Consider the following 115343-nt stretch of genomic DNA (forward strand, 5'->3'; position numbering starts at 1 on the left):
TGTAGAAACCAAATTCAGCACGGATCCCATCCCCTGAGAAGAGCTGTAGATTACCATAGTGCCGTTAGGTGCCAGACTTGGCGTTTCATCCAGGAACGTTGACGACAGGACTTGTACGCCACCCGCTACCAGATCTTGTTTGGCAATGTGCTGCTGACCATTGGCTGAGCTTACCATTACCATAAACTTACCGTCGCTGCTCACATCCGCATCCTGGTTTTGCGAACCTTCCCAGGTAATACGCTGCGGAGCACCGCCGTTGACGTTAACTTTATATACCTGCGGACGACCGGCCTGGTCAGAGGTAAAGGCCAGGTTTTGGCTGTCCGGGAACCAGGTAGGTTCCGTGTTGTTGCTGCGACCATCCGTCACCTGACGGATCTGACCGGAACCAATGTCCATGACATACAGGTTCAGACTACCGGTTTTAGACAGGGCAAACGCCAGTTTGCTGCCATCCGGAGAAAACGCAGGTGCACCGTTGTGACGTGGGAACGACGCTACCTGACGAACCGCGCCATTAGACAACGTCTGAATAACCAGCGCAGAACGACCGCTTTCGAAAGTGACGTATGCCAGTTTTGAACCGTCCGGAGACCATGCCGGAGACATCAGCGGCTGCGGAGAACGGTGTACCACGAACTGGTTGTAGCCATCGTAGTCGGATACACGTAATTCGTACGGGAACTGGCCGCCGTTCGTCTGAACAACATAAGCGATACGGGTACGGAATGCACCTTTAATACCGGTCAGTTTTTCAAACACTTCGTCACTTGCAGTATGGCCCGCGTAACGCAACCACTGCTTGTTCACTTTATAGGTGTTCTGTGCCAGTACGGTACCCGGTGCGCCGCCGGTATCTACCAGTTGATAAGCAACGCTGTAGGAACCATCCGGATTTGGCGTAACCTGACCTACTACCACGGCATCAATACCCAGCGCAGACCATGCGGCAGGTTGAACTTCCTGTGCGGTACCCGGCTGCTGCGGCAGGCGAGAACGGTCTAACGGATTAAATTTACCGCTGTTACGCAGGTCAGCGCCTACGATACCACCGATATCTTCAGGTGCAGCACCCGGCCCTGCCCACTGGAAGGGGACAACACCAATCGGGCGTGCCGAGTCCACCCCCTGGGTGATCTCGATACGTACTTCTGCGTGCAGCACCGCTGCCCACAGCATCAGAAAACCAAATGCTACTCGTAATGCCTGCTTCATCATATCTCCCTTATCTGGACGGAAAGCCCACGATAATTTAGCAGAATGTTAACAAACTCAAATACACAAAACTACCAGAACACTGTCTCAACCTTAGACCGTTTCCCCTGAATTCTCAGGGACGTTATTACAGTTTAAAGTCCAGCTTGGCATCTTTTACTTTTTCATAAACAGCCTGGCTAGGCGGTTTAGGAATTCTGGCTGTTTTCGCAGCCGTCAGCGCAGCCTGACACAATGCCGGATCTCCGCCCTCTTCGGTCACATCCAGTAACAGACCATCGGGTGCTAACTTGATATGTAATACGCAAGATTTACCCGCATACAAATCGGCACCATACAGACGGCTCTGGATCGCATTACGAATTTGAGATGCGTAAGCACTGATATCAGCGCCAGATGCACCGCCATTTGCACCACTTGTACCACTATCTTTCGCCGGTTGACCGTTTCCTTTCGCTCCACCACCTGATTTCGGTGCATTCTTACCGGAGCTTAAGTCGCCCAACAAGTCGTCAACGCCAGAGGCTGCAGCTGCTTTTTCGGCCGCAGCCTTTTTCGCAGCCGCCGCTTTATCTGCCGCAGCTTTCTTATCGGCAGCGGCTTTCTCGGCTGCAGCTTTTTTATCTGCTGCTGCTTTTTCCGCTGCGGCTTTCTTATCAGCCGCAGCCTTTTCAGCAGCGGCAGCTTTCGCGGCAGCGGCTTTTTCTGCTTTCTCCGCAGCAGCTTTCTCGGCTGCTGCTTGCTTAGCGGCTTCAGCCTGAGCTTTCTTCGCAGCGTCTGCGGCAGCCTTAGCAGCTTGTGCTTCGGCAATTTTCTTCGCATCAGCGGCGGCTTTAGCGGCTTCAGCCTCTGCTTTTTTCTGTGCGTCCGCAGCGGCTTTCTTCGCGGCATCTGCCGCTTGTTTCGCCTGAGCATCAGCTTTGGCCTTCGCGTCTGCAGCAGCCTTCGCCGCAGCTTCTTCAGCCTGTTTCTGTTGCTCTTGCGCTTTCGCGGCGGCGGCTTCGGCCTGTTTCTGCTGTTCCGCCTGTTCGCGCACTTTTTCTTGCGCGGCTAAACGTTCTTTTTCAAGTTGCTTCAGTCGCTCTTGCTCGGCCGCCTGCTTCTCGCGAAGTTCCTCAGCTTGCTGCTGCGCCTGTTTTTCACGCTGCTCTTCTGCACGTTTAGCACTTGCCTGCTGTTGCTGTTGCCTGTCGTACTGTTGCACAACGGCGCCAGGATCGACCATAACGGCGTCGATGGACGAACCGCCACCGCCGCCGGCTGAAGCATCAATGTGCTCATCGAACGAACTCCAGATCAGCGCTGCAAATAAAATGACATGCAGCACCGCTGAAATAATTATCGCCCTTTTGAGCTTGTCGTTTTGTTCGGTTGCCTTTGACACTCTCGGTTCCCAAAAAACTGTTCGCCTGTTACGCGCTATCTTTCAAGCCAGCAAAACGCAGTCATCAGATTGGCTGCGTCATCAAGCCAACCGATTTTACGCCTGCACTGTGTAACAAGTTCAGCGCTTTAATTATTTCATCATAAGGCACGTCTTTCGCACCACCGATTAAAAAGACCGTTTTCGGATTGGTCTGCAGGCGACTTTTCGCTTCCGCGATAACCTGCTCCGGCGGCAGTTGATCCATACGATCTTTCTCAACGACCACGCTGTATTGCCCTATCCCGGAAACTTCAATAATGACCGGCGGTTCGTCGTTACTACTGACAGCTTGCGATTCGGTCGCATCCGGCAGGTCGACTTCCACACTCTGCGTAATAATCGGCGCGGTTGCCATAAAGATCAGCAACAGCACCAGTAGTACGTCGAGCAGCGGCACAATATTGATTTCGGACTTGAGTTCGCGACGACCTCGTCCACGCGTTCTGGCCATGGCTTACCCCTTGTTGCTCTCGCTAACGGTAAACGCCTGGCGGTGCAGAATCGCGGTGAACTCTTCCATAAAGTTGTCGTAATTCAGTTCCAGCTTGTTCACGCGCTGATTCAGTCGGTTGTAAGCCATAACCGCCGGGATTGCCGCAAACAGACCGATAGCCGTTGCAATCAACGCCTCCGCGATACCCGGTGCGACCATTTGCAGCGTTGCCTGTTTTACCGCGCCTAACGCGATAAATGCGTGCATGATCCCCCAAACGGTACCGAACAGACCGATATACGGGCTGATGGAGCCGACGGTGCCGAGGAATGGAATATGCGTTTCCAGCGTTTCCAGTTCACGGTTCATCGAGATACGCATCGCACGGGATGCCCCCTCAACGACCGCTTCCGGCGCATGACTATTCGCCCGATGCAGACGCGCAAACTCTTTGAATCCGCTGTAGAAAATTTGTTCCGAGCCCACCAGATTATCACGACGCCCCTGGCTTTCCTGATACAGGCGCGACAATTCAATGCCGGACCAGAACTTGTCTTCAAATGCTTCGGCTTCACGTGAAGCCGCATTAAGAATACGGGTCCGCTGGATAATAATGGCCCAGGATGCGATTGAGAAACCAATCAAAATCAACATGATAAGTTTAACCAGAAGGCTTGCCTTCAGGAACAAATCAAGGATATTCATGTCAGTCACTGCTTAAACTCCGCGACAATAGACTTGGGAAGCGCACGAGGCTTCATTTTGAGTGGATCAACGCAAACAATCAGAACTTCGGCTTCATTCAGCACGGTGTTCTCTGCGTTGACAATGCGTTGCGTGAAAACCAATGAGGTGCCACGCATTGACGTAATTTCGGTTTGGACTTCGAGCATATCGTCGAGTCGGGCAGGCGCAAAATACTCCAGCGTCATCTTGCGCACCACAAAGGCTACACGTTCGGCCAACAGGACCTGCTGACTGAAGTGATGATGACGCAGCATTTCTGTGCGTGCTCTTTCGTAAAAAGCGACGTAGCTGGCGTGGTAAACCACTCCACCGGCATCGGTGTCTTCATAGTAGACACGAACCGGCCATCGAAACATATACTTGTTCATTCTTACTGCCTCTTTGTTGGCTTCGCCCACTCACACCGGTCGCTTAACTTTGTAAGCGCCTGGTGACTCGCGTTCTTGCCGCCGCGATGCTTCAAGAATGTCGTTGTATATCGCGCTGTATTCACTTTACATCCCGGTAATGCAATTAAGTTGCGTCCTGATGGTCCAGTGTCGCCACCGCACACAACTCCAGGGCACAACCTTAGGTTAATGCTTTCAAACTTCGCTACTATACGCGCGGGAATGGTGGTTTGGAATGGGGGAAAGTAAACGGAGAGTAAAAATTTATGGGCTTATGCAAGCCCATAAATATTTAAGGATGTTTCTTATTCAAAAGAAGAAGAAAATCAGACCAACAACCAGGACGATATCTGCGATTAGCGGGCAGAAAATGCCCTGCCAGTGTACGGCGCGAGGACGAAAACCAACGCCGTGAATGATGCCTGCGCAGACCGCCCACATCAGCAGGAGACCATGCCAGATTTCCAGCTCACTGGTTTTGGCCGCGAAACGTGACGGATCCCAGAATATGCAGCCAGCCAACACGATTGCCAGCACAAAGGAAAGCGCCCGCAAGGGGCGCTTGTCCATCGCGTTATACTGCATCGCGATAATGTTGGTCATCAGCTATCTTCTTGTCCGGCTTTGCCTGATTCAACGTGCTCAAGCGCCAGCGCTGTGATTATCCCAAATGCACAGGCAAGAAGCGTTCCCAAAATCCATGCGAAATACCACATTTTAAGCTCCTTACTTAGTACAGAGAGTGGGTGTTGCTTTCAATATCTTCTTTGGTGATGCGACCGAACATCTTCCAGTAACACCAGCCGGTGTACAGCAGAATGATCGGAACGAACACACAAGCTACATACGTCATCAGATTCAGCGTCAGCTGGCTGGACGTTGCATCCCACATGGTCAGACTTGCGTTCATCATGGTGCTGGATGGCATCACAAACGGGAACATTGCGATACCAGCCGTCAGGATGATGCAGGCTAACGTCAGTGAAGAGAAGACGAACGCCCATGCCCCTTTCTCCATACGAGAAGTCAGGATGGTCAACAGCGGCAGAACCACGCCCAGTGCAGGAACCAGCCACAGGATAGGTGCATTGTTAAAGTTCACCATCCATGCGCCAGCCACGCGAGCCACTTCTTTGGTCAGCGGGTTAGAGGCGGCATGATGATCCAGTGCTGAGGTCACAACATAACCGTCAATACCGTAAATCACCCACACACCAGCCAGCGCGAAGCAGACCATAGTGACCAGTGCCGCAACCTGCGACGTTGTACGCGCACGCAGATGCAGTTCACCTACCGTACGCATCTGCAGATAGGTCGCGCCCTGGGTGATGATCATCCCAACACTCACGACACCCGCCAGCAGACCAAACGGATTCAGCAACTGGAAGAAGTTACCGGTGTAGTACAAACGCATGTAGTCGTCTACGTGGAACGGAACCCCTTGCAGCAGGTTGCCGAACGCCACGCCAATAACCAGCGGTGGAACGAAGCTACCAATGAAGATGCCCCAGTCCCACATGTTGCGCCAGCGCATGTCTTCAATCTTGGAGCGGTAATCAAAACCGACCGGACGGAAGAACAAAGACGCCAGTACCAGGATCATCGCCACATAGAAACCGGAGAACGCAGCGGCATACACCATCGGCCAGGCAGCGAACAGTGCGCCACCCGCGGTGATGAGCCAAACCTGGTTACCGTCCCAGTGCGGGGCGATGGAGTTAATCATAATTCGACGCTCGGTATCATTACGACCGAGGAAACGGGTGAGCATGCCCACCCCCATGTCGAAGCCATCAGTGACCGCGAAACCAATCAGCAGAATGCCAACCAGCAGCCACCAGATAAAACGCAATACTTCATAATCGATCATTTGACGACTCCTGTCTTAGCGTGCCGGCTGAGAAGTCACAGTGGACTGCTCGTAGTGATAACGACCGGTTTTCAGGCTACTCGGCCCAAGGCGTGCGAACTTGAACATCAGATACAGTTCAGCCACCAGGAACAGGGTATACAGGCCGCAAATCAACAGCATCGAGAAGATGAGGTCGCCAGCGGTCAGCGAAGAGTTCGCTACGGCTGTTGGTAACACTTCACCAATCGCCCACGGTTGGCGGCCGTACTCTGCAACAAACCAACCGGATTCAATGGCAATCCACGGCAGAGGAATCGCATACAGCGCGGTGCGCAGCAGCCATTTTTTCTCACCGATACGGTTACGAATCACGGTCCAGAAGGACACTGCGATGATTGCCAGCATCAGAATGCCGCACGCCACCATAATACGGAAAGCGAAGTAGAGCGGCGCAACGCGAGGAATAGAATCTTTCGTTGCCTGCTGAATTTGCGCTTCGGTCGCGTCGGTGACGTTATCCGTATAGCGTTTCAGCAGCAGACCATAACCCAGGTCTTTCTTCATGCTGTTGAACTGGTCGCGAACGGCCTGATCGGTAGTACCCGCACGCAGTTCTTCCAGCAGTTGATACGCTTTCATCCCGTTACGGATGCGCTCTTCGTGCTGCACCATCAGGTCTTTCAGACCAATGACCGGTGTATCAACAGAGCGGGTGGCAATGATGCCCAGCGCATAAGGAATTTGAATCGCAAAATGGTTTTCCTGCGCATCCTGGTCCGGAATACCGAACAGGGTAAAGGAAGCCGGTGCAGGCTGCGTTTCCCATTCCGCTTCAATAGCAGCGAGTTTGGTTTTCTGCACGTCGCCCATTTCGTAACCGGATTCATCACCCAGAACGATAACAGACAGAATAGCAGCCATACCAAAGCTGGCGGCGATTGCAAAAGAACGTTTAGCAAACGCGAAGTCACGACCGCGCAGCATATAGTAGGAGCTGATCCCCAGAACGAACATCGCGCCACAAACATAACCAGATGCCACAGTGTGAACAAATTTCACCTGTGCTACCGGGTTGAGCACCAGTTCAGAGAAGCTCAGCATCTCCATGCGCATGGTTTCAAAGTTGAAATCCGCAGCGATTGGGTTTTGCATCCAGCCGTTCGCAACCAGAATCCACAGTGCGGACAGGTTAGAACCCAGGGCCACCAGCCAGGTGACGCACATATGCTGGACTTTACCCAAACGGTCCCAGCCGAAGAAGAACAGACCTACAAAGGTGGATTCGAGGAAGAAGGCCATCAAACCTTCGATCGCCAGCGGCGCACCGAAAATATCCCCTACATAGTGGGAGTAGTAAGACCAGTTAGTCCCGAACTGGAACTCCATGGTCAGACCGGTTGCCACACCCAGAGCGAAGTTGATACCAAACAACTTGCCCCAGAACTTGGTCATATCTTTATAAATCTGTTTGCCGGAAAGGACGTAGACCGTTTCCATGATGGCCAGCAAGAACGCCATACCTAGCGTCAGTGGCACAAACAGGAAGTGGTACATCGCGGTCAAGGCAAACTGTAAGCGCGACAGTTCGACTATATCTAACATCATGACTCCTTGCTCATCGCATGAAGACTCCGAGAGTGAACCCCGTTAGAAAGGGTCACACGCATGCCCCAATACAAATTTATCTGCTTCCCTCCGCCGCTGCTCTTTCTTCTCATTTGAAGAAAGGACAATGATGAAAGGTTACAAACATGTTAATAAAACACTCAAATTGATCCCGCAATTATATTACGCCGTAAAATCCTTACAATAAACAGGTTTTTATCGAGGTAAATTTGCATTTTTCGATAGTGATCAATTTATAGCTAATTTATCACTTTCAGACCAATTTGATCTGCAGCAATTTAACCTCTTTTTAGGCTGTTTACCAAGTTTTAAACATTGATTTAAATCAATTTTCAAATTTAATGTTAATAGTGTTTAACAGTCAGGCGACTAGTGAACACCATGTTAACGGTATGTTTTTCAATGAGTAATTGCCGTTACTACAAATGATAGGATATTTATTTAAATCTACACGATCTTTTAACCCGCCCGACTGACAAAATTGCCAGCAGATAAAGAGTCACTATTGCCGGGTAGCTCACAGTTTTTTGTTTAGCAAGTCATGGAATTGTTATTTCATACAAATTATTCATTTAAATTTTACTTGTAATTAACACCAGGATGTAACTATCTCAAATGGAAGCGAAAGCGTCCCTCATTGACAGACGCATTGGGTTTGACGTCCTCAGCACAGCGCAGGCGTTTCGCTTAAAGCATCACTGAAAGTTATCACTCACTTCTCTTTTTCTCTTATGTGGCAACGTTTAAATATGCCACAAACAATTCATTATCATTTTTATCTTAAATTTAACAAAATATAATTATGTCATATAAGATTAAAAAATAAAAAACCGTTATCCCGTTCACAAGTTATTTAGTAAAGGTAATTTTTTAAATTATAAAAAATGACGCATAAATGAGGCGCACAACAAAATAAGATTTCGATCACAAACATGGCAAGTCATTTATTCGTCATTTTCCTGGTAAATTAAAAAAAGCCGCAAAAACAACATTCAACCACCTGATAAACAAGGGTTTTTACAAATAAAAAATATAACAATCATTTTGCGCAGGATATTTTGAAAATAGATCAATTGCTTCCTTTTCCGCTTACACAGAAACTCCGACCCTATTAAGAGGTTGTCACAAGCCATGTTCTAAATATTAGAAAATAATTTTCACTTATTGACCATCAGCCCTACAGAGGATTACCCATGAAGAAATCTACACTTGTTATTGGCGTCATCGGTGCTGACTGCCATGCAGTAGGTAATAAAGTTCTGGATCGCGTTTTTACTGCTCATGATTTTCACGTAATCAACCTCGGGGTGATGGTGAGCCAGGATGAATATATTGATGCCGCGATTGAAACAGGCGCCGATGCCATCGTGGTGTCCTCTATCTACGGTCATGGCGACATTGACTGCCTCGGGTTACGTGAGCGCTGCATCGAACGCGGCCTCGGCGACATTCTGCTGTACGTCGGTGGCAACCTGGTAGTTGGTAAACATGACTTCGGCGATGTGGAAGTGAAGTTTAAGGAGATGGGTTTTAACCGCGTCTTCGCACCGAGCCACGACCTGGAAGATGTCTGCGCGCTTATCACCAATGATATTCGCCAACACAATGGCCTCGAGCAGCGTTGCCTGGAAGAGGCTATCTGATGCAAACAGTTTCTGTCGATATCGGCTCGACATGGACCAAGGCTGCCCTCTTCGCCCATGAAGGCGAGGAATTAACCCTGGTAAACCATGTCCTGACCCCAACCACCACACATCATCTGGCAGACGGTTTTTTTGCCAGCCTGAATCAGGTGCTGAACGTTGCCGATGCTCGCCCGTTACTGAAAAGTGGTGAAGTGCAGTTGAAATACTCCTCGTCGGCCAAGGGTGGACTCGCCGTTGCAGCAATGGGGCTGGTGCCTTCCATTACGCTGGAATCAGCAAAAGTTACCGCCCATTCGGCAGGAGCGAAAATCGCGCAATATTATTCGTACAAACTGAACCGGCATGACATCCAGGAGCTGGAATCATCACCGCCAGACATTCTGTTGTTTACCGGTGGTACAGACGGTGGCGAAGAAAGCTACGGCCTGGCGAATGCGCATGCGCTGGCAGGCTCAACGCTTGATTGCGCCATTATCTACGCTGGAAATCGGGACATTCAGGACGAAATACAAACGATTCTGGGACATAAAGATCTGACCACGGTAGACAACATTCTGCCTGACCTCGATCACCCGAATCCGTTTGCCGCGCGCCAGGCGATTTGCGATGTGTTCTTGTCACGCATTGTCAAAGGTAAAGGTCTGGACGTCATCGTCGGCGAAACCGGCGAAGAGCCAATGCCGACGCCATGGACGGTATATGAGTTAGTCAAAGCCATTAGCGATTACGACAGCGCATGGAAGGAATTCATGCTGATTGATATGGGCGGAGCCACCACGGATGTCTATTCGGCCAGCGCGAATACCCTCTCCCCCGATACCGTCCTGCATGGTGTTCCTGAACCGTTCGTCAAACGTACCGTTGAAGGCGACCTGGGAATGCGCGTTTCCGCCGTCGTGGTGGGAGAAAGCACGCAGGATATGGTGAAAGTCATCTTCGCCCAACAACCGCAGCGCGAGGAAGCATTTTACCGCTACCTGCGTCATCTGGTTGGGCAACCGGATTACCTGCCGCTCAGCGAGGAGGAGAAATATTTCGACACCCTGCTGGCAGGTTTGTGCGTGGGCTATGCCGCTGAGCGCCACGCGGGCACTAAAAAGCAGGTTTGCACCTGCGTGGGTAACGTGGATTTACAGATGGGTCGCGATCTCACCACCGTACGCAAAGTCGTCGGTTCAGGGGGATGGCTCTCTCGCGCCAGCCAGTTTGATATCCATAACTGGCTCAAATACCGGGAGCTGGACGACCAGGGTAAAAGAATTTTGTTACCGAATCAGTTTGAGTATTACCGCGATTCAAATGGCCTGCTCCCGCTACTGGCAAACGTCGCCAGGCTGTACCCGCAAGCCGCTGCTCGCACCAGCATTCAGTGTTTAACCCTATAAAACTTAAGGCAGCTACGAATGGAACTTCGAAATAAAAAATTGACCCATGACGAATTCATGACCGAAAGGCATCAGGTATTACAAACCTGGGAAACCGGCAAAGACGTTGAGAACTTCGAAGATGGCGTGAAGTACCAGCAATCAATTCCGGATAAAAAGCGCTTCTCCCTTGCTCTGCTGAAGGCCGATCAGGAAGGGAAAACCCTGAGCCAGCCGCGCGCAGGCGTAGCATTAATGGATGAGCATATTGCGCTGCTCAAAACATTGCAGGAAGAGTGCGACCTCCTGCCGAGTACGATCGATGCCTATACCCGTCTGAACCGCTATGAAGAAGCCGCTGTCGGGATCCAGAAATCTATCGAAGCAGGTACTTCCAAGCTGAATGGTTTACCGGTCGTCAATCACGGGGTTGCTGCCTGCCGTCGTATGACTGAAGCGCTGGAAAAACCGATCCAGGTTCGTCACGGCACGCCGGATGCGCGCCTGCTGGCAGAAATCGCCATGGCCAGTGGCTTTACCAGCTACGAAGGCGGCGGCATCTCCTACAACATTCCTTACGCTAAACGTGTCACTCTGGAAAAATCCATCCGCGACTGGCAGTACTGCGACCGCCTGATGGGCCTGTACGAAGAGAACGGTATTCGTATCAACCGTGAACCGTTTGGCCCACTGACCGGCACCCTGATCCCGCCGTTTATGTCCCACTCGGTGGCGATTATCGAAGGTCTGTTGGCTCTGGAACAAGGCGTCAAGTCAATTACCGTTGGCTACGGCCAGGTCGGTAGCCTAACGCAGGATATTGCAGCGATTCAGGCGCTGCGCGAACTTTCCCACGAATATTTCCATAACCACGGCTTTGACGATTATGAACTGAGTACCGTTTTCCACCAGTGGATGGGCGGATTCCCGGAAGATGAAGCAAAAGCCTTCTCCGTTATCGCCTGGGGCGCAGCGGTTGCCGGTATGTCAGGTGCCACCAAAGTGATCACCAAAAGCCCGCACGAAGCGTTCGGTATCCCAACGGCGGCAGCGAACGCCCAGGGTCTGAAAGCTTCACGCCAGATGCTCAACATGGTCAGCGACCAGAAATTCCCGCAGTGCGCTGCCGTGGAGCAGGAAGTTGATCTGATTAAGAGCGAAGTCCGCGCGGTGCTGAAGAAAGTCTTCGAACTGGGCAATGGCGACATTGCGCGCGGTACAGTGCTGGCCTTTGAAGCAGGCGTACTGGATGTACCTTTCGCGCCTGCCGCCTGTAACGCCGGTAAGATCCTGCCTGTTCGCGATAACACAGGCGCCATCCGTATTCTCGAAGCCGGTGCCGTTCCGCTGCCGAAAGACATTCTCGCCCTGCACCACGACTACGTCGCAGAGCGCGCGCATTTCGAAGGCCGCAAGCCTTCTTTCCAGATGGTCATTGATGACATCAACGCCGTATCCCACAGTAAATTAATAGGAAGACCATAATGAAAATTAAACAGGCCCTTTTCACAGCTGGCTACTCCTCATTTTATTTTGACGATCAGCAGGCCATCAAAAACGGCGCCGGTCATGACGGGTTTATCTATACCGGCGCTCCGGTAACGCCTGGATTTACGTCTGTTCGTCAGGCGGGTGAATGCGTATCCGTACAGCTGATTCTGGAAAACGGCGCAGTAGCAGTGGGCGATTGTGCAGCAGTGCAATATTCAGGTGCAGGTGGACGCGATCCGCTGTTCCTGGCTGAAAACTTCATTCCGTTCCTCAACGATCACATCAAACCGCTGCTGGAAGGCCGCGACGTTGATTCGTTCCTGACCAACGCCCGTTTCTTTGACGAACTGCGTATTGACGGCCATCTGCTGCATACCGCCGTACGTTATGGTCTGTCTCAGGCGCTGCTCGACGCGGCAGCACTGGCTACCGGTCGTCTGAAAGCAGAAGTGGTTTGTGATGAATGGCAACTGCCGTGCGTCCCGGAAGCCATTCCATTATTTGGCCAGAGCGGCGACGACCGTTATATCGCCGTCGACAAGATGATCCTCAAAGGTGTGGACGTCCTGCCGCATGCGCTGATCAATAACGTAGAAGAGAAGCTGGGCTTCAAAGGCGAAAAACTGCGTGAGTACGTCCGCTGGTTGTCTAACCGCATCCTGAGCCTGCGCACCAACGAAACCTATCACCCGACGCTGCATATTGATGTCTACGGCACCATCGGTCTGATCTTCGATATGGATCCGGTGCGTTGCGCCGAATACATCGCCAGCCTGGAAGCCGAAGCTCAAGGCCTGCCGCTGTACATTGAAGGCCCGGTAGATGCCGGTAACAAGCCGGATCAGATCCGCATGCTCACCGAGATCACTCAGGAGCTTACCCGTCTGGGTTCCGGCGTGAAAATTGTTGCGGATGAATGGTGTAACACCTATCAGGATATCGTGGACTTCACCGACGCGGGCAGTTGCCACATGGTGCAGATCAAGACCCCGGATCTGGGCGGTATTCACAACATCGTCGATGCGGTGCTGTATTGCAACAAACACGGAATGGAAGCCTATCAGGGCGGTACCTGTAACGAAACGGAAATCAGTGCGCGTACCTGCGTACACGTCGCGCTGGCTGCGCGTCCAATGCGTATGCTGATCAAGCCGGGTATGGGTTTCGATGAAGGTCTCAACATCGTGTTTAACGAAATGAACCGCACCATCGCGCTGTTGCAAACTAAGGATTAAGAGATGGCACGCACATTTAAGATCTTATCGCCTACGGCTATCCTGGGTTATGGCTTCCCGGAAGAAAGTTTTCGTAAAGCCATGGAAGAGTCACCGGATCTTATTGCTGTTGACGCAGGTTCCTCCGATCCAGGCCCCCACTATCTGGGGGCGGGTAAACCCTTTACCGACCGGGCCGGTGTGAAACGCGATCTGCGCTATATGATCGTGGCAGGCGTGAAGAACAACATCCCGGTAGTGATCGGCACGGCCGGTGGTTCTGGCGCAGCTCCGCATCTGGAGTGGTGTCGCCAGATAATCCATGAGATCGCACAGGAAGAAAAACTGTCCTTCTCAATGGCGTTAATCCCGTCTGATGTCGACAAAGAAATCGTTCATCAGGCGCTGGATAACGGCAAAATCACCGCGCTCGATTTTGTGCCTGAACTGACTCACGATGCAATTGAAGAGAGCACCTACATTGTCGCGCAGATGGGCGTCGAGCCTTTTCAGCGTGCGCTCGAAGCTGGCGCGCAGGTGGTGCTGGGCGGACGTGCCTACGATCCGGCCTGCTTCGCCGCGCTGCCAATAATGCAGGGCTTTGATGAAGGTCTGGCACTTCATTGCGGGAAGATCCTTGAGTGTGCTGCCATTGCTGCCACCCCTGGCTCCGGCTCAGATTGTGCGATGGGGATCATTGATGACAACGGCTTTACGCTGAAGGCGTTCAATCCCAAGCGTAAGTTCACTGAAACTTCCGCTGCGGCGCACACCCTGTATGAGAAGTCCGATCCGTACTTCCTGCCAGGACCAGGCGGCGTGCTGAACCTGAAAGCGTGCACCTTTACCCAGGTTAACGAGGGCGAAGTGTATGTCAGTGGTTCACGTCATGAAGAAACACCGTATGCGTTGAAACTGGAAGGCGCGCGCCAGGTTGGCTTCCGTTGCCTGACCATCGCCGGAACGCGCGACCCAATTATGATTGCCGGGATTGACACCATTCTCGAAGAGGTACAGGCAAGCGTGGCGCGTAACCTCTCACTGAATGACGACAGTATCCGCATGACGTTCCACCTGTATGGTAAGAACGGTGTGATGGGCAACCATGAACCGATGAAAACCGCCGGTCATGAGCTGGGGATTTTACTGGATGTCGTTGCGCCGACGCAGGATATCGCCAACAGCGTTTGCTCGCTGGTACGCTCTACCCTACTGCACTACGGCTATGAAAATCGCATTGCGACTGCGGGCAACCTCGCCTTCCCGTTCTCGCCATCTGATATTCAAAGTGGACCGGTGTATGAGTTCTCGATCTATCACCTGATTGAAGCGAGCGATGCGCTGCGATTTGATTTCCACATTGAACAGGTGACGCCAGAAGGAGTTCAGGCATGAAACACTCAATTTGTTCACTGGCGCAGGTTATTCGCTCCAAAAACGCCGGACCGTACGAACTGGTTTTAGATATTTTATTTAAAACCAGGGAAGACTATCAGCGGGTAAAAGCCTGCGAGCAATTAACGCCGCAGCTCATTGCCAGTTTATATAATGTTGAACCTGACTTCATTCACAATATCGTGTGGTTCGATCCGGCGAATGCCGTAAAAATCGTCATGCCGCGCGATATTATTTCCGGCAACGTCGGTGATAATGATGTTTATGGTGCTCAGCAACACGCTCCATTATTAAGTATTGAGTTCGACTTGTAACAAAAAACACAATAACAACCATTGGAGCACAGAATTCAGCGGTATCACAGTGCTTCGAATTATTCATGCGGTTGGTCACAACAGGCGTGCGTCTGAGCTGCTGTCCAGGCTCAGGCGCACGCCACCCTACACAATTCCAATTACCAGCCTTTATCCGATGGAGTACACATGAAGAAAATAAGTTTAACGAAGATGATCATATTAGGCCTGATACTCGGCATGATTGCCGGGGTGGCCATAAATAATATGGCCGCGGCTGAAACCGCAAAATCCTATGCAGCAGATATTTCTATTTTTACCACTATATTCTTACGTATGGTAAAAATGATTATCGCGCCATTGGTTATTTCAACTCTGGTTGTTGGTATTGCCAAAATGGGCGATGCCAAAACGCTGGGACGTATATTTTCGAAAACCTTCTTCCTGTTTATTTGCGCCTCTCTGGTGTCAATTGCACTGGGTCTGGTTATCGTTAACATCTTCCAGCCAGGCGCGGGGATCAACTTCGTGCCACATGACGTCGGGGCTGTTGCCGCCGTTAAGTCAGAGCCATTCACGCTGAAAGTGTTTATCTCGCACGCGGTACCGACCAGTATTGTCGATGCGATGGCGCGTAACGAAATTCTGCAGATCGTGGTGTTCTCAATTTTCCTCGGTTGCAGCCTGGCCGCGATTGGTGAAAAAGCCGAGCCTATCGTGAAGGTTCTGGATTCACTGGTACACGTGATGCTGAAGCTGACGGGCTACGTCATGCTGTTTGCACCATTGACCGTTTTTGCCGCTATTTCTGGTCTGATTGCCGAACGTGGTCTGGGTGTAATGGTCAGCGCCGGGATCTTCATGGGTGAATTCTATCTGACCCTGGGTATGCTTTGGGCAATCCTGATTGGCCTGTCAACCATGATAGTCGGGCCTTGCATCGCGCGTTTGACCAAATCAATCCTCGAGCCTGCACTGCTGGCCTTTACTACCTCCAGCTCAGAAGCCGCCTTCCCGGGCACCCTGGACAAGCTGGAAAAATTCGGCGTTTCTTCAAAAATCGCCAGCTTCGTTCTGCCTATCGGTTACTCCTTTAACCTGGTCGGCTCCATGGCGTACTGCTCATTTGCCACCGTCTTTATTGCTCAGGCGTGCAACATTGAGCTGAGCATGGGCGAGCAAATTACCATGCTGTTAATCCTGATGCTGACCTCTAAAGGGATGGCGGGCGTACCGCGTGCATCAATGGTGGTTATCGCCGCAACCCTGAACCAGTTCAACATTCCTGAAGCCGGTCTGATCCTGTTGATGGGCGTCGATCCGTTCCTCGATATGGGTCGTTCTGCTACCAACGTCATGAGTAACGCAATGGGTGCTGCCATTGTAGGTCGCTGGGAAGGTGAACACTTCGGCCAGGGTTGTCGTGGCACTGCACCAGTGAAGACCCCGGAACAAGAACGTCCGGTTACCGAAACAGAAGTCGCGTTGTCCTGATACGACGTTTTTGCCGGATGACGCTTACGCTTATCCGGCCTACATAACGTTTAACTATCCGTTGGCCGGATAAGGCGGTAAGCCGCCATCCGGCACCATGATGAGCACACCAACAGGATTGCACCATGACTAAAACTCTTCTCGGCGTGAGTATTTTTTCCTTCAGCGTTTTGTTTAGCGCAACGACTCTCGCGCAAACCACGCCGGATTACGCAAAGCTTATCGACCAGGCACATCAAAAATATAAAAGTAACCACGATGGAAAAGTCGCCGACTACATCCCTGCCCTGGCGACCTACAGCCCGAATAACTTTGCCATCACCATTGCCACGGTGGACGGCAAGATCTACCAGGTTGGCGATGTTAACAAACCCTTCCCCATGGAATCCCTGAGCAAAGTCTTCACCATGGCGCTCGCCATGGAACAGCACGGCCCTCAGGTGGTGCTGGATAAACTCGGGGCCAATGCCACCGGCATGCCCTTCAACTCCGGTTTAGCGGTTGAGCTGACCAAAGGCGCACCTGAGAACCCGCTGGTAAACGCCGGGGCGATGAGCACCGTTAGCCTGATTGAAGCTAAAGACAAAACCGATCGCTGGAACAAAATCCTCGACAACCTGAACGTCTGGGCCGACGCCACGCTCACGGTTAATGAGCCGGTCTTTAAATCCGAGATGGAAACCAACCAGCACAATCAGGCGCTGGCGAAGCTGATGGAGTCCTATAACAGCTTCTATGGCAATACCGACGAAGCTGTCGAAATTTATACCCGTCAGTGCTCGGTGGATATCACCGTTGAGCAACTGGCCAAAATGGGGGCGGTACTGGCGAACAAAGGCAAATCTCCATTCAACGGCAAGCAGTTGCTGAATGAAAAATATGTTCCGCAGGTGCTGGCAGAAATGGCGATTGCCGGACTATACGACGGCAGCGGTAAATGGCTCTACACCGTGGGCATCCCGGCAAAAAGCGGCGTCGGCGGCGGCATGGTCGCCGTTGTCCCGGGCAAATATGCAATTGCCGTCTATTCTCCGCCGCTGGATGAAGCCGGTAACAGCGTTCGCGCCCAGAAAACGATCGAATATGTCGCCGAAGCGACAAAAGCCAATGTCTTTTTAGCGCATTAAGCAATTACGGATGGCGTGAGCGCCATCCGACATATTAACTAAAAGGTGAGATGTAAACATGTCTAAACCATTTGTCTGGCAGGAACTCTTTGTTCAGAGTAAAGATAATACCGAATATGAATTACTGAGTAACCAGCACGTTGCGGTAACGGAGTTAGACGGAGAGGAAGTGATTAAGGTTGCGCCAGAAGCGCTAACCTTATTAGCCCAGCAGGCATTTTATGAGGCTTCATTTTTCCTGCGCGCCGGACATTTAAAACAGATAGCCAGCATTCTGCACGATCCGCAGGCCAGCAGTAACGATAAGTACGTCGCATTGCAACTGCTACGCAATGCTGAGGTTTCGGCCAAAGGCGTCCTGCCCAACTGCCAGGATACCGGGACGGCAACCATTGTGGCCTGCAAAGGACAGCATGTCTGGACCGGCGGCGATGACGCAGAAGCATTAAGCAAAGGCGTGTACACCACCTTCACCGAAAACAACCTGCGTTACTCGCAAAATGCCCCGCTGGACATGTATACCGAGGTCAATACCCAGACTAACCTGCCGGCGCAAATCGACATCAGCGCCACGCCGGGTAACGAATACCGTTTCCTGTTCGTCAACAAAGGCGGCGGCTCTGCTAACAAAGCGGCGCTGTTCCAGGAAACCAAATCTATTCTGCAGCCGGAAAAGCTCACCGCGTTTCTGATCGAAAAAATGAAATCACTGGGTACAGCCGCCTGCCCGCCGTATCACATCGCTTTCGTCGTTGGAGGCTTGTCCGCCGACCAGACGCTGAAAGTTGCTAAACTGGCTTCAACTAAATATTACGATAACCTGCCCACCAGCGGGAACGAACTGGGTCAGGCATTCCGCGATACGGCGCTGGAAGCCGAGCTGCTTAACGCCAGCCGCGAGTTTGGCATCGGCGCGCAGTTTGGCGGCAAATACTTTGCCCACGATATCCGGGTGATCCGCCTGCCGCGCCACGGCGGCTCCTGCCCTATCGCCATGGCTCTCTCCTGCTCAGCCGACCGCAACATCAAGGCCAAAATCAACAAACACGGAATCTGGCTGGAGAAACTCGAGCATAATCCGGGCAAATTTATTCCCGATTCACAGCGGGTGGAAAATGGCGCCCAGACCGTACAACTGGATCTGAATCGTCCGCTGCGCGAGATCCTGCAGGATCTCACCACTCTGCCAATTGGGACGCGTTTATCGTTAAACGGCCCGATTGTTGTGGCTCGCGATATCGCGCATGCCAAAATCAAAGAGCGCCTGGATAACGGCGAACCGATGCCAGATTACATGAAAAACCATATCGTCTATTACGCGGGCCCGGCTAAAACCCCCAGTAATCTGGCCTGCGGTTCGCTCGGTCCTACAACCGGCGGGCGCATGGACGGTTACGTCGATGCTTTCCAGGCTGCGGGCGGCAGTCTGATCATGTTGTCGAAAGGCAACCGCAGCGCGCAAGTCACGGATGCGTGTCGCAAACATGGTGGTTTTAACCTTGGCAGCATTGGCGGCGCCGCAGCCTTGTTGGCGCAGCAGTACGTGAAGAGCCTGCACTGCCTTGAATATCCCGAGCTGGGAATGGAAGCGGTGTGGATGATGGAAGTTAAAAATATGCCGGCCTTCGTATTAGTGGATGACAAAGGCAATAACTTCTTTAGCCAGTTTGAGCAGCAGCACCGCTGCGCAACCTGTCCGGCAGGACATTAAGGAGTCACCATGGAAGCGCGAGCCAATAATGACAGACACCGCCAGCGTCAGCAGAAACTGAAAGAACAGGTTGATACCCGCGTGGCGGCAGCAACGGAGAAGAAAGGGATCCTGATTGTCTTCACCGGCAACGGTAAAGGAAAATCCACCGCAGCCTTTGGTACGGCAACGCGCGCGGTTGGTCACGGAAAAACCGTTGGCATCGCGCAGTTTATTAAAGGCCAGTGGGATAATGGCGAGTACAACACGCTGCAACCGCTCGGTGTCGAATTTCATATTATGGGCACCGGATTTACCTGGGAAACCCAAAATCGGCAAGCGGATATCGAGGCGGCAACGGTAGTCTGGCAGGAAAGTAAGCGCATGCTGGCTGATCCGCAGTACGATCTGGTGGTGTTGGATGAGCTTACCTACATGCTGGTTTACCACTATCTGGACACCCAGGAGGTTATCAGCGCCATCGAAAATCGCCCTGCGGAGCAAAGCGTCATCGTGACCGGGCGCGGATGCCATGCGCTGTTACTGGAACTGGCCGATACGGTCAGTGAAATTCGCCCGGTCAAGCACGCGTTTGACCGCGGGATTCAGGCACAGATTGGAATCGACTGGTAGCCGTTCTTTTGCCGGATAACGATGCTAACGCGTCTTATCCGGCCTACCAATCGTTGTAGGCCTGATAAAGCGCAAACCACCATCAGGCAGCCGACACCACGGACTTACTGAGCAACCAGTTACGAAATGTCTGTAAATGCGCAGACTCCGATTTCTCTTCACGCCACGTCATAATGAAACGGTTCCCGGTGCGCATCGGAACATCGCAAGGAATGACCATATCTCCATTGTCCAGATCGTGCTGAATGGCAAAACGAGGAAGCAGCGCAACCCCCAGATTAGAACGGACCGCCGCAATCAACATCGACAACAGATCAAATCTCGGGCCTTTATTTACCAGCGGGCTGCTGACGTTGGACAGCGCAAACCATTCCTGCCAGCCTTTGATTCGCGTACTCTGGTGCAACAGCGGGTATTCGTTCAGCAGTTCGTGGACTGACAGTTTCCGTTCCGGTTCGGCCAGCAGACAGCGGCTGCAAACTGGCAGAATTTCCTCTTCAAACAAGTACTCAACCTCTGACCACGGTGAGTAGAAATCTTCGCGCATAATTGCCGCATCATACTCACGATTAAGAAAATCACCGATATTCGCCAGCGAATGGATGTTCACAATAATATCAGGATTGAGTTTGTTAAACTCGCGCAGGTTGGGGATCAACCAATGCGTACTAAACGTCGGATTTACCGCCAGCTCAATAACCTGTACGGTCGGTTGCCAGGTCATTATTGTGGTCGTATCACGCTCGAGTTTATTTAACGTTTCTTTAACGATACTTAAATAGTGTTTGCCGGCCGCATTTAAAAAAATACGTTTTTTGGCATGATTAAATAGCGCGGTATTAAGAAAATCCTCCAGTGCATTCACCTGGCGGAAAACAGCACTTTGTGTTAACGCCAACTCTTCAGCTGCCCGGGTATAACTTTCGTGACGCGCAACCACTTCAAAAGTTACCAGCAACTCCGTCTTGGGTATTTTTCCTCTCATAACCTCTTCCATATGCAGCGTACAAAAATAGTTTAATTTATAAAAAATAATTCAAGGCACCCAGATAAGCACCGAGAGTTATATTTTATTTTCTCCATTGATGTCATTGATCCAATCCATGATTTGCTCACACTGATGGCGGATAAATATTAACCAATAATACTCAAGCACAACAATAAACACAATTTAAATAAGGTTAAACCTAAGTAAATAGTGCCAATAAGTTCTTAATAATTTTTCAAGTCTTCTTGTTTATTGCAGAAAAAACTTTGCGAGATTAATCAATATTATCCATGCGCTAATCCTGGATAATTTCACGTTATAACTTACGGGCAAACGACTGCTTTTAATCATTTATTGATGTCGTTTGTGCCATTTTTTGACAGACGTGATAAAGGACGCATTGTGAAAACTTTCGGAAAGGTCTGGCTCGTTGGTGCAGGTCCTGGTGATATTTCATTACTGACCCTCAAAGCAATGATGTGCATTAAACAGGCCGACGTCATTATTTACGATCGGCTGGTCAATCCTAAAATTTTGGAATGGGCATTACCTGACTGCCTGCTTATCAATGTCGGCAAAAATCCAGGCTTCCATTGCGTTCCCCAGGATGAAATCAACGCACTGCTGGTCCAGTATGCCCAAACACACCACAACATTGTGCGCCTCAAAGGTGGCGATCCGTATGTATTTGGCCGTGGGGCTGAAGAAGTTGAGGATCTGGTTGAAATGGGCATCCCTTTTGAAGTTGTACCGGGTATTAGTTCTACGATTGGCGGCCTGACCTATGCCGGTATCCCGGTGACGCATCGCGATTTTGCCTCCGGTTTTCACGTGGTGACAGGCCACACGCGGGAAGGCAATCAGCAGCAAGACTGGCGTCAACTGGCGAAACTTAACGGCACGTTGATCATCGTCATGGGTATCGCCAATCTGGCGTTTATCTGTGAAGAGCTGTTGATGGGCGGAAAATCAGCAGACACGCCCGCCGCGCTAATTATGTCCGCGACCCGAGAAAATCAACGTCGCCTGACCTGCACGCTCGGTTCATTATTGAGCAAGGCGCAGGAAGCTAATATTGTTCCACCGGCGTTGATTGTAATCGGAGATGTGGTGACCCTGAGCGATCGGCTCTCTTTTATACCTGAAGCCATCTCGCTGCCAGACAATCTTTACTGCGAAAGTCTGGCGTGACGAAAAGACTGGGGCGACGTTTGATGCGCCGCCCGGAAAACGCGGCAAAAGTAACTGGTTTGCGCGTATTGCAGTTTCCTGGCAATACTGTCTATGGAATGAAGCGGATCGTGTAATAACTCCCCTGCTTTTTGCATTTTTTTCTGACTCACCCAGGTTTTAAAATTAACACCCTGGCGTTTCTTGAAAAACCGGCTGAAATAGTTCGCGCTTAAGCACACATGAGCCGCGACAGATTCCAAAGACAATTCACCATACAAATTCTCGTCAATATAACGCAGCGCCGCCATAAGTTTTTTCTCGTGACGTGAAGGCTCAGTGAAATAATGATGAGCGTAACGGATTGCCGGAACTACAATCTTCTCAGAGATCAATTGTTCTTTCTCAAAATTATCAACAATAAAACTTAACAAATTTGCCGACGCCACCAGCACATTATTATCCACCATCGCAGACTGGCCCCACTCAGCTTTAATTTCGGGGTTATTAATCCATGAGTTTTTGTTATCAATAGCGATAGTTTCATATTCCTGATATTTTACCCGCACCTGCCCGCAAATAATAAAACCGTAAAGGTGTCCCTCATGAATTAATGGCATCGAGAACAGGCTTAGCCCTGCATGACAGGTGAGTATTCTGGGTTTAAGCTGTTTTAATGCCTCAAAAGCACAGTACTTGTCGCACTTTTGGCAACCTGCTCGATAGCGCTCATCCGCACGCATTAATGTGCAAAACGAATTAAAATTATGACATTTAGACAACGCTATACCGTTAATATCAACGACGACTGTGGCTAACCCAGTGGCTCGGGAGAAGAGTTCTGCGATAGAGAAAAAACGGTGTAAATAGTCATCCTGGATTTTCAGCGGCACGTTATCCTCCGGCATTAATAATATTAAGGCCGCTAATATGCAAAAATTAGCCTCAGGAAAGAATGATGCTCACCGCAAAAAATAATCTCATTTGTGCAGATGATTATGATCAATTGGCAAGAAAATTATAGCGACCACGATAATACTCTGCAGCACACCGCGACTTCGCTTTCTCAAAGATTAACGAATCTTCACACTCTCTTGTGAGACTCTTTTCGCAACACTCAACACCTAACTTCATTATTTTCAATAAATTACCCGTTTTTTATCTGAATCAATGATGTGCTTATTTGTGATAATCATCATGTGAATGTGAAAGGCCCTCCTGAATAATATGTTCAATTAGCAAACAATCTGAATGGAGTTGATCCATGGCCGTCACCACAGGCGTTATCGCCGACGATTTTACCGGCGCAACGGACATTGCAAGCTTTATGGCGCAGCAGGGGTGGCGCGTCGCGCTTCTGCCCGGTATGCCCGATACCGCGCAATGCTGGAATGAAGAGGTTGACGCTATCGTCATCTCGCTGAAAAGCCGCTCATTACCCGCAGAACAGGCCGTCGCCCAATCCCTGTCCTGTGCCCGCTGGCTGAAACAAAATGCAGGTGTCCGCCAGATTTATTTTAAATATTGTTCGACGTTTGACTCCACGCCAACAGGCAATATTGGCCCGGTCAGCGATGCATTGATGAACGACCTGCAGGTTCCGCTGATCGTCCACTGCCCCGCTCTGCCGCAAAACGGACGCACGGTGGTGCATGGTCATCTTTTTGTACACGGTGTACTGCTTAACGAATCCGGGATGGAAAAGCATCCGCTCAATCCAATGAACGATGCCAGCCTGCCGCGTCTGCTAAGCGCGCAAACGCCAGGCGCGGTTGGTTGCATCAACCTCACGACCCTGCGTCAAGGTGTGGAAGCGGTCACTTACGCCCTGGCCCAACTTCAGGCTGAAGGTACGCGTCACGTTATCGTCGATACGCTGGATGAAGCAGATCTCAACACGCTGGCGCAAGCTCTCCATGCCAGCCCTCTGTTAGCCGGGGGCTCCGGGCTCGGCGGCGCGCTGGCCGCCTGCAGCGGAGGCCAGCAATCCATGCCGCCGGACTCTTTTCCACTGCCTGCCAAAACGGTGGTGTTCTCCGGTAGCTGTTCGGCAATGAGCAATCGTCAGGTTAATCGCTACAAGGCCGCGGCAGCGTCTCGTTTGCTTGATGTGTCCCGCTGCCTGTCTGATGCCGAACGCTACACCGATGAACTGAGCGCCTGGGCGATGACGCATATCAGCGACTCATTAGCGCCACTGATATACGCCACCCAGCCGCCAGACGTACTCAAACGTATTCAACAGGAGCACGGCGAACAGGTCGCCAGCCAGGCAATCGAACACGCTTTTGCCCGGCTGAGTTCAAAGCTACGAACTGCGGGTGTAAACACCTTTATCGTCGCGGGCGGAGAAACCTCCGGCACCGTTGTGGAAGCCTTGCAGGTGAAGCGTCTGTCCGTCGGCAAAGCCATTGCGCCAGGCGTGCCGTGGGTATTTTCCTCCGGTCTGGCGCTGGCGCTGAAGTCAGGCAACTTTGGTGACGACGATTTCTTTTTTACTGCCCAGGAGTACGCATTATGAATTCGGTGAGTGAACACCAACTGCGCGAACTACTCGTCCACTATGGCCGTTCCCTGTTTATGCGCGGTTACAGCAGCGGCGGTTCCGGCAATCTTAGCGTCAAAATGCCGGATGGCGGCTATCTGGTGACCCCGACCAACTCTTGTCTGGGCGAGCTTGATCCTGCCACGCTAAGTCGGCTGGATGCCAACGGCGTTCATCTTAGCGGCGACAAACCCTCAAAAGAGGTGCCCATGCATCTGGCGTGGTATCGACATCGGCCATCCTGCGGCGCGGTCGTGCACCTGCATTCTCCATGGCTGACCGCGCTCTCCTGCCTGCCGTGCACCACGCCGAAAAACTGCCTGCCGCCGTTAACACCGTACTATGTGATGCGCGTCGGGCAGTTACCGCTGCTGCCCTATTTCAAGCCTGGCCATGAAGGCATTGCCAGCGCACTGAGTGAAATCGCGGCAGACCATACGGCCGCGCTGCTGGCCAATCACGGGCCGGTAGTAAGCGGTCGCTCGCTGCGTGAGGCGGTGTTTAACGCCGAAGAACTGGAAGACAGCGCCCGCATCTGGCTGACGTTAAAACCGCTTGGCTATGTTCCGCTCTCAGAAGAAGCGGTGGCCGAACTTGAACATTCCCGGCAAGCGTGAGGTGACATAATGATCCCCGAGCAACGACGTGATTTTATCTACCGCTACGTACACGAAAAAAATGCCGCCTCATTTAATGAACTGGCAGATTTGATGAGCGTGTCGCATATGACCGTGCGTCGCGACATCCAGTTGCTGGAAGAAGAAGGCAAAGTTATCGCCATTAACGGCGGAGTGAAGCTCAATAACCTGCTGAAATCCGAGCTGCCATGGCGGGAAAAAGCCGAGTTGAATCATGACGTGAAACGTAAAATGGGCCAGCTCGCCGCCATGCTCATTGAGCCCGGACAAACGCTGTATCTGGATGCCGGAACGTCGTTGTTTGAAGTGGCGAAAGCGGTCGCCGCCAGCCATTGTTTCAATCTGACGGTAGTAACCAACGATTTTTCCATCAGCCACTATCTGATGGATATGCCGCACATAACGCTCTATCACACCGGTGGTCTGGTGGATCAGCGTAACCGCTCATGCCTTGGAAAAAGCGCCGCCAGTTTTCTGCGCACCATTAATATTGACGTGGCGTTTCTGAGCTCCTCATCGTGGGATACCGAACGCGGCATGTCGACGCCGAGCGAAGGGAAAGCCTCGGTTAAAGAAGCGGTACTCACCGTTTCCCGGCGTCGGGTGCTGGTCTGCGACAGCAGTAAGTTTGGCAAATACGGCATGTTCCATATCTGTGGGCTGGAACAGTTAACCGACATTATTTCTGATAACCGGTTACCGGAAAACGCCCAGCAAACTCTTGCCAGCCAGGGCGTTAAGCTGCATCTGGTTGATAACCGGGAGGGTGCGCGCCATGCTGAAGTTAGCGGCTAACCTCGACTGGTTGTTTACAGATTTACCAATAGCGGCGCGATTTGCGGCGGCGCAGGCGGCTGGTTTTCGCGGCGTTGAAGGGCTATTTCTCTGGCAGCACCCGCTGGCGCATTTGCACGCTGCACAGCGGGAAACATCCCTGCCGGTGGTGCTGATGAACGCACCGGCGGGTAACTGGGCACAAGGTGAGCGGGGACTGGCCGCGCAGCCCGGTCAAGACCCGGAATTTCACCATAGCCTCAACGTGGCGCGTGATTACGCCACGGCGCTGGGCTGTCGTCGGGTTCACGTTATGGCCGGTTCGCGCTGCGACGATCTGACGCTTCACGCTCAGCGCACTCTCCTGACCAACCGGCTGCGTATCGCCTGCGATATGATGGCTGAAGCGGAAATCGATGTGCTGATTGAACCGTTAAATTCGCAGGATATGCCCGGTTATTTTATTGACAGTTTTCCGTTGGCCGAATCTATTATTCAAGAGGTTGGCAAGAAAAATATCGGTTTACAGTTTGATATTTACCACTGTCAGAAAATTCATGGCAATGTGGCAAAAAATATTGAACGCTACTTCACCTTAATTAAACATTTTCAAATTGCTTCTGTCCCCTATCGCCATGAACCGGGAACAGGTGAATTAAATGAAACATGGCTATTCGATTTTATTAGAAAAATGAATTACCAGGGCTGGATTGGTTGTGAATATCAACCATCAACATCAGGGCCCGACTCATTAAACTGGATAACGCCTTACCTATAATTTAAATATCTCTGTACCGGAGGAAAATATGTCGGATACTGTTATTATTTCGCTGGCACCCGTTGCCGCGGATTGCCCCAGAGTTATACCCGCAGAACTGGCGCAGGAAATACTCGCCAGCGTAAAGCATGGCGCGTCCATCGTGCATTTACACGTTCGCGATAAACAGGGTCGCCTGACGCCGGATACCACCGATTTTCAGGCGACCATTGATAACGTCATGCGCCATTCAGACCTGATTATTCAGGCATCTACCGGCGGCGTCTCTTCAATGTCCATCGCCGAACGCTGCGCGCCACTCTCCTGCCCCGGCGTAGAGATGGCTTCGCTGAACGTCGGTTCCGTCAACCTCGGAGATGCGGTGTACTTTAATCCCGGTCCGGACGTGGAATATTGCTCCCGGCAAATAGTCGAGCGCAATATCATTCCCGAGTTTGAAGTTTTTGAAATTGGCATGATTAATAACATCCTGAACCTTGAAGATAAAATAAAATTCCAAAAACCCATGCTCTTTAATATCGTCCTCGGTCATCGCGGCAGTACGCCAGCAACCATTGACGCTTTAATTGCTCTGCGTAGCATGATCCCGCGCGATGCCTTATGGGGTATTACTCATTTTGGCAGAAAGAACTTCGATATTATTGCCGCCGCCGTCGGCATGGGGGCCAGTGAAGTACGAATCGGCTTTGAGGATAGCTATTATTTAAGCGCTGAAGAAAAAGCACAGCATAATTACCAGCAGGTTGCCAAACTCGCCACGCTCATTCGCAGCATGGATAAAAAAGTCGCCACGCCAGAAATTGCGCGGCACATGTTATCTATTCCATCCCGGCAGCAATAACAACAGCAAGGACATTTCAACATGACTATGACCACTGTTATTCACAAAACCGGACTCGGCGTCAGCGTTGCGGGCGCGGCGCTAGCGATTATCGGTGCGCTAATCCAGTCCGCGGCGCTCTGGCAGCCCGGGCTGGTGATGTTCACCGCCGGATTCGCCGCCGGTGCAGGCTACTGGCCGGGTCTACGCAGCTATCAGTTTACGCTATGGATCATCGCCGGGTTTGTCGCCGCCATGACCTGGTCTACGGATCTGATCGTCTGGGGCGGTTTCAATATCACCCATAAATGGATCGTATTCCTCGTCATTCAGGCCACCATGTTTAGCATGGGCACTAAGCTAACGATCCAGGATTTTATTGACGTCGCCAAAATGCCGTGGGCGGTGTTTATTGGCACCTTCTGCCACTTCGTTATCATGCCTCTGCTCGGCCTGAGCATTACGCTTATCTTTAACTTTCCGCCTGAGGTAGCGGTCGGGATTCTGCTGATTGGCGCCTGCCCAAGCGGACTCTCCTCTACCGTCATGGTCTATATCGCGAACGCCAACCTGGCGCTGGCGGTCTCGATCGCCGCAGTCTCAACGCTGGCGGCGACGGTGATGACGCCGCTGTGGGTTAATCTGCTGGCGGGGTCGATGATCGATATCCAGCTCACCGCGATGGTAATGGATGTGGTGAAAATCGTATTAATCCCCATCGGCGCGGCAATTCTGCATGACTATCTGAAAACCTATGCGGGCGTGCGCGGACGCCGTGTCGTCCAGATGCTGGCCGGGATCGGCGCTCTTTGGCTGCTGTATATGATTGCTGGCGGCTGGGACGCGCTGTTTGGTCACGCCAGCGCCGACGCGCAAATGTACGCGGTGGTGCTCAACTTCGTGGCAGGCGGTCTCGTCTGGGCATTGTTCTACAACTGGCTGTATGGCCGCGTGGCGGGCGTGAAGAAAATCATGCCGACCATCTCAATGATGGGGATCATTTTCTTTACGACCACCGCAGCCGCAGCCGGGCGCGAGAACCTGGTGCAGGTCGGCTTCCTGCTCTGCTTCGCCATGTTGATGCATAACCTCGGCGGCTTCCTGATTGGCTATCTGATGAGCCGCTGGATCTTCCGCATGGACGTACAGTCTGCCCGCACCGTAGCCTTTGAAGTCGGCCTGCAAAACGGCGGCATGGCGTCCGGGCTTGCCGCAGCGATGGGCAAACTGGCAACGGTTGGCCTGGCCTCGGCGGTGATGACTCCGCTTGGCAACGTCAGCGGCTCGCTGCTCGCGAACTACTGGCGCAAGAAAGACGCCAAACAGGCGCAGGCCGCCGCAGCCAAAGATCCCGTTCAACCCGCTTGCGAAAATCTGTCAAAAGGATAATCACGATGACAACTCTCACTCTGGGGCATGCCCTGCGCGCCGTGGCCTCTGCGCTCGACCTTGCCGAAACATGTTACGCAAAACGCCCGTTAAGCGTGGCCGTATGCGATGCCAATGGCGAACTACTCAGCTTTGCGCGGATGGATAACGCCAAACTGTTAACCATCGAGTTAACCCAGCGCAAAGCACGCACCAGTAGCCGCCTGGGCTGTACCACGCAGGCATTTTTACAGCGACTGCAGAAAGAGCAACTGGATATTGGTTATTTTGCCGACCCGCTGTTTACGGCGCTGCCGGGCGGGATCCCGATTCTGCACCAAGGAAAATGCCTTGGGGCCGTCGCGGTAGGCGGTTTATCCGCGCAGGAAGATCATGATGCGGCGCTGGCCGTCGCGGAAACGTTACTTAAGGAGATTGCCCAATGAAAAAGGTCGCCATGCTGCATACCAGTGCCGCCACGCTTACGATGATGCAACAGCTGATTGCCGACATCATGCCGGATGTTGAAGTCATGCACCTGGTGGAAGAATCCATGATCAAGCAGGTAATGAAGGCCCAGGGCGTGACGCCCAATATTGCCGCCCGCATCGCCGACTATGTGCATATTGCCGAAAAGGCGGACTGCGATATCTTTATTACCGCCTGTTCCTCAATTGGTACTGCGGTGGAGCAATGCCAGTTTATGACCCCACTTCAGCTCGCACGCATTGATTGCGCAATGGTGGAAGAGGCGATTGAAAAAGGTGAGCGGATCGCCGTACTGGCGACCGTGGCAACCACGCTGAAGCCAACGCTGGATTACGTACAGCGCAAAGTGCAGCAGAGCGGTAAATCGCGAACCATCACGCCTATATTAATGGAGGAGGCATTCCACGCGCTGCTGGCGGGAGACATGGATACTCATGACCGTATCGTCAGTGAAGGGTTACAGAGCGCCTTTACCCAGGCAGATGTTGTGATGCTGGCGCAGGCCTCGATGGCGCGCGTTTTACAGCAGCTCCCTTCCCCGCCGGTGCCGGTAATGACCTCGCCGGAAAGCGGAATTCGCTGGTTGAAAACACTGGCTGAAAGCTGAATTACAGGCCAAAAAAAGGCCATCATCAGATGGCCAACCATGTCGAAACGGGACCAGCCCTTGACTATGCAGAGAGTCAGGGCTGTTTTTTTTCTTACTTAATCACTGTTTTCAACGCTTCGCCGATATCGGCCAGGCTACGAACGGTTTTCACGCCAGCGGCTTCCAGCGCAGCGAACTTCTCATCCGCCGTACCTTTACCACCTGCGATGATCGCACCAGCATGACCCATACGTTTACCTTTCGGCGCCGTCACACCCGCGATGTAACCCACAACCGGCTTGGTCACATGATCTTTAATGTACGCCGCTGCTTCTTCTTCCGCGCTACCGCCGATCTCACCGATCATGACGATCGCTTCAGTCTGCGGATCTTCCTGGAACAGCTTCAGGATATCGATGAAGTTAGAGCCAGGGATCGGGTCGCCGCCGATACCCACACAGGTAGACTGACCAAAACCATAGTCGGTGGTCTGCTTAACCGCTTCATAGGTCAGCGTACCGGAACGAGAAACGATACCGACTTTACCAGGCTTGTGAATATGGCCCGGCATGATGCCGATTTTACATTCACCAGGGGTGATAACACCTGGGCAGTTCGGGCCAATCATGCGCACGCCAGCTTCATCCAGCTTCACTTTCACAGTCAGCATATCCAGCGTTGGGATACCTTCGGTGATGGTGATGATAAGCTTGATGCCTGCATCGATAGCTTCCAGGATGGAGTCTTTGCAGAACGGAGCCGGAACGTAGATAACGGTGGCGGTTGCGCCGGTCGCTTCTACCGCTTCACGTACGGTGTTGAACACCGGCAGACCCAGATGCGTGGTGCCGCCTTTGCCCGGCGTAACGCCGCCGACCATTTGCGTACCGTAAGCAATCGCTTGTTCAGAGTGGAATGTCCCCTGGCTACCGGTGAAGCCCTGGCAGATAACCTTGGTATCTTTATTAATTAAAACTGACATTATTTCCCCTCCACTGCGGCAACAACCTGCTGAGCTGCATCCGTCAGACTTTTCGCTGCAATAATATTCAGGCCGCTATCAGCCAATTTTTTCGCGCCGAGTTCAGCGTTGTTACCTTCAAGACGTACCACGACCGGAACGTTAACGCCCACTTCTGCTACCGCGCCGATGATACCGTCCGCGATCAGGTCGCAGCGTACGATACCGCCGAAGATGTTAACCAGTACGGCTTTAACATTGTCGTCAGAGAGGATAATTTTGAACGCTTCGGTTACACGTTCTTTGGTCGCACCGCCGCCAACGTCGAGGAAGTTAGCCGGTTCGCCGCCGTGCAGTTTAACGATGTCCATGGTGCCCATTGCCAGGCCCGCGCCGTTAACCATACAACCGATGTTGCCGTCCAGAGCGACGTAGTTCAGTTCCCACTGTGCAGCCTGTGCTTCACGCGGATCTTCCTGAGACTGGTCGCGCATTTCACGCAGGTCAGCCTGGCGGAACAGCGCGTTGCCGTCAGCGCCCAGTTTGCCGTCGAGGCAGATCAGATCACCCTGCTTGGTCACCACCAGCGGGTTGATTTCGATCAGCGCCAGATCGCGCTCAAGGAAGATAGTCGCCAGACCCATGAAGATCTTGGTGAACTGCTGAACCTGTTTACCTTCCAGACCCAGTTTGAACGCCAGTTCACGACCCTGATAAGGCATCGGACCGGCCAGCGGATCGAGCGCTACTTTATGGATCAGGTGCGGCGTTTCTTCCGCCACTTTTTCAATTTCCACGCCGCCTTCGGTAGAGGCCATGAAGACCACGCGACGGGAACTACGGTCAACAACTGCGCCGAGGTAAAGTTCTTTACCAATGTCGGTCGCTGCTTCAACCAGAATCTGATTTACCGGTTGACCATGGGCGTCTGTCTGGTAAGTGACCAGACGTTTACCCAGCCAGTGTTCAGCAAAAGCGCGAATGTCTTCTTTGCTGTTCACAACCTTCACACCGCCCGCTTTACCACGGCCACCAGCGTGAACCTGACATTTCACTACCCACGGGCCTGCGCCGATTTTAGATGCAGCTTCTTCAGCTTCACGCGGAGTAGTACAGGCATAACCCACCGGTGCCGGTAAGCCATAGCGGGCAAAAAGTTGTTTTGCCTGATATTCATGTAAGTTCATGTGTTCTGTCCATCCTTCAGGTAATCGTTATCTTTTACCCGTAGGCCTGATAAGCCTCCAGACCTACGGGGCAGGTGATACTCTTATTTACTACACGTCCAGCAGCAGACGCGTCGGATCTTCCAGCAACTCTTTAATGGTTACCAGGAAGCCTACTGACTCACGACCATCGATCAAACGGTGGTCATAAGACAGCGCCAGATACATCATCGGCAGGATTTCAACCTTGCCGTCTACGGCCATCGGACGATCTTTGATGGCATGCATACCCAGGATGGCGCTCTGCGGTGGGTTGATGATCGGGGTAGACATCAGGGAACCGAACACGCCACCGTTAGTGATGGTGAAGTTACCGCCCGTCAGATCGTCGACCGTCAGCTTGCCGTCGCGACCTTTAACTGCCAGCTCTTTAATATTTTTCTCGATGTCAGCCATACCCAGCAGATCCACATCACGCAGGACCGGCGTGACCAGGCCACGCGGCGTGGAGACCGCCATGCTGACATCAAAGTAGTTGTGGTACACCACGTCATCACCGTCGATGGACGCGTTCACTTCCGGATAGCGTTTCAGCGCTTCAACAACCGCTTTCACGTAGAAAGACATAAAGCCCAGACGGATACCGTGACGTTTCTCGAACGCGTCACCGTACTGCTTACGCAGATCCATGATTGGCTTCATGTTGACTTCGTTGAACGTGGTCAGCATGGCGGTGGAGTTTTTCGCTTCCAGCAGACGCTCAGCTACGCGTTTGCGCAGACGGGTCATCGGAACACGTTTTTCGCCACGAGCGCCCAGTTGAGCCTGTGGTGCAGGCGCGGCGGCCGGCGCTTTGGCTTCTGCTTTCGCAGCCGGTGCTTTGGCCAGATGCTTTTCAACATCTTCACGCGTGATACGACCACCGACGCCGGTGCCATTGATGGCGCTGGCTTCGAGGTTATGCTCACCCAGCAGGCGACGGATCGCCGGGCTCAGGGCATCGTTGTTCTGTTCAGCAAGAGACGCCTGCTGGCGTTGTGCCGGAGTAGAATCTTTCTCTTCAGACTTGGCGCTGGTCTCTTTGCCAGAGCTGTTGCCTTCACGCAGGCGACCGAGGATCTGGCGAGAAGTGACGGTTGTCCCTTCATCTTCCAGAACCGCATCAAGAATACCGTCCGCTGATGCCGGTACTTCCAGTACCACTTTGTCAGTTTCGATTTCTACCAGTACTTCATCACGACGTACTGCATCGCCCGGTTTTTTGTGCCAGGTTGCAACCGTTGCATCCGCTACGGATTCAGGCAGGTCGGGAACAAGAATATCTACGCTACTCATTATTTATCCTTTATTTAATCGACGTTCAGCGCGTCATTAACCAGATCTTGTTGCTGCTTCTGGTGAACGGACATATATCCTACTGCCGGAGAGGCAGAGGCCGGGCGACCTGCATAACGCAGAGCTGACCCAAATGGAATTACTTCACGGAAATGATGCTGGCTGCAGTACCATGCGCCCTGGTTGAGCGGCTCTTCCTGGCACCAGACAAAATCATGTACATGAGCAAACGGTTTCAGCGCTTCCTGCACCGCTTTATGCGGGAACGGATAGAGCTGTTCGATACGCACAATGGCGACATCTTTTTGGTCGTTCTTGCGGCGTTGCTCCAGCAGGTCGTAATAAACCTTACCAGAACACATCACGACACGCTTCACGCCTTTAGGATCAAGTTCATCTACTTCGCCAATGGCTGGCAGGAAGGTGCCATTTGCCAGTTCGTCCAGCGTGGACACCGCCAGCGGATGACGCAGCAGCGACTTCGGTGACATCACTACCAGCGGACGACGCATTCCGCGCAGCGCCTGACGACGCAGCATGTGGTAAACCTGTGCCGGGGTAGACGGGACGCAAACCTGCATGTTTTGCTCAGCGCAAAGTTGCAGATAACGTTCCAGACGCGCGGAAGAGTGCTCCGGACCCTGACCTTCATAGCCGTGTGGCAGCAGCATAACCAGACCGCACATACGGCCCCATTTCTGCTCGCCGGAAGAGATGAACTGGTCGATAACCACCTGCGCACCGTTGGCGAAGTCACCGAACTGCGCTTCCCAGATAGTCAGGGTGCGCGGTTCTGCCGTGGCATAACCGTACTCGAATGCCAGCACCGCTTCTTCAGACAGCACGGAGTCCCATACGCGGAACGTGCCCTGCCCGTTATGCACATGCTGCAGCGGAGTGTACGTTGAACCATTCGCCTGGTTATGAATCACCGCATGACGGTGGAAGAAGGTTCCACGGCCAGAGTCTTCACCCGACAGACGTACCGGAATGCCTTCATCAACCAGCGTGGCGTAAGCCAGATTCTCTGCGCCACCCCAGTCGAACAGCTTCTCGCCTGCGGCCATGGCCTGACGGTCGCCGTAAATTTTGGCAACACGCGATTGCATTTCCACCGCTTCAGGCACGGTGCTGATGCGTTTTGCCAGCTCCTGCAGACGCTTCATCTCAACTTTGTTCGGGTAGTTTTCATCCCATTCGTGGTTGAGGTACGGCGACCAGGTGAAGGAGTGCATATTCATTGGACGCCACTCTTTCACCACGCATTCGCCTGCGTCCAGCGCGTCACGATACAGATTGACCATTTCGGTCGCATCTTCCAGCGTAGCGACGTTGTCCGCTTCCAGCTTGTCAGCGTAGATTTTGCGCGGAGTCGGATGCTTTTTGATTTTCTGATACATCAGCGGCTGGGTTGCGCTTGGCTCGTCGGCTTCGTTGTGGCCGTGACGGCGGTAGCACACCAGATCGATGAAGACATCGCGTTTAAAGGTATTACGGAAATCCAGTGCCAGACGCGTTACGAAAGCGACCGCTTCCGGGTCATCCGCGTTCACGTGGAAAATCGGCGCCTGAACCATCTTACCGATGTCGGTGCAGTACGGTGTAGAACGTGCATCCAGCGGGTTAGAGGTGGTGAAGCCCACCTGGTTGTTGATAACGATGCGAACGGTACCGCCCACTTCGTAACCACGCGCTTTCGACATGTTCAGGGTTTCCTGAACCACGCCTTGCCCGGTTACTGCCGCATCACCATGAATAGTGATTGGCAGCACTTTATTGCTGCTCGGCTCGTCGAGCCTGTCCAGACGAGCGCGTACGGAACCGATCACCACCGGGCTGACGATCTCCAGGTGCGACGGGTTAAACGCCAGCGCCAGGTGAACCAGGCCGCCTTCGGTTTCGATATCCGACGAGAAGCCCATGTGGTACTTCACGTCGCCGGTGCCGAGGTGCTCTTTATGTTTGCCCGCAAACTCGTCGAACAGATCCTGCGGCTTTTTACCCAGCACGTTAACCAGGACGTTCAGACGACCACGGTGCGCCATACCCAGTACCACTTCACGGGTACCGCTGTTACCGGCGTGGCGGATCATCTCTTTGAGCATTGGGATTAACGCATCACCGCCTTCCAGCGAGAAGCGTTTCGCGCCCGGGAATTTTGCACCCAGGTAGCGTTCCAGACCTTCCGCTGCGGTCAGTTCGCTGAGGAAGCGTTTCTTCTCTTCACTACTGAACGCAGTACGGCCAGACTCGATACGCTGCTGAAGCCAGCGTTTTTCTTCGGTGCTGGTGATGTGCATATACTCGGCGCCAATCGGGCCGCAGTAGGTTTGTTTCAGCGCGACAACCAGGTCGCTCAGCTTCATCGTGTCTTTGCCACCGGCAAAAGAACCCACGTTAAAGCTTTCCTGGAAATCCGCATCGGTCAGATCGTGGAAGGAGGGATCCAGATCGGCCACATTTTCTTGCTGCCACAGTCCCAGCGGATCGAGATTCGCATGCTGATGACCGCGGAAACGATAGGCGTTAATGAGCTGCAGGACTTTAACCTGCTTCACATTGGCATCAGGGTCGGAAATAGAAGAAGAGTAACGTGGGGTAATCAACGCCTGTCGACGGAAATAATCACGTGTTTTTGAGTGGAGTTGATCCGGTTTGACTCCGGTACCAGGTAACTGCTGGAACGTCGAACGCCAGTTAGCATCTACCGAGTCAGGGTCGGTTAAGAAGTCTTCATAGAGCTGTTCTATCCAGCTCTGGTTAGAACCAGAGAGGTAAGAAGAGTCCAACCAGGCTTTCAAAGCGCTGTTCTGCATCGTGATCCCTTAAGCATTTGTATGCTTATTTCGCCGTGGATACTACCACGCACACCGATGTGCGTGCCGGGGTTCACTTGTTGCGGACTGTCGTGTCATCTGCGTCCGCTAAGGAACCTTTAAAAACTGTCTAATAATCGTCATCGTTCAGGCTGCGATTATTGCTATCAATGTGGCAGTTTTTAGAGGTTTCCCTGCACGGCCGGGGAATCTCTTCCCCGGCAACTACAACTACTTATGCACTACGTTTGAGCAGCATCGACTTAATATGACCGATGGCGCGCGTCGGGTTCAGCCCTTTAGGACATACGCTGACGCAGTTCATGATGCTATGACAGCGGAATACGCTGAAAGCGTCACTTAAACCTTCCAGACGGCTGTCGGTCTCGGTATCGCGGCTATCAATTAAGAAGCGATACGCGGCCAACAGGCCTGCCGGGCCAATAAACTTGTCCGGGTTCCACCAGAATGATGGGCAGGACGTTGAGCAGCATGCACACAAAATACATTCATACAGCCCATCGAGCTTCTCACGCTGCTCTGGCATTTGTAAATGCTCACGAGCCGGAGGATTTTTCCCATTATTCAACAAGTAAGGCTTAATCTTCTCATACTGTGCGTAGAATTGCCCCATGTCTACCACCAAATCGCGCACAACCGGTAAACCTGGCAGCGGGCGAATGACAATTTTCTTGCCCGGCTGATTCAGCGCAGAAATAGGTGTGATACAGGCCAGTCCATTTTTGCCGTTCATGTTCAGACCGTCGGAGCCGCAGACCCCTTCACGGCATGAACGACGAAACGACAGCGACGGATCTTTTTCTTTCAGCTGCATCAACGCATCCAGCAGCATCATGTCGCGCCCTTCTTCCGCCTCCAGGGTGTAATCCTGCATGCGCGGAGCGTCGTCAACATCCGGGTTATAGCGATAAACTGAAAACTCGAGTTTCATTGTCCTGTCTCCGCATTAATAAGTACGAATCTTCGGCGGGAATGCCGGGCGCAGCTTCGGTTCCATATTGACTTGACGTCGCGTCATGGATTCCGACTCTGGCAGGTACAGGGAATGGCACAGCCAGTTTTCGTCATCACGTTCCGGGAAGTCGAAGCGGCTATGCGCGCCACGGCTTTCGGTACGGAAGTTTGCAGATACTGCAGTGGCGTACGCGGTCTCCATCAGGTTATCCAACTCCAGACACTCAACGCGCTGGGTGTTGAACTCACTGGAGGTATCGTCCAGACGGGCATTTTTCAGGCGTTCGCGAATCGCTTTCAGCTCTTCCAGACCCTTCGCCATCGCATCGCCTTCGCGGAATACCGAGAAGTTATGCTGCATACATTCTTGCAGCGCTTTACGAATTGCCACCGGGTCTTCACCGTTACGGTTACCGTTCCAGCGATTCAGACGCGCCAGAGAAGCGTCGATTTCATCTTCGGTTGCATCCAGCAGGTCACCCTGCTCTGCGATAGATTCCTGCAGATGCAGACCCACGGCACGACCAAATACCACCAGGTCAAGCAGAGAGTTGCCGCCCAAACGGTTAGCACCGTGAACCGATACACAGGCAATTTCACCGACGGCAAACAGCCCTGGGATCACCACATCTTCGCCCTGCTCATTCACGGTCAGCGCCTGGCCGGTGACTTTGGTCGGAATACCGCCCATCATATAGTGGCAGGTTGGGATAACCGGGATCGGCTCTTTCACCGGGTCAACGTGAGCAAAGGTACGGGACAGTTCGAGAATACCCGGCAGACGGGACTCCAGCACTTCTTTACCCAGGTGGTCGAGTTTCAGTTTGGCGTGCGGCCCCCACGGACCGTCGCAGCCGCGACCTTCGCGGATTTCGATCATGATGGAACGCGCCACCACGTCACGACCCGCCAGGTCTTTCGCATTCGGGGCATAACGCTCCATGAAGCGCTCACCGTGTTTGTTCAGCAGGTAGCCACCTTCACCACGACAGCCTTCTGTTACCAGAACACCCGCGCCAGCGATACCGGTTGGGTGGAACTGCCACATCTCCATATCCTGCACCGGCACGCCAGCGCGGATAGCCATACCGACGCCGTCACCGGTGTTGATGTGGGCGTTGGTGGTGGACTGATAAATACGGCCAGCACCGCCGGTCGCCAGCACGGTTGCGCGAGCTTTGAAGTAAACCACTTCACCGGTTTCGATACACAGCGCGGTACAACCAACAATCGCGCCATCGGCATTTTTCACCAGATCCAGCGCGTACCACTCGGAGAAGATGGTGGTATGGTTTTTCAGGTTCTGCTGATACAGCGTGTGCAACAGCGCATGGCCGGTACGGTCTGCCGCTGCCGCGGTACGTGCCGCCTGCTCGCCGCCGAAATTCTTCGACTGGCCGCCAAACGGACGTTGATAGATTGTGCCATTATCGAGGCGAGAGAACGGCAGCCCCATGTGGTCCAGCTCCAGAATCGCTTCCGGACCGGTTTTACACATATATTCAATAGCGTCCTGGTCACCAATGTAGTCCGACCCTTTGACGGTGTCGTACATGTGCCATTCCCAGTTATCTTCATGGGTATTACCGAGCGCAACGGTGATGCCACCTTGCGCAGATACGGTATGGGAACGAGTTGGGAACACTTTGGAGAGCAGCGCACAGGTCTGACCGCTCTGGGAAATTTGCAGCGCCGCGCGCATACCTGCGCCGCCGGCACCAATCACAACAGCATCAAATTCTCTGACTGGCAGTTTCATTACACACCCCACACCACAACAAATCCATAAATGACGTAAACCACCAGCGCAACGACGATAGCCAGTTGCAGAATCAGGCGCACGGCCAGCGGTTTAACGTAGTCGGTCAACACCTGCCACATGCCGATCCAGGCATGAATCAAGATGGAGAAAAGAGCCAGCAGGGTGAAGACTTTGGTGAATGCCGATGAGAAGAAACCGGTCCAGACTTCAAACGTCAGTTCGCCGCTGGTGGCGAAGAAGCCGACCATATAGATGATGTATAACGTCAGAACGATAGCGGTAGCACGGACCAGAATGAAGTCATGTACGCCGTTGCGTCCTAATGCGGAGGCGTTGCTTACCATACGAGGACTCCTGCGAGAAGTGAAAGCACGACAATGATAACGAAACAAATTTTGGCGGAACGTGTCCCTGCTTCGAGGGTTTCTTCGATATAGCCAAAATCCATCAACAGATGGCGAATGCCCATTACGGCGTGATATGCCAGCGCAATCAGGATCCCCCACAGAATTAACTCCACAAAGAAGTTATTCATAATGGATGACGCCGCGAGGAAACCTTCAGGGGAGGAAAGGCTGGTACCCAATAACCACAACAGAATCCCGACCGCCACGAAGGTGATCACTCCGGATACGCGATGGAGAATGGACGCTATCGCCGTGATTGGGAACCGGATCGTTTGTAGATCCAGATTGACAGGTCTTTGTTTTTTCACATTTCTTATCATGAATAACGCCCACATGCTGTTCTTATTATTCCCTTTGGACTTCGGGTACAGAAGATGAAGACACCTGTAGCCTGAAAGACGACGGGATTTCCTTCCTCCGGTCTGCGTGCGGGTCAGACAGCGTCCTTACTATAACTACGCGTCATATAAAACACTGCTTCCAGATGCTAAAACGACACGTTACAACGCTGGTTGGCTCGGGATTGCAGGGTATTCCGGAGACCTGGCGGCAGTATAGGACGTTCACAAAATCATTACAATTAACCTACATATAGTTTGTCGGGTTTTATCCCGAACAGTGACATAGGTCACGATAACAACATTATTTTAATTTTTAACCATCTAATTTGACAACCATTAAACAAAGTTGTTACAAACGACACCAGAAAAAGCATATAATGCGTAAAAGTTATGGGGTCACTCTTTCACCGGACATTTAGTTATGTAACAGTGTGGAAGTATTGACCAATACAGTCAGGACAGTTATTAGTGATAGACAGGTTTAATAATTCGGATTGCTAAGTTCTTGATTTGCAGTTTATTCGCCATGAAAAGACCGTTTTACCTGCAAGCGCCCATAGCTCTGTACCCAGGTTATCCCCTCTTTCGCAGAGCGGCGAGCCAAATAACAAACTGGTAACGGTTCATTGATGTACGAAGGCAAATGTGAGTTCCAGCAGTCTTAAGCAATAAGGCGCTAAGGAGACCGTAAATGGCTGATACTAAAGCAAAAATCACTCTAAATGGTGACTCTGCTATTGAACTGGATGTGCTGAAAGGTACGCTCGGTCAAGATGTTATTGATATTCGTAGTCTTGGCTCAAAAGGGATGTTTACTTTTGACCCAGGTTTCACCTCTACCGCATCCTGCGAATCCAAAATTACTTTCATCGACGGTGACGAAGGTATTTTGCTGCATCGCGGCTTCCCGATTGATCAGTTGGCGACCGAGTCAAACTATCTGGAAGTGTGTTATATCCTGCTGTACGGCGAAAAACCGACGCAGGAGGAGTACGACGAGTTCAAAACAACAGTCACTCGCCATACCATGATCCACGAGCAGATCACCCGCCTGTTCCACGGTTTCCGCCGCGACTCTCACCCGATGGCCGTTATGTGTGGTGTTACCGGGGCGCTGGCTGCGTTCTACCACGACTCGCTGGATGTGAATAATCCGCGTCACCGTGAAATCGCCGCCTTCCGTCTGCTGTCCAAAATGCCGACCATGGCAGCGATGTGCTACAAATATTCCATCGGGCAGCCGTTCGTGTACCCGCGTAATGACCTCTCCTACGCCGGTAACTTCCTGAACATGATGTTCTCCACGCCGTGCGAAAAATACGAAGTGAATCCGATTCTGGAACGCGCAATGGACCGTATCTTGATCCTGCACGCTGACCACGAACAGAACGCCTCAACCTCTACCGTTCGTACCGCCGGTTCTTCTGGCGCTAACCCGTTTGCCTGCATCGCGGCCGGTATTGCTTCCCTGTGGGGACCAGCACACGGCGGCGCAAACGAAGCTGCTCTGAAAATGCTGGAAGAAATCAGCTCTGTTAAACACATTCCGGAATTTGTTCGCCGCGCGAAAGACAAGAATGATTCCTTCCGCCTGATGGGCTTTGGTCACCGTGTTTATAAAAACTATGACCCGCGCGCCACCGTCATGCGTGAAACCTGCCATGAAGTACTGAGAGAACTGGGCACCAAAGATGATCTGCTGGAAGTTGCGATGGAACTTGAACACATTGCGCTCAACGACCCGTACTTCATCGAGAAGAAACTCTACCCGAACGTAGATTTCTACTCCGGCATCATCCTGAAGGCGATGGGTATTCCGTCCTCCATGTTCACCGTTATCTTCGCCATGGCGCGTACCGTGGGCTGGATTGCACACTGGAACGAAATGCACACCGACGGCATGAAAATCGCTCGTCCGCGTCAGCTGTACACCGGCTACGACAAGCGCGATTTTAAGTCTGATATTAAGCGTTAATTGTCTGCCGGATGGCGCCAGCGCCTGTCCGGCTTACAGCCATTAATTCTCCCGGGTCGGACAAGGCATTGAAGCCAGAATCCGACCTGTTTTTTTTGATGCATATTATTTTATTCTCATCATGCTTTCTCTATGATTTACTGAGTTTTCCGTCATTTCACTCAGGAGCATGGGATGCCTGTTTTGCAGTGGAGCCTGTTGTTTTTGCTATCGCTCCTTCTTTCCCTGTTCTTTTTGTTTATACACCTTCCAGGACCGCTGCTGCTCGGTTCGATGATCGTCGGCATCATATTCAGTATGCGCGGCATCTCACTGCACCCTCCCCGCTGCACATTTCTTGGCGCGCAGGCGATTCTCGGCTGCATGATTGCCCAAAACCTGACGGGCTCAATCTTAACGACCCTTACGGCCCACTGGCCGATGGTGATTATCATCCTGCTGGCGACCCTTATCAGCAGCGCGGTAATCGGCTGGCTGCTGGTTCGCTACAGTAACCTACCGGGAAACACCGGTGCATGGGGCTCGTCACCTGGCGGTGCGGCGGCAATGGTGGCGATGGCGCAGGAATATGGTGCCGACATCCGGCTGGTGGCGTTTATGCAGTATCTGCGCGTACTGTTGGTGGTTGGTGCGGCGGCACTGGTCACCCGAGTGATGATGGGCGACCAGGCCCAAACGGTCAGTGAGCAAATCGTCTGGTTTCCGCCGCTGAGCAGCAATCTGTTCAGTACCCTGGCGCTGGCCGCCGTTGCCGGTACGGCCGGGCGTGTATTGCGTATCCCCTCTGGCGTCATGTTGCTACCGATGTTGGCAGGCGCATTGCTGAATGCTGGTGGCGTGATGGTGATCGAACTGCCGGAATGGTTGCTGGCGATTGCCTATATGGCCATCGGCTGGCAAATCGGCCTGGGCTTTGACAAGCAGATCTTTTTAATGGCGTTGCGCCCCTTACCGCAAATCCTCTTGTCCATTTTTTCCCTGATGGCGATCTGCGCCGCTATGGCCTGGGGACTGGCGCATTACATGCAGATAGATTTTCTTACCGCCTATCTGGCGACCAGTCCAGGCGGCGTGGATTCTGTTGCGGTGATTGCCGCGGGGAGTCACGCCGATATGGCGCTGATCATGGCGATGCAAACCCTGCGGCTATTCAGTATTTTATTGACAGGCCCGGCGGTGGCGCGGTTTATTTCGCTACACGCGCCAAAGCATCCCGCTTAGTGCTGACATCCTGGACACCAGTAAAAGGGTCGTGAAGAGAGCGTCGTTTTTTCGATGATTCCGCCACAGCGCTCACAGGCTTCACCATCCCGGTGAAAGACCTTAAAGCGAAACAGCGCGCCGTGATGTTTATTCTCATCCACCAGCCCGCGGGTGTTATAGGACAAACGAGGAATATCAAGCAGCGCATGCGCCAGCGCATCCAACTGTTCATCTCCGAGCGTCGACGCTTTATGCTGCCCGGTCAGCCCTACCTGCCAGAGAATCTCTACCCGCAGGTAGTTACCTAATCCCGCCAGAAACGCCTGGTCCAACAGCAGGCCAGAAAACTGGCGATTGCGAAAACGCGGGGATAACAGACGCGCTTTCACGTCATCGGGCGTTAAACGTAAATCCAGGACGTCCGGCCCAACCCGTTGCAGGAACGGGTGGGTAGCGAGCTGTTCCGGCGTCAGCATGTCGATATCAGAGGCGCTATAGAGCAGAATAGTTTTGTCGTGTGTTTGCAACCTGACACGCAGTACCCGCGAAGTCTGCGGTATTTTGCCGGTATCCACCACTCGCCACACGCCATAGAGCTGATTGTGGCTGTACAGCGTCAATCCATTAGAAAAATGGGTCAGCAATGCTTTACCCCGCGTTTCAAGCTGGGTAACACTCTGCCCAATCAGTTGAGATTGATACGGTTTTAGCTGCTCAAAGGCAAACCAGACATCGGTCAGGGGTTTGCCTTCGACTGCCGCCTCCAGGTTATCCGCCGCGCGGCGGATCTCCGGGCCTTCAGGCATAATACTGTCCTTTTTTAATGTGTTGCACCGCCCGTCACTGCGATATCACTCTCCACCTGCAACGCGGTGGCAATCGCAACTTCCAGCGCCCGGCGCACTGTGTCCGCTGCCATACTTGGCGCCCCGGGGTGCTGTGCAGCCTGTTGCGGCAAATAAGGGATATGAATAAATCCTCCCTTCACCGCCGGAACGTCACGTAGTTTATGCAGCAGGCCATACATCACGTGGTTACACACGAAAGTGCCCGCGGTCTGGGAAACCGAAGCCGGAATTCCCGCGTTGCGCATGGCAACAACCATCGCTTTGATCGGCAACGAACTAAACCACGCCGCCGGACCATCGGCCACAATCGGCACATCTACCGGCTGTTGACCCTGATTATCCGCAATACGCGCATCGTCAACGTTGATCGCCACGCGCTCCACGGTGACATCCGCGCGCCCACCCGCCTGCCCCACCGCCAGCACCAGTGATGGCGACAGCGCGTCAATCGCACCATTGAGTACGGCAAGAGACTCGCCAAAGACGCACGGCAGTTGGCGGGCAACGACGCGGCATCCGCCGATGATAGCATTGTCGAGGCCCGAGACCACTTCCCAGGAAGGGTTAACTGACTCGCCGCCAAAGGGTTCAAATCCCGTGATGAGTACTGTTTTCATCCTGTCACCTTACAAGAACATCAGGAAATACATCAGGAACACGTTGACCAGCAACAGCAGTATGCCGGTTGGCACCTGCGCTTTAATCACCGCGTTTTTATCCGGCAGCTCCAGCAGCGCCGCAGGAACAATGTTAAAGTTTGCCGCCATCGGCGTCATTAACGTCCCGCAATAGCCAGAGAACATGCCAATTGCCGCCATTACTGCCGGATTGCCGCCGTGCTGCAGCACGAGGATCGGAATCCCAATTCCAGCGGTCACGATCGGGAAAGCGGCAAACGCATTGCCCATGACCATCGTCAGCAATGCCATGCCGAGGGTGTACACCGTCACTGCGATAAAGCGGCTATCCACCGCCAGGTATTCTTGCGTCAGCCAGGAAATACCGCTGCCTACGCCCGCTGCCGTAAACAACAGCCCGAGCGTGGCCAAAATCTGCGGCAGGATAAACGCCCAGCCGATGGAGTCCAGCAGACGGCGCGCCTCCTGAATCGGTTGATGAACCCGCTCATGGGTCATTTTTATCGCCATCGCCAGACCAATCAACGAGCCTGCGGTCATAGAAAAGAGCGTCACCAGCGTGGCGTGATTACCCGGCCCAAACAGCGCATCCTGTAAGCCCGGAATATGGTTGAACATCAGCACGCCAATAACCGTTACCACCGGAATTGCCAGCGCCGGGAAAAACAGGCGGTTACCCAGACGACTGGCGCTTTCTTCGCGCTGTTGCTGCGTTCGTTGATGGTAGCTTCCCAGCTTCACGCCGCCAAAACCGGCGATCAGGGCCAGCACGACCACCGCAACGCCAACGGCAATATGCACCGTGCGTTTGTCGCCAAACAGCGAATATGTCCAGTCGCCAAGCAGAAACAGTACGCCGTATATGCCCCAAAACAGGCCGGTGGTGAAGCGACGCGGGTTCGCTTTGTCCTGCCAGGACATCAGCGCCACAATCAGTAATACCGCTCCCGCCAGCCAGTAGAGATAGCTTTGTTGAAAATTCATTTCGCTTCCCCTTTCGCTGCGGCATTCGCTTTCGCCACCTCACGTTGCAAATAGCTATCCAGACGCCACAGACGCGTACCGTGGATCAGGAATGCACAAATTGCCGTAGGGATCCCCCACAAGGCAATATGCAGCGGTTCGGTCTGGATCCCACCAGACTCCAGCATAAAGTTGTGCATAAAAATGATGGCGCCGAAGGCAACAAAGATATCTTCACCGAAGAACAGTCCGACGTTATCGGTCGCAGCTGACATGGCGCGCAGACGATAGCGTACCGCCCCAGGTATCTCGCCGTGATTTTTCTCTGCGGCTCCTTCCGCCATCGGCGCCAGCAGCGGACGCACCATCTGCGGATGCCCCCCCAGACTGGTCAGCCCTAACGCAGCGGTCGCTTCGCGAATGAACAGATAGACAATAAGCAGACGACCACTGGTGGCGCTGCGGATTTTTGCAATCCACGCCTGAGCACGCTCTTTGAGTCCGTGGCGTTCCAGCAGGCCAATAACCGCCAGCGGGATCAGCAGGATAAATGGCAGGTTGCGGGTGTTAAGAAAACCTTCACCCAGCTTCTCAAGGATAGTGGCGATCGGCATATGCGCAGCCAGCCCCGTGACGATCCCGGCAATAATGACCACCAATACCGGGTTAAAACGTAAAAGAAATCCGACCACGATGACGGCGATCCCCGTCAATGGCCAGAGAGAAATTACCTCTCCCATAATTCAGTCCTGTATATGTTGCTGTGTAATATATTATTGTTTTGTATGAATAAATTTATGCGCTAATTTGAATATTGCATGCATTGAATGCGGCTCGCAAGCGACGGGCAAAAGCGAGTGCGTGCTCACCATCCCCGTGAATGCATACCGTCTGGGCTGTCACGCTCGCCCACGTTCCACTCTGGCTTTTTACTCTGCCGGATTGCACCATTTCTAGCGTTTGCGCCAGCGCCTGCTCTTCATCCTCAATCAATGCGCCCGGCTGGCTGCGCGGCACCAGACTGCCATCCGCCTGATAACCCCGATCGGCAAAAACCTCCTGACGTGTTACCAGACCATAGCGTTCTCCGGCACGAATCAGTTCGCTTCCCGCCAGCCCTACCAGAACCAGCGACGAATCGCAGGCATACACCGCTTGAGCAATAGCATCCGCCAACTGAGGATCTTTCGCCGCCTGGTTATAAAGCATACCGTGCGGTTTAACATGACGCATTACGCCGCCCTGCGCACGCGTGATGGCAGCCAGCGCACCAATTTGATACAGCGTCTGCGCATACACCGTTTCCACAGGCAGGGTCATGGCGCTACGGCCAAAATTTTCCCGATCCGGAAAACTCGGATGCGCGCCTATCGCTACGCCATTTTTTAGCGCTTCGCGCACGCTTAAAAGCATCGTCTGCGCATCACCGGCGTGAAACCCACAGGCGATGTTGGCTGATGACACCAGTTGCAGCAGCGCTGCATCGTTAGGGCATCCCTCACCGAGGTCTGCGTTGAGATCAATTTTCATTGTTAAGTCGCCATGTTAACTGTTCCAGATAACGCTGCCGATCGTGGCGCGCCTTAAGCGCTTCCTCCAGCGAACACTGCACAAAATGAATCGGCTGGCCGAGCGGGATCTGCGCCAGATGATACATATCCGCTTCGATGATACAGGCGATACGCGGATAGCCGCCCGTCGTCTGAGCATCGTTCATCAGCACGATGGGCTGACCATTATGCGGAACCTGCACTACGCCAGGGAGCAAACCATGCGACAATAGCTCGCGATCGGTCGTGCGCGTCAGCGACTGCCCCTGCAATCGATACCCCATACGGTTGCTTTGCGGACTCAGTTGCCACGGGGAGCGCCAGAAAGAAGCCTGCGATACTTCGTCAAACTCCTGGTATTCAGGCCCGGGGAGCGCACGAATGTGGTTGCCCCACATCAGCTGTTTTACGCCCTGCGGCCCGCTGAATTGCCGGGTCGATGCGCCAATTGCCAGCCGATCGCCATCACGCAGCAGACGCCCTTCCAGCCCGCCAATTCCGACTTTGAGATCGGTACTGCGCGAGCCCATTACTTCGGGTACATCAAAACCGCCCGCTACCGCCAGATAGCTGCGCATGCCGTGATGTGGACGTTTTAGCGTCAGACGCTGCCCGGCTTTCACCGGCAGCCGCCATCCGCTCCATACGGGAGTACGATCCAGGTGCGCTTCACATCCCGCACCGGTCAGGGCAAACCAGCCATCGGTTTCAAATTCCACCACCAACTGCCCCAGTGTGATTTCCAGCGCAGCGGCATTCGCATCATTACCCACCAGCAGATTAGCAACGTTCAGCGCCGGTTTATCCAGCGCGCCACAGTGACTGATTCCGGATTGACGAAAACTATGGCGTCCCCCGTCCTGTACTGAGGTGTACATGCCAGCGCGAATGATGTTTAACATATCCCCTCCTTCTGCGGGACAAAACGCACGGTATCGCCAGCCCTTAACAGAATCGGCTCCTGCCGTTTTGGAACAAATAACGCAACGGAGGTACGGCCAATCAATTGCCATCCGCCTGGCGTGGAAAGCGGATAGACCCCCGTTTGGGATCCGCCAATACCCACAGAACCTGCCGGAACAAGCAGACGCGGTTCCGCACGCCTCGGAGTATGGAGCGGTTCAGGTAAGCTCCCGAGATAGGGAAATCCCGGCTGAAAACCGATAAACCACACCACATAATCAACCGACGCATGAAGTTCGACGACCTGCTTGTCGCTTAATCCACTGTGCCGGGCGACCTCTGCCAGATCGGGGCCGAACTCACCGCCATAGGTCACGGGAATTTCAATAAAGCGCGAGTCCGGCTCCAGCGCCTCACTTTCTTCCCACCAGCGCTGCAGGCGTTCAATCGCATCCAACGCCAGCGTTTTCGGGTCGCGCAGGGTAACCGTGATATTGTTCATTCCCGGAATAGCTTCCAGCACATTCGGGGCATCAACCAAACGCTGGGCCAGACGCCAGATGCGTTTCTGAGTCGCCAGCGTAATGGGAGGTTCCAGCTCAAGAACCACCGCACTCTCACCTAACAGATAACAACGCGCTCGCTGCACTTTCGTCCCTCTTTATTACGCTGGATTAGGAATATCGATAAAGGTTACGTCCAGATCGGTATTTTCATTCAGCCATTCGCTCAATGCGCGAATGCCGCCGCGTTCGGTCGCATGGTGACCAGCAGCATAAAAATGCAACCCCTGCTCGCGGGCTGAGTGAATGGTTTGCTCTGAAACCTCACCGGTGATAAAGGCATCGACACCAAACCGGGCTGCGCTATCAATGAAACTCTGACCGCCCCCTGTACACCAGGCGACGCGCTGAACTTTTTCCGGCCCGGTATCACCGCACCATAACGGTTTACGGCCTAAACGCGCTTCAATCCACGATGCCAGCTCCAGCCCCGGAACCGGCATGGAGAGTTCTCCCCATGGCACCAGCGGCTCGATTTCACCCATGACGGTGATCCCCAACAGCGCTGCCAGCTGCGCGTTATTACCCAGTTCCGGGTGAGCATCCAGCGGCAGGTGCCAGCCATACAGGTTGATATCATTTTCCAACAGCGTTTTCAGACGATGGCGCTTCATACCGCGTATAACCGGAGATTCACCTTTCCAGAAATAACCGTGATGAACGATGACCGCATCCGCCTGCAGGCGTACCGCCTCATCCAGTAACGCCTGACTTGCGGTCACGCCGGTCACGATCTTATGCACCGTCTCTTTGCCCTCAACCTGCAAACCATTCGGCGCATAGTCGCTAATGGCGGCGCTGTTCAGTTTGTCGTTGATCAGTTGTTCCAGTTCGGTGTTTTTCATCATCGTCCTCGTAGTCATAAATTCTGCCTGCCCAATCAGCAACACAGCTTAGGTTAAAATAGCGTCCCCGCTTGCGTTCGTCGATAGACATTTCACTGACACATCAAGAAACAATCACACCCGATTTGAACGCAATTTGCTTACCCCCACGCGATCTAATTCATGTATATTTATGCAATCAGACAGCATATTGCAAAAATAATCAGATCTGTATCAAAGTTAAAACTTTAAGGAAACACACTCGCGCAGCACGTTCAGCCTGTCGCGAGGCATTTACTTCGAGAAAAGAATGAATAAACAAGCATCTCAACCACGGGCGATTTATTACGTCGTTGCGCTACAAATTTGGGAATACTTCAGTTTTTACGGCATGCGTGCATTGCTGATCCTGTATCTCACTAACCAGCTTAAGTACGACGATAATCACGCATATGAACTGTTCAGCGCCTACTGCTCGCTGGTCTACGTCACGCCCATTCTTGGGGGATACCTGGCCGATAAAGTGCTCGGCAATCGAATGGCGGTGATGATCGGCGCATTTTTAATGGCTGTGGGGCATCTGGTATTGGGCGCCAGCGAAATGGCCCCGGCGTTCCTTTATTTGTCGCTGGCGATTATTGTCTGTGGCTACGGTCTGTTTAAATCCAACATCAGTTGCCTGTTGGGCGAGTTGTATCAGCCTGAAGACCCTCGCCGTGACGGTGGATTCTCTCTGCTCTACGCTGCCGGTAATATTGGTTCAATCATCGCGCCTATTGCCTGCGGCTACGTGCAGGAAGAGTACAGTTGGGCGATGGGCTTTGCGCTGGCGGCGATTGGCATGCTGGCGGGGCTGGTGATTTTCGTATGCGGTAATCGCCATTTCGCCCATACCACCGGCGTCAACAAGGCCGTCTTGTGTGCGAAAAAATATATGCTGCCAAACTGGGCCTGGTTATTAGTTCTGCTGGTTGCAGCACCGCTGCTGATTACCGTTCTGTTCTGGAAAGAGTGGTCCGTTTACGCACTGATCGTTGCTACTGTTATTGGTCTGGCGGTTCTGGCGAAGATTTACCGCCAGGCGCAGACCCAGAAACAGCGCAAAGAGCTGGGGCTTATCGTTACGTTGACCTTCTTCAGTCTGTTGTTCTGGGCCTTTGCTCAACAGGGCGGCAGTTCGATTAGCCTGTATATCGACCGCTTCGTTAACCGAGATATTCTGGGATATTCCGTCCCTACCGCGATGTTCCAGTCGGTTAACGCCTTTGCCGTTATGCTGTGCGGTATCGTGCTGGCCTGGGTGGTCAAAGAAAGCGTTAGCGGTAATCGTACCGTCCGTATCTGGGGTAAATTTGCCCTTGGCCTCGGTTTAATGAGCGCCGGATTCTGTATTCTGACCTTGAGCGCCCGCTGGTCTGCGGCTTACGGTCACTCTTCCATGCCGCTGATGGTATTGGGGCTGGCGGTCATGGGCTTTGCCGAGCTGTTTATCGATCCGGTGGCTATGTCTCAGATTACACGTATCGAGATCCCAGGAGTGACCGGCGTATTAACGGGTATTTACATGCTGCTTTCCGGAGCCATCGCCAACTACCTGGCCGGCGTTATCGCCGATCAGACCTCACAAGGTTCGTTTGACTCAGCGGGCGCTATCAACTATTCCATCAATGCATATATTGATGTCTTTAGCGAAATAACCTGGGGCGCGCTGGCCTGTGTGGTGCTGGTGCTGCTGATTTGGCTGTACCAGTCGCTGAAGTTCAGAAATCGTCCGCTGGCGGTAGAGTCCTGAGTTTACAGGCCCGATGATGGGATAAGATTCGGGCCTGTTTTTCTGGAGATTATGCATGGTTTACAGCCAAATCCGCTTCTGAAACACCGGTCACCAGTTTTACCATTTCGCGTTCTATTCCCTGTTCCAACATGGTTTGCGCTATACGTAATGCCGCTTCTTGTTTTCCTTGTTGTAGTCCTTGTTGTAGACCTTCCTGTAATCCATCTAACCGTAACCGCTCTGCAATAGTCATCAGCCTCTCCTTGTGTTGGGGGATCCGTTGTGTCATCTCTTGAATAAACTCATTAAAGCGAGATTCATCGCCAGATTGTAGAATGTAATTAAACATCGCTTGTAATTGCGTGTCATTAGCGCATCCAGTAAGTAGCAGCGTGGTCAGTTGCTCTACCAGCCCCATCAAATCCCGCCGACGGATATGTTTTTGCATTAATTCCAGCAGCGCCATTCGCCTGTGAGCCATGATCTCATCATCGGGTACCACCGTTATGTCCACCAACGGAAATGCGCTGGAATAAAGTTGTCTTGCCGCCACGGAGTCGGCAAAGGCATCCAGCCAGCACAACGAGTACGGGTAAGGGCTTCGGCAGCCATGATAAAACAGCATCGGTATCACCAGCGGCAGTTCCTTATGCCCTGCGTCCAGATGGCGCTGCATCGCCGCCATCGCATAACGCAACAGACGAAAAGCCATATGCGGCTCGGCTGAACTTTGATGCTCTAAAACCACATAGACATAACCGTCGCCGTCGCGAGTGTGCAAAGACCAGAGCACGTCGGAGTAGCGCGAACGTAAATCCGCTTCAATAAAGCTTTCTGACTCCAGCTTCAGCGAATTCAAATCGCAAAGTGTCCGCAGTTCAGCTGGCAGGTGAATGTCGAGAAAATCCCGCGCAGTTTCGGGATGATGTAAAAACGTTTTAAACACCGCATCGTGCGGTGTGGATGTCGTTGGCGTTGTCATTAATTTCCGTCATCTGAATGAAGATGACGGAAATTTACTGCTGAGGGAAAACTTATGCAGCAGGGTATTCACGGTACTGAGAGCACGTTTCAGCGCTAATAGCTCCCGACTGCAACATGTTCATTCTGCTGGAAGGCATTACGCAGAAATCCGTCACATACTTATCCCTTGCGCGCCGCCTCATAGGCCGCCAGCGTCGCCAGTCTTGCCTGTTTATGATCGACAATCGGACGAGGATAGTTAAGCGTAACCTGCGCTTTTTCAGCCCATGTCCACGGGTCATGAATGGCTTTACCCGGCACATCGCGCAGTTCCGGCAGCCACTGGCGGATAAACTCACCGTCGCGGTCAAATTTTTCGCCCTGAGTCGTGGGGTTAAAGATACGGAAATACGGTGCGGCGTCGGTCCCGGTTGAGGCCGCCCACTGCCAGCCGCCGTTATTGGCCGCCAGATCGCCATCGATCAGTTGCGACATAAAATATTGCTCGCCTTTACGCCAGTCGATCAGCAGATCTTTCACTAAAAAACTGGCTGTAATCATGCGTAATCGATTATGCATCCAGCCTGTAGCGTTGAGCTGACGCATCGCCGCATCAACAATCGGGTATCCCGTGTTCCCTGTTTGCCAGGCTTGCAAATGTGCAGGATTATTCTGCCATTGCACGCGATCGGTCCAACGGATAAACGGTTGATGCCGACACAGCGCCGGATGGTAAGTCATCTGATGACGATAAAATTCACGCCAGATAAGTTCGTTCAGCCAGACGCAGCCTTCCCCTCCTTCAAGCGCCTGCGGCTGCTCCGCGAGCAGTCGATTCAGGCACTGGCGCGGCGACAATCCCCCTGTCGCCAGGCTCGCGGATAATCGACTGGTACCATCAACCGCGGGGAAATCACGCCGTTGCTCATATTCTCTCGCGGCCTGCTGGCAAAACTGGCGTAATTGCGCGATAGCCAGTTTTTCTTCTGCCACAAACCGCTGCGCATCAAAATCTTGCTGCGGATAGCTCAGCGTTATTGATGTTAACGGAGCGTCAAGAGCGCCGCTTTCTCTCACCTTCGGCGCACTAACGCATTCTGGAACACCCTCTTTAATCCGCTTCAGCCAGGCATTTTTAAACGGTGTAAAGACTTTATACATCTCGTGATTGCCGGTCATGACCGCCCCCGGAGGCAGGATCACACTGTCGTCAAACCCTTCACACACCACATGGGGTAATGCCTTCTCAACGGCGACATCACGCTGACGTTCGTTTATTTCGTATTGATAGTTATAAAACAATCGGCTGACGCTATGCTGTGCGCAGACGTTTTTAACGGTTTCCACGCTGGCCGCAAAATCTGCGACTTCATCAAACAGAAGCGGGATGCCTTTTTCCGCCAGCGCCGCCTGCAACGCATTCAACTGCGCACTCACAAATGCCGCCTGACGTGGGGCCATTTCGTGCGCCTTCCACTGCTCAGGAGTAGAGATATATAGCGCGATGACCTGCGCAGTACGATCCCGACAAGCCGCCGCCAGCGCGAGGTTGTCATGCAGACGTAAATCACGTCGAAACCAGACCAGATGGGTGGTCATAATACTCCCGGATATAAATTAATCATTGCCACTCGTTATCTATTACACCGACAAGTGTAGACGTCGGCGCATAAAAAAAACCGCCACATTACTGTGAGCGGTTTTCTTGAGCAAGAACGATAACTTAGTAGAAATCGCAGGTGGCTTTTTCAGCCTGCTCCATCCACACCGGTTTATCACTGGTTTTAGACCAGACGCGGTGCAGGTAGCTGTAAAAACGAGCGCGGTCTTTCCAGAACAGCATGACCGGTAGCGCCAGCACGCCCGCCACTACGGCAAAGGTACGGCGCAAGAAAACAATGTGTGCTGGATATTCTTTATAAAAGTCCATAATCCTCTCCCATATATCTGTTCGGTGAATAGCACCGGAAAAATAAATTTGGTTAACTGATGAAAATAATACCGCCTTGTGTGTAATTTTGCTACTCATCCGACCACTTATTTTTATCTATTGATGCTCCGTTTAGCTTAAAACTGTAATTAAGTTACATAAAAGTTAAATTAATACTAACCATTAGTTAAATAATGGTTTTTGCCATTTTTATACTTTTTTTACACCCCACCCCCTGATTTTTGCGAAATCTTTGCAAGCAAAAACCTACGCTCTGGTTATCACATTTATGCCACTGGAGGTGCACTGTGAGTGCAGGCGTGATAACCGGCATTGTGCTGGTCTTTTTATTATTAGGTTACCTGGTCTATGCCCTGATCAATGCGGAGGCGTTCTGATGGCAGCCCAAGGATTTTTACTCATTGCCAGTTTCTTGCTGGTGCTATTTGTCATCGCCAGACCGTTGGGATTTGGGCTGGCTCGACTGATCAACAATACGCCCCTGCCGGGTCTGGTTGGCGCGGAGCATTTACTCTGGCGCGGTCTGGGCATCTCGCAGCAGGAGATGAACTGGCGGCAGTATCTGCTGGCTATCCTTGCTCTCAATGCGCTGGGCCTGCTGGTCCTGTTTTCGATGCTAATGGCGCAAAACTTGCTGCCGCTAAATCCCCAGCAACTGCCAGGGCTTTCGTGGGATCTGGCGCTCAACACGGCGGTGAGTTTTGTCACTAATACCAACTGGCAATCCTATGCTGGCGAAACCACCTTAAGCTATTTCAGCCAGATGGCCGGGTTGACCGTGCAGAATTTCCTGTCTGCGGCGACCGGAATTGCGGTGATTTTTGCCCTGACCCGCGCTTTCACACGCCAAAGTATGAACACGTTGGGCAACGCCTGGGTCGATCTGGTTCGCATTACGCTGTGGATCCTCGTCCCTATTGCGTTGCTCATTGCCCTGTTCTTCATTCAGCAAGGTACGTTGCAAAACATATTGCCTTATCAGCCCATCACCACCCTTGAAGGGGTGAAACAGCTGCTGCCAATGGGGCCAGTCGCCTCACAGGAAGCGATTAAGATGCTCGGCACTAACGGAGGGGGATTCTTTAACGCTAACTCATCGCATCCGTTTGAAAACCCAACCGCACTGACCAATCTGGTACAGATGCTGGCTATTTTCTTAATTCCCACCGCGCTGTGTTTTGCCTTTGGTGATGTAGTGGGCGATCGTCGTCAGGGGCGGACCTTACTGTGGGCCATGTCACTGATTTTTGCAGTCTGCGTTGCCGTCGTGATGTGGGCCGAAGTTCAGGGCAACCCGCACCTGATGGCATTCGGTGCCGACAGCAATATCAACATGGAGGGCAAGGAGAGCCGCTTTGGCGTGCTGGCCACGAGTCTCTTTTCCGTCGTCACCACAGCAGCATCCTGCGGGGCTGTCGATGCGATGCATGACTCCTTTACCGCACTGGGCGGCATGGTACCTATGTGGCTGATGCAGATTGGTGAAGTGGTCTTCGGCGGTGTGGGTTCAGGTCTGTACGGCATGCTGCTGTTCGTGCTGCTGGCGGTATTTATCGCCGGGTTAATGATTGGCCGTACGCCGGAGTATCTGGGTAAGAAAATCGACGTGCGCGAAATGAAAATGACCGCGCTGGCGATTCTGGTCACCCCTACGCTGGTCCTGCTCGGGACAGCGATCGCCATGATGAGCGATGCCGGGCGCAGCGCCATGCTTAATCCAGGTCCTCACGGCTTTAGTGAAGTCCTGTATGCCGTGTCGTCTGCCTCGAACAACAACGGTAGCGCCTTTGCCGGATTAAGCGCCAATAGCCCGTTCTGGAACTGCCTGCTGGCCCTGTGCATGTTCTTCGGTCGCTTCGGCGTGATCATCCCCGTGATGGCTATTGCCGGGTCGCTGGTCAGTAAAAAGATCCAGCCAGCAAGCCCAGGCACGCTACCTACCCACGGCGCGCTGTTTGTCGGGCTGTTAATCGGTACGGTGTTACTGGTTGGCGCTCTCACCTTTGTTCCTGCCCTGGCGCTTGGTCCGGTCGCAGAATACCTGTCATTACACTGAGTGATGCGGAGCACATTACTATGAGTCGCAAGCAACTGGCGCTGTTCGAACCCTCTCTGGTCGCACAGGCGCTGATGGACGCCGTGAAAAAATTAAGCCCACATACCCAGTGGCGTAACCCGGTGATGTTCATCGTCTGGCTGGGCAGTTTGTTAACAACCCTGTTAACGGTGGCGATGGCAACAGGTCATATGCAGGGCAGCCCGTGGTTTACCGGCGCGATAAGTCTGTGGCTGTGGATTACCGTTCTGTTCGCCAACTTCGCTGAGGCGCTGGCAGAAGGTCGCAGTAAAGCTCAGGCTAATAGCCTAAAGGGAGTCAAAAAAACCGCCTTTGCCCGCAAACTTCGCGAACCCAAATACGGCGCGGCAATGGATCACGTTCCTGCCGATGATTTACGGAAAGGGGATATCGTGCTGGTGGAAGCTGGCGATATTATCCCGTGTGACGGCGAGGTCATTGAAGGTGGCGCATCAGTAGATGAAAGTGCCATTACCGGTGAATCCGCGCCTGTGATTCGTGAATCCGGTGGCGATTTCGCCTCCGTCACCGGCGGGACCCGCATCCTCTCCGACTGGCTGGTTATCGAATGCAGCGTAAACCCCGGTGAAACGTTCCTCGACCGGATGATCGCCATGGTTGAAGGCGCGCAGCGGCGTAAAACGCCCAATGAAATCGCCCTGACGATCCTGCTGATTGCCCTGACCATTATCTTTTTGCTGGCGACCGCCACGCTATGGCCGTTTTCCGCCTGGGGTGGTAGTGCGGTCAGCATCACGGTGCTGGTTGCCTTGCTTGTGTGCTTGATCCCTACAACGATAGGCGGACTGCTCTCAGCGATTGGCGTCGCCGGGATGAGCCGCATGCTGGGCGCGAATGTCATCGCTACCAGCGGACGTGCAGTAGAGGCGGCAGGTGACGTAGACGTACTGCTGCTGGATAAAACCGGCACCATTACGCTGGGTAACCGTCAGGCTTCGGATTTTCTGCCCGCCCACGGCGTGGACGAAAAAACGTTGGCCGACGCCGCACAGCTTTCATCGCTGGCCGATGAAACGCCGGAAGGCCGCAGCATCGTGATCCTGGCAAAACAGCGCTTTAATCTGCGTATTCGCGACGTGCAATCGCTGCACGCTACCTTTGTGCCGTTTACCGCCCAAAGCCGGATGAGCGGCATCAACATCGACAACCGAATGATCCGCAAAGGGTCGGTCGATGCCATTCGTCGGCACGTTGAAGCCAACGGCGGCCACTTTCCCGCCGATGTGGAGCAGAAGGTCGAAAGCGTCGCTCGCCTTGGCGCAACGCCGCTGGTGGTTGCCGAAGGCTCCCACGTACTGGGCGTGATTGCGCTGAAAGATATTGTGAAAGGCGGGATCAAAGAACGTTTTGCTCAACTGCGCAAAATGGGGATTAAAACGGTGATGATCACCGGCGATAACCGCCTGACCGCTGCCGCGATCGCCGCTGAGGCCGGAGTGGATGACTTCTTAGCTGAAGCCACGCCGGAAGCCAAGCTGGCGCTGATTCGTCAGTATCAAGCGGAAGGTCGTCTGGTGGCGATGACCGGCGACGGAACCAATGACGCTCCTGCCCTGGCGCAGGCCGACGTTGCGGTCGCCATGAACTCTGGAACCCAGGCAGCGAAAGAAGCAGGTAACATGGTGGATCTCGACTCCAACCCCACCAAACTGATTGAAGTAGTGCACATTGGTAAACAAATGCTGATGACGCGCGGTTCGCTGACCACTTTCAGTATTGCCAACGACGTCGCGAAGTATTTCGCGATTATCCCGGCCGCCTTCGCCGCCACCTATCCGCAGCTCAATGCGCTGAACGTGATGGGACTGCATTCGCCAGACTCGGCGATCCTCAGCGCGGTTATCTTTAACGCGCTGGTTATCGTCTTTCTGATCCCACTGGCGCTAAAAGGCGTGAGCTACAAACCATTGTCCGCATCCGCGATGTTACGCCGCAATTTGTGGATCTATGGTCTGGGCGGTTTGGTTGTGCCGTTTATCGGTATCAAAGCGATTGATTTACTGCTGACCCTGCTGGGTCTGGTGTGAGGTTTCAGATGAGTGGATTACGTCCTGCATTATCAACGTTGATTTTCCTGATGCTTATCACCGGCGGGGCTTACCCGTTGCTGACGACCGCGCTGGGGCAGTGGTGGTTTCCCCACCAGGCTAACGGTTCGCTTCTTAGCGAAGGTCAGGTTGTTCGCGGCTCTGAGCTCATCGGGCAACATTTTACCGCTGCCGGTTATTTTCAGGGGCGTCCGTCTGCCACAGCTGAAATGCCCTATAATCCAATGGCTTCAGGCGGCAGTAATCTGGCAGCCAGCAACCCGGAACTGGATAAACAGCTGCAAAGCCGGATTGCCGCACTGCGTGCCGCCAACCCGCAGGCCAGTCCTGCCGTCCCGGTAGAGCTGGTAACGGCTTCTTCCAGCGGGCTGGATAACAACCTGACGCCAGCCGCGGTGGCCTGGCAAATTCCCCGCGTGGCGCAGGCTCGCAACCTCAGCGTTGAAGAGGTAACGCGGTTGGTTGCACAATATACGCAAAAGCCGTTGGTCAGTTTTATCGGTCAGCCGGTGGTGAACCTGGTGGAACTTAATTTAGCGCTGGATAAGCACTGAGAAAAAGGACATGCATAACGAACCCTTACGCCCCGACCCCGATCGCCTGCTGGAGCAGACCACGGCCCCGCACCGGGGAAAACTGAAAATTTTCTTCGGTGCCTGTGCTGGCGTCGGCAAAACCTGGGCCATGCTGGCAGAGGCCCAGCGACTGCGGGCGCAAGGGTTAGATGTGCTGATTGGCGTGGTGGAAACCCATGGACGCAAAGAGACCGCCGCGCTGTTGGACGGCCTCAGCATCCTGCCGCTAAAGCGACAGGCGCGTCACGGCCGCCATATCAATGAGTTCGATCTCGACGCGGCGCTGGCTCGCCGTCCGGCGCTCATTTTGATGGATGAACTGGCGCACAGTAATGCGCCAGGCTCACGGCATCCTAAGCGCTGGCAGGACATTGAAGAGCTGCTGGAAGCCGGGATTGATGTTTTTACTACCGTTAACGTGCAGCACCTGGAAAGTCTCAATGACGTGGTCAGCGGCGTTACCGGCATTCAGGTTCGTGAAACCGTACCCGACCCTTTTTTCGATGCCGCCGACGATGTGGTGCTGGTCGATCTCCCCCCCGACGATTTGCGCCAGCGCCTGAACGAAGGCAAGGTCTATATCGCCGGTCAGGCAGAAAGAGCAATCGAGCATTTCTTTCGCAAAGGTAATCTGATCGCGCTACGTGAACTTGCCCTGCGCCGCACGGCTGATCGGGTAGACGATCAGATGCGCGCCTGGCGAGGACGTCCGGGAGAGGAGAAAGTCTGGCATACCCGCGACGCTATTTTACTGTGCATTGGGCACAATACCGGCAGCGAAAAACTGGTACGCGCCGCCGCACGTCTGGCGGCGCGTCTCGGCAGCGTCTGGCATGCGGTGTATGTCGAAACGCCAGCGCTGCACCGACTGCCCGAAAAACAACGCCGCGCAATTTTAAGCGCTCTGCGGCTGGCTCAGGAGTTAGGCGCAGAAACAGCCACCCTTTCCGACCCCGCCGAAGACAAAGCGGTCATCCACTATGCCCGTGAGCATAATCTGGGAAAAATTGTGCTCGGGCGTCCGACTACGCGTCGCTGGTGGCGTAGCGATTCCTTTGCCGACAAACTCGCCCATCGCGCACCGGATCTCGACCTGATGATTGTTGCGCTCGATGAGCCCCCTTCACGCCCTGTGCTGCAAACGGCTGATAGTCGCACCTTTAAGGATAAATGGCGGGTACAAATTCAGGGTTGTGTGGTTGCCGTTGCGCTGTGCGCCATTATTACGCTAATCGCCATGCAGTGGCTAATGGCCTTTGACGCCGCCAACCTGGTGATGATCTATTTATTGGGTGTGGTGGTTATCGCACTCTTTTACGGACGCTGGCCATCAGTGCTGGCAACCTTTATTAACGTCGCCAGCTTCGATCTCTTCTTTATTGCCCCACGCGGGACGCTGGCCGTTTCAGACGTTCAGTACCTACTCACCTTTGCCGTAATGCTAACGGTAGGGCTGGTTATTGGTAATCTGACCGCCGGGGTGCGTTATCAGGCGCGGGTTGCGCGTTATCGTGAACAGCGTACGCGTCATTTGTATGAGATGTCGAAAGCGCTGGCCGTCGGTCGGAGTCAGACGGATATCGCCGCCACCAGTGAACAGTTTATCGCTTCAACGTTTCAGGCCCGCAGCCAGGTTTTACTGCCCGGTGAGAACGGCAAGCTGGCCCCGCTCACCCATCAACAGGGCATGACGCCGTGGGATGACGCTATTGCCCAATGGAGCTTTGACAAAGGGCAACCGGCCGGTGCAGGCACCGACACGTTACCGGGCGTGCCGTATCAGATTTTACCGTTAAAAAGCGCCGATAAAACGCATGGGCTGCTGGTAGTCGAACCGGGAAATTTACGCCAGCTTATGATCCCCGAACAGCAACGCCTGCTGGAAACCTTCACTCTACTGGTAGCCAGTGCGCTGGAGCGCCTGACGCTGACCGCCAGCGAAGAGCAGGCGCGGTTTGCCAGCGAGCGCGAAAGCATTCGCAACGCCCTGCTCGCTGCTCTGTCCCACGATTTGCGCACGCCGTTGACGGTGTTGTTCGGTCAGGCGGAAATCTTAACGCTGGATCTGGCCAGCGAGGGATCGCCGCACGCGCGCCAGGCCAGTGAGATTCGCCAGCACGTTCTGAATACTACCCGACTGGTTAATAACCTGCTGGATATGGCGCGAATTCAGTCTGGCGGCTTTAATCTTAAGAAGGAGTGGTTAACGCTGGAAGAGGTGGTCGGCAGCGCCCTGCAGATGCTGGAGCCCGGTCTCTCTGCCCCAATAAATCTGTCGTTACCTGAACCGTTAACACTGATTCACGTTGATGGTCCGCTCTTTGAACGGGTGCTGATTAATCTACTGGAAAACGCCGTCAAATACGCGGGGCCACAGGCGCAAATCGGTATTGATGCCAGCGTCGATGGCGCACATCTGCAACTGGACGTCTGGGATAATGGGCCGGGTATTCCGTCGGGTATGGAACAGCGCGTTTTTGACAAATTTTCCCGGGGAAATAAAGAATCATCGGTGCCCGGCGTTGGGCTGGGGCTGGCAATTTGTCAGGCTATTGTGGACGTGCACGGCGGTACTATTTCGGTCCACAATCGCGCGCAAGGAGGAGCCTGTTTTCGTGTTACACTGCCCCAGGAAATTCCCCCTGAACTTGAAGATTTTCATGAGGATATGTGACGAACGTACTGATTGTTGAAGATGAACATGCCATTCGCCGGTTTCTGCGCACTGCGCTGGAAGCCGATGGCCTGCGTGTATATGAAGCGGAAACGCTGCAACGTGGTCTGTTGGAAGCCGCCACGCGAAAACCCGATCTCATCATTCTCGATCTCGGCCTGCCGGACGGCGACGGCATTGATTTTATTCGCGACCTGCGACAATGGAGCGCGATTCCGGTGATTGTGCTTTCAGCCCGCAGTGAGGAAAGCGATAAAATTGCTGCGCTGGATGCCGGTGCCGATGACTATCTCAGTAAACCCTTTGGTATTGGCGAGCTACAGGCGAGATTGCGCGTGGCATTGCGTCGCCACGCCAGCGGTGCGTCTCCCGAACCGGTGGTACATTTTTCCAACGTCAAAGTGGATATTGCCGCACGCCTCGTTCACCGAGGTGACGAGGAAATTCATTTGACGCCGATTGAGTTTCGTCTGTTAGCGGTTCTGTTAAATAATGCCGGGAAGGTACTGACGCAACGCCAGTTGTTAAATCAGGTTTGGGGACCAAACGCCGTCGAACACAGTCATTATCTACGTATTTATATGGGACACCTGCGCCAGAAGCTGGAACTGGACCCGGCCCGTCCGCGTCATTTTCTGACCGAAACCGGAATTGGCTATCGGTTTATGCCGTGAATTCTTATTCATTTTTTCTGATTAATTAATAAATATATTTTTCATTACTCACTCCACTGCATAATACTTATTATGCAGCCAGTAGAATATTGTAAAAAAATAATAAAATACAAATAAATAACATATAAACAACAAAACAGCATCTTGTCCCGCACTATGCATAAATGGCGACTAAATATTTTATAAACGATCGTTTTTTATTGATCTTCTTCACAGTTCATAGCCATTTCCTGGATAAAATACCCGCACCTTCCACTTATCCAGTAAAGGTAACTAAAATGGAAAATAATAGCCGTACAATGCCACATATAAGGCGAACAACGCATATTATGATGTTTGCCCACCGCAACAGTTTCGACTTTCATTTCTTTAATGCCCGTTAGTCTTCCGACTAAGGGCACTCAAGTATACAGGTCTTCCTGACTCTCTGTATCGCAGGCTAACGCCTGTATCCGCAGTGCTCTCCCTGCATAACCCTGTATTACCTGTGACCGGACCGGACCGGACCGGTTAGGGTTTATTGCATCTTCAAAAAAGCAATTTACTGATTTATTTATCAGCGGTATGACTTTGCTTTTTTTCCGGAGTTATCAATTTCTCATTTGAGAAATTGAGGACCTGCTATTACCTAAAAATAAAGAGATGAAAATGTCAGAATTAAAAATTGCCGTAAGCCGTTCCTGTCCTGATTGTTTTTCTACGCAGCGTTCTTGCGTAAATATCGATGAAAGTAATTTTATTGATGTTGCTGCTATCGTGTTATCCATCAATGATATTGAACGTGGAAAACTCGATGAAATTGACGCCACCGGCTATGGGATTCCTGTTTTTATCGCCACCGAAAATGAAGAACGTGTTCCATCTGAACATCTGCCGCGGATCTCAGGTGTATTCGAATGTAATGAAGCCCGTACCGCCTTTTATGGCCGGCAGTTAGAAACCGCCGCCAGCCATTATGAAACGCAGTTACGTCCGCCGTTCTTCCGTGCGCTTGTCGACTATGTCAATCAGGGTAACAGCGCCTTTGATTGTCCTGGTCATCAGGGGGGCGAGTTTTTCCGTCGCCATCCTGCGGGTAATCAGTTTGTCGAATATTTCGGCGAAACACTTTTCCGCTCCGATTTGTGTAATGCCGATGTCGCAATGGGTGATCTGCTGATTCACGAAGGCGCTCCCTGCATCGCACAACAGCACGCAGCTAAAGTTTTCAACGCGGATAAGACCTACTTTGTACTGAACGGGACCTCCTCATCGAACAAAGTGGTGCTTAACGCATTGCTCACCCCAGGCGATCTGGTGTTATTCGACCGCAACAACCACAAGTCAAACCACCACGGCGCGTTATTGCAGGCCGGGGCAACGCCGGTATATCTGGAAACCGCGCGTAACCCGTACGGCTTTATCGGCGGGATCGACGCGCACTGCTTTGAAGAAGGCTATCTACGTGAACAGGTGAGTAAAGTTGCGCCACAACGTTCGAAAGATGAGCGTCCGTTCCGTCTGGCCGTGATTCAGTTAGGTACCTACGACGGCACAATCTATAACGCCCGTCAGGTGGTGGATAAGATCGGCCATCTGTGCGACTACATCCTGTTTGACTCCGCGTGGGTTGGCTATGAGCAGTTTATTCCGATGATGGCCGATTGCTCTCCGCTGTTGCTGGATCTTAACGAAAATGACCCCGGCATTCTGGTCACCCAGTCAGTGCACAAACAACAGGCAGGCTTCTCTCAGACTTCGCAGATCCACAAAAAAGACAGCCATATTAAAGGCCAGTCTCGCTACGTGCCTCATAAACGAATGAATAACGCGTTCATGATGCACGCCTCCACCAGCCCGTTCTATCCGCTCTTTGCCGCACTGGACATCAACGCCAAAATGCATGAAGGCGTCAGCGGGCGCAACATGTGGATGGACTGCGTCGTCAACGGAATTGATACTCGTAAGTTGATCCTGGAAAACTGCCACCATATCCGCCCGTTCGTGCCGGAGATAGTAGAGGGTAAACCGTGGCAGGCTTATCCCACCGCTGTAATCGCCAGCGACCTGCGTTTCTTCCATTTTGTCCCCGGTGAACACTGGCATGCTTTTGAAGGGTATGCCGAACACCAGTACTTTGTGGATCCATGCAAATTGCTGCTCACCACTCCGGGTATTAATGCACGTAACGGCGAATACGATACCTTCGGCGTTCCGGCTACCATTCTGGCTAACTTCCTGCGCGAAAATGGTGTGGTGCCCGAAAAATGCGACCTCAACTCCATCCTGTTCCTGCTGACCCCCGCAGAAGATATGGCGAAGTTGCAGCAGCTTGTCGCCCTGCTGGTGCGTTTCGAAAAACTGCTGGAAGCCGATGCCCCGCTAGCCGAGGTTCTGCCCTCGATCTACAAGCAGCATGAAGCCCGTTACGCCGGTTACACCCTGCGCCAGCTGTGCCAGGAGATGCACGATTTGTATGCGCGTCACAACGTGAAGCAGCTACAGAAAGAGATGTTCCGTAAGGCACATTTCCCGCGCGTCAGCATGAATCCCCAGGATGCCAATTATGCATATCTGCGTGGTGAAGTTGAACTGGTGCGTCTGCCGGACGCTGAAGGTCGCATCGCGGCAGAAGGCGCGCTGCCTTATCCTCCGGGCGTGCTGTGTGTGGTTCCGGGTGAAATCTGGGGCGGTTCAGTATTACGTTACTTCAGCGCACTGGAAGAAGGAATCAATTTGCTACCGGGTTTTGCGCCTGAGCTCCAGGGTGTCTACATCGAAGAACACGACGGTCGTAAACAGGTGTGGTGCTACGTGATTAAGCAACAAAGCGCGCAACACGCTCTGTTGAAAGGGGAAATGTTATGAGCAAAGCCAAATCCAACAAAATGGGCGTCGTCCAGCTCACTATCCTGACCATGGTTAATATGATGGGATCCGGAATCATCATGTTGCCCACCAAGCTTGCGGAAGTCGGTACTATCTCGATCATCTCGTGGCTGGTGACTGCTGTCGGTTCAATGGCGCTGGCCTGGGCCTTCGCAAAATGCGGTATGTTCAGCCGTAAATCCGGTGGTATGGGGGGTTACGCTGAATACGCCTTTGGCAAATCCGGTAACTTTATGGCGAACTACACTTATGGCGTTTCGCTGTTAATCGCCAACGTGGCTATCGCCATCTCCGCCGTTGGCTACGGTACCGAGCTGTTTGGCGCCACACTGACGCCGGTGCAGATTGGCCTGGCAACCATTGGTGTACTGTGGATCTGTACCGTGGCTAACTTTGGCGGGGCGCGCATTACCGGGCAGATCAGCAGCATCACCGTTTGGGGCGTCATTATTCCGGTTGTCGGTCTGTGTATCATCGGCTGGTTCTGGTTCAGTCCGACGCTGTACGCTAACTCCTGGAATCCACACCACGTCCCGTTCTTCACGGCTGTCGGTTCTTCCATTGCGATGACCTTGTGGGCTTTTCTGGGTCTGGAATCGGCCTGCGCCAACGCTGAAGTGGTAGACAATCCGGAACGCAACGTGCCCATCGCCGTATTGGGCGGTACGCTGGGCGCGGCGGTGATTTACATCATCTCCACCAACGTGATAGCCGGGATTGTGCCGAATATGGATCTGGCTAACTCTACAGCACCGTTCGGTTTAGCCTTCGCACAAATGTTCACCCCGGAAGTCGGTAAAGTGATCATGGCGCTGATGGTGATGTCCTGCTGCGGTTCACTGCTGGGCTGGCAGTTCACTATCGCTCAGGTATTCAAATCGTCGGCTGATGGGGGTTACTTCCCTAAAATCTTCTCTCGCGTGACCAAAGTAGACGCGCCGGTACAGGGGATGCTGGCTATCGTGATCATCCAGAGTGGTTTATCGCTGATGACTATCAGCCCGTCACTGAACAGTCAGTTCAACGTGCTGGTCAACCTGGCGGTGGTGACAAACATCATTCCGTATATTCTGTCGATGGCCGCGCTGGTAATTATTCAAAAAATGGCGAATGTTCCGTCGTCGAAAGCGAAACCGGCGAACTTCGTGGCGTTTGTTGGCGCATTGTACAGCTTCTATGCGCTCTACTCCTCTGGCGAAGAAGCAATGCTTTATGGTTCTATCGTGACCTTCCTCGGCTGGACGCTGTATGGCCTGGTATCACCGCGTTTTGAACTGAAAAATAACCATAGTTAAATCCTGGCATAAAAAAGCCCGGTAGCGCTAACGCTTACCGGGCCTACAAAACGCGTCAGTACAAACAAGACTTACGCGTTTTTCAGCACTTCGCTGACAATCTCAACGGCTTCTTTTTCGATCTGCTTGCGATGTTCTTCACCAAGGAAGCTCTCGCAGTAGATTTTATAGGCGTCTTCAGTACCTGACGGACGCGCAGCAAACCAGCCGTTGTCAGTCATCACCTTCAGACCGCCGATAGAAGCACCGTTACCCGGTGCCGCCGTCAGACGTGCCGTGATCGGGTCGCCCGCCAGCGTGCTGGCACTCACCATTTCCGGAGACAGCTTAGACAGCGCCGCTTTCTGCGCGGAAGTCGCGCTTGCCTGCAGGCGGTTGTAGCTTGGCGCGCCGAAGCGGGCTGCCAGTTCGTTGTAGTGCTCTTGCGGATTCTTACCAGTCACTGCGGTAATTTCTGCCGCCAGCAGGCACATGATGATGCCGTCTTTGTCGGTCGACCACGGTGTACCGTCAAAGCGCAGGAAAGAAGCGCCCGCGCTCTCTTCACCACCAAAGCCAAAGCTGCCGTCAAACAGACCGTCAACGAACCACTTAAAGCCAACCGGAACTTCGACCAGTTTACGCCCTAAATCATTCACTACGCGGTCAATCATCGCCGAAGAGACCAGCGTCTTACCGACGGCAACGTCTTTGCCCCACTGAGGACGATGCTGGAACAGGTAGTTGATCGCCACTGCCAGGTAGTGGTTCGGATTCATCAGGCCCGCCGGGGTGACGATACCGTGACGGTCGTAGTCCGGATCGTTGGCAAAGGCCAGATCGAACTTGTCACGCAGCGCCAACAGTCCCGCCATCGCGCACTCGGAGGAGCAGTCCATACGGATTGCGCCATCTTTGTCGAGATGCATAAAGCGGAAAGTCTGATCAACGTGATCGTTAACGATAGTCAGGTTCAGGTTGTAGTGCTTGGCAATACGCTTCCAATATTCGATACCGGAACCGCCAAGCGGATCGACGCCCAGCGTCAGGCCCGCTTTCTGGATCGCCGCCATGTCGACGATGTCGGCCAGTCCTTCAACAAACGGCTGAACCAGGTCCTGCTCTTTTACATGACCAGATGCCAGCGCAGCATCCAGCGACATACGCTTCACGCCTTGCAGACCATCAGCCAGCAGAGCGTTAGCCCTGTCTTCCACCACTTTGGTGACGTTAGTATCTGCCGGACCACCGTTTGGCGGGTTGTATTTAATGCCACCATCTTCCGGCGGATTGTGGGACGGCGTGATCACAATGCCGTCAGCCAGCGGGCCGCCTTTTTTGTTGTGGACCAGGATAGCATTCGACACGGCAGGGGTTGGCGTAAAGCCGTTATTTTCCTGCACGATGACGTCCACGCCGTTCGCTGCCAGCACTTCCAGTACAGAGATAAAAGCCGGTTCAGACAGCGCGTGGGTATCCTTGCCCACATAGCACGGGCCAGTGATCCCGTTTTTCGCACGTTCTTCAGCAATCGCCTGAGCGATAGCCAGAATATGCGGCTCGTTAAAACTATGACGACCTGCACTGCCGCGATGTCCGGACGTACCGAACTTGACGGCGTGCTCAGCGTTCCCTGCTGTTGGTTTCAGTACATAGTACTGTGCCGTCAGTTGGGCGACGTTAATCAAATCACTCTGTTGCGCAGGTTGACCTGCACGGTTGTGGATTGCCATTGCCTGGTCCTTCTAATGCAAGGATTAAATTGTTCCGCAAACCTTTTCAATCAATTCCGCAGGGAATTGCATTGACTGCATGATGTGCTCAACCATGCTGCATTTACGGCCGGTATTGGTATTGGTGATCACCCAGTACGGCGTGCCTGGCACGTGTTTCGGTTTGGTTTGATTACCATTTTTCAGCAGCGTCTGTTCATCTGCTGCAAAATAAACGCGCGTACGACCATGCAACGATTCCGTTGCTTCGGCGAACGCGTTTTGATCCAGTGAATAGAGTGTAGACAGCACCAGCATAAAGCGATTTACTGCTTTCTTCTGCTCCGCATATTCGTCGGACAGCAGCAGTTCACGCATTGCGCGCACTTTATCTTTTACGGGGTTAACCGGCTTCGCTTCCACGACAGCTTGCACAGCGCGGACTTCTTTTACTACCGGAGTGACAGGCTGTGATGCGGCGGAAAACTTCAACATACGCCGTAAAATGTCGGATGCGCTCTCGCCGATATGCTTGGTGTGGCTGGCAATATAGCTATAGAGTTCATCATCAACTTCAATCGTTTTCATCTTAATCCAGTGCAGTGTTTAGCTGAATACAAGTTGTTGGGGTCAACACGCGTAGTGTAAAGGCAAATCCCAACAGCGGATAGCGTCAAGCCTGGTGGCTGGCAAAACTCAGAGTAACCGTAGTTGTTGCAGCCATGTGGCAGAATGGTCAACATGATACCCTAACCCGTGAGTGTGAAAAAAAGAACTTTGCCATGAAATTGAATATCCGAGCGCAATCTGCGCAAAACCTGCACAATAATTCTCCCATCGTCCTGGTGCACGGCCTGTTTGGCAGTCTGGATAACCTGGGGATCCTGGCGCGCGATCTGGTGGCCGATCACGATATCATCCAGGTTGATATGCGAAATCATGGCCTCTCCCCGCGTTCACCTGTGATGAATTATCCGGCCATGGCGCAAGACCTGCTGGATACGCTGGACGATCAACAAATCGAAAAAGCGATCTTTATTGGTCACTCGATGGGGGGCAAAGCCGTCATGGCGTTAACCGCGCTGGCCCCTAAACGTGTCGAACGGTTGGTAGCCATCGACATTGCCCCCGTTGACTATCATGTTCGCCGTCACGATGAGATTTTTGCTGCCATTAACGCAGTAACTGACGCGCAGTCCTCTTCGCGTCAGCAGGCGGCGAGCGTCATGCGCCAGCATCTGCAAGAGGAAGGCGTGATCCAGTTTCTGCTCAAATCCTTCGTGGACGGCGAATGGCGCTTTAATGTTCCCGTGCTGTGGGAGCAATATCCTCATATTGTCGGCTGGGAGACCATCCCGGCGTGGGAACACCCGGCGCTGTTTATCCCCGGTGGCAACTCACCTTATGTTACCGAAGCGTATCGCGAACAACTGCTGGCGCAATTCCCGCAGGCTCGGGCGCACGTTATTGCAGGCGCGGGCCATTGGGTGCATGCGGAAAAACCGGAGGCGGTACTGCGCGCCATCCGTCGTTATCTGAGCGAGCAGGCTAACTGATTAAAAACTCAGCGTCTGCGCGTGATTACGCGCGTGGGCGTTGGCGTGTCTCCCCTGCTGATGTATTATGGCGGGCTATCCATCCGGGCAGACGCCTGGCTGATTGTTTCCCCGAAGTCACCAAGATCATGGCCAAAGAACAAACGGACCGTACGACATTAGATCTGTTCGCGCAGGAGCGTCGCCCGGGACGCCCCAAAACTAATCCGCTCTCGCGTGATGAACAGTTACGTATTAACAAACGTAATCAGCTTAAACGCGATAAAGTTCGCGGGCTTAAGCGTGTCGAACTGAAACTGAACGCTGATGCCGTTGACGCTCTGAACGAGCTGGCCGAGGCGCGCAACATGAGTCGCAGTGAACTCATCGAAGAGATGCTGATGAACCAACTCAGCGCATTGCGCGGTCAGGCTTAGTCTGAATTTCTGCTCTAAATCATAAATCGTGTAGCACAGAGTGCAGTCCTGCGTGTTTGCTGTTTCCGCATGCCTGACTGTTCTGCTATGATTGCCCTTATCCGTGGGCAATGCGCCACCACCATTTCAATAAGTTTCAAGAGGTTATTTTACTCATGGCAATCACTGGCATCTTTTTCGGCAGCGACACCGGTAACACCGAAAACATCGCAAAAATGATTCAAAAACAGCTTGGTAAAGACGTTGCCGATGTACATGACATTGCAAAAAGCAGCAAAGAAGACCTCGAAGGGTATGACATTTTGCTGCTCGGCATTCCAACCTGGTACTACGGTGAAGCGCAGTGTGACTGGGACGATTTCTTCCCTACCCTCGAAGACATTGATTTTAACGGCAAACTGGTTGCATTGTTCGGCTGTGGCGACCAGGAAGATTACGCAGAATATTTCTGCGATGCGTTGGGTACAATTCGCGACATCATCGAACCGCGCGGCGCAACCATCGTTGGTCACTGGCCAACGGCGGGTTATCACTTTGAAGCGTCCAAAGGCCTGGCTGACGACGACCACTTTGTGGGTCTGGCCATTGATGAAGATCGCCAGCCTGAATTGACCGCCGAACGCGTAGAAAAATGGGTTAAGCAGATCTCTGAGGAGCTGCACCTCGACGAAATCATCAATGCCTGATTTTGTGTGGCGCAGATTTCCATCTGCGCCACATCAATAGATAAAACCAATCAAAATAATTGCTACAAATTTGTAACTTTTTCGTCTGACCCTGTACAATGGCCGGATGCCAATCGGGTATTGCACAGTGTGTTTGTCGGCGATACCACGTTTTGATTAACAATATATGCCAGAGACTTGCAGTTTTCATTTAGCCATGGCAGTTCTATAATGAATCGCATTATCTCAAGTGCAATTTCTGTCACTTCTGTTAATGAAGTGAATCGTTTAGCTACAGGACAGATTCCGCATGACTGACAACAATACCGCATTAAAGAAGGCTGGCCTGAAAGTAACGCTTCCTCGTTTAAAAATTCTGGAAGTTCTTCAGGAACCGGATAACCATCACGTCAGTGCGGAAGACTTATACAAACGTCTGATCGATATGGGTGAAGAAATTGGTCTGGCGACCGTGTATCGCGTGCTGAACCAGTTTGATGATGCCGGTATCGTGACCCGCCATAATTTTGAAGGTGGTAAATCCGTCTTCGAACTGACTCAACAGCATCATCACGATCACCTCATCTGCCTCGACTGCGGCAAAGTGGTCGAGTTCAGCGATGATTCCATCGAAGCGCGCCAGCGTGAGATTGCGGCTAAACATGGTATTCGTTTAACCAACCATAGCCTCTATCTTTACGGTCACTGCGCCGAAGGCGATTGCCGCGAAGATGAGCATGCTCACGACGGTAAATAATGTGATGCTTTCTGAAAAGCCAACCATTCGGTTGGCTTTTTTTATGGGCGCTATCCCCTCTTTTCCCCTTCCCTCCACTCCTGTGTTGCTTTAATGTAAAAATCAATTATCCCTTCCCGGAGAGTCGAAATGGAACTTCGCCAGCTACGCTATTTTGTTCGCATTGTAGAAACCGGCAGCATGGGTAGCGCGGCGCTCGATCTCAATATTGGGGTTTCGGCACTCAGCCAGCAAATGTCCCGCCTGGAAAACGAACTCGCTATTCGACTGCTGCAACGCACCTCGCGTGGCGTGACGCCCACCAGCGCCGGACTGGCTTTTTACTCCCAGGCGCAGCTGGCGCTCCGCCACGCAGACGATGCAATCCTCGCCGCGCGAGAGTCCCGGCTTTCCGGGCACGTCAGCGTCGGTATGGCCCCCAGTACCGCTTCCGTTCTCGGCATGCCTTTTATTAACGCCATGCGGGAAAGCTATAGTGATGTCCGCCTGCATGTGGTGGAAAGCCTCTCTGGCAACCTGGAACGGATGATTAATACCCGCCAGATTGATCTGGCCGTGGTTTTTCAGAAAGAAAAGATCGTGCGCTGGAGCGCCAGACCGATTCTCGAAGAGCGCCTGTTTTTGATTGGGACTCATGCCTTACTGGCCGATATTGCCGATGACAATATTGCGCCAGCCCAGCTGGCAAGTATCCCATTGATAATGCCCAGCCCAGGCCACGGTCTGCGCGGCAGGCTGGAAGCAATTTGTCAGGAACACGCGCTGCGCATTGAGATCGCCACAGAAATTGATGGTCTGGCGCTGCTAATGCGTGCCGTTCGCAGTGGAATCGGCGCTACTCTCCAGCCCGGCGCGGCAATTTCCCATCTCGATAAAGAGACGCTAAGAGTGATCGGCGTCCATAATCCAATACTGAGTCGCCCCAACTTTCTGGTCAGCCTTTCTGATGATGAGCTAACCCCCGCGGGCCTCGCCGCCCGCGTGGTGCTAACAAAAGTGATGCATCAACTGGTGGAAGCAGGAAGCTGGCCAGGCGCCATCCTTTACAATAACTAAAGCCCTCTTTAGCACTTCGTCATAGCGCCTGCACAAGCTGTGCGTATACATTTCAATTACAAATTTAACAATTAGTTAAATGGTAATGGAGTATACGATGGTTGATGTTCTGGTGATTGGCGGTGGCAATGCCGCGTTATGTGCTGCCCTAACCGCCCGTGAGCAAGGAGCTTCGGTACTCTTGCTCGAAGCGGCTCCACGGGAATGGCGCGGAGGAAATTCTCAACACACGCGTAATCTGCGCTGTATGCATGACGCGCCGCAGGATGTACTGGTGGAAAGCTATCCTGAAGAGGAGTTCTGGCAGGATCTGCGGCGCGTCACCGAGGGAAATACTAACGAAGCCCTGGCGCGTCTGGTGATCCGCACCTCTTCACAATGCCGCGACTGGATGCGCCAACACGGCGTTAATTTTCAACCTCCTCTCTCCGGTGCTTTACACGTAGCGCGAACCAACGCCTTTTTTATGGGGGGCGGGAAAGCCCTCGTGAATGCCTATTATCGCAGCGCAGAAAAGTTAGGCGTGCAAATCCGCTATAACACACCGGTGCAGGCGCTTGAACTGCATAACGGTGAGTTTGTGGCAGCGCTGGCAGGCGAAGAGCGCATAACCGCTAAGTCCTGCGTGCTTGCCGCTGGCGGATTTGAGTCAAACCGCGAATGGCTGCGCGAAGCCTGGGGAGAAAACGCCCGCGGCGAGTGGCCTGCGGATAACTTCCTGATTCGCGGCACGCGCTTTAATCAGGGCGTACTGCTTAAATTTATGATGGATGCCGGGGCGGACATCATCGGCGAACCCTCCCAGTCACACTGCGTCGCCATTGATGCCAGAGCGCCATTATATGACGGCGGGATTTGCACCCGCGTGGACTGCGTTTCACTCGGCATAGTAGTCAACCGTGACGCAGAACGTTTTTATGATGAAGGCGAAGATTTCTGGCCCAAACGCTACGCCATTTGGGGACGCCTGGTCGCCCAACAGCCAGGACAGATTGGCTATTCCATTATCGACAGTAAAGCCATCGGCCACTTTATGCCACCGGTATTCCCCGGCGCACAGGCGAATACGCTGGCGGAGTTGGCGCATCAGTTGGGGTTGGATGCCGAACGCTTTACCCACACCGTGACGGCGTACAACAACGCCTGCCAGCCAGGTCAGTTCGACCATACCGTCCTGGACAACTGCACGACGAAGAAGTTAACCCCCGCGAAAACACACTGGGCGCGACCGCTGGACCAGCCACCTTACTACGGCTATGCCCTGCGGCCAGGGATCACCTTCACCTATCTTGGGTTAAAAGTGAACGAACGCGCTGCCGTGCACTTTGCCGGGCAGCCAAGCCGCAACCTGTTCGTCGCCGGAGAGATGATGGCGGGCAACGTGTTGGGCAAGGGTTACACCGCTGGCGTGGGCATGTCGATCGGGACAACCTTTGGCCGCATTGCCGGAAAAGAAGCCGCGCTGGCAGCACGTAAGGAGGCACGTCATGAAGCAGCTTGAGAAACTGATCATCGAAGCGCAAATAATCACCGAGCCGGAAGCGGAAGTTGAACGTGTAATGCAGGTCTGTAACGCCTGCCGCTATTGTGAAGGTTTTTGCGCCGTGTTCCCGGCAATGACTCAGCGCCTGGAATTCGGTAAAGCGGATATCAATTATCTGGCTAACTTGTGCCATAACTGCGGCGCCTGCCTGCACGCGTGTCAGTATGCCCCACCTCATGAATTTGCCATCAACGTACCGAAGGCGATGGCGGAAGTGCGGCTCGAAACCTATCAGCACTACGCGCAACCCGCCGCCTTTGGCGCGCTTTATCGTCGCGCAGGCATCACCGTGACGCTGGCGCTGGTTTTCGGTCTGATCCTGTTTTTACTCCTCGCCATGAGTTTAAAGGGCTCGTTATTCCATCCTCCGCTGGCCGGGGATTTTTATCAAATTTTCCCGCATAACCTGCTCGCATGGATGTTTGGTTCGGTATTTATTCTGGCGATAGGTCTGCTGATGGCGGGCGTTCTGCGCTTCTGGCGCGAAATCTCTCCGGGTGTGCCGCGTTCCGCCGAAATTGCTGAAGCCTCACACAATGCGCTGACGCTGAAGTATCTCGATGGTGGGCATGGCAAAGGTTGTAACGAAGCAGATGATGCCTTCACCCTGATGCGCCGCCGTTTCCATCACTTCACCTTCTACGGTTTTATGCTCTGCTTTGCCGCCACCGTGGTGGCAACGGGCTATCACTACTTTGCAGGTATAGAAGCGCCCTATCCGTTCTTCAGCGTTCCGGTAATGCTGGGCACGTTGGGCGGCATTGGCCTGGTTGTCGGCCCGGCTGGCTTGCTATGGCTCAATTTTAAGCGCTCACCGCTGCATGGCGACGCTCGGCAAAAACCGATGGATCGCGGTTTTATTTTGCTGCTGCTCCTGACCAGTCTGACAGGTTTAGCGCTGCTGGCGGGAAGAGACACCTCCTGGATGGCTATTTGGCTCGCCATTCACCTCGGCGTGGTCATGGCGCTCTTTCTGACCATTCCTTATGGAAAATTTGCCCACGGATTTTACCGCTGCGCAGCCTTACTCAAGTGGGCGATTGAGAAACGGCGCGGCAAACAGGCGGGGGTCGCAGGCGACTAACCCGCAAACTCTTACCTCTATAAATATTATGATAAGACAGTGGAGCAAACCCAATGACACAACAACCATCGCGCGCCGGAACTTTCGGCGCAATACTGCGGGTAACCAGCGGTAATTTCCTCGAACAGTTTGACTTTTTTCTGTTCGGTTTTTACGCCACCTATATCGCAAAGACCTTCTTTCCTGCAGAGAGTGAATTTGCCGGGCTAATGTTAACTTTCGCCGTGTTTGGTTCAGGTTTCTTAATGCGGCCTGTTGGCGCAATTGTGCTGGGTGCTTATATCGACAGAATTGGTCGCCGTAAAGGACTGATGGTGACGCTAGCGATTATGGGCTGCGGTACCCTGCTGATTGCCCTAGTACCCGGTTATCACAGTATTGGTCTGCTGGCCCCTGTCCTGGTATTACTCGGCCGATTATTACAGGGCTTTTCTGCAGGGGTGGAACTGGGCGGCGTCTCGGTTTATCTTTCTGAAATCGCCACCCCTGGCAATAAAGGCTTCTACACCAGCTGGCAGTCCGCCAGTCAACAGGTCGCCATTGTGGTGGCGGCTCTGATTGGTTACGGCCTGAACGCCACCCTGGGACACGATGAGATCTCTGAATGGGGCTGGCGTATTCCATTCTTTATTGGTTGCATGATTATTCCTTTGATCTTTGTGCTCCGCCGCTCGCTTCAGGAAACAGACGCCTTTTTACAACGCACACACCGTCCCGACACCAGGGAAATTTTTACTACCATCATCAAAAACTGGCGTCTCATCGCTGCGGGTACGCTGCTGGTGGCGATGACCACAACGACGTTCTACTTTATTACCGTCTACACACCGACCTACGGTAGGGCTGTACTTCACCTGAGCGCTCGCGACAGCCTGATCGTCACCATGCTGGTCGGTATTTCTAATTTTATCTGGCTGCCGATTGGCGGGGCGATTTCTGACCGAATTGGTCGTCGTCCGGTGTTGATGGGGATTACCATCCTTGCACTGATCACCACCTGGCCGGTTATGCACTGGCTCACCGCCGCGCCAGATTTCACGCGCATGACGCTGGTTCTGCTTTGGTTCTCGTTCTTTTTTGGTATGTACAACGGGGCAATGGTCGCCGCACTCACCGAGGTGATGCCTGTCTATGTGCGTACGGTGGGCTTTTCACTGGCATTCAGTCTTGCCACGGCGATTTTTGGCGGCCTTACTCCAGTCATCTCCACAGCGCTGGTCCAGCTAACCGGGGATAAAAGCTCACCGGGGTGGTGGCTGATGTGTGCGGCACTTTGCGGGCTCGCCGCCACGGCAATGCTGTTTGTCCGGCTGAGTCGGAGTTATCAACCGGTGGAATATAAACCCTGAAATGCAAACGGGCGGAAAACTCTCCGCCCGTTGTCTGTTTCATTTTTCGATTTACTGCGCAGTATTCTTGCTACGAATTTCCTGCCAGACCTTGTCGCAATCAGCATTAACGGACTGACCATTACCCGTGCGCGTGGCCTGGATGCATTGCTGATAATCCAGTACGCGTACGCTTTCTTCATTGGCAAACTGCTGATGCTGCTTTTCTTTCTTCAGCACATTCAACACGCTTTGGCAGGCTTCGATTTTCTCCGGCGATCCTTGCGCGGTAGTAATACAGGCGCTGTAGGCTTCTTTCAGACGACTGTCTTCTTTTGGTGCCGGGGATTGCGCGCAAGCCACCAGCCCGGATGCCATAACAGCGATGAGTATCAGTTTTTTCATAACACTTTCCTCAACGATGCGGCAGGCGCCCGGCCTGCCGCTGTTGGCATTAGAAGATGGTGAACGGAGCAATAACGATGAATTTCACGTCGCGCTCATCCTGGAAGATGTTGCCGTAACCACCGCCCCAGCTCGGAATGTCTGAATGGTTGTCGTACTGGGTGAAGTGCAGTTTAAACATGGTGCCCTTCGCACGCCCCTCTTGCAGGGTATAGACCGCATCCAGGCTGTAAGAAGATTCTTCGATAGTCCGGTTTTTGTCGTAATACGCATCCGGATTGATCTGCCAGGTTGATGGCTTGGCATCCCATGCGTAAACGTAGGACGCGCCCACTGCCCAGCCCGGCAAATTCCAGTTCTTCAGGTCATACATTGCGCCGAAGAAGACAGCCTTTTCGCCGTTGGCGTTGAAGTCGGAACGGTTATCCCACCAGATATCCAGGCGACCGTTTGATGAGGCGTAGGTCGGGGTCATACGCTGCAGGAAGTACCCCTGCTGCCCGTCCGCTTTAACCCAGGTCCCTTCCAGACGCAGGTCAACCACTTCCGCCACTTTGTAGCCAAAGGTCAGCGCCTGCAGCCAGGCCGTACCGTCATAAATATCGTTCACGGTGCGATCATCAACTTTGTCGCGCGCACCGTAGAACTGGTAGCTGGTGGTAAACGGGTTACCGCCTAAATCGAATTTATAGCTGGCTTTTGCGAAGTACTGATCGACGTAGCCTTCAGACTGACCAAATGCGGCTTCCAGCAACAGGTTATTTTTGAAGTCATATTTCGCGCCGATTGAGTGCAGATAATCTACGCTGGTCTTTTTATCAGCCTGATAGAATTTATCGACTTCAGTGTGCCATGGTGCTTTATATTCGTTGGCCCACATATAGGAGAAGCTCAGTGCACCAGCATCACCATAGTCGAAGTTGGCTCCGGCTTCAGCACCCTGATAGGTACCTGGCATAAAGCTCCAGTGCGGAGCCAACAGAGTCTGTCCGGTTGGTTGAATGTAACCGGCGCGCGCCCAGGTTGGGCCAAATTTAAATTTGGCTGCTGCTTTATAAAGGCTAATTCCGCTCTTATCGCCGGAGTAATCTTCATCATAGCCTTTATTTTTTGACGAGAATGCAATTTCGTTTGGATGGCCGCTTTCGCTACTTTCGTTCATTTCAATAGCGGTAAATGCTGCGATATCAATACCAAACATATCAGCCGCATAACCGGACTGGAAGTCGAGGTTAGCGTTCCAGGTGGAGTGAGAAAGGTTGGTTTTGTATTTGTCGTGATCGGTCACATCTTTACGGTCACGCTCACGCTGCCAGTAATAGATGCCGCCGGTTAAGGTTGAGTCATCAATAAATCCTTCGGCGTGTACCTGGGGAGCGACAACGAAACCCGACATTGCTGTGATACCGGCGATAGCCAGCGCCAGCGTACTACGTTTGCCACTAAACGTACGCATATGTTAATCCTCTTTGACGTATAACCCTTCGTTTTTCAAGCTGCATCGGTGTTGGCTTTACTCGGCCTTTGGCCTCGCCCCTTCGGGGACAGCGCACGCGCTGCGTCTCCGCCTTGATGCAACTCGAAATCCATTGGGTATAAAATGCTGCCGACAAAAGCGGACAGCGAAAAAACAAAAATTAAAAAAGTAGCGCTGAGAAAACCTCAGTGACTACAATGAATAGACTATTTTTCGCGACGCGAATTATCAATCTCTTTCTGTAACGAGTATGTAATAGTATGAGCAACCGCACATATTTTCTTGTTTTCTGTTACATTTTGCTTTGGGAGTAAAAAAAGTCACAAAAACAAGAAAAAACACTTTATATACATATAGATATCTTCAATTTTATTATTATATATATAATTCCACCCCTAATAATTGTCTTTGCATTCGCAAAACAAATTAATTCTCGAGCGTCATTAATTCGCTCTGCAAACAGAACGTTTGAACTCCTGAATTCACTCTCCATCGTTGATGTGACCGTCCTCGGATTTTCCACACAAATACACTCACTTTATAAGGTTTTTATTGACAGCTACCGGGTGTCCCATTATTCAAAGATGCAGGTTATACGTATAAGTTGATAAATAAATGACAAAACGCATCACGCAGAAAGACGTTGCGGCCCTGGCTGGCGTTTCACAGGCGGTGGTATCCGTGGTACTCACCAAAGGAAATCACACCTATCCACAGGAGACAGTGAGCCGGGTTGAGCAAGCGGCTAATCAGCTGGGATATATACCGAACCGTTTTGCACAAGCGCTGAAAACCAATAAAACCATGTCGATCGCCTGCATCGTGCCGGATATCGCCAACCCTTTTTATGCCTCGCTCGTCCGTGGTGTTCAATCGGTGACGGATAGGTATCACTACGATGCGATCGTGGCCAGCACCGATGGATTACGGGAAAGAGAGCTGCATTTTTTGCGCTGGTCAGCGCAGGGGCGGGTCGACGCCGTGGTGGGGACATTTTTTAACGTCGGGATGAAAGATTTTGCCCCGTATCTTCAGGCAGGGATCCCGATTGCACGTATTGAAGCCAGGATGAAAAAAAGCGGCCCGCTACCGCTGCATAATGTTTATATCGACAACGCCGCTGCCGCGCGCAGCGCCGTCGAATATCTGCTGGCACAGGGGCACCGAAATATCACGATGATCGCCAGCGCTGGCGGTCCTGAGCCTGCCAGAGTGGAAGGATATCGCCAGGCGATGACCCAGGCCGGCCGCCTTCCGCGCATCAAAATTCTGCCAGGTTTTAACGAACAGAGCGGCTATCAGATCGCGATGCAGCTGATTAATGACGGTACGCTCCCGGATGCGATTTTCGCCGCCAACGATTTAATGGCTATCGGCGTGATGCGTGCCGCAAGGGAGAAAGGCATCACGATCCCGGAGCAGCTTGCGGTGATGGGGTTCGATGATATTCCCGCCGCCGGGCTGGTAACCCCTTCCCTGACCACTATCGCCCAGTACCCGGAGCAGCTTGGGCAAAAAGCGGCCGCCCTCCTCCTGGCGCAAACTGATATCACCGCACCGCTCCAGGGCAGCACCACAGAAATGCCCTGGGGCCTGGTAAAAAGAGAATCCGCCTGAACGGCTGATAAAACACCACACAAGGATCAAACAGATGGATTTGCCTTCAGATTATGAGTCGCGCGTTTATGCAGGGGTGTTAGGGAAATTAATCGGCGTCTACCTTGGCCGCCCTTTCGAAGGATGGACCTACGAAAAAATTATGCAGGAGCTGGGGCCGATCCAGTATTACGTCCACGAAAAATTTAACCGTCCGCTGGTTGTCACCGACGATGATGTCGCCGGAACCTTTACCTTTATCCGCGCACTGGAAGATTATGCCCTGCCGCCGGATCTGAGCGCGGAACAGATGGGTCACTGCTGGCTTAATTACATCATTGATAAACGCACCATCCTCTGGTGGGGCGGCAACGGTAATTCGACGGAACACACCGCCTGGCTGAATCTCAAAAAAGGCATTCCGGCTCCGCTAAGCGGAGCCATTGCGACCAACGGGAAAACGATTGCCGAACAGATTGGCGCACAAATCTTTATTGATAGCTGGGCGCTTGTCGCACCGGGACAACCCCGTCTGGCGGCAGAACTTGCCAAAAATGCCGCCAGCGTGAGCCATGACGGTGAAGCGGTGTATGCCGCTATGCTCTGGGCGGCGATGGAATCACAGGCCTTTATCTGCCAGGAGATCGAACAGCTTATTGACGTCGGACTATCCGTGATCCCGGCAGAGTCGCAAATAGCCCAGTTGGTTGGCGATATCCGTCGCTGGCGACGGGAAGATAACGACTGGCAGACGACCCGGCAGCGAATCGACGACAACTATGGCTATCACAAATATCCCAGCAATTGTCACATCATCCCTAATCATGCGCTGATGATTATGGCGATCCTTTACGCGCCGGACGACTTCCAGCAGGCCCAGTGCATTGTCAATACGTCAGGATGGGACACTGACTGCAATGCGGGGAATGTCGGCTGTCTGTCCGGCATTATGCTGGGACTCCAGGGTATTGACGCAGGCCCGGACTGGCGCGGGCCGCTGGCGGACAGAATGCTGATCTCCTCAGCCGACGGGGGGTTCTCCATAAACAACGCCGTGCGGATCACCGATTACCTGGTCGGGCTGGGACACCAGATTGCCGGTCTGCCGCGCCCTGAAGCCAAAAAATCCGGCGCGCAGTACCATTTCTCACTACCGGGCAGCGTGCAGGGTTTCCGCTGGCTTAATGAAGAAAATGCGGCCGCGGTTGAGGTTAAGAATGAGGCGCACCTGGGGCGGCAGATGTTGAGTCTGCACTATCGCCATCTTGCGCCCGGACTTCACGCCAGCGTGACCACGCAAACCTTTACCCCGCCTGAAATCGTGGAAATGCGCAGCTACGATTTAATGGCTACCCCACTTATCTACCCAGGTCAGCGTCTTCAGGCCACCCTGATTGCGCCACCGGATAACACATCCGCGTTAAACGTGCGGCTCTGCTACCGGGTTTATGATGACAACAATCAGCTGACGCCCCAGTACGGCGACGCGCAGAGTATAGCCCCGGGTGAATCGCTAACGCTGGCGTTGGATCTCCCGGACTGCCAGGGCCAACCGATCGGCGAGATTGGCGTAACAATCAGCACAGATGCCCGCGTTGCCCGCGGTCGCCTGCTCATCGACAGTATGCGCTGGGATGGCACACCTGAGCTGACCCTGCGTAAACCCACAGGGGAAACTAATTTTTGGTGGCGGGCCTGGGTAAACGGCGTGGATCTCTTTTCACGCCACTATCCCACCAGCTTTCGCATCTCCAAAGAGTACGACGAGGGATTGATTATTCACGGAACGCGGCAGTGGGATAACTACCGCGTTCAGAGTGACATTACGCTGCATTCAGGGGAGTACGGCGGTCTGGCTTTTCGGGTGCAGGGGATGAGGCGCTATTACGCCGCGCGCATCCTGCGCGACGGGAAATTACAGATCGTCCGCGTGCGCGACACCAGCACCAAAGTTCTGGCAGAAGCGGCGTTGTCCGACGTGTACGAGCGCCCTGTGTCGTTCGATATTAGCGTCAACGGGCAGATTATCTCCGCGACCGTTGACGGTAAAACGCTGCACGTGGAGGACGCTGAACACGAAGCCTTGATGGATGGCGGGATCGGTTTACTGATTTGTGCGGGTGCGCTGTCGACGGACGCTATCCATATCAGCGCCAGTTGTTAATTAACGGAAATGGACGACAACAAGGGATTAAAAATGAACATACCAAAAACAATGCTGGCGCTGGTAACCGCCGTTTTGCTTTCAGGCTGTGAGGATAAACCGCAGCAGGTGACCATCGAATTTATGCACTCCGCCGTTGAGCAGGAGCGCCAGACCGTCATTGCCGGGATCATCAACCGCTTTCAGCAAGAGAATCCGGATATTATTGTGAAGCAGGTTCCCGTCGAAGAGGATGCCTATAATACTAAAATCATTACCCTCGCCCGCTCAGGGTCACTGCCGGAGGTCGTCGAGGTCAGCCATGACTATGCCAAAGTCATGGATAAAGAGCAGCTTATCGACCACAAAGCGGTGAAAACGCTGATCGACAGGCAAGGCGAAAGCGCCTTCTACGACGGCGTGCTGCGCATTGTTCGTACCGAAGACGGAACGGCCTATACCGGCGTGCCGATCAGCGCCTGGCTACAGGGAGTCTGGTATCGGAAATCGGTACTGGCTAAAGCAGGAATCGACGAACCCAAAAACTGGACGCAGCTGCTGGAAGCGGCACGCAGGCTGACCGACAGCGCCAGTAAAAAATATGGCATCGCGCTGCCGACGGCTGAAAGCGTCATGAGCGAACAAACCTTCTCCCAGTTCGCACTTTCAAACGGTGCCAATGTGTTCAACGCAAACGGCGACATCACGGTTAACTCAGCGGAAATGCAGGCCTCGCTGAACTATTATCGCGAACTGGCCCGCTATACCATGCCTGGCTCGAACAACGTAACAGAGATCAAAGACGCCTTTATGAACGGCACCGCGCCGATGGCGGTCTATTCGACCTACATCCTGCCAGCGATTTATCAGGATGGTTCACTGGCGGATTTAGGCTTTGTCGTGCCGAGCGAAAAATCACCTGCCGTATTTGGCGTTATCACATCATTAACGCTCACAGCCGGTCAGACTGAGGCAGAAACGAAAGCCGCCGAAAAATTTGTCAGCTTTATGGGACAGGCGCAGAACGCGGCTGACTGGGTATTGATGTCGCCGGGGGCGATGCTGCCGGTGACGAAGGCCGCCGCGCAAAACGTCAGCTGGAAGGACAACCCTGCAGTCAAAGTCTTTGGAACTCTCCCTGAACAGCTGATTGCCCAGTACCCGAATATGCAGGTCTTTGGATCGGTCGGCGAGAAGAACTTTACGCGGATGGGGGATATTACCGGCTCGATGATCCTCAGTGAAATGGTCAATCAGGCGACGGTGGGTAAGCAGGAGACATCGGTGGTGCTGGAACGCAGCCAGCAGCGGGTTCAGGCGTTAATGCAGCATAAGTAAAACAGAAAAATCCGCCTCAAACGTCGCGTTGGCGGCGTTTGAGGCAGTGTGACAGCAATTACTCGCCGACTTTAGCCCACGTATCGCGCAGACCTACAGTGCGGTTAAATACCAGCTTGTCAGCCGTTGCATAGCGGCTGTCCAGGCAGAAATAGCCTTCACGCTCAAACTGGAACGCTTTACCTGCAATCGCAGCCTGCAGTGACGGCTCACCGTAGCCCTGCTTAATGACCAGCGATTCCGGGTTGATAACGGACAGGAAGTCTTCCGCCGCACCTGGGTTTGGCACGCTAAACAGACGATCGTACAAACGGATTTCAATCGGCAGCGCATGGGACGCGCTCACCCAGTGAATAACACCTTTTACTTTACGGCCATCAGCCGGATCTTTGCTCAGGGTGTCGGCATCGTAGGTGCAGAAAATGGTGGTGATATTTCCTTCTGCATCTTTCTCTACACGTTCAGCCTTGATCACGTAAGCATTACGCAGACGTACTTCTTTGCCCATCACCAGACGCTTGTACTGCTTGTTCGCTTCTTCGCGGAAGTCTGCGCGATCGATCCAAATTTCACCGCTAAACGGCACTTCACGGCTGCCCATTTCCGGTTTGTTCGGATGGTTAGGCATGGTAACCAACTCGCTTTCGCCCTGCGGGTAGTTTTCGATAACCAGTTTCACCGGATCGATAACTGCCATCGCGCGCGGGGCGTTTTCGTTCAGATCTTCGCGAATGCAGGACTCCAGAGAAGCGATCTCAATGGTGTTATCCTGCTTGGTCACGCCAATGCGTTTGCAGAACTCACGAATAGCGGCAGCGGTATAACCACGACGACGCAGGCCAGAAATCGTCGGCATACGCGGATCGTCCCAACCTTCAACGTGCTTGTCGGTCACCAGCAGGTTCAGCTTGCGTTTGGACATCACGGTGTATTCCAGATTCAGGCGCGAGAATTCGTACTGGCGCGGGTGAACCGGAATGGTGATGTTGTCCAGCACCCAGTCGTACAAACGACGGTTATCCTGGAACTCCAGCGTACACAGTGAATGTGTAATGCCTTCCAGCGCATCGCTGATGCAGTGGGTAAAATCGTACATCGGGTAGATGCACCACTTGTTGCCGGTCTGGTGGTGTTCGGCGAACTTAATACGGTACAGCACCGGATCACGCATCACGATAAACGGCGAAGCCATATCGATTTTCGCGCGCAGGCAGGCTTTACCTTCTTCAAAACCACCGGTACGCATTTTTTCGAACAGTGCCAGGTTCTCTTCGACGCTACGATCGCGGAACGGGCTGTTTTTACCTGGCTGCGTCAGAGTGCCGCGGTATTCGCGGATCTCCTCCGCTGACAGTTCATCAACGTACGCCAGGCCTTTATTAATAAGCTCTACCGCATAGGCGTGAAGCTGATCGAAGTAATCCGAAGAGTAGCGAATATCGCCAGTCCAGTGGAAACCTAACCATTCAACGTCGTTTTTAATCGACTCAACGTACTCGATATCTTCTTTAACCGGGTTCGTATCATCAAAACGCAGGTTGCACTGGCCCTGGTAATCTTGCGCAATGCCAAAGTTCAGACAAATGGATTTCGCGTGGCCAATGTGCAGATAGCCATTTGGCTCCGGCGGAAAACGTGTATGGATAGTGGTGTGCTTACCACTGGCCAGATCTTCATCGATGATCTGACGAATAAAGTTACTCGGGCGGGCTTCAGCCTCACTCATCGTGGATTCCTCAAAGCGTAAACAACGTATAACGGAACATGATCTTATAAGCGACGTCAGGAGACAACTATTAGTTGCACAAAAAAGGTGTTTCAACAGGATATATGAGGGTATTTGCTGCAAAAAAAAGCGGCGGAGGAATATCCCCCGCCGCTTAAGGCACTTAACTCACTTTACTCAGGAGCAGTTATTTACCTTTAATCTCATACAGTGGTGTTTGACCAGCAACCACATGACCTTCGGCTTTAATGACCAGAGCACCGAAATCATCGCTGTTGCTGCACACAACCGGGCTAATCATGGAACGTGCGTTAGCGTTCAGGAACTCCAGATCCATTTCCAGAATCGGTTGACCTGCAGTCACTTCCGCACCTTCTTCAACCAGACGCTTAAAGCCTTTACCTTCCAGCGCTACTGTATCGATACCCATGTGGACCACGATTTCCGCGCCTTTAACGGTTTCCAGACAGAACGCATGGTTAGTGTTGAAGATTTTCACGATGGTGCCGGCAGCCGGAGCAACCACGATTTTATCCGTTGGCTTCACCGCCACGCCGTCGCCTACAGCTTTGCTGGCGAAGGCTTCATCAGGCACCTGCTCCAGCGCAACCACGTCACCGGTAATCGGAGAAACTAAAGTTTCAACGGTTACAGCGTTCGCTACAGCTTGCGGTTTAGCAACCGGAGCCGCTGCTGCTGGCGCACTTTCACCAGACGCTGCAGCCACCGGGCCACGCGCGACAACTTTCTTCATTTCGTCGCCGATAGATTCGGCCTTCGCACCCACGATGACCTGGATAGTTTGCTTGTTCAGCTTAACCACTCCAGATGCGCCTAAACGTTTACACATCGCATCATTTACGCGACCGGAGTCGGCAACGGTCAGACGTAGACGAGTGATACAGGCATCAATCGCTTTCAGGTTATCGGTACCGCCAACTGCTGCAATGTAGTTGGTTGCCAGTTGAGCCAGACCTTCTTCAGTGTTGCTGTTCGCTTCTTCAGTAACGATATCGTCTTCTTTATCTTCACGGCCCGGCGTTTTCAGGTTAAACATACGAATAACCGCGCTGAACAACACAAAGTAAATGACGAAGAACACCAGGCCCATCACGACCAGCATCCAGACGTTCTGACTCGCCGCCGGCAGGTTGTACATCAACACGTAGTCGATAGCACCTGCGGAGAAGGAGAAGCCCGCGTGGATCCCCAGCAGTGTTGCAACGAACAGGCTGATACCCGTTAACAGTGCGTGCAGGAGGTACAGCAATGGCGCCAGGAACATGAACAGGAATTCCAGCGGCTCGGTAACACCGGTCAGGAACGCGGTGATCGCAACGGACAACAGCATACCGCCAACCATCGGACGACGTGCTTTCGGAGCGGCGAAGTACATTGCCAGCGCCGCACCCGGCAGACCAAACATCATGATCGGGAAGAAGCCAGACATGAACATACCCGCAGTGCCGTCACCCGCGTAGAAGCGGTTGATGTCACCGTGGAATACGGTACCTGCAGCGTTAGTGAATTCACCAATCTGGAACCAGGCGATGGTGTTCAGCACCTGATGCAGACCGGTTGGGATCAGCAGACGGTTGATGAAACCAAAGATACCGGAACCCAGCGCGCCAGCGCCTACGATCCACTCACCTCCCGCATGGATGGCGTTCTGCACCGGCGGCCACACGTAGCCGAAGATAGCAGCCAGCACCAGACAGAAGAAGCCAGTGGCGATCGGCACGAAGCGTTTGCCGCCAAAGAAGCTCAGGAAGTCAGGTAGTTTGATACCAGACCAACGGTTATATACCGCACCGCCGACCAGACCAGTGATGATACCTGCCAGCACGCCCATGTTGATGGCCGGGTTAATGGTAACCATTGCTTTGGTCAATATGAAATAACCGACCGCACCCGCCAGCGCTGCAGCACCCGCGCTGTCTTTTGACCAGCTGGAAGCCACACCGATAGCGAAAATTAACGCCAGGTTATCAAAGATGGCCCCACCCGCTTGCGCGATGAAGGGTACGTTAAGTAAATCTGGTTGGCCGAATCGCAGCAGCAGTGCCGCGACTGGCAGCACAGCGATGGGGAGCTGTAACGCCCTACCCAGCCGCTGGAAAAAACCTAAAATATTCATTTTATTCCCCCTACGAGACCCCGATTAGGCTTCTTTGAAGCCATATTTTTATTGTGCGACCATTCCTGACAGCAAGATTCTGGAACAACAATATTAACCATTCATCTACATTCAGAGTGTGTGAAAATTTAATTCGTATCGCAAATTAAATGCGTGTTTTTTGTGATTCCAGTCACCAAATATCGTTATTAACCCTCCCTTCCACTGGCTAACTACGAAAACTTATTTTATCATTCAAAAAATCGAAACGGATTGATCCTTACCGATGCAAAACCAGGTTACGCTTAATACTGCACAGAGACTCAATCCGCCAATTGCTTACATTTACTTTTGAGGTGAAGAATGAGACTGATCCCCCTGAATACCGCTGAACAAGTCGGCAAATGGGCTGCTCGCCATATCGTTAACCGTATTAACGCGTTCAAACCAACGGCTGATCGTCCGTTCGTTTTGGGCCTGCCGACTGGCGGTACTCCGCTGACAGCCTACAAAGCATTGGTTGAAATGCACAAAGCAGGCCAGGTAAGCTTCAAGCATGTTGTAACGTTCAATATGGACGAATATGTTGGCCTGCCGAAAGAGCATCCGGAAAGCTACCATAGCTTCATGCATCGCAACTTCTTTGATCACGTTGATATTCCAGCAGAAAACATCAACCTCCTCAATGGTAACGCACCGGATATTGATGCAGAATGCCGTCAGTATGAAGAGAAAATCCGTTCTTACGGTAAAATCCACCTGTTTATGGGCGGCGTAGGCAACGATGGTCACATCGCGTTCAACGAACCAGCCTCTTCTTTGGCTTCCCGTACCCGCATCAAAACGCTGACTCACGACACGCGTGTTGCGAACTCACGCTTCTTTGACGGCGACGTCAGCCAGGTGCCTAAATATGCGCTGACCGTTGGCGTGGGCACCCTGCTGGATGCCGAAGAAGTGATGATCCTGGTACTGGGCCACCAGAAAGCGCAGGCGCTGCAAGCCGCCGTTGAAGGCAACGTTAACCATATGTGGACCATCAGCTGTCTGCAGCTGCATCCGAAAGCCGTTGTGGTCTGCGATGAGCCTTCCACCATGGAACTGAAAGTGAAGACGCTGAAATACTTTAACGAGTTAGAAGCGGAAAATATTAAAGGTCTGTAATTGATGTCTCCGCCCTGTCGATAAGTTGCAGGGCGGCATTTTTTGAAATCGGGGGTCGGAATGTATGCTTTAACCCAGGGCCGGATTTTTACCGGTCACGAAATTCTTGATGACCATGCGATTGTTGTCGCCAATGGCCTGATTGACAGCGTTTGCCCACTGGCTGAGTTACCGTCAGGAATTGAACAGCGCTCACTGAATGGGGCCATTGTTTCCCCCGGTTTTATCGATGTACAGCTAAACGGCTGCGGCGGCGTACAGTTTAACGATACGGCAGAAGCCGTGACCGTTGAAACGCTGGAAATCATGCAGAAAGCCAATGAAAAATCTGGCTGCACCAGCTACCTGCCAACGCTTATCACCACCAGCGATGACCTGATGAAACAAGGCGTTCGTGTCATGCGTGAATACCTGGCGAAACACCCGAATCAGGCACTAGGACTTCATCTGGAAGGCCCGTGGCTGAATCTGGTGAAAAAAGGCACCCATAATCCGGGATTTGTCCGTCAACCGGACGCTGCGCTGGTTGATTTCCTGTGCAATAATGCCGATGTGATCACCAAAGTAACGCTGGCGCCAGAAATGGTCCCGGTAGAGGTCATTACCAAACTGGTGAATGCGGGTATTGTGGTTTCTGCGGGTCACTCAAATGCAACGGTAAAAGAAGCAAAAATCGGGTTCCGCGCAGGCATCACCTTTGCGACACATCTGTTCAACGCGATGCCTTACATTACCGGTCGCGAACCTGGTCTGGCGGGCGCTATTCTTGATGAAGCCGATATCTACTGCGGTATCATCGCTGATGGCCTCCACGTTGATTACGTTAACATTCGTAATGCCAAACGCCTGAAAGGCGACAAGCTGTGCCTGGTCACCGACGCAACCGCACCAGCAGGTGCAAACATTGAACAGTTCATTTTCGCTGGTAAAACAATATACTACCGTAATGGATTGTGCGTTGATGAGAACGGTACACTGAGCGGCTCATCATTAACCATGATTGAAGGCGTACGCAATCTGGTCGAACATGCGAATATCGCTCTCGACGAGGTATTACGTATGGCAACGCTCTACCCTGCTCGCGCCATTGGCGTCGACAAACAACTCGGCAGCATCGCGCCAGGCAAAGTAGCCAACCTGACTGCGTTCACGCACGACTTTAAAATTATCAAGACCATCGTTAATGGCAACGAGGTCGTTACTGAGTAAGAGAAAGAATGACACCAGGCGGACAAGCTCAAATAGGTAATGTTGATCTCGTAAAACAGCTTAACAGCGCGGCGGTTTATCGCCTGATTGACCAGCATGGGCCAATCTCGCGAATTCAAATTGCCGAGCAAAGCCAGCTTGCCCCCGCCAGCGTAACGAAAATTACGCGTCAATTGATTGAACGCGGGCTGATCAAAGAAGTCGACCAGCAGGCCTCCACCGGGGGCCGCCGCGCTATCTCTATCGTCACCGAAACCCGCAATTTCCATGCGATTGGCGTTCGCTTAGGCCGCCACGATACTACGCTCACGCTCTATGATATGAGCAGTAAAGTGGTCGCTGAAGAGCATTATCCCCTCCCGGAGCGCACCCAGGAAACGCTGGAGTATGCGCTGCTCAACACCATTGCCACCTTTATTGAGAACTGCCAGCGGAAAATCCGCGAGCTGGTTGCGATTTCCGTCATTCTGCCAGGCCTTGTTGATCCTGAAAGCGGCGTCATCCGCTATATGCCGCACATTCAGGTCGAAAACTGGGGGCTGGTCGAAGCACTCGAAAAACGCTTTAAGGTCACCTGCTTTGTCGGTCACGATATTCGCAGTCTGGCGCTGGCCGAGCACTATTTCGGGGCAAGCCAGGATTGCGAGGACTCCATTTTGGTGCGTGTTCACCGCGGAACCGGGGCGGGAATCATCTCCAATGGCCGAATTTTTATTGGTCGCAATGGCAACGTGGGTGAGATTGGCCATATTCAGGTAGAGCCGCTGGGTGAGCGCTGTCACTGCGGTAATTTCGGCTGTCTGGAAACAATTGCCGCTAATGCCTCTATTGAACACCGCGTGCAGAACTTATTGAAACAGGGTTATCCAAGCCGACTCACGCTGGATGATTGCGGCATTAAAGCCATCTGTAAGGCGGCTAATAAAGGCGATAACCTGGCATCAGAAGTCATTGAGCACGTTGGTCGTCACCTGGGTAAAACAATCGCCATCGCCATCAACCTGTTTAACCCACAAAAAATCGTCATTGCGGGCGAAATTACCGAGGCTGATAAAGTGCTGCTGCCTGCTATAGAAAGCTGTATCAACACGCAGGCGTTGAAAGCGTTTCGCCACAATTTGCCGGTGGTTCGTTCCACGCTGGATCACCGTTCAGCTATTGGCGCCTTTGCGCTGGTGAAGCGTGCGATGCTCAACGGTACATTGCTGCAACGTTTGCTGGAAAGCTAATACCAAGCAGCCTCTGCGTTAGCTGCATCTGTTCACCCTAGTCACTTACTTCAGTAAGCTCCCGGGGTTCTCAGACTTGCCGCCTTGATGCAACTCGAATGATTTAGTGTATTTTGTGTATAGTAATGCCTTCTTTTTTTGATGTCGGATTGTCCATGGCCATTAAGAATGTAATTTGTGATATCGACGGCGTGCTGATGCACGACAATGTTGCCGTACCGGGTGCGGCAGAATTTCTGACTGGGATCCTGGAAAAAGGCCTGCCGTTAGTTTTGCTGACTAACTATCCTTCACAGACCGGGCAGGATTTGGCAAACCGCTTCGCCACCGCGGGTGTGAATGTCCCTGATAGCGTCTTTTATACTTCCGCCATGGCTACCGCTGATTTTCTTCGCCGCCAGGAAGGGAAAAAGGCCTACGTGGTAGGTGAAGGTGCGTTAATTCACGAGTTGTATAAAGCCGGGTTTACTATTACTGACGTGAACCCCGATTTTGTGATTGTTGGCGAGACGCGATCCTATAACTGGGACATGATGCATAAAGCAGCATATTTTGTGGCCAACGGTGCGCGTTTCATCGCCACAAACCCAGATACTCACGGACGCGGTTTTTATCCCGCCTGCGGTGCGCTGTGCGCCGGTATCGAAAAAATCTCTGGCCGCAAGCCATTTTATGTGGGCAAACCCAGCCCGTGGATTATTCGCGCGGCGCTCAACAAAATGCAGGCGCATTCGGAAGAGACCGTTATTGTGGGCGACAACCTGCGTACCGATATTCTGGCGGGCTTCCAGGCGGGTCTCGAAACCATCCTGGTATTGTCTGGCGTTTCGACGCTCGACGACATTGACAGCATGCCGTTTAGACCAAGCTGGATTTACCCGTCCGTTGCAGAAATTGATGTGATTTGATGCGTAAGCCGGATAAGACGCCCCCGCGTCATATCCGGCCAGAAGAAGTTCTTCCATTTAATAAAACCGCCATAAAATTATCGATTCATTAATAAACCCGTCTATTCTGTAATCTTTTTTCACCAATCCACAATGACCATTGCGTTTTTTATTTTCTGACCCGTAATTCACTTGCGCCCTCTCCAGCTTTGCGGCATTTTCTTTATCAAGCAAACATAAAAAGCATCACGCAACAGGTTAACGGAGAAGGTTATGTGTTCTATTTTTGGCGTATTCGATATTAAAACTGACGCAGTTGAACTGCGTAAAAAAGCCCTGGAATTGTCTCGTCTGATGCGCCATCGCGGCCCGGACTGGTCGGGTATTTACGCCAGTGATAACGCCATTCTGGCGCACGAACGTCTGTCCATCGTCGACGTCAACGCCGGTGCTCAGCCGCTGTACAACGTGAAGAAAACGCATATCCTGGCGGTTAACGGTGAAATTTATAACCATCAGGCGCTGCGCGCTGAATACGGCGATCGCTATCAGTTCCAGACCGGTTCCGACTGCGAAGTTATCCTTGCACTGTATCAGGAAAAAGGCCCAGAGTTTCTGGATGACCTGCAAGGCATGTTTGCTTTTGCTCTGTACGACAGCGAGCAGGACGCTTATCTGATCGGTCGCGATCATATCGGGATCATCCCGCTGTATATGGGTTACGACGAGCACGGTAACTTCTACGTTGCGTCTGAAATGAAAGCTCTGGTTCCCGTGTGTCGCACGATCAAAGAATTCCCGGCCGGTAGCTATTTATGGAGTAAAGACGGCGAAATTCGTCAGTACTATCAGCGCGACTGGTTTGAATACGATGCGGTAAAAGACAACGTTACCGATAAAAACGAGTTGCGTCAGGCACTGGAAGATGCAGTGAAAAGCCACCTGATGTCAGATGTTCCTTATGGTGTATTGCTGTCCGGCGGTCTGGATTCATCCGTCATTTCCGCAATCACCAAAAAATACGCCGCGCGTCGTGTTGAAGATCAGGAGCGTAGCGAAGCCTGGTGGCCGCAGTTGCACTCCTTCGCCGTAGGCCTGGAAGGCGCTCCGGACCTGAAAGCCGCGCAAGAGGTGGCGAACCATCTGGGTACTGTGCACCATGAGATCCACTTCACCGTGCAGGAAGGTTTGGATGCTATCCGCGACGTGATTTATCACATCGAAACTTACGATGTTACGACGATTCGCGCCTCGACCCCGATGTACTTAATGTCGCGTAAAATTAAAGCTATGGGCATTAAAATGGTGCTGTCGGGCGAAGGTTCTGACGAAGTATTTGGCGGCTATCTCTATTTCCACAAAGCACCAGATGCAAAAGAGCTGCACGAAGAGACCGTGCGTAAGCTGCAGGCGCTGCATATGTTCGACTGTGCCCGTGCCAACAAAGCTATGTCGGCCTGGGGAGTGGAAGCTCGCGTGCCCTTCCTGGATAAGAAATTCCTTGATGTGGCGATGCGCATCAACCCGCAGGACAAAATGTGCGGCAACGGCAAAATGGAAAAACATGTTCTGCGCGAATGTTTTGAGTCCTACCTGCCAGCAAGCGTTGCATGGCGCCAGAAAGAGCAGTTCTCCGATGGTGTCGGTTACAGCTGGATTGATACCCTGAAAGAGGTGGCCGCTGAGCAAGTTTCTGACCAACAACTGGAAACCGCCAGCTTCCGTTTCCCTTACAACACGCCATCATCTAAAGAAGCGTATTTGTACCGTGAGATTTTCGAAGAGCTGTTCCCGGTTGCGAGCGCTGCGGAATGTGTGCCTGGCGGGCCGTCTGTTGCCTGTTCTTCTGCCAAAGCAATCGAATGGGATGAGGCGTTTAAAACCATGAACGATCCTTCTGGTCGTGCGGTTGGCGTACATCAGTCCGCTTATAAATAAGTTAATCCTTAGAAAGGGCCCTGCGGGGCTCTTTTTTATGTCTGTTTTCTGTGCAAAAAAACAATTAATAACTAATAATTGCCGAATATTGCGTCATGCTGTTCGCAACCTAACCAAACAGTCACATTCCAGCTATTTTCAATGAAAAAGGGGTTGACGCTTCAAGGCTCAATACGCATAATGCGCCCCGCAACGCCGATAAGGTTACGCGAAAAAAAGATGGCTACGTAGCTCAGCTGGTTAGAGCACATCACTCATAATGATGGGGTCACAGGTTCGAATCCCGTCGTAGCCACCATCTTTTTTTGCGGGAGTGGCGAAATTGGTAGACGCACCAGATTTAGGTTCTGGCGCCGCAAGGTGTGCGAGTTCAAGTCTCGCCTCCCGCACCATTCACCCGTAAGCGTTGCACGGATGGGGTATCGCCAAGCGGTAAGGCACCGGTTTTTGATACCGGCATTCCCTGGTTCGAATCCAGGTACCCCAGCCATTTTTTCTTCGATGTAGCGGTTCACCGCAACGGTCATTGGGGTATCGCCAAGCGGTAAGGCACCGGTTTTTGATACCGGCATTCCCTGGTTCGAATCCAGGTACCCCAGCCATCGAAGAATATGATAATATCTGGCTACGTAGCTCAGCTGGTTAGAGCACATCACTCATAATGATGGGGTCACAGGTTCGAATCCCGTCGTAGCCACCATATTAAAGATGTATCGACTCGTTCGGTAAATCCAAAAAATTGTTGGGGTATCGCCAAGCGGTAAGGCTCTGGTTTCTGATACCAGCATTCCGAGGTTCGAATCCTCGTACCCCAGCCAATTTCAAAAAGTCGTCCATTCTGTGGATGCGCCCGTTGGGGTATCGCCAAGCGGTAAGGCTCTGGTTTCTGATACCAGCATTCCGAGGTTCGAATCCTCGTACCCCAGCCATATTAAAAAAGCTCGCTTCGGCGAGCTTTTTGCTTTTCTGCATTTATTATCTGATGGCACTACGCTTACCAGGCCTACAACGTTCTCTGTAGGCCTGTCTGAATTACAATCCTAACGCGTACTTGAGTGCCTGGCGTTTCAACATACCGGCGCGCTCTGCGGCCATTAGCCCAAGATTACGCATGATACGCAGCGGCTGCAGGTTGTTGCTAAATCCTGCGTAGAACAGATCCATGCCGCTTTGCATGATGAAATTGTCAGTCATGCGACGGTTCTGATAGCGCTTCAGCACCGGCTGACTTGCCCAGGACTCACCGTAGCTGCGCGCATTCACCAGCACGTCAATCAGCGCATCCACATCACGGAACCCCAAATTAACGCCCTGCCCCGCCAGCGGATGAATGGTATGCGCGGCGTCACCCACCAGCGCCAGTCCTGGCTGCACATATTGCAGCGCGTGACGGCGCGTTAGCGGGAATGCCCCCGCTGCCACAGGCGTAACGTTACCGAGTCGCGATGGGAAATGTTTGGCGATCTCCGCCTGCAGTTGCGACATATTCAAACCTTGCAACTGGCGGATACGCGCCGGTGAGTCGTACCACACCAGTGAGGCCCAGTTATCAAACAGCGGTAAAAATGCGCGCGGACCGTCAGGGGTGAATTGCTGCCAGGTGCTGTCTCCCGGCGAATTCTCGCACTGCACAGTTATCAACATACAGGACTGCGCATACTGCCAGGCATGGATACCAATCCCGGCCATTTTCCGCACCTGAGAATTTGCGCCATCGGCGCCGATGACCAGCTTCGCGCTGATTTTTTCGCCACCAGCCAGCTCAAGCTCATGCCGATCGTTATGTTGATGCAGAGAGATCAGCGACGCAGGCACGCGCAGTGTGACTTTGGGGTGAACGTCCAGAGCCTGCCAGAGCGCCTGTTGCAGGACCGTGTTTTCCACCATATAGCCCAGTAAGGGCAGCTTAAGCTCGGCGGCATCAAACATCACATGGGCATTTTCCCATTCCCACGTTTCCAGACGACGGTAAGGATGGCTGCGCATCCCCTGAACCGTATCCCAGATGCCCAGCCCTTTTAGCAACGACGCGGAGGCGGAGCTGATGGCCGAAATTCTGACATCTGGCTGTCCGTCAGCCACAAACGGCGCGGGAACGGCATGTTCAATGACCGTTACCGTAAATCCATGCTGCGCCAGTCCTAGCGCCAGCGCGCCGCCGACCATCCCCCCGCCGACAATGGCAATTTCCGTTGGTTGATTTGTCATGGTCAATTATCCTGTTACATGTATTGTGTAAGTTTACAGGATTTTTTACCCCTTGAGGCTGACATCCGTCATACTGGTCACAACCGCGCCAAAGCAGTACACTATGCGCCCTGCATTTCAGCCACAATTTCGCAAGAGCAAGTCGATGACCAAAAAACTCCATATTAAAACCTGGGGCTGTCAGATGAACGAATACGATTCATCGAAGATGGCCGATCTGCTGGATGCCACCCATGGGTATCAACTGACCGACGTGGCCGAAGAAGCGGATGTGCTGCTGCTGAATACCTGCTCTATCCGTGAGAAGGCTCAGGAAAAAGTCTTCCATCAGTTGGGCCGCTGGAAGCTGTTAAAAGAGAAAAATCCCAAGCTGATCATCGGTGTCGGTGGCTGTGTTGCGTCTCAGGAAGGCGACCATATTCGCCAACGCGCGCACTATGTCGATATTATTTTTGGGCCGCAAACCCTGCATCGTCTGCCGGAAATGATTAACAAAGTGCGTGGAAGCACCACCCGTAGCCCGGTGGTTGATATCAGTTTCCCTGAGATCGAAAAATTCGACCGCCTACCGGAACCGCGTGCTGAAGGTCCAAGCGCTTTCGTGTCAATCATGGAAGGTTGTAATAAATATTGTACTTACTGCGTGGTGCCATACACCCGCGGTGAGGAAGTAAGCCGTCCGGCGGACGATATCCTGTTTGAAATCGCCCAGCTTGCGGCGCAAGGCGTGCGTGAAGTGAACCTGCTGGGACAAAACGTGAACGCCTGGCGCGGTGAGAACTACGACGGCACGATCGGATCTTTTGCCGATCTGCTGCGGCTGGTCGCGGCGATCGATGGCATTGACCGTATCCGCTTCACCACCAGCCATCCGATCGAATTCACCGATGATATCATTGAAGTGTATCGTGACACGCCAGAACTGGTGAGCTTCCTGCACCTGCCGGTACAGAGCGGTTCAGATCGCGTACTGAACCTGATGGGACGCACCCATACCGCGCTGGAATATAAAGCGATCATCCGCAAACTGCGCGCAGCGCGTCCGGATATCCAGATTAGCTCCGACTTCATCGTTGGCTTCCCAGGCGAAACCACGCAGGATTTCGAGCAGACCATGAAGTTGATTGCAGACGTCAATTTTGACATGAGCTACAGCTTTATCTTCTCTGCGCGTCCAGGCACCCCTGCCGCCGATATGGTTGACGACGTGCCGGAAGAAGAGAAAAAACAGCGCCTGTATATTCTGCAAGAGCGTATTAACCAGCAAGCTATGGCCTGGAGCCGTCGCATGGTCGGCACGACCCAGCGCATTCTGGTTGAAGGCACATCGCGTAAAAGCATCATGGAACTGTCTGGCCGTACCGAAAATAACCGAGTGGTGAACTTTGAAGGCAACCCGGAGATGGTCGGTAAGTTCGTGGATGTAGAAATTACCGATGTCTGGACGAACTCCCTGCGCGGTAAAGTGGTGCGCACCGAAGACGAAATGGGTCTGCGCATCGCTGAATCCCCTGAGTCGGTTATTGCGCGTACCCGCAAAGAAAACGATCTGGGCGTCGGTATTTATCAGCCTTAATCTTCAATGCCCGATGGCGCTACGCTTATCGGGCTTACTCTTCTGGGCTCGCTGCCCCGGCGGGCCTTGTAATCTACCTCATCATCCCCATATTTATCGCAATGCTTGCGCCTTTCCCCCATGGCGTGAATAATTTCCTTAGATGCCGGTAAATGTTCAGCGTCCGGCAAGACATGCAAAAGAGGAACAGTTTGAACATAGACACTCGTGAAATCACCCTTGAACCCGCAGACAATGCCCGCCTGTTGAGCCTTTGCGGCCCATTTGATGACAACATCAAGCAGTTGGAACGTCGCCTCGGCATCGAAATTAACCGCCGTGATAACCACTTTAAGCTGACCGGTCGCCCAATTTGCGTCACCGCGGCGGCAGATATTTTACGTAGCCTGTACGTCGATACTGCCCCAATGCGTGGTCAGACGCAGGACATTGAGCCTGAACAAATTCATCTGGCAATTAAAGAAGCGCGAGTGCTTGAGCAAAGCGCAGACAGCGTGCCGGAATTTGGCAAAGCGGTGAACATCAAAACCAAGCGCGGGGTAATTAAGCCGCGTACGCCGAACCAGGCACAATACATTGCGAATATCCTCGACCACGACATCACCTTTGGCGTTGGCCCTGCGGGTACAGGTAAAACGTATCTTGCGGTTGCCGCTGCGGTCGATGCGCTTGAGCGTCAGGAGATCCGTCGAATTCTGCTGACCCGCCCGGCAGTGGAAGCGGGCGAAAAACTCGGCTTCCTGCCGGGTGACCTCAGCCAGAAAGTCGATCCCTACTTACGACCGCTGTATGACGCACTGTTCGAAATGCTCGGGTTTGAGAAGGTCGAAAAGCTGATTGAGCGTAACGTCATTGAAGTTGCGCCGCTGGCCTACATGCGCGGTCGTACGTTAAACGATGCGTTCATCATTCTTGATGAGAGCCAGAACACCACCATCGAACAGATGAAAATGTTCCTGACCCGTATCGGCTTTAACTCCAAAGCGGTTATCACCGGCGATATCACCCAGATTGACCTGCCGCGAAGCACCAAATCCGGTCTGCGTCATGCCATTGAAGTGCTGGCTGAAGTCGACGAAATTAGTTTTAATTTCTTCCATAGCGAAGACGTGGTTCGCCACCCGGTGGTCGCTCGTATCGTCACGGCGTATGAAGCCTGGGAAGAAGCAGAACAGAAACGCAAAGCCGAGCTGGCTGCAGAACGCAAGCGCGAAGCTCAGGAGCAGGAACAAAAATGAGTCAGGTTATTCTCGATTTACAGCTGGCATGTGAAGACGAATCCGGTTTACCAACAGAAAGTCAGTTTCAGGGTTGGCTGGATGCGGTGATCCCACAGTTTCAGGAAGAGTCTGAAGTTACCATTCGTCTGGTCGATGACGCGGAAAGCCACGAGCTGAACCTGACCTATCGCGGGAAAGATAAATCAACCAACGTACTCTCTTTCCCGTTTGAAGCCCCGCCGGGCATTGAAATGCCGCTGCTGGGCGATTTGATCATCTGCCGTCAGGTAGTCGAGAAAGAAGCGCAGGAACAAGGCAAACCGCTTGAGGCCCACTGGGCGCATATGGTGGTGCACGGTAGCCTGCATTTACTCGGTTACGACCATATCGAAGACGATGAAGCGGAAGAGATGGAATCCCTCGAAACAGAGATTATGCTTGCTCTGGGCTATGAGGATCCGTACATTGCCGAGAAAGAATAAGCATTTCGAAATCTTGTAAGCCTGATAAGGCGCAGCCGCCATCAGGTATTGCGCCTTATCCGGCTTACCTGGTTTGAAGTACGATGAAGAGACATGCCGTCAACAGCTGAATATACGCATGACGAGCTTTGTATTAACTAACAAGAGAACCCATACGACGCCATGAGCGACGACAATTCACACAGTAGTGACACCTTAAACAGCAAAAAGGGATTTTTCTCCCTGTTACTGAGCCAACTTTTCCACGGTGAACCAAAAAACCGCGACGAACTGTTGGAGCTGATCCGTGATTCCGGGCAAAACGACCTTATCGATGAAGATACGCGCGATATGCTCGAAGGGGTGATGGATATTGCGGACCAACGCGTGCGCGACATCATGATCCCTCGCTCTCAGATGATTACCCTGAAACGCAACCAGACCCTGGACGAATGTCTCGATGTCATTATCGAGTCTGCCCACTCGCGTTTCCCGGTGATCAGCGAAGACAAAGATCACATTGAAGGGATTCTGATGGCCAAAGATCTGCTGCCGTTTATGCGCAGCGATGCCGAAGCCTTCAGCATGGAGAAAGTGTTACGCCAGGCGGTTGTCGTACCTGAAAGCAAGCGAGTTGACCGCATGCTGAAAGAGTTCCGCTCCCAGCGTTATCATATGGCTATCGTCATCGACGAATTCGGCGGTGTCTCAGGTCTGGTGACCATTGAGGACATCCTTGAACTGATCGTGGGTGAAATTGAAGATGAGTACGACGAAGAAGACGATATCGATTTCCGTCAGCTCAGTCGCCACACCTGGACCATTCGCGCTCTGGCGCCGATTGAAGACTTCAACGACGCTTTCGGTACCCATTTTAGCGACGAAGAAGTAGATACCATCGGCGGGCTGGTCATGCAGGCCTTTGGTCATCTGCCCGCGCGCGGGGAGACTATCGACATTGATGGTTACCAGTTCAAAGTGGCAATGGCCGACAGCCGTCGTATTATTCAGGTTCATGTCAGAATTCCGGACGACTCACCCCAGCCCAAACTGGACGAATAAACCCGAAACTGGATCTAAGACTACATGGCATTTGCCCCATTAATTGAACGCCAGCGCATTCGCCTGCTGCTGGCGTTATTATTCGGTGCCTGCGGGACGCTGGCTTTCTCTCCGTATGACATCTGGCCCGCTGCGATCGTTTCGCTGATGGGCCTGCAGGCTCTTACCTTCAATCGCCGCCCGCTCCAGTCTGCCGCAATCGGCTACTTCTGGGGATTGGGGCTGTTTGGCTCCGGCATCAACTGGGTTTACGTCAGCATCGCGCAGTTTGGCGGTATGCCGGGCCCCATTAATGTGTTCCTCGTGGTTCTGCTTGCCGCATACCTTTCCCTCTACACCGGCTTGTTTGCCGGCGTGTTGGCGCGTCTGTGGCCGAAAACCACCTGGATACGCGTGGCGATTGCCGCGCCGGTCGTCTGGCAAATAACCGAATTCCTGCGCGGCTGGGTACTGACCGGCTTCCCGTGGCTACAGTTCGGCTACAGTCAGATCGACGGTCCGTTAAAAGGGCTGGCTCCGGTGATGGGCGTTGAGGCGATTAACTTCCTGCTGATGGTGGTTAGCGGCCTGCTGGCGCTGGCGCTGGTGACGCGTAACTGGAAACCGCTGATTGCCGCGCTGGTGCTCTTTGCTCTGCCCTTTCCGCTGCGCTATATCCAGTGGTACACGCTTGAGCCGGAAAAAACCACTCAGGTCTCGATGGTGCAGGGCGACATTCCGCAGTCGCTCAAATGGGATGAAGGTCAGTTACTCAACACCCTGAAGATTTATCTCGACGCCACCCAGCCTGAGATGGGCCAATCACAGCTGATCATCTGGCCAGAATCCGCTATTCCGGACCTGGAAATTAATCAGCAGCGTTTTCTGGGCATGATGGATGACCTGCTGAGATCGAAAAACAGCACGCTGATTACCGGTATCGTTGACGCACGTCTGAACAAGCAGAATCGTTACGACACCTACAACACCATCATCACGCTGGGTAAAGACAGCCCGTACAGTTACGATTCCAGCAACCGCTACAACAAAAACCATCTGGTACCGTTTGGCGAGTTCGTCCCGCTGGAATCGATCCTGCGCCCGTTAGCGCCGTTCTTTGACCTGCCAATGTCGTCTTTCAGCCGTGGGCCTTATGTGCAGCCACAGCTGCATGCGCACGGCTTTAAGCTGACGGCTGCCATCTGCTATGAAATCATTCTTGGCGAACAGGTACGGGATAATTTCCGCCCGGATACGGACTACCTGCTGACGATTTCCAACGATGCCTGGTTTGGTAAATCCATCGGCCCGTGGCAGCACTTCCAGATGGCGCGTATGCGTTCCCTCGAGCTGGCGCGCCCTCTGCTGCGTAGCACCAACAACGGTATTACGGCGGTGATTGGTCCACAGGGTGAGATTCAGGCGATGATCCCGCAGTTTACCCGCCAGGTCCTGACCACCAGCGTGACGCCAACGACGGGCTTAACCCCTTATGCCCGTACCGGTAACTGGCCGCTCTGGCTGCTTACCGCGCTGTTTGGCTTTGGTGCAGTGGTAATGAGCCTGCGCCAACGTCGTAAGTAACCTTCCTTTCCCGGCCGGATAACGTTTCGCTTATCCGGCCCACAAAACATTTCCCGCCCCCCATTCTGGCACGTGTATTGCTTTGTTCTACAAGACAAATGCAGTTTTGGCTGAATGTGCAACCTGGTCGCACCAACGTTGAGCGCCGGTAGCACCTAAAAAGTGCAACAAGATATTTTTGCCCCCAAATGGTGCGGCGCACTTCGCAAAAATAAACAATAAAACAGCAAATTCTTTACATTCATCCAAACTAAATGTTAACAAACATATACAAGACTGCACGTTTTAGTAGCAAACAATAACAACATCACAATGGGTATCAATGCGTCCCTGGCGCAGACGATAAAGGAGTTGGATATGCAATTACGTAAGCTCGCCACTGCCATGCTGGTCATGGGATTGTCCGCCGGTCTGGCGCACGCAGAAGACGCAGCACCAGCGGCAGGCAGCACGCTGGACAAGATCGCCAAAAACGGCGTGATTGTGGTCGGCCACCGTGAATCATCGGTACCGTTTTCTTACTACGATAATCAACAAAAAGTGGTCGGTTATTCACAGGATTACTCCAACGCGATCGTTGAAGCCGTGAAGAAAAAGCTGAACAAGCCTGACCTGCAGGTGAAACTGATCCCGATTACTTCACAAAACCGTATCCCGCTGCTGCAAAACGGCACCTTCGACTTTGAATGTGGCTCCACCACCAACAACGTCGAGCGCCAAAAACAAGCGGCTTTCTCTGACACCATTTTCGTTGTTGGTACTCGTCTGCTGGCGAAAAAAGGCGGCGACGTCAAAGATTTCGCCGATCTGAAAGGTAAAGCCGTAGTCGTGACTTCGGGTACCACCTCAGAGGTGCTGCTGCACAAGCTGAATGAAGAGCAAAAAATGGATATGCGCATCATCAGCGCGAAAGACCACGGTGACTCTTTCCGTACTCTGGAAAGCGGCCGCGCCGTTGCCTTTATGATGGATGACGCCCTGCTGGCTGGCGAGCGCGCGAAGGCGAAGAAACCAGACAACTGGGAGATCGTCGGCAAGCCACAGTCTCAGGAAGCTTACGGCTGCATGCTGCGTAAAGATGACCCTCAGTTCAAAAAGCTGATGGATGACACTATCGCCAAGGCGCAGACCTCAGGCGAAGCTGAGAAATGGTTTGATAAGTGGTTTAAAAATCCAATTCCACCGAAGAACCTGAACATGAATTTCGAACTGTCAGACGAGATGAAAGCCCTGTTCAAAGAACCGAATGATAAAGCGCTTAACTAATTAATTAGAAGAGTACACAAAACCTTTCAAGTTATATCGAGGCGGCAACTGAGCGAATTCCCGGGCGCTTACATGAGTAAGTAACCGGGATGAATAAAGGCAGCCAACAACGAGATATCTTGAAGGATGAAGTGTAATCAGGGAGGCTTCCCCTCCCTCTCGATTGCTACTCAGCACGGACAGACTATAAGCCTGATGGTCGTTCCCCATCAGGCCTGAAAACCGCAAAACGCTGAATAACAATCTTCGGGGGTAGCGCTGCTACCCTTTTTTTTCTGGAGTAGATTTATGTCTATAGACTGGAACTGGGGTATTTTTTTACAACAAGCCCCGTTCGGCAACACCACCTATCTCGGCTGGCTCTGGAGTGGTTTCCAGGTCACTGTCGCGTTATCTATCACCGCCTGGGTTATCGCTTTCCTCATCGGCTCTTTATTCGGCATCTTACGTACCGTACCAAATCGTTTCCTTTCCGGGATCGGAACGCTGTACGTCGAGCTGTTTCGTAACGTTCCGCTCATCGTCCAGTTTTTTACCTGGTATCTGGTCATTCCTGAACTGCTGCCGGAAAACATCGGGATGTGGTTTAAGTCAGAACTGGATCCCAACATTCAGTTCTTCCTCTCATCCATGCTTTGTCTGGGGCTGTTTACCGCTGCGCGCGTCTGCGAACAGGTTCGTGCCGCTATTCAGTCTCTGCCTCGCGGGCAGAAAAATGCCGCGCTGGCGATGGGGCTGACGTTGCCGCAGGCCTACCGCTATGTTCTGCTGCCAAACGCTTACCGCGTGATTGTTCCGCCAATGACCTCGGAGATGATGAACCTGGTAAAGAACTCCGCGATCGCCTCCACTATCGGCCTGGTCGATATGGCTGCGCAAGCGGGTAAACTACTGGATTACTCCGCCCACGCATGGGAATCGTTTACGGCCATCACTCTGGCCTACGTACTGATTAACGCCGTCATCATGCTGGTGATGAATCTCGTCGAACGCAAAATCCGCCTGCCTGGCAATTTGGGAGGCAAATAATGTACGAATTTGACTGGAGTTCTATCGTCCCTTCCCTGCCGTATCTGCTGGATGGGCTGATCATCACGCTGAAAATCACCGTCACGGCAGTCGTCATTGGTATCGTCTGGGGGACCATCCTTGCGGTAATGCGTCTGTCCAGCTTCGCGCCAATTGCCTGGTTTGCGAAGGGCTACGTCAACGTATTCCGCTCCATTCCGCTGGTGATGGTGCTGCTGTGGTTCTACCTGATTGTGCCCGGCTTCCTGCAAAACGTGCTGGGTCTGTCGCCAAAAACCGATATTCGCCTGATCTCAGCGATGGTCGCATTTTCGATGTTTGAAGCCGCGTACTATTCCGAGATTATCCGCGCCGGTATCCAGAGTATTTCTCGCGGGCAGTCTAGCGCCGCGCTGGCGCTGGGGATGACCCATTGGCAGTCGATGAAACTCATCATTCTGCCGCAGGCATTCCGCGCGATGGTGCCGCTGCTGCTTACCCAGGGCATCGTACTCTTCCAGGATACCTCGCTGGTCTATGTATTGAGTCTGGCAGACTTCTTCCGTACCGCCTCCACCATTGGCGAGCGTGACGGCACGCAGGTTGAAATGATCCTGTTTGCTGGCGCCGTTTATTTTGTATTCAGTCTGAGCGCATCGTTGTTGGTCAGCTATTTGAAGAAAAGGACAGTTTAATGATTACCCTGAAAAATGTTTCTAAATGGTATGGTCACTTTCAGGTGCTGACCGACTGCTCCACGAAAGTGAAAAAAGGTGAAGTGGTGGTGGTCTGCGGCCCGTCAGGTTCAGGTAAATCAACGCTTATCAAAACGGTGAACGGGCTGGAGCCGGTACAACAGGGCGTCATCACCGTTGATGGTACCGTGGTGAATGATAAAAAGACCGATCTGGCCAAACTGCGCTCTCGCGTTGGCATGGTGTTCCAGCACTTTGAACTGTTCCCGCATCTGTCGATTATTGAGAACCTGACTCTGGCGCAGGTAAAAGTGCTTAAACGCGATAAAAAGCCGGCCCGCGACAAAGCGCAAAAGTTACTGGAACGCGTTGGTCTGTCAGCGCATGCCGAGAAGTTTCCAGCTCAGCTCTCCGGGGGCCAGCAACAGCGTGTCGCCATCGCCCGGGCGCTGTGCATGGATCCTATCGCCATGCTATTTGACGAACCGACGTCAGCGCTCGACCCAGAAATGATCAACGAAGTACTGGACGTCATGGTTGAACTGGCCAATGAAGGGATGACCATGATGGTGGTTACCCACGAAATGGGCTTTGCGCGTAAAGTGGCGAACCGGGTGATCTTCATGGATGAAGGGAAGATTGTTGAAGACTCACCGAAAGAAGAGTTCTTCGCTAATCCAAAATCAGACCGTGCCAAAGACTTCCTCGCGAAAATCCTGCACTAATTTTGCTGGCGCGCACCTCCATGTGCGCGCCACCTCACGATTTATCTCTTCACTTCTCGAAACAGGCACAGCCCAGCGTTAACCTTGTCACAAAGTCCCACTTACAAGGAGCAACAATGGCACTTCCTATCCTGTTTGATTGCGATCCAGGTCATGACGACGCTATCGCAATTGTTCTCGCCCTCGCTTCACCTGAACTGGATGTGAAAGCGATAACCTCCTCTGCCGGTAACCAGACCCCCGACAAAACGCTGCGTAACGTATTGCGTATGTTAACGTTGCTCAACCGCACGGATATCCCAGTGGCCGGTGGCGCAGTCAAACCGCTGATGCGCGACCTGATAATTGCCGATAACGTCCACGGTGAGAGCGGGCTTGATGGCCCAGCGCTGCCTGAACCCGCTTTTGCTCCACAGGACTGTACCGCCGTGGAATTGATGGCGAAAACCCTGCGTAACAGTCAGGAACCGGTGACGATTGTCTCCACCGGGCCGCAAACTAACGTGGCATTGCTACTGAATAGCCATCCTGAACTGCACCCCAAAATCGCCCGTATCGTGATCATGGGTGGTGCAATGGGCCTCGGAAACTGGACGCCCGCCGCTGAGTTCAACATCTTCGTGGATCCAGAAGCCGCTGAGATCGTGTTCCAGTCGGGCATTCCGGTGGTGATGGCTGGACTGGATGTCACGCATAAAGCGCAAATACATCGTGAAGATACCGAACGGTTCCGCGCTATCGGCAATCCCATTTCGACAATCGTTGCTGAACTACTCGACTTCTTCTTTGAATATCACAAAGATGAAAAATGGGGATTCATTGGCGCGCCGCTGCACGATCCATGCACCATTGCCTGGCTGCTGAAACCTGAACTGTTTACCACCGTTGAACGCTGGGTTGGTGTGGAAACTCAGGGCAAATACACCCAGGGAATGACCGTGGTTGACTACTACTTCCTGAGCGGCAATAAGCCAAACGCCACCGTAATGGTGGACGTGGATCGCGAAGGTTTTGTCGATCTGCTGGCAGAACGGTTGAAGTTTTACGCCTAATGCGTAGGCCGGATAAGACGCAGCGCGTCGCATCCGGCAACATTATCACGGCTCAAACGGTCGACGCTGGAACTGATCGTGTCCGCATTTCGGGCATAGCGGCAGCACGTCAGGAGTGTACACCGCTAAATGGAAGTGGCACTTCTCGCAGACCAGATTGCCCAACCCGACCACCTCGCCGCTGTGATAAACCCCGTGATGGCTGAGGTCCTGGAACACTTCGCGCCATTCGAGCTGCGTTTTATCGGTAATATCGGCCAGTTCCTGCCAGATACTCTCTTTGATTACCCGCATAAAGACGCTGTCGGTCTCCTCATCGAGGCTTTCTTCATAGCTCAGAGCAAACTCTTCCAGATCGCGTCTGACGGCCCGGGTGAGCTCTTCCACCTCGGTGCGCGTTAACTCCCCGGTCTGCATAACGCGCTGACGCGCCTGTTCCACCAACGCATCAATATCGCGTTCGCCATTACGCAGGCGTTCACTCAGTGAAGCCACCAGTTCACGGTAATATTGAGCAACCTTGTTCATCGCTTCGCCTCCTGGGTCGTTAACTGTCTATAATAATAGACGTTATTTACGCTACGCTTTGCAAGACTGTCCACAGAGTGTGTAAATTCGTGCAAGAATTATCCTTACGGGAATTCAACGTTGAATGCGCGAAAGGCTGTTTTGGCGCGGGCGTTTGGGCTATGCTATGCGGATCTAAAACACCACATCTAGAGCTACGTTTGTAGCTGTATTGAAAACAGGACCACTGGCTGCCATGCAAGAGCAATACCGCCCGGAAGAGATAGAATCCAAAGTACAGCTTCACTGGGATGAGAAGCGCACATTTGAAGTTACCGAAGACGAGAGCAAAGAGAAGTATTACTGCCTGTCTATGCTTCCCTATCCTTCTGGTCGACTACACATGGGCCACGTCCGTAACTACACCATCGGCGACGTGATTGCCCGCTATCAGCGCATGCTGGGCAAAAACGTATTACAGCCAATCGGCTGGGATGCGTTCGGTCTGCCGGCGGAAGGTGCAGCGGTCAAAAACAATACCGCCCCCGCGCCTTGGACGTACGACAACATCGCTTACATGAAAAACCAGCTCAAAATGCTGGGTTTCGGTTACGACTGGAGCCGTGAGCTGGCAACCTGCACCCCGGAATACTACCGCTGGGAACAGAAGTTCTTCACCGAGCTGTACAAAAAAGGGCTGGTGTACAAGAAAACGTCAGCCGTTAACTGGTGCCCGAACGACCAGACCGTACTGGCGAACGAACAGGTTATCGACGGCTGCTGCTGGCGTTGCGATACCAAAGTTGAGCGTAAAGAGATCCCGCAGTGGTTCATCAAAATCACCGCTTACGCTGACGAACTGCTGCGCGACCTGGATAATCTGGATCACTGGCCTGACACCGTGAAAACGATGCAGCGCAACTGGATTGGCCGCTCTGAAGGCGTGGAAATCACCTTCGATGTGAACGATTACGACAACACGCTGACCGTCTACACCACACGCCCGGACACCTTTATGGGTGCGACCTACCTGGCGGTTGCTGCAGGTCATCCGCTGGCGCAGAAAGCCGCTGAAAATAACCCAGAATTGGCTGCCTTCATTGACGAATGCCGCAACACCAAGGTTGCTGAAGCCGAAATGGCGACCATGGAGAAGAAAGGCGTCGACACTGGTTTCAAAGCCGTTCACCCGCTGACTGGCGAAGAGATCCCGGTTTGGGCGGCAAACTTCGTGCTGATGGAATACGGTACAGGCGCAGTTATGGCCGTTCCGGGTCACGATCAGCGCGATTACGAATTTGCGACCAAATATGGCCTGACCATCAAGCCGGTAATTCTGACCGCTGAAGGCGCAGAGCCGGATCTGTCTGAACAAGCGCTGACCGAAAAAGGCGTGCTGTTTAACTCCGGTGAGTTTGACGGCCTCGACTTCGAAGCGGCCTTCAACGCTATTGCTGACAAGCTGGTAGCTAAAGGCGTGGGTGAGCGTAAAGTTAACTATCGTCTGCGTGACTGGGGTGTTTCCCGTCAGCGTTACTGGGGCGCGCCGATTCCGATGGTGACGCTGGAAGACGGTACCGTCCTGCCAACGCCAGAAGACCAACTGCCGGTTATTTTGCCGGAAGACGTAGTCATGGACGGCATTACCAGCCCAATCAAAGCCGATCCAGAGTGGGCGAAAACCACCGTTAACGGTATGCCTGCGCTGCGTGAAACTGACACCTTCGATACCTTTATGGAGTCGTCCTGGTACTACGCGCGCTACACCTGCCCGCAGTATCAGGAAGGTATGCTGGATTCCGACGCGGCGAACTACTGGCTGCCGGTTGATATCTACATTGGCGGTATTGAACACGCCATCATGCACCTGCTCTACTTCCGCTTCTTCCACAAACTGATGCGCGACGCAGGCATGGTCAACTCTGATGAACCAGCTAAACAGCTGCTGTGTCAGGGGATGGTTCTGGCCGATGCGTTCTACTACGTTGGCGCCAACGGCGAACGTAACTGGGTTTCTCCGGTTGATGCCATCGTTGAGCGTGACGAAAAAGGTCGTATCGTCAAGGCTAAGGACGCAGAAGGTCATGAACTGGTGTATACCGGCATGAGCAAGATGTCCAAGTCGAAAAATAACGGTATCGACCCGCAGGTCATGGTTGAACGCTACGGCGCCGACACCGTACGTCTGTTCATGATGTTCGCTTCTCCGGCTGATATGACGCTGGAATGGCAGGAGTCCGGCGTTGAAGGGGCGAACCGCTTCCTGAAACGTGTCTGGAAACTGGTTTACGAACATACGTCCCAGGGAGATGTTGCTGCCCTGAACGTTGATGTGTTGAGCGAAGATCAAAAAGCGCTGCGTCGCGACGTGCATAAAACCATTGCTAAAGTCACCGATGATATCGGTCGTCGTCAGACCTTTAACACCGCGATTGCGGCGATTATGGAGCTGATGAACAAGCTGGCGAAAGCACCGCAGGCAGACGAGCAGGACAGAGCCCTGATGCAGGAAGCATTGCTGGCTGTTGTACGCATGCTTAACCCGTTCACCCCACACGTTTGCTTCACCCTGTGGCAGGCGCTGAATGGCGAAGGCGATATCGACAACGCGCCGTGGCCGGTGGCGGACGAAGCAGCAATGGTTGAAGACTCAACGCTGGTTGTGGTTCAGGTAAACGGCAAAGTACGTGGCAAAATCACCGTTCCGGTAAACGCCACTGAAGAGCAGGTTCGTGAACGTGCTGGCCAGGAGCATCTGGTGGCAAAATATCTTGATGGCGTTACCGTACGTAAAGTGATTTATGTACCGGGTAAACTCCTCAATCTGGTCGTTGGCTAAGCGCGGGAGGAAGCGTGCGACTTCTGACAACATTGTTGTTATCGCTGGCGGTGCTTGTCACCGCCGGGTGTGGCTGGCATCTGCGTAGTACTACGCAGGTTCCACCCTCAATGAAAACCATGATCCTGAACTCTGGCGATCCGAACGGCCCGTTAAGCCGCGCGGTGCGTAATCAGCTGCGTCTGAACGGTGTTACGCTGCTTGAGGACGGTACCATGCGTAAAGATGTGACGTCCTTACGACTTGGCGCTGTGAGTCTCTCAAAGGATACGGCTTCGGTATTCCAGAACGGTCAAACGGCTGAATACCAAATGGTAATGTCTGTAAGAGCTACTGTGCTAATTCCAGGTCATGATATTTACCCTATCAGCGCCAAAGTTTATCGTTCGTTCTTTGATAACTCTCAAGCAGCACTGGCGAAAGATAACGAGCAGGACATGATCATCAAAGAGATGTATGACAAAGCGGCTGAACAGTTAATTCGTAAGCTGCCAAGCGTACATCTGGCCGATACTCAGTCATCCAAGGCTGATGCTGAGCCTACGGTGAATAAAGCCGAGACGCCTGCGTCATCTCCGGCGCGTGTCTCCACCACGCTGGGTAACTGATGCTCAAGTTGTACCCTGAACAACTCCGCGCACAGCTCAATGAAGGGCTGCGCGCGGCGTATTTACTCCTGGGCAACGATCCCCTCTTATTGCAGGAAAGCCAGGATGCCATCCGTCAGGCTGCCGCAACACAAGGATTCGAAGAACACCACGCCTTCACTCTGGACAACAGCACCGACTGGGGAGAGATTTTTTCACTCTGCCAGGCGATGAGCCTGTTTGCCAGCCGTCAAACCCTGCTTCTGCAGTTGCCTGAAAATGGCCCTAATGCCGCCATTAATGAACAGCTCGCGTCACTCGTCACTCTGTTACATGACGATCTGCTACTGATGGTTCGCGGCAACAAACTCACCAGGGCACAGGAAAACGCCGCATGGTATACGGGGCTTGCAAATAACGCGGTTCAGGTAAGCTGCCAGACGCCGGAACAAGCACAGCTTCCTCGCTGGGTTGCCGCCAGGGCGAAACTTAACAACCTGCAACTGGATGACGCAGCCAATCAGCTTTTGTGCTATTGCTATGAAGGTAATTTGTTAGCACTGGCGCAAGCGCTGGAACGATTAGCGTTGCTTTGGCCTGACGGCAAGCTAACGCTGCCTCGCGTGGAGAAAGCGGTTAACGATGCCGCGCACTTTACCCCATTCCACTGGGTAGACGCGCTGCTGATGGGCAAAAGCAAACGCGCGCTGCACATTCTGCAGCAGCTACGCCTGGAAGGTAGCGAGCCGGTTATTTTGCTGCGTACGATACAGCGTGAGTTGCTGTTGCTGGTTAACTTAAAACGGCAGTCGGCCCATACGCCTTTGCGCACGTTGTTTGATAAACACCGGGTGTGGCAAAATCGCCGGGGTATGATGGGAGATGCGTTAAACCGGCTGAACCCGGCGCAACTGCGTCAGGCTGTTACGCTTTTAACGCGTACGGAAATTACGCTTAAACAAGACTATGGTCAGTCAGTGTGGGCGGAACTTGAGGGGCTTTCCCTTTTGCTCTGTCATAAATCGCTGGCCGATGTTTTTATTGATGGTTGATATGAAATCATTGCAGGCTCTGTTCGGTGGCACCTTTGATCCGGTGCATTACGGTCATCTTAAACCGGTTGAAATTCTGGCGAATCTGATTGGCCTTTCCCGGGTCATCATCATGCCCAATAACGTGCCGCCACATCGTGCGCAGCCCGAAGCGTCCGCTGAGCAACGTAAGCGTATGGTTGAACTGGCCATTGCTGATAAACCTCTGTTTTCCCTGGATGAACGCGAGCTGAAACGCGATACCGCCTCCTACACCGCGCAAACGCTAAAAGAGTGGCGCGAGGAGCAAGGCCCAAACGTGCCGTTAGCGTTTATCATTGGTCAGGATTCGCTGCTTACCTTCCCTTCCTGGCATGACTACCACACGATTCTGGGTAATACCCACCTCATCGTGTGCCGACGTCCGGGCTATCCACTCGAAATGGCGCAGGAAAAACACCAGCAATGGCTGGAGGATCATCTGACCCATTCAGCAGATGACCTGCACAACCTGCCTTGCGGGAAGATTTACCTGGCCGAAACGCCGTGGTTTAACATCTCCGCCACGCTCATCCGTGAGCGCCTGGAAAAGGGCGAGCCGTGCGACGACCTGATGCCAGACGCGGTGCTTGACTATATCAATCAACAGGGACTGTATCGCTAAGCGCCTTGCGTAAGGCCGTCAGCAGGCGGTTATTCTCTTCCTGGCTGCGAACGGCTACCCGATAATAGCGCGCATCCAGCCCCGGATAATTGGCGCAACTGCGAATCAAGACATGCTGTTTCAGCAACGCAAGTTGCAGATCAATATCCGCACGATCGCAGCGTAATAAACGATAATTTGCCCGGCCGGGATACGCCGTCAGGCCGGGCAGATCTTGCAGTTGTTGATCAAACCGCTCCCCCTCTTGTTCCAGCCATTTCCACGTCGCCCGCTGATACGCGCTATCGCGTAAGATAATCTCGCCTGCCAGGGCAGCAAACGCATTAATTGACCACGGCATTTGTTGGCTGCGCATCTGTGCAACCGCCTGTTCGTTACTGTTGACCAGATACCCCAGACGCAGTCCCGGGATCGCATAGAATTTGGTGAGCGAACGCAGCACCCAAATATGCGGGTTCTTGTGCAGTAACGGGATAAACCCCGACTCCTTGGCAATAAAATCGATAAACGCTTCATCAAGGATCAGGGCGATCCTCAGCGACTCGCAACTCGTGGCAATTTCACGCAGCAGGCGGGTTTCGGGCAACAACCCGGTGGGATTATTGGGCGTACAGAGAAACAGGCAGTCCAGCTCAGGCGTTAACGCATCGAGGATCGCATCGGTAAGCTGCCAGCCATCCTCTTCGCACAGCGCAAACTCATGGATCGTACAGTCTCCCCATTGCAGCGCCCGACGATATTCCGCAAACCCGGGCGTCACAATCATCGCGTGGCGTGGCTTCAGGCCATGCACCAGGGTAAAAATGGATTCGGTTTCACCGTTCCCGGCCAGGATCCACGAGGACGGAATTTGATGATGCTCCGCCAGCGCGGCATGCAGTTGCGCGTAATCGACATCCGGGTAACGCTCCGTGCAGTCCAGATTGTCGATAATCGCCCGTTTTAAACTTAATGGCATACCCAGCGGGTTAATATTCGCGCTAAAATCCAGCAACTGCTCAGGCAAGATGCCCAACAATTCGGCGGCTTCTCGGGTGTTACCGCCATGTGCGCTCTTCAATAAAGACATCGTGCCGCTCCACGTAAAAAAGGGTATTTTAGTGAAAAATCACTGCGCAATCAGGGCAAACATCATATTTTGTGCGAATAGCCTCACGAGGAAAACATGAGACTCTGGTTAGTACGTCATGGCGAAACCGAAGCCAATGTCGCTGGTTTATATAGCGGCCACGCCCCCACACCGCTAACGGAACGGGGGATCGCTCAGGCGCAAACGCTGGGTACGCTGTTACGCAATGTCCCTGTCGACAACGTTCTGTGCAGCGAACTGGAACGCGCCCGCCATACAACGCAGTTGATTCTGGCGGAACGTGAAGTTCCTGTGCGCAACATGCCTGAGCTTAATGAGATGTTTTTTGGTGACTGGGAAATGCGTCACCATCGCGATCTGGCGCGCGAAGACGCCGAAAATTACGCCGTGTGGTGTAACGACTGGCAGAATGCGACGCCCACCAATGGCGAAGGTTTTCAGGCGTTTTCCCAGCGAGTGGAACGTTTCATTGCCCAGCTTGCTGATTATAAAGCGTGCCAAAATCTGCTGGTGGTGAGTCATCAAGGCGTGCTGAGCGTGTTGATCGCCCGTCTGCTGTCCATGCCCGCTGCGGCAATGTGGCATTTCCGCGTCGAACAAGGCTGCTGGAGCGCAATTGATTTTTGTGACGATTTTGCGGTTCTGAAAGTGCTTAACAGCCGGGCCGTATGGCGCGACGGGGAGTGAAAGCGCTGTTTTTTATGCCGAAGGGCCTCTCTCCCATTGACACCCCATGACAGGCTGTTATTCTCCGCAGCCTGACTTTTCCCGCCCTTCAGAGCTTTGCAGAAATTGTTTTACAAAAATGGCGATGCATTCTGTGGCGTGGGGTGGGATGATAGCGCACTTCACAAGCGCATTCGGAGACATTTGTCCCGATATCGCCTCTGGTTCAGGTATACTAACAGACGTTTTTAACTCTTTTCACCCAGGGGGAACACTTGCAGGGTAAAGCACTCCAGGATTTTGTAATCGACAAAATTGATGACCTGAAAGGTCAAGACATCATCGCCTTAGACGTTCAGGGCAAATCCAGCATCACTGATTGCATGATTATCTGCACCGGTACATCCAGCCGTCACGTTATGTCTATTGCAGACCACGTGGTTCAGGAGTCCCGCACTGCTGGCCTGCTGCCGCTCGGCGTGGAAGGCGAGAATGTCGCTGACTGGATCGTCGTTGACCTCGGCGATGTGATTGTCCACGTGATGCAGGAAGAGAGTCGTCGCCTGTATGAACTGGAAAAACTCTGGAGTTAATGCGTGAAGCTGCAACTTGTCGCTGTGGGTACGAAAATGCCTGACTGGGTACAAACCGGATTTACCGAGTATCTCCGTCGGTTTCCGAAAGATATGCCCTTTGAGCTGATCGAAATCCCGGCAGGAAAGCGCGGCAAGAACGCGGACATCAAACGCATTCTCGACAAAGAGGGTGAGCAGATGCTGGCTGCCGCAGGCAAAAACCGCATCGTCACCCTTGATATCCCGGGTAAACCCTGGGACACGCCGCAGCTGGCGACCGAACTGGAGCGCTGGAAACTGGACGGTCGTGACGTCAGCCTGTTAATTGGCGGGCCTGAAGGTCTCTCTCCTGCCTGTAAAGCGGCAGCGGAACAAAGCTGGTCACTCTCTGCATTAACCCTTCCACACCCTCTTGTTCGGGTTCTGGTTGCGGAGAGTCTGTACAGGGCGTGGAGCATTACCACCAACCATCCTTATCACCGTGAGTGATCATTGATTCTTGAGTAGATTAAGCAGCGGATGAAACTACAGAATTCTTTTCGCGACTATTCGGCTGAGTCCGCGCTGTTTGTGCGCCGGGCGCTGGTCGCTTTTTTGGGGATTTTGCTGCTAACCGGCGTGCTGATCGCCAACCTTTATAATCTGCAAATCGTTCGCTTCACTGATTATCAGACCCGTTCGAACGAAAACCGCATCAAACTGGTGCCTATCGCGCCGAGTCGCGGCATCATTTATGACCGCAACGGAATTCCTCTCGCCCTTAACCGCACCATTTACCAGATAGAAATGATGCCGGAAAAGGTAGACAACATTCAGGATACCCTCGACGCGCTGCGTAACGTCGTAGACCTGACGGACGACGATATTGCTGCCTTTA

General features: G+C 52.9%; 105 protein-coding genes and 7 tRNA genes (2 of these 112 cut by a window edge). 73 read left to right on the top strand and 39 right to left on the bottom strand.

The window, feature by feature from the left end; all coding sequences use genetic code 11:
- The 9 genes from tolB to cydA all read right to left on the bottom strand — a co-directional run.
- Positions 1-1218: the 5' portion of a Tol-Pal system beta propeller repeat protein TolB gene (gene tolB, locus HV237_RS16515; protein WP_003022981.1), read on the bottom strand. It extends 75 nt beyond the left edge of the window; the window shows 1218 of its 1293 coding nt (coding positions 1-1218); it begins with the start codon at positions 1216-1218; its stop codon lies beyond the left edge, outside the window.
- 127 nt (positions 1219-1345) lie between these two features.
- Positions 1346-2602: a cell envelope integrity protein TolA gene (gene tolA, locus HV237_RS16520; protein WP_016152313.1), complete on the bottom strand. Its 1257-nt coding sequence runs from the start codon at positions 2600-2602 to the stop codon at positions 1346-1348.
- A gap of 64 nt (positions 2603-2666) precedes the next feature.
- Positions 2667-3095 carry a colicin uptake protein TolR gene (tolR, locus tag HV237_RS16525; RefSeq protein ID WP_003022978.1) on the bottom strand — a complete coding sequence of 143 codons (429 nt, stop codon included), beginning with the start codon at positions 3093-3095 and terminating at the stop codon, positions 2667-2669.
- A gap of 3 nt (positions 3096-3098) precedes the next feature.
- The gene (gene tolQ, locus HV237_RS16530) at positions 3099-3791 is read right to left on the bottom strand and encodes a Tol-Pal system protein TolQ (protein ID WP_016152312.1); all 693 of its coding nucleotides are present in this window, start codon (positions 3789-3791) and stop codon (positions 3099-3101) included.
- On the bottom strand, positions 3788-4192 hold the full coding sequence (ybgC, locus tag HV237_RS16535; protein ID WP_003831439.1) for a tol-pal system-associated acyl-CoA thioesterase: 405 nt from the start codon (positions 4190-4192) through the stop codon (positions 3788-3790). The genes tolQ and ybgC overlap by 4 nt, the downstream gene beginning before the upstream one ends.
- 330 nt (positions 4193-4522) lie before the next feature.
- Positions 4523-4816: a cyd operon protein YbgE gene (gene ybgE / locus HV237_RS16540; RefSeq protein ID WP_016152311.1), complete on the bottom strand. Its 294-nt coding sequence runs from the start codon at positions 4814-4816 to the stop codon at positions 4523-4525.
- Entirely contained in the window at positions 4816-4929 is a 114-nt protein-coding gene (gene cydX, locus HV237_RS16545) for a cytochrome bd-I oxidase subunit CydX (protein ID WP_003022970.1), read from the bottom strand. The genes ybgE and cydX overlap by 1 nt, the downstream gene beginning before the upstream one ends.
- Before the next feature lie 14 nt (positions 4930-4943).
- Complete coding sequence (gene cydB / locus HV237_RS16550; protein WP_047359469.1) at positions 4944-6083, bottom strand: cytochrome d ubiquinol oxidase subunit II; 1140 nt, start codon at positions 6081-6083, stop codon at positions 4944-4946.
- A 15-nt stretch (positions 6084-6098) separates the two neighbouring features.
- Positions 6099-7667, bottom strand: coding sequence for a cytochrome ubiquinol oxidase subunit I (gene cydA / locus HV237_RS16555; protein ID WP_016152309.1), 1569 nt, complete (start codon positions 7665-7667; stop codon positions 6099-6101).
- A 1217-nt stretch (positions 7668-8884) separates the two neighbouring features.
- Between cydA and glmS the strand changes: the two genes are divergently transcribed.
- The 10 genes from glmS (at position 8885) to cobO (ending at position 20038) form a co-directional block, all read left to right on the top strand.
- A complete protein-coding gene (glmS, locus tag HV237_RS16560) occupies positions 8885-9334 on the top strand; it encodes a methylaspartate mutase subunit S (RefSeq protein WP_016152308.1) in 450 nt (149 codons plus the stop codon).
- Positions 9334-10722 (top strand): methylaspartate mutase accessory protein GlmL, encoded by a 1389-nt coding sequence (gene glmL / locus HV237_RS16565; RefSeq protein WP_016156015.1) that lies wholly within the window; start codon positions 9334-9336, stop codon positions 10720-10722. The genes glmS and glmL overlap by 1 nt, the downstream gene beginning before the upstream one ends.
- 18 nt (positions 10723-10740) lie before the next feature.
- On the top strand, positions 10741-12186 hold the full coding sequence (locus tag HV237_RS16570) for a methylaspartate mutase subunit E (protein WP_016156014.1): 1446 nt from the start codon (positions 10741-10743) through the stop codon (positions 12184-12186).
- The gene (locus HV237_RS16575) at positions 12186-13427 is read left to right on the top strand and encodes a methylaspartate ammonia-lyase (RefSeq protein ID WP_016152305.1); all 1242 of its coding nucleotides are present in this window, start codon (positions 12186-12188) and stop codon (positions 13425-13427) included. Before HV237_RS16570 ends, HV237_RS16575 begins: the two co-directional genes overlap by 1 nt.
- A gap of 3 nt (positions 13428-13430) precedes the next feature.
- Entirely contained in the window at positions 13431-14801 is a 1371-nt protein-coding gene (locus tag HV237_RS16580) for an acyclic terpene utilization AtuA family protein (protein WP_016156013.1), read from the top strand.
- Entirely contained in the window at positions 14798-15115 is a 318-nt protein-coding gene (locus tag HV237_RS16585; protein ID WP_016152303.1) for a DUF4387 domain-containing protein, read from the top strand. Before HV237_RS16580 ends, HV237_RS16585 begins: the two co-directional genes overlap by 4 nt.
- A gap of 168 nt (positions 15116-15283) precedes the next feature.
- Positions 15284-16588: a dicarboxylate/amino acid:cation symporter gene (locus HV237_RS16590; protein WP_016152302.1), complete on the top strand. Its 1305-nt coding sequence runs from the start codon at positions 15284-15286 to the stop codon at positions 16586-16588.
- 125 nt (positions 16589-16713) lie between these two features.
- Positions 16714-17715 carry a glutaminase A gene (glsA, locus tag HV237_RS16595; RefSeq protein WP_047359470.1) on the top strand — a complete coding sequence of 334 codons (1002 nt, stop codon included), beginning with the start codon at positions 16714-16716 and terminating at the stop codon, positions 17713-17715.
- Between the two features lie 58 nt (positions 17716-17773).
- Positions 17774-19426 carry a class I fumarate hydratase gene (locus HV237_RS16600; RefSeq protein ID WP_016152300.1) on the top strand — a complete coding sequence of 551 codons (1653 nt, stop codon included), beginning with the start codon at positions 17774-17776 and terminating at the stop codon, positions 19424-19426.
- A 9-nt stretch (positions 19427-19435) separates the two neighbouring features.
- Positions 19436-20038, top strand: coding sequence for a cob(I)yrinic acid a,c-diamide adenosyltransferase (gene cobO, locus HV237_RS16605; RefSeq protein WP_181541573.1), 603 nt, complete (start codon positions 19436-19438; stop codon positions 20036-20038).
- An 82-nt stretch (positions 20039-20120) separates the two neighbouring features.
- Here the strand turns inward: cobO and HV237_RS16610 are convergent, their stop codons facing one another.
- On the bottom strand, positions 20121-21023 hold the full coding sequence (locus HV237_RS16610) for a LysR substrate-binding domain-containing protein (protein WP_047359471.1): 903 nt from the start codon (positions 21021-21023) through the stop codon (positions 20121-20123).
- 405 nt (positions 21024-21428) lie between these two features.
- Here HV237_RS16610 and cobA point away from each other — a divergent pair, with 405 nt between their 5' ends.
- The gene (cobA, locus tag HV237_RS16615) at positions 21429-22217 is read left to right on the top strand and encodes a uroporphyrinogen-III C-methyltransferase (protein ID WP_052951307.1); all 789 of its coding nucleotides are present in this window, start codon (positions 21429-21431) and stop codon (positions 22215-22217) included.
- Here cobA and HV237_RS16620 read toward each other — a convergent pair.
- Entirely contained in the window at positions 22196-23089 is an 894-nt protein-coding gene (locus HV237_RS16620) for a PocR ligand-binding domain-containing protein (RefSeq protein WP_047359513.1), read from the bottom strand. The two genes, cobA and HV237_RS16620, sit on opposite strands and share 22 nt — an antisense overlap.
- A 371-nt stretch (positions 23090-23460) precedes the next feature.
- Between HV237_RS16620 and otnK the strand changes: the two genes are divergently transcribed.
- From otnK to HV237_RS16660, 8 genes are read left to right on the top strand one after another with little or no spacing between them, the layout of a single operon-like run.
- Positions 23461-24717 carry a 3-oxo-tetronate kinase gene (gene otnK, locus HV237_RS16625; RefSeq protein WP_047359473.1) on the top strand — a complete coding sequence of 419 codons (1257 nt, stop codon included), beginning with the start codon at positions 23461-23463 and terminating at the stop codon, positions 24715-24717.
- A complete protein-coding gene (locus HV237_RS16630; protein ID WP_016152294.1) occupies positions 24714-25358 on the top strand; it encodes an aldolase in 645 nt (214 codons plus the stop codon). The genes otnK and HV237_RS16630 overlap by 4 nt, the downstream gene beginning before the upstream one ends.
- Before the next feature lie 9 nt (positions 25359-25367).
- Positions 25368-26174 (top strand): DeoR/GlpR family DNA-binding transcription regulator, encoded by an 807-nt coding sequence (locus HV237_RS16635; RefSeq protein WP_046274719.1) that lies wholly within the window; start codon positions 25368-25370, stop codon positions 26172-26174.
- The gene (locus HV237_RS16640; RefSeq protein ID WP_181541574.1) at positions 26155-26931 is read left to right on the top strand and encodes a TIM barrel protein; all 777 of its coding nucleotides are present in this window, start codon (positions 26155-26157) and stop codon (positions 26929-26931) included. The genes HV237_RS16635 and HV237_RS16640 overlap by 20 nt, the downstream gene beginning before the upstream one ends.
- A gap of 28 nt (positions 26932-26959) precedes the next feature.
- Positions 26960-27772 (top strand): 3-keto-5-aminohexanoate cleavage protein, encoded by an 813-nt coding sequence (locus tag HV237_RS16645; RefSeq protein ID WP_047359474.1) that lies wholly within the window; start codon positions 26960-26962, stop codon positions 27770-27772.
- A 21-nt stretch (positions 27773-27793) separates the two neighbouring features.
- Positions 27794-29140 carry a bile acid:sodium symporter family protein gene (locus tag HV237_RS16650; protein ID WP_047359475.1) on the top strand — a complete coding sequence of 449 codons (1347 nt, stop codon included), beginning with the start codon at positions 27794-27796 and terminating at the stop codon, positions 29138-29140.
- Between the two features lie 5 nt (positions 29141-29145).
- Positions 29146-29565, top strand: coding sequence for a heme-binding protein (locus HV237_RS16655; protein WP_016152289.1), 420 nt, complete (start codon positions 29146-29148; stop codon positions 29563-29565).
- Positions 29562-30215 carry an aspartate/glutamate racemase family protein gene (locus HV237_RS16660; protein WP_046274716.1) on the top strand — a complete coding sequence of 218 codons (654 nt, stop codon included), beginning with the start codon at positions 29562-29564 and terminating at the stop codon, positions 30213-30215. Before HV237_RS16655 ends, HV237_RS16660 begins: the two co-directional genes overlap by 4 nt.
- A gap of 94 nt (positions 30216-30309) precedes the next feature.
- On the opposite strand, the gene sucD is transcribed toward HV237_RS16660, so the two are convergent.
- From sucD to sdhC, 8 genes are all read right to left on the bottom strand, one after another.
- Positions 30310-31179, bottom strand: coding sequence for a succinate--CoA ligase subunit alpha (sucD, locus tag HV237_RS16665; protein ID WP_003022929.1), 870 nt, complete (start codon positions 31177-31179; stop codon positions 30310-30312).
- Positions 31179-32345: an ADP-forming succinate--CoA ligase subunit beta gene (gene sucC, locus HV237_RS16670; RefSeq protein WP_003022927.1), complete on the bottom strand. Its 1167-nt coding sequence runs from the start codon at positions 32343-32345 to the stop codon at positions 31179-31181. Before sucC ends, sucD begins: the two co-directional genes overlap by 1 nt.
- A 90-nt stretch (positions 32346-32435) precedes the next feature.
- On the bottom strand, positions 32436-33659 hold the full coding sequence (odhB, locus tag HV237_RS16675; RefSeq protein WP_016156001.1) for a 2-oxoglutarate dehydrogenase complex dihydrolipoyllysine-residue succinyltransferase: 1224 nt from the start codon (positions 33657-33659) through the stop codon (positions 32436-32438).
- A gap of 14 nt (positions 33660-33673) precedes the next feature.
- Positions 33674-36475 carry a 2-oxoglutarate dehydrogenase E1 component gene (gene sucA, locus HV237_RS16680; protein ID WP_016152283.1) on the bottom strand — a complete coding sequence of 934 codons (2802 nt, stop codon included), beginning with the start codon at positions 36473-36475 and terminating at the stop codon, positions 33674-33676.
- Between the two features lie 235 nt (positions 36476-36710).
- Positions 36711-37427 carry a succinate dehydrogenase iron-sulfur subunit SdhB gene (sdhB, locus tag HV237_RS16685; protein ID WP_003022921.1) on the bottom strand — a complete coding sequence of 239 codons (717 nt, stop codon included), beginning with the start codon at positions 37425-37427 and terminating at the stop codon, positions 36711-36713.
- A gap of 15 nt (positions 37428-37442) precedes the next feature.
- Positions 37443-39209, bottom strand: coding sequence for a succinate dehydrogenase flavoprotein subunit (gene sdhA, locus HV237_RS16690; RefSeq protein WP_003022919.1), 1767 nt, complete (start codon positions 39207-39209; stop codon positions 37443-37445).
- Positions 39209-39556, bottom strand: coding sequence for a succinate dehydrogenase membrane anchor subunit (sdhD, locus tag HV237_RS16695; RefSeq protein ID WP_005122550.1), 348 nt, complete (start codon positions 39554-39556; stop codon positions 39209-39211). The genes sdhA and sdhD overlap by 1 nt, the downstream gene beginning before the upstream one ends.
- Complete coding sequence (sdhC, locus tag HV237_RS16700; RefSeq protein ID WP_016152282.1) at positions 39550-39954, bottom strand: succinate dehydrogenase cytochrome b556 subunit; 405 nt, start codon at positions 39952-39954, stop codon at positions 39550-39552. The genes sdhD and sdhC overlap by 7 nt, the downstream gene beginning before the upstream one ends.
- Before the next feature lie 697 nt (positions 39955-40651).
- Between sdhC and HV237_RS16705 the strand changes: the two genes are divergently transcribed.
- Both HV237_RS16705 and HV237_RS16710 read left to right on the top strand, forming a co-directional pair.
- The gene (locus tag HV237_RS16705) at positions 40652-41935 is read left to right on the top strand and encodes a citrate synthase (protein WP_047359476.1); all 1284 of its coding nucleotides are present in this window, start codon (positions 40652-40654) and stop codon (positions 41933-41935) included.
- 174 nt (positions 41936-42109) lie between these two features.
- Positions 42110-43156, top strand: a complete 1047-nt coding sequence (locus tag HV237_RS16710) for an AbrB family transcriptional regulator (RefSeq protein ID WP_047359477.1) — start codon at positions 42110-42112, stop codon at positions 43154-43156.
- Here the strand turns inward: HV237_RS16710 and nei are convergent.
- From nei to ybgI, 8 genes are read right to left on the bottom strand one after another with little or no spacing between them, the layout of a single operon-like run.
- On the bottom strand, positions 43153-43944 hold the full coding sequence (gene nei, locus HV237_RS16715) for an endonuclease VIII (protein ID WP_047359478.1): 792 nt from the start codon (positions 43942-43944) through the stop codon (positions 43153-43155). The genes HV237_RS16710 and nei overlap by 4 nt on opposite strands.
- Positions 43945-43958: 14 nt before the next feature.
- Positions 43959-44603, bottom strand: a complete 645-nt coding sequence (gene pcp, locus HV237_RS16720; protein WP_019076289.1) for a pyroglutamyl-peptidase I — start codon at positions 44601-44603, stop codon at positions 43959-43961.
- 9 nt (positions 44604-44612) lie between these two features.
- On the bottom strand, positions 44613-45608 hold the full coding sequence (locus tag HV237_RS16725) for a DUF979 domain-containing protein (protein ID WP_047359479.1): 996 nt from the start codon (positions 45606-45608) through the stop codon (positions 44613-44615).
- Entirely contained in the window at positions 45605-46327 is a 723-nt protein-coding gene (locus HV237_RS16730) for a DUF969 domain-containing protein (RefSeq protein WP_003831395.1), read from the bottom strand. The genes HV237_RS16725 and HV237_RS16730 overlap by 4 nt, the downstream gene beginning before the upstream one ends.
- Positions 46328-46382: 55 nt before the next feature.
- Entirely contained in the window at positions 46383-47117 is a 735-nt protein-coding gene (gene pxpA, locus HV237_RS16735; protein WP_047359480.1) for a 5-oxoprolinase subunit PxpA, read from the bottom strand.
- Positions 47107-48039: a 5-oxoprolinase subunit PxpC gene (gene pxpC, locus HV237_RS16740; RefSeq protein WP_047359481.1), complete on the bottom strand. Its 933-nt coding sequence runs from the start codon at positions 48037-48039 to the stop codon at positions 47107-47109. The genes pxpA and pxpC overlap by 11 nt, the downstream gene beginning before the upstream one ends.
- On the bottom strand, positions 48033-48689 hold the full coding sequence (gene pxpB / locus HV237_RS16745) for a 5-oxoprolinase subunit PxpB (RefSeq protein WP_181541575.1): 657 nt from the start codon (positions 48687-48689) through the stop codon (positions 48033-48035). The genes pxpC and pxpB overlap by 7 nt, the downstream gene beginning before the upstream one ends.
- Before the next feature lie 15 nt (positions 48690-48704).
- Positions 48705-49448: a radiation resistance protein YbgI gene (gene ybgI / locus HV237_RS16750; RefSeq protein WP_016152273.1), complete on the bottom strand. Its 744-nt coding sequence runs from the start codon at positions 49446-49448 to the stop codon at positions 48705-48707.
- A gap of 289 nt (positions 49449-49737) precedes the next feature.
- Between ybgI and dtpD the strand changes: the two genes are divergently transcribed.
- Positions 49738-51219 carry a dipeptide permease DtpD gene (gene dtpD, locus HV237_RS16755; protein ID WP_016152272.1) on the top strand — a complete coding sequence of 494 codons (1482 nt, stop codon included), beginning with the start codon at positions 49738-49740 and terminating at the stop codon, positions 51217-51219.
- Between the two features lie 49 nt (positions 51220-51268).
- Here dtpD and HV237_RS16760 read toward each other — a convergent pair whose 3' ends face one another.
- The 3 genes from HV237_RS16760 to HV237_RS16770 all read right to left on the bottom strand — a co-directional run bounded on the left by HV237_RS16760 (position 51269) and on the right by HV237_RS16770 (position 54094).
- Positions 51269-52183: an Rpn family recombination-promoting nuclease/putative transposase gene (locus HV237_RS16760; protein WP_047359482.1), complete on the bottom strand. Its 915-nt coding sequence runs from the start codon at positions 52181-52183 to the stop codon at positions 51269-51271.
- Positions 52184-52344: 161 nt separating this feature from the next.
- Positions 52345-53763, bottom strand: coding sequence for a deoxyribodipyrimidine photo-lyase (gene phrB, locus HV237_RS16765; protein WP_181541576.1), 1419 nt, complete (start codon positions 53761-53763; stop codon positions 52345-52347).
- Between the two features lie 124 nt (positions 53764-53887).
- Positions 53888-54094 carry a YbfA family protein gene (locus HV237_RS16770; protein WP_003022870.1) on the bottom strand — a complete coding sequence of 69 codons (207 nt, stop codon included), beginning with the start codon at positions 54092-54094 and terminating at the stop codon, positions 53888-53890.
- Between the two features lie 308 nt (positions 54095-54402).
- Here HV237_RS16770 and kdpF point away from each other — a divergent pair, with 308 nt between their 5' ends.
- The 9 genes from kdpF to potE all read left to right on the top strand — a co-directional run bounded on the left by kdpF (position 54403) and on the right by potE (position 66347).
- Positions 54403-54492 carry a K(+)-transporting ATPase subunit F gene (kdpF, locus tag HV237_RS16775; RefSeq protein WP_001670793.1) on the top strand — a complete coding sequence of 30 codons (90 nt, stop codon included), beginning with the start codon at positions 54403-54405 and terminating at the stop codon, positions 54490-54492.
- Complete coding sequence (gene kdpA / locus HV237_RS16780) at positions 54492-56171, top strand: potassium-transporting ATPase subunit KdpA (protein ID WP_046274707.1); 1680 nt, start codon at positions 54492-54494, stop codon at positions 56169-56171. The genes kdpF and kdpA overlap by 1 nt, the downstream gene beginning before the upstream one ends.
- 20 nt (positions 56172-56191) lie before the next feature.
- Positions 56192-58240, top strand: a complete 2049-nt coding sequence (kdpB, locus tag HV237_RS16785) for a potassium-transporting ATPase subunit KdpB (protein ID WP_016152268.1) — start codon at positions 56192-56194, stop codon at positions 58238-58240.
- Between the two features lie 8 nt (positions 58241-58248).
- A complete protein-coding gene (kdpC, locus tag HV237_RS16790; RefSeq protein ID WP_047359484.1) occupies positions 58249-58815 on the top strand; it encodes a potassium-transporting ATPase subunit KdpC in 567 nt (188 codons plus the stop codon).
- A gap of 10 nt (positions 58816-58825) precedes the next feature.
- A complete protein-coding gene (gene kdpD / locus HV237_RS16795) occupies positions 58826-61510 on the top strand; it encodes a two-component system sensor histidine kinase KdpD (RefSeq protein ID WP_047359485.1) in 2685 nt (894 codons plus the stop codon).
- Positions 61507-62184 (top strand): two-component system response regulator KdpE, encoded by a 678-nt coding sequence (gene kdpE, locus HV237_RS16800; RefSeq protein WP_016152265.1) that lies wholly within the window; start codon positions 61507-61509, stop codon positions 62182-62184. The genes kdpD and kdpE overlap by 4 nt, the downstream gene beginning before the upstream one ends.
- A 278-nt stretch (positions 62185-62462) precedes the next feature.
- Positions 62463-62567, top strand: a complete 105-nt coding sequence (gene speFL, locus HV237_RS16805) for a leader peptide SpeFL (RefSeq protein WP_114149115.1) — start codon at positions 62463-62465, stop codon at positions 62565-62567.
- Between the two features lie 265 nt (positions 62568-62832).
- Positions 62833-65031, top strand: a complete 2199-nt coding sequence (gene speF / locus HV237_RS16810) for an ornithine decarboxylase SpeF (protein WP_047359486.1) — start codon at positions 62833-62835, stop codon at positions 65029-65031.
- Positions 65028-66347, top strand: a complete 1320-nt coding sequence (potE, locus tag HV237_RS16815) for a putrescine-ornithine antiporter (protein ID WP_016152263.1) — start codon at positions 65028-65030, stop codon at positions 66345-66347. The genes speF and potE overlap by 4 nt, the downstream gene beginning before the upstream one ends.
- 71 nt (positions 66348-66418) lie before the next feature.
- Here potE and pgm read toward each other — a convergent pair whose 3' ends face one another.
- Both pgm and seqA read right to left on the bottom strand, forming a co-directional pair.
- Entirely contained in the window at positions 66419-68059 is a 1641-nt protein-coding gene (gene pgm / locus HV237_RS16820) for a phosphoglucomutase (alpha-D-glucose-1,6-bisphosphate-dependent) (protein WP_016152262.1), read from the bottom strand.
- 24 nt (positions 68060-68083) lie between these two features.
- Entirely contained in the window at positions 68084-68626 is a 543-nt protein-coding gene (gene seqA, locus HV237_RS16825) for a replication initiation negative regulator SeqA (protein ID WP_016152261.1), read from the bottom strand.
- Between the two features lie 194 nt (positions 68627-68820).
- On the opposite strand from seqA, the gene ybfF reads away from it, so the two are divergent.
- The 9 genes from ybfF to HV237_RS16870 all read left to right on the top strand — a co-directional run bounded on the left by ybfF (position 68821) and on the right by HV237_RS16870 (position 76464).
- Positions 68821-69594, top strand: a complete 774-nt coding sequence (gene ybfF / locus HV237_RS16830) for an esterase (protein ID WP_047359515.1) — start codon at positions 68821-68823, stop codon at positions 69592-69594.
- 128 nt (positions 69595-69722) lie between these two features.
- The gene (ybfE, locus tag HV237_RS16835; protein WP_003022842.1) at positions 69723-70010 is read left to right on the top strand and encodes a LexA regulated protein; all 288 of its coding nucleotides are present in this window, start codon (positions 69723-69725) and stop codon (positions 70008-70010) included.
- A 155-nt stretch (positions 70011-70165) separates the two neighbouring features.
- Positions 70166-70696 carry a flavodoxin FldA gene (gene fldA / locus HV237_RS16840; RefSeq protein ID WP_003022839.1) on the top strand — a complete coding sequence of 177 codons (531 nt, stop codon included), beginning with the start codon at positions 70166-70168 and terminating at the stop codon, positions 70694-70696.
- Positions 70697-70906: 210 nt separating this feature from the next.
- Positions 70907-70993: a ryhB-regulated fur leader peptide gene (locus tag HV237_RS16845; RefSeq protein WP_049259739.1), complete on the top strand. Its 87-nt coding sequence runs from the start codon at positions 70907-70909 to the stop codon at positions 70991-70993.
- A complete protein-coding gene (fur, locus tag HV237_RS16850; protein WP_003022836.1) occupies positions 70986-71432 on the top strand; it encodes a ferric iron uptake transcriptional regulator in 447 nt (148 codons plus the stop codon). The genes HV237_RS16845 and fur overlap by 8 nt, the downstream gene beginning before the upstream one ends.
- 129 nt (positions 71433-71561) lie before the next feature.
- Positions 71562-72488, top strand: a complete 927-nt coding sequence (tcuR, locus tag HV237_RS16855; protein WP_016155984.1) for a tricarballylate utilization LysR family transcriptional regulator TcuR — start codon at positions 71562-71564, stop codon at positions 72486-72488.
- 97 nt (positions 72489-72585) lie between these two features.
- The gene (tcuA, locus tag HV237_RS16860) at positions 72586-73989 is read left to right on the top strand and encodes an FAD-dependent tricarballylate dehydrogenase TcuA (RefSeq protein WP_016152258.1); all 1404 of its coding nucleotides are present in this window, start codon (positions 72586-72588) and stop codon (positions 73987-73989) included.
- Positions 73976-75115, top strand: coding sequence for a tricarballylate utilization 4Fe-4S protein TcuB (gene tcuB / locus HV237_RS16865; protein WP_047359488.1), 1140 nt, complete (start codon positions 73976-73978; stop codon positions 75113-75115). Before tcuA ends, tcuB begins: the two co-directional genes overlap by 14 nt.
- A gap of 53 nt (positions 75116-75168) precedes the next feature.
- Positions 75169-76464, top strand: a complete 1296-nt coding sequence (locus tag HV237_RS16870; RefSeq protein ID WP_016152256.1) for an MFS transporter — start codon at positions 75169-75171, stop codon at positions 76462-76464.
- Between the two features lie 51 nt (positions 76465-76515).
- On the opposite strand, the gene chiQ is transcribed toward HV237_RS16870, so the two are convergent.
- Together chiQ and chiP are read right to left on the bottom strand one after the other, a co-directional pair.
- Positions 76516-76848: a ChiQ/YbfN family lipoprotein gene (chiQ, locus tag HV237_RS16875; protein ID WP_016155980.1), complete on the bottom strand. Its 333-nt coding sequence runs from the start codon at positions 76846-76848 to the stop codon at positions 76516-76518.
- Between the two features lie 49 nt (positions 76849-76897).
- Positions 76898-78304 (bottom strand): chitoporin, encoded by a 1407-nt coding sequence (gene chiP, locus HV237_RS16880; protein ID WP_016152254.1) that lies wholly within the window; start codon positions 78302-78304, stop codon positions 76898-76900.
- Between the two features lie 636 nt (positions 78305-78940).
- Here chiP and HV237_RS16885 point away from each other — a divergent pair.
- From HV237_RS16885 to HV237_RS16895, 3 genes are read left to right on the top strand one after another with little or no spacing between them, the layout of a single operon-like run.
- Entirely contained in the window at positions 78941-79942 is a 1002-nt protein-coding gene (locus tag HV237_RS16885; RefSeq protein ID WP_047359489.1) for a LacI family DNA-binding transcriptional regulator, read from the top strand.
- 34 nt (positions 79943-79976) lie between these two features.
- Positions 79977-82085 (top strand): ADP-ribosylglycohydrolase family protein, encoded by a 2109-nt coding sequence (locus HV237_RS16890; RefSeq protein ID WP_047359490.1) that lies wholly within the window; start codon positions 79977-79979, stop codon positions 82083-82085.
- A gap of 33 nt (positions 82086-82118) precedes the next feature.
- Positions 82119-83402 (top strand): extracellular solute-binding protein, encoded by a 1284-nt coding sequence (locus tag HV237_RS16895; RefSeq protein ID WP_181541577.1) that lies wholly within the window; start codon positions 82119-82121, stop codon positions 83400-83402.
- A 58-nt stretch (positions 83403-83460) separates the two neighbouring features.
- On the opposite strand, the gene glnS is transcribed toward HV237_RS16895, so the two are convergent.
- A complete protein-coding gene (glnS, locus tag HV237_RS16900) occupies positions 83461-85128 on the bottom strand; it encodes a glutamine--tRNA ligase (protein WP_016152250.1) in 1668 nt (555 codons plus the stop codon).
- 187 nt (positions 85129-85315) lie between these two features.
- On the bottom strand, positions 85316-87265 hold the full coding sequence (nagE, locus tag HV237_RS16905; protein WP_016152249.1) for a PTS N-acetyl glucosamine transporter subunit IIABC: 1950 nt from the start codon (positions 87263-87265) through the stop codon (positions 85316-85318).
- A gap of 342 nt (positions 87266-87607) precedes the next feature.
- Here nagE and nagB point away from each other — a divergent pair, with 342 nt between their 5' ends.
- From nagB to HV237_RS16965, 12 genes are all read left to right on the top strand, one after another.
- Positions 87608-88408: a glucosamine-6-phosphate deaminase gene (gene nagB / locus HV237_RS16910; RefSeq protein ID WP_003022803.1), complete on the top strand. Its 801-nt coding sequence runs from the start codon at positions 87608-87610 to the stop codon at positions 88406-88408.
- Positions 88409-88468: 60 nt separating this feature from the next.
- Positions 88469-89617, top strand: coding sequence for an N-acetylglucosamine-6-phosphate deacetylase (gene nagA, locus HV237_RS16915; protein WP_032931096.1), 1149 nt, complete (start codon positions 88469-88471; stop codon positions 89615-89617).
- An 8-nt stretch (positions 89618-89625) separates the two neighbouring features.
- Positions 89626-90846, top strand: a complete 1221-nt coding sequence (locus tag HV237_RS16920) for an N-acetylglucosamine repressor (protein ID WP_016152247.1) — start codon at positions 89626-89628, stop codon at positions 90844-90846.
- A gap of 155 nt (positions 90847-91001) precedes the next feature.
- Positions 91002-91754 (top strand): ribonucleotide monophosphatase NagD, encoded by a 753-nt coding sequence (gene nagD / locus HV237_RS16925; protein ID WP_005121413.1) that lies wholly within the window; start codon positions 91002-91004, stop codon positions 91752-91754.
- A gap of 252 nt (positions 91755-92006) precedes the next feature.
- Entirely contained in the window at positions 92007-93671 is a 1665-nt protein-coding gene (gene asnB, locus HV237_RS16930) for an asparagine synthase B (protein WP_003835552.1), read from the top strand.
- Positions 93672-93892: 221 nt separating this feature from the next.
- Positions 93893-93969, top strand: a tRNA-Met gene (locus tag HV237_RS16935).
- 9 nt (positions 93970-93978) lie between these two features.
- A tRNA-Leu gene (locus tag HV237_RS16940) sits at positions 93979-94063 on the top strand.
- A 23-nt stretch (positions 94064-94086) separates the two neighbouring features.
- Positions 94087-94161: transfer RNA gene (locus HV237_RS16945), tRNA-Gln, on the top strand.
- Between the two features lie 37 nt (positions 94162-94198).
- Positions 94199-94273, top strand: a tRNA-Gln gene (locus HV237_RS16950).
- 21 nt (positions 94274-94294) lie between these two features.
- Positions 94295-94371 (top strand) — tRNA-Met (locus HV237_RS16955).
- Between the two features lie 43 nt (positions 94372-94414).
- Positions 94415-94489: transfer RNA gene (locus HV237_RS16960), tRNA-Gln, on the top strand.
- 36 nt (positions 94490-94525) lie between these two features.
- Positions 94526-94600 (top strand) — tRNA-Gln (locus HV237_RS16965).
- Between the two features lie 103 nt (positions 94601-94703).
- Here the strand turns inward: HV237_RS16965 and ubiF are convergent.
- On the bottom strand, positions 94704-95879 hold the full coding sequence (ubiF, locus tag HV237_RS16970) for a 3-demethoxyubiquinol 3-hydroxylase (protein WP_047359491.1): 1176 nt from the start codon (positions 95877-95879) through the stop codon (positions 94704-94706).
- A 145-nt stretch (positions 95880-96024) separates the two neighbouring features.
- On the opposite strand from ubiF, the gene miaB reads away from it, so the two are divergent.
- The 10 genes from miaB to rihA all read left to right on the top strand — a co-directional run bounded on the left by miaB (position 96025) and on the right by rihA (position 106507).
- Positions 96025-97455 carry a tRNA (N6-isopentenyl adenosine(37)-C2)-methylthiotransferase MiaB gene (gene miaB / locus HV237_RS16975; RefSeq protein WP_016152245.1) on the top strand — a complete coding sequence of 477 codons (1431 nt, stop codon included), beginning with the start codon at positions 96025-96027 and terminating at the stop codon, positions 97453-97455.
- A 191-nt stretch (positions 97456-97646) separates the two neighbouring features.
- Positions 97647-98693: a PhoH family protein gene (locus tag HV237_RS16980; RefSeq protein ID WP_019076268.1), complete on the top strand. Its 1047-nt coding sequence runs from the start codon at positions 97647-97649 to the stop codon at positions 98691-98693.
- On the top strand, positions 98690-99157 hold the full coding sequence (gene ybeY / locus HV237_RS16985; protein ID WP_003835559.1) for an rRNA maturation RNase YbeY: 468 nt from the start codon (positions 98690-98692) through the stop codon (positions 99155-99157). Before HV237_RS16980 ends, ybeY begins: the two co-directional genes overlap by 4 nt.
- 162 nt (positions 99158-99319) lie before the next feature.
- Positions 99320-100198 (top strand): CNNM family magnesium/cobalt transport protein CorC, encoded by an 879-nt coding sequence (gene corC / locus HV237_RS16990; protein ID WP_005121418.1) that lies wholly within the window; start codon positions 99320-99322, stop codon positions 100196-100198.
- 24 nt (positions 100199-100222) lie between these two features.
- The gene (lnt, locus tag HV237_RS16995) at positions 100223-101761 is read left to right on the top strand and encodes an apolipoprotein N-acyltransferase (protein WP_019076267.1); all 1539 of its coding nucleotides are present in this window, start codon (positions 100223-100225) and stop codon (positions 101759-101761) included.
- Between the two features lie 357 nt (positions 101762-102118).
- Positions 102119-103027: a glutamate/aspartate ABC transporter substrate-binding protein GltI gene (gene gltI, locus HV237_RS17000; RefSeq protein ID WP_047359493.1), complete on the top strand. Its 909-nt coding sequence runs from the start codon at positions 102119-102121 to the stop codon at positions 103025-103027.
- A 288-nt stretch (positions 103028-103315) separates the two neighbouring features.
- Positions 103316-104056 (top strand): glutamate/aspartate ABC transporter permease GltJ, encoded by a 741-nt coding sequence (gene gltJ, locus HV237_RS17005; protein WP_016152241.1) that lies wholly within the window; start codon positions 103316-103318, stop codon positions 104054-104056.
- Positions 104056-104730 (top strand): glutamate/aspartate ABC transporter permease GltK, encoded by a 675-nt coding sequence (gene gltK / locus HV237_RS17010; protein WP_003022757.1) that lies wholly within the window; start codon positions 104056-104058, stop codon positions 104728-104730. Before gltJ ends, gltK begins: the two co-directional genes overlap by 1 nt.
- Positions 104730-105455, top strand: a complete 726-nt coding sequence (gene gltL, locus HV237_RS17015) for a glutamate/aspartate ABC transporter ATP-binding protein GltL (RefSeq protein ID WP_047359494.1) — start codon at positions 104730-104732, stop codon at positions 105453-105455. The genes gltK and gltL overlap by 1 nt, the downstream gene beginning before the upstream one ends.
- Before the next feature lie 116 nt (positions 105456-105571).
- Positions 105572-106507, top strand: coding sequence for a pyrimidine-specific ribonucleoside hydrolase RihA (rihA, locus tag HV237_RS17020; RefSeq protein WP_046274594.1), 936 nt, complete (start codon positions 105572-105574; stop codon positions 106505-106507).
- Positions 106508-106552: 45 nt separating this feature from the next.
- Here the strand turns inward: rihA and HV237_RS17025 are convergent, their stop codons facing one another.
- A complete protein-coding gene (locus HV237_RS17025) occupies positions 106553-107035 on the bottom strand; it encodes a zinc ribbon-containing protein (RefSeq protein WP_003022748.1) in 483 nt (160 codons plus the stop codon).
- A gap of 235 nt (positions 107036-107270) precedes the next feature.
- Here HV237_RS17025 and leuS point away from each other — a divergent pair, with 235 nt between their 5' ends.
- From leuS to nadD, 4 genes are read left to right on the top strand one after another with little or no spacing between them, the layout of a single operon-like run.
- Positions 107271-109853, top strand: coding sequence for a leucine--tRNA ligase (gene leuS, locus HV237_RS17030; RefSeq protein ID WP_094168581.1), 2583 nt, complete (start codon positions 107271-107273; stop codon positions 109851-109853).
- A 14-nt stretch (positions 109854-109867) separates the two neighbouring features.
- Positions 109868-110461, top strand: a complete 594-nt coding sequence (gene lptE / locus HV237_RS17035; RefSeq protein WP_047359495.1) for an LPS assembly lipoprotein LptE — start codon at positions 109868-109870, stop codon at positions 110459-110461.
- Positions 110461-111492 carry a DNA polymerase III subunit delta gene (gene holA, locus HV237_RS17040; RefSeq protein WP_046274591.1) on the top strand — a complete coding sequence of 344 codons (1032 nt, stop codon included), beginning with the start codon at positions 110461-110463 and terminating at the stop codon, positions 111490-111492. Before lptE ends, holA begins: the two co-directional genes overlap by 1 nt.
- Before the next feature lies 1 nt (position 111493).
- The gene (gene nadD / locus HV237_RS17045) at positions 111494-112135 is read left to right on the top strand and encodes a nicotinate-nucleotide adenylyltransferase (protein ID WP_049259746.1); all 642 of its coding nucleotides are present in this window, start codon (positions 111494-111496) and stop codon (positions 112133-112135) included.
- Here nadD and cobD read toward each other — a convergent pair.
- The gene (gene cobD, locus HV237_RS17050; protein WP_047359496.1) at positions 112110-113204 is read right to left on the bottom strand and encodes a threonine-phosphate decarboxylase CobD; all 1095 of its coding nucleotides are present in this window, start codon (positions 113202-113204) and stop codon (positions 112110-112112) included. The two genes, nadD and cobD, sit on opposite strands and share 26 nt — an antisense overlap.
- A 96-nt stretch (positions 113205-113300) precedes the next feature.
- Here cobD and HV237_RS17055 point away from each other — a divergent pair, with 96 nt between their 5' ends.
- The 4 genes from HV237_RS17055 to mrdA all read left to right on the top strand — a co-directional run.
- Positions 113301-113912 (top strand): adenosylcobalamin/alpha-ribazole phosphatase, encoded by a 612-nt coding sequence (locus tag HV237_RS17055; protein ID WP_046274589.1) that lies wholly within the window; start codon positions 113301-113303, stop codon positions 113910-113912.
- 254 nt (positions 113913-114166) lie between these two features.
- Entirely contained in the window at positions 114167-114484 is a 318-nt protein-coding gene (gene rsfS / locus HV237_RS17060; protein ID WP_003022728.1) for a ribosome silencing factor, read from the top strand.
- Between the two features lie 3 nt (positions 114485-114487).
- Positions 114488-114955 (top strand): 23S rRNA (pseudouridine(1915)-N(3))-methyltransferase RlmH, encoded by a 468-nt coding sequence (rlmH, locus tag HV237_RS17065; RefSeq protein ID WP_003022725.1) that lies wholly within the window; start codon positions 114488-114490, stop codon positions 114953-114955.
- A 30-nt stretch (positions 114956-114985) separates the two neighbouring features.
- On the top strand, positions 114986-115343 hold the 5' end (the start) of the coding sequence (gene mrdA, locus HV237_RS17070; protein WP_016152233.1) for a peptidoglycan DD-transpeptidase MrdA. Its footprint extends 1544 nt past the window's final position; the window shows 358 of its 1902 coding nt (coding positions 1-358); its start codon is at positions 114986-114988; the stop codon falls past the right edge of the window.

It is taken from the genome of Citrobacter sp. RHBSTW-00570, from assembly GCF_013739755.1.
Taxonomy (GTDB): domain Bacteria; phylum Pseudomonadota; class Gammaproteobacteria; order Enterobacterales; family Enterobacteriaceae; genus Citrobacter; species Citrobacter braakii.

Bases quoted from the DNA above. Each gene is read 5' to 3' on its own strand.
- tolR (WP_003022978.1), bottom strand. From the start codon at position 3,095: ATGGCCAGAACGCGTGGACGAGGTCGTCGCGAACTCAAGTCCGAAATC.
- ybgC (WP_003831439.1), bottom strand. From the start codon at position 4,192: ATGAACAAGTATATGTTTCGATGGCCGGTTCGTGTCTACTATGAAGAC.
- ybgE (WP_016152311.1), bottom strand. From the start codon at position 4,816: ATGACCAACATTATCGCGATGCAGTATAACGCGATGGACAAGCGCCCC.
- cydX (WP_003022970.1), bottom strand. From the start codon at position 4,929: ATGTGGTATTTCGCATGGATTTTGGGAACGCTTCTTGCCTGTGCATTT.
- cydB (WP_047359469.1), bottom strand. From the start codon at position 6,083: ATGATCGATTATGAAGTATTGCGTTTTATCTGGTGGCTGCTGGTTGGC.
- cydA (WP_016152309.1), bottom strand. From the start codon at position 7,667: ATGTTAGATATAGTCGAACTGTCGCGCTTACAGTTTGCCTTGACCGCG.
- glmS (WP_016152308.1), top strand. From the start codon at position 8,885: ATGAAGAAATCTACACTTGTTATTGGCGTCATCGGTGCTGACTGCCAT.
- glmL (WP_016156015.1), top strand. From the start codon at position 9,334: ATGCAAACAGTTTCTGTCGATATCGGCTCGACATGGACCAAGGCTGCC.
- HV237_RS16570 (WP_016156014.1), top strand. From the start codon at position 10,741: ATGGAACTTCGAAATAAAAAATTGACCCATGACGAATTCATGACCGAA.
- HV237_RS16575 (WP_016152305.1), top strand. From the start codon at position 12,186: ATGAAAATTAAACAGGCCCTTTTCACAGCTGGCTACTCCTCATTTTAT.
- HV237_RS16580 (WP_016156013.1), top strand. From the start codon at position 13,431: ATGGCACGCACATTTAAGATCTTATCGCCTACGGCTATCCTGGGTTAT.
- HV237_RS16585 (WP_016152303.1), top strand. From the start codon at position 14,798: ATGAAACACTCAATTTGTTCACTGGCGCAGGTTATTCGCTCCAAAAAC.
- HV237_RS16590 (WP_016152302.1), top strand. From the start codon at position 15,284: ATGAAGAAAATAAGTTTAACGAAGATGATCATATTAGGCCTGATACTC.
- glsA (WP_047359470.1), top strand. From the start codon at position 16,714: ATGACTAAAACTCTTCTCGGCGTGAGTATTTTTTCCTTCAGCGTTTTG.
- HV237_RS16600 (WP_016152300.1), top strand. From the start codon at position 17,774: ATGTCTAAACCATTTGTCTGGCAGGAACTCTTTGTTCAGAGTAAAGAT.
- cobO (WP_181541573.1), top strand. From the start codon at position 19,436: ATGGAAGCGCGAGCCAATAATGACAGACACCGCCAGCGTCAGCAGAAA.
- HV237_RS16610 (WP_047359471.1), bottom strand. From the start codon at position 21,023: ATGAGAGGAAAAATACCCAAGACGGAGTTGCTGGTAACTTTTGAAGTG.
- otnK (WP_047359473.1), top strand. From the start codon at position 23,461: ATGGCCGTCACCACAGGCGTTATCGCCGACGATTTTACCGGCGCAACG.
- HV237_RS16630 (WP_016152294.1), top strand. From the start codon at position 24,714: ATGAATTCGGTGAGTGAACACCAACTGCGCGAACTACTCGTCCACTAT.
- HV237_RS16635 (WP_046274719.1), top strand. From the start codon at position 25,368: ATGATCCCCGAGCAACGACGTGATTTTATCTACCGCTACGTACACGAA.
- HV237_RS16640 (WP_181541574.1), top strand. From the start codon at position 26,155: ATGCTGAAGTTAGCGGCTAACCTCGACTGGTTGTTTACAGATTTACCA.
- HV237_RS16645 (WP_047359474.1), top strand. From the start codon at position 26,960: ATGTCGGATACTGTTATTATTTCGCTGGCACCCGTTGCCGCGGATTGC.
- HV237_RS16650 (WP_047359475.1), top strand. From the start codon at position 27,794: ATGACTATGACCACTGTTATTCACAAAACCGGACTCGGCGTCAGCGTT.
- HV237_RS16655 (WP_016152289.1), top strand. From the start codon at position 29,146: ATGACAACTCTCACTCTGGGGCATGCCCTGCGCGCCGTGGCCTCTGCG.
- HV237_RS16660 (WP_046274716.1), top strand. From the start codon at position 29,562: ATGAAAAAGGTCGCCATGCTGCATACCAGTGCCGCCACGCTTACGATG.
- sucD (WP_003022929.1), bottom strand. From the start codon at position 31,179: ATGTCAGTTTTAATTAATAAAGATACCAAGGTTATCTGCCAGGGCTTC.
- sucC (WP_003022927.1), bottom strand. From the start codon at position 32,345: ATGAACTTACATGAATATCAGGCAAAACAACTTTTTGCCCGCTATGGC.
- odhB (WP_016156001.1), bottom strand. From the start codon at position 33,659: ATGAGTAGCGTAGATATTCTTGTTCCCGACCTGCCTGAATCCGTAGCG.
- sucA (WP_016152283.1), bottom strand. From the start codon at position 36,475: ATGCAGAACAGCGCTTTGAAAGCCTGGTTGGACTCTTCTTACCTCTCT.
- sdhB (WP_003022921.1), bottom strand. From the start codon at position 37,427: ATGAAACTCGAGTTTTCAGTTTATCGCTATAACCCGGATGTTGACGAC.
- sdhA (WP_003022919.1), bottom strand. From the start codon at position 39,209: ATGAAACTGCCAGTCAGAGAATTTGATGCTGTTGTGATTGGTGCCGGC.
- sdhD (WP_005122550.1), bottom strand. From the start codon at position 39,556: ATGGTAAGCAACGCCTCCGCATTAGGACGCAACGGCGTACATGACTTC.
- sdhC (WP_016152282.1), bottom strand. From the start codon at position 39,954: ATGTGGGCGTTATTCATGATAAGAAATGTGAAAAAACAAAGACCTGTC.
- HV237_RS16705 (WP_047359476.1), top strand. From the start codon at position 40,652: ATGGCTGATACTAAAGCAAAAATCACTCTAAATGGTGACTCTGCTATT.
- HV237_RS16710 (WP_047359477.1), top strand. From the start codon at position 42,110: ATGCCTGTTTTGCAGTGGAGCCTGTTGTTTTTGCTATCGCTCCTTCTT.
- nei (WP_047359478.1), bottom strand. From the start codon at position 43,944: ATGCCTGAAGGCCCGGAGATCCGCCGCGCGGCGGATAACCTGGAGGCG.
- pcp (WP_019076289.1), bottom strand. From the start codon at position 44,603: ATGAAAACAGTACTCATCACGGGATTTGAACCCTTTGGCGGCGAGTCA.
- HV237_RS16725 (WP_047359479.1), bottom strand. From the start codon at position 45,608: ATGAATTTTCAACAAAGCTATCTCTACTGGCTGGCGGGAGCGGTATTA.
- HV237_RS16730 (WP_003831395.1), bottom strand. From the start codon at position 46,327: ATGGGAGAGGTAATTTCTCTCTGGCCATTGACGGGGATCGCCGTCATC.
- pxpA (WP_047359480.1), bottom strand. From the start codon at position 47,117: ATGAAAATTGATCTCAACGCAGACCTCGGTGAGGGATGCCCTAACGAT.
- pxpC (WP_047359481.1), bottom strand. From the start codon at position 48,039: ATGTTAAACATCATTCGCGCTGGCATGTACACCTCAGTACAGGACGGG.
- ybgI (WP_016152273.1), bottom strand. From the start codon at position 49,448: ATGAAAAACACCGAACTGGAACAACTGATCAACGACAAACTGAACAGC.
- dtpD (WP_016152272.1), top strand. From the start codon at position 49,738: ATGAATAAACAAGCATCTCAACCACGGGCGATTTATTACGTCGTTGCG.
- HV237_RS16760 (WP_047359482.1), bottom strand. From the start codon at position 52,183: ATGACAACGCCAACGACATCCACACCGCACGATGCGGTGTTTAAAACG.
- phrB (WP_181541576.1), bottom strand. From the start codon at position 53,763: ATGACCACCCATCTGGTCTGGTTTCGACGTGATTTACGTCTGCATGAC.
- HV237_RS16770 (WP_003022870.1), bottom strand. From the start codon at position 54,094: ATGGACTTTTATAAAGAATATCCAGCACACATTGTTTTCTTGCGCCGT.
- kdpA (WP_046274707.1), top strand. From the start codon at position 54,492: ATGGCAGCCCAAGGATTTTTACTCATTGCCAGTTTCTTGCTGGTGCTA.
- kdpB (WP_016152268.1), top strand. From the start codon at position 56,192: ATGAGTCGCAAGCAACTGGCGCTGTTCGAACCCTCTCTGGTCGCACAG.
- kdpC (WP_047359484.1), top strand. From the start codon at position 58,249: ATGAGTGGATTACGTCCTGCATTATCAACGTTGATTTTCCTGATGCTT.
- kdpD (WP_047359485.1), top strand. From the start codon at position 58,826: ATGCATAACGAACCCTTACGCCCCGACCCCGATCGCCTGCTGGAGCAG.
- speFL (WP_114149115.1), top strand. From the start codon at position 62,463: ATGGAAAATAATAGCCGTACAATGCCACATATAAGGCGAACAACGCAT.
- speF (WP_047359486.1), top strand. From the start codon at position 62,833: ATGTCAGAATTAAAAATTGCCGTAAGCCGTTCCTGTCCTGATTGTTTT.
- potE (WP_016152263.1), top strand. From the start codon at position 65,028: ATGAGCAAAGCCAAATCCAACAAAATGGGCGTCGTCCAGCTCACTATC.
- pgm (WP_016152262.1), bottom strand. From the start codon at position 68,059: ATGGCAATCCACAACCGTGCAGGTCAACCTGCGCAACAGAGTGATTTG.
- seqA (WP_016152261.1), bottom strand. From the start codon at position 68,626: ATGAAAACGATTGAAGTTGATGATGAACTCTATAGCTATATTGCCAGC.
- ybfF (WP_047359515.1), top strand. From the start codon at position 68,821: ATGAAATTGAATATCCGAGCGCAATCTGCGCAAAACCTGCACAATAAT.
- ybfE (WP_003022842.1), top strand. From the start codon at position 69,723: ATGGCCAAAGAACAAACGGACCGTACGACATTAGATCTGTTCGCGCAG.
- fldA (WP_003022839.1), top strand. From the start codon at position 70,166: ATGGCAATCACTGGCATCTTTTTCGGCAGCGACACCGGTAACACCGAA.
- HV237_RS16845 (WP_049259739.1), top strand. From the start codon at position 70,907: ATGAATCGCATTATCTCAAGTGCAATTTCTGTCACTTCTGTTAATGAA.
- fur (WP_003022836.1), top strand. From the start codon at position 70,986: ATGACTGACAACAATACCGCATTAAAGAAGGCTGGCCTGAAAGTAACG.
- tcuR (WP_016155984.1), top strand. From the start codon at position 71,562: ATGGAACTTCGCCAGCTACGCTATTTTGTTCGCATTGTAGAAACCGGC.
- tcuA (WP_016152258.1), top strand. From the start codon at position 72,586: ATGGTTGATGTTCTGGTGATTGGCGGTGGCAATGCCGCGTTATGTGCT.
- tcuB (WP_047359488.1), top strand. From the start codon at position 73,976: ATGAAGCAGCTTGAGAAACTGATCATCGAAGCGCAAATAATCACCGAG.
- HV237_RS16870 (WP_016152256.1), top strand. From the start codon at position 75,169: ATGACACAACAACCATCGCGCGCCGGAACTTTCGGCGCAATACTGCGG.
- chiQ (WP_016155980.1), bottom strand. From the start codon at position 76,848: ATGAAAAAACTGATACTCATCGCTGTTATGGCATCCGGGCTGGTGGCT.
- chiP (WP_016152254.1), bottom strand. From the start codon at position 78,304: ATGCGTACGTTTAGTGGCAAACGTAGTACGCTGGCGCTGGCTATCGCC.
- HV237_RS16885 (WP_047359489.1), top strand. From the start codon at position 78,941: ATGACAAAACGCATCACGCAGAAAGACGTTGCGGCCCTGGCTGGCGTT.
- HV237_RS16890 (WP_047359490.1), top strand. From the start codon at position 79,977: ATGGATTTGCCTTCAGATTATGAGTCGCGCGTTTATGCAGGGGTGTTA.
- HV237_RS16895 (WP_181541577.1), top strand. From the start codon at position 82,119: ATGAACATACCAAAAACAATGCTGGCGCTGGTAACCGCCGTTTTGCTT.
- glnS (WP_016152250.1), bottom strand. From the start codon at position 85,128: ATGAGTGAGGCTGAAGCCCGCCCGAGTAACTTTATTCGTCAGATCATC.
- nagE (WP_016152249.1), bottom strand. From the start codon at position 87,265: ATGAATATTTTAGGTTTTTTCCAGCGGCTGGGTAGGGCGTTACAGCTC.
- nagB (WP_003022803.1), top strand. From the start codon at position 87,608: ATGAGACTGATCCCCCTGAATACCGCTGAACAAGTCGGCAAATGGGCT.
- nagA (WP_032931096.1), top strand. From the start codon at position 88,469: ATGTATGCTTTAACCCAGGGCCGGATTTTTACCGGTCACGAAATTCTT.
- HV237_RS16920 (WP_016152247.1), top strand. From the start codon at position 89,626: ATGACACCAGGCGGACAAGCTCAAATAGGTAATGTTGATCTCGTAAAA.
- nagD (WP_005121413.1), top strand. From the start codon at position 91,002: ATGGCCATTAAGAATGTAATTTGTGATATCGACGGCGTGCTGATGCAC.
- asnB (WP_003835552.1), top strand. From the start codon at position 92,007: ATGTGTTCTATTTTTGGCGTATTCGATATTAAAACTGACGCAGTTGAA.
- ubiF (WP_047359491.1), bottom strand. From the start codon at position 95,879: ATGACAAATCAACCAACGGAAATTGCCATTGTCGGCGGGGGGATGGTC.
- miaB (WP_016152245.1), top strand. From the start codon at position 96,025: ATGACCAAAAAACTCCATATTAAAACCTGGGGCTGTCAGATGAACGAA.
- ybeY (WP_003835559.1), top strand. From the start codon at position 98,690: ATGAGTCAGGTTATTCTCGATTTACAGCTGGCATGTGAAGACGAATCC.
- corC (WP_005121418.1), top strand. From the start codon at position 99,320: ATGAGCGACGACAATTCACACAGTAGTGACACCTTAAACAGCAAAAAG.
- lnt (WP_019076267.1), top strand. From the start codon at position 100,223: ATGGCATTTGCCCCATTAATTGAACGCCAGCGCATTCGCCTGCTGCTG.
- gltI (WP_047359493.1), top strand. From the start codon at position 102,119: ATGCAATTACGTAAGCTCGCCACTGCCATGCTGGTCATGGGATTGTCC.
- gltJ (WP_016152241.1), top strand. From the start codon at position 103,316: ATGTCTATAGACTGGAACTGGGGTATTTTTTTACAACAAGCCCCGTTC.
- gltK (WP_003022757.1), top strand. From the start codon at position 104,056: ATGTACGAATTTGACTGGAGTTCTATCGTCCCTTCCCTGCCGTATCTG.
- gltL (WP_047359494.1), top strand. From the start codon at position 104,730: ATGATTACCCTGAAAAATGTTTCTAAATGGTATGGTCACTTTCAGGTG.
- rihA (WP_046274594.1), top strand. From the start codon at position 105,572: ATGGCACTTCCTATCCTGTTTGATTGCGATCCAGGTCATGACGACGCT.
- HV237_RS17025 (WP_003022748.1), bottom strand. From the start codon at position 107,035: ATGAACAAGGTTGCTCAATATTACCGTGAACTGGTGGCTTCACTGAGT.
- leuS (WP_094168581.1), top strand. From the start codon at position 107,271: ATGCAAGAGCAATACCGCCCGGAAGAGATAGAATCCAAAGTACAGCTT.
- holA (WP_046274591.1), top strand. From the start codon at position 110,461: ATGCTCAAGTTGTACCCTGAACAACTCCGCGCACAGCTCAATGAAGGG.
- nadD (WP_049259746.1), top strand. From the start codon at position 111,494: ATGAAATCATTGCAGGCTCTGTTCGGTGGCACCTTTGATCCGGTGCAT.
- cobD (WP_047359496.1), bottom strand. From the start codon at position 113,204: ATGTCTTTATTGAAGAGCGCACATGGCGGTAACACCCGAGAAGCCGCC.
- HV237_RS17055 (WP_046274589.1), top strand. From the start codon at position 113,301: ATGAGACTCTGGTTAGTACGTCATGGCGAAACCGAAGCCAATGTCGCT.